Origin of the sequence: Anaerobacillus sp. CMMVII (assembly GCF_025377685.1) — a bacterium.
Taxonomy (GTDB): Bacteria; Bacillota; Bacilli; order Bacillales; family Anaerobacillaceae; genus Anaerobacillus.
On record NZ_JACEHK010000001.1, the window covers coordinates 115,343 to 230,685 of the forward strand.

The 115,343-nt window shown below is 39.7% G+C and carries 109 protein-coding genes, 22 tRNA genes, 9 rRNA genes, 4 pseudogenes and 2 other annotated features (2 of these 146 running past the window's edge); of the genes and pseudogenes, 131 read left to right on the forward strand and 13 right to left on the reverse strand.

Annotation, left to right across the window (positions count from 1 at the left end; translation table 11 throughout):
* The 50 genes and pseudogenes from H1D32_RS00540 to tuf form a co-directional block, all read left to right on the forward strand.
* Positions 1-428: ribosomal RNA gene (locus H1D32_RS00540) — 16S ribosomal RNA — on the forward strand (it extends 1,124 nt beyond the left edge of the window).
* Between the two features lie 100 nt (positions 429-528).
* Positions 529-605 (forward strand) — tRNA-Ile (locus tag H1D32_RS00545).
* A 20-nt stretch (positions 606-625) separates the two neighbouring features.
* Positions 626-701, forward strand: a tRNA-Ala gene (locus H1D32_RS00550).
* A gap of 420 nt (positions 702-1,121) precedes the next feature.
* Positions 1,122-4,062: ribosomal RNA gene (locus H1D32_RS00555) — 23S ribosomal RNA — on the forward strand.
* A 150-nt stretch (positions 4,063-4,212) separates the two neighbouring features.
* A 5S ribosomal RNA gene (gene rrf, locus H1D32_RS00560) occupies positions 4,213-4,328 on the forward strand.
* 7 nt (positions 4,329-4,335) lie between these two features.
* Positions 4,336-4,411, forward strand: a tRNA-Val gene (locus tag H1D32_RS00565).
* Positions 4,412-4,456: 45 nt separating this feature from the next.
* Positions 4,457-4,529, forward strand: a tRNA-Thr gene (locus H1D32_RS00570).
* A 21-nt stretch (positions 4,530-4,550) separates the two neighbouring features.
* Positions 4,551-4,626: transfer RNA gene (locus H1D32_RS00575), tRNA-Lys, on the forward strand.
* Between the two features lie 31 nt (positions 4,627-4,657).
* Positions 4,658-4,741: transfer RNA gene (locus H1D32_RS00580), tRNA-Leu, on the forward strand.
* Positions 4,742-4,748: 7 nt separating this feature from the next.
* Positions 4,749-4,823 (forward strand) — tRNA-Gly (locus tag H1D32_RS00585).
* Between the two features lie 17 nt (positions 4,824-4,840).
* Positions 4,841-4,929 (forward strand) — tRNA-Leu (locus tag H1D32_RS00590).
* A gap of 97 nt (positions 4,930-5,026) precedes the next feature.
* Positions 5,027-5,103, forward strand: a tRNA-Arg gene (locus H1D32_RS00595).
* Between the two features lie 95 nt (positions 5,104-5,198).
* Positions 5,199-5,275 (forward strand) — tRNA-Pro (locus H1D32_RS00600).
* 7 nt (positions 5,276-5,282) lie between these two features.
* Positions 5,283-5,358: transfer RNA gene (locus H1D32_RS00605), tRNA-Ala, on the forward strand.
* 245 nt (positions 5,359-5,603) lie between these two features.
* A 16S ribosomal RNA gene (locus tag H1D32_RS00610) occupies positions 5,604-7,157 on the forward strand.
* A gap of 462 nt (positions 7,158-7,619) precedes the next feature.
* A 23S ribosomal RNA gene (locus H1D32_RS00615) occupies positions 7,620-10,560 on the forward strand.
* 150 nt (positions 10,561-10,710) lie between these two features.
* Positions 10,711-10,826, forward strand: a 5S ribosomal RNA gene (gene rrf / locus H1D32_RS00620).
* The 16S, 23S and 5S rRNA genes sit together here with 11 tRNA genes alongside, the layout of an rRNA operon.
* A 969-nt stretch (positions 10,827-11,795) precedes the next feature.
* Positions 11,796-12,509 carry an MgtC/SapB family protein gene (locus H1D32_RS00625; protein WP_261176282.1) on the forward strand — a complete coding sequence of 238 codons (714 nt, stop codon included), beginning with the start codon at positions 11,796-11,798 and terminating at the stop codon, positions 12,507-12,509.
* A gap of 123 nt (positions 12,510-12,632) precedes the next feature.
* On the forward strand, positions 12,633-13,100 hold the full coding sequence (locus tag H1D32_RS00630) for a CtsR family transcriptional regulator (RefSeq protein WP_261176283.1): 468 nt from the start codon (positions 12,633-12,635) through the stop codon (positions 13,098-13,100).
* Between the two features lie 24 nt (positions 13,101-13,124).
* A complete protein-coding gene (mcsA, locus tag H1D32_RS00635) occupies positions 13,125-13,661 on the forward strand; it encodes a protein-arginine kinase activator protein McsA (protein WP_261176284.1) in 537 nt (178 codons plus the stop codon).
* Positions 13,661-14,737 carry a protein-arginine kinase McsB gene (mcsB, locus tag H1D32_RS00640; protein ID WP_261176285.1) on the forward strand — a complete coding sequence of 359 codons (1,077 nt, stop codon included), beginning with the start codon at positions 13,661-13,663 and terminating at the stop codon, positions 14,735-14,737. Before mcsA ends, mcsB begins: the two co-directional genes overlap by 1 nt.
* Before the next feature lie 20 nt (positions 14,738-14,757).
* A pseudogene (clpC, locus tag H1D32_RS00645) lies at positions 14,758-17,201 on the forward strand (ATP-dependent protease ATP-binding subunit ClpC).
* 582 nt (positions 17,202-17,783) lie between these two features.
* Entirely contained in the window at positions 17,784-17,948 is a 165-nt protein-coding gene (locus tag H1D32_RS00650) for a hypothetical protein (protein ID WP_261176286.1), read from the forward strand.
* Positions 17,945-19,195, forward strand: a complete 1,251-nt coding sequence (locus tag H1D32_RS00655; protein ID WP_261176287.1) for a DNA repair protein RadA — start codon at positions 17,945-17,947, stop codon at positions 19,193-19,195. The genes H1D32_RS00650 and H1D32_RS00655 overlap by 4 nt, the downstream gene beginning before the upstream one ends.
* A 366-nt stretch (positions 19,196-19,561) precedes the next feature.
* Entirely contained in the window at positions 19,562-20,635 is a 1,074-nt protein-coding gene (gene disA / locus H1D32_RS00660; protein ID WP_261176288.1) for a DNA integrity scanning diadenylate cyclase DisA, read from the forward strand.
* Between the two features lie 199 nt (positions 20,636-20,834).
* The gene (locus H1D32_RS00665) at positions 20,835-21,911 is read left to right on the forward strand and encodes a PIN/TRAM domain-containing protein (protein ID WP_261176289.1); all 1,077 of its coding nucleotides are present in this window, start codon (positions 20,835-20,837) and stop codon (positions 21,909-21,911) included.
* 120 nt (positions 21,912-22,031) lie between these two features.
* Positions 22,032-22,721 carry a 2-C-methyl-D-erythritol 4-phosphate cytidylyltransferase gene (gene ispD / locus H1D32_RS00670; protein ID WP_261176290.1) on the forward strand — a complete coding sequence of 230 codons (690 nt, stop codon included), beginning with the start codon at positions 22,032-22,034 and terminating at the stop codon, positions 22,719-22,721.
* Positions 22,721-23,197, forward strand: coding sequence for a 2-C-methyl-D-erythritol 2,4-cyclodiphosphate synthase (gene ispF, locus H1D32_RS00675; protein WP_261176291.1), 477 nt, complete (start codon positions 22,721-22,723; stop codon positions 23,195-23,197). Before ispD ends, ispF begins: the two co-directional genes overlap by 1 nt.
* Positions 23,198-23,349: 152 nt before the next feature.
* Positions 23,350-24,804, forward strand: coding sequence for a glutamate--tRNA ligase (gene gltX, locus H1D32_RS00680; RefSeq protein WP_261176292.1), 1,455 nt, complete (start codon positions 23,350-23,352; stop codon positions 24,802-24,804).
* 30 nt (positions 24,805-24,834) lie between these two features.
* Positions 24,835-25,064, forward strand: a binding site (T-box leader).
* A 91-nt stretch (positions 25,065-25,155) separates the two neighbouring features.
* Entirely contained in the window at positions 25,156-25,794 is a 639-nt protein-coding gene (gene cysE, locus H1D32_RS00685) for a serine O-acetyltransferase (RefSeq protein ID WP_261176293.1), read from the forward strand.
* 97 nt (positions 25,795-25,891) lie between these two features.
* A complete protein-coding gene (cysS, locus tag H1D32_RS00690) occupies positions 25,892-27,292 on the forward strand; it encodes a cysteine--tRNA ligase (RefSeq protein WP_261176294.1) in 1,401 nt (466 codons plus the stop codon).
* A gap of 10 nt (positions 27,293-27,302) precedes the next feature.
* The gene (locus tag H1D32_RS00695; protein WP_314733337.1) at positions 27,303-27,731 is read left to right on the forward strand and encodes a Mini-ribonuclease 3; all 429 of its coding nucleotides are present in this window, start codon (positions 27,303-27,305) and stop codon (positions 27,729-27,731) included.
* On the forward strand, positions 27,724-28,473 hold the full coding sequence (rlmB, locus tag H1D32_RS00700) for a 23S rRNA (guanosine(2251)-2'-O)-methyltransferase RlmB (RefSeq protein WP_261176296.1): 750 nt from the start codon (positions 27,724-27,726) through the stop codon (positions 28,471-28,473). Before H1D32_RS00695 ends, rlmB begins: the two co-directional genes overlap by 8 nt.
* Before the next feature lies 1 nt (position 28,474).
* The gene (locus H1D32_RS00705) at positions 28,475-28,987 is read left to right on the forward strand and encodes an NYN domain-containing protein (protein WP_261176297.1); all 513 of its coding nucleotides are present in this window, start codon (positions 28,475-28,477) and stop codon (positions 28,985-28,987) included.
* 248 nt (positions 28,988-29,235) lie between these two features.
* Positions 29,236-29,886 (forward strand): RNA polymerase sporulation sigma factor SigH, encoded by a 651-nt coding sequence (gene sigH / locus H1D32_RS00710; RefSeq protein WP_261176894.1) that lies wholly within the window; start codon positions 29,236-29,238, stop codon positions 29,884-29,886.
* A 232-nt stretch (positions 29,887-30,118) separates the two neighbouring features.
* Positions 30,119-30,265, forward strand: a complete 147-nt coding sequence (rpmG, locus tag H1D32_RS00715; RefSeq protein WP_261176298.1) for a 50S ribosomal protein L33 — start codon at positions 30,119-30,121, stop codon at positions 30,263-30,265.
* Positions 30,266-30,339: 74 nt separating this feature from the next.
* Positions 30,340-30,534 carry a preprotein translocase subunit SecE gene (gene secE, locus H1D32_RS00720; protein ID WP_261176300.1) on the forward strand — a complete coding sequence of 65 codons (195 nt, stop codon included), beginning with the start codon at positions 30,340-30,342 and terminating at the stop codon, positions 30,532-30,534.
* Between the two features lie 78 nt (positions 30,535-30,612).
* The gene (gene nusG, locus H1D32_RS00725; RefSeq protein ID WP_261176301.1) at positions 30,613-31,146 is read left to right on the forward strand and encodes a transcription termination/antitermination protein NusG; all 534 of its coding nucleotides are present in this window, start codon (positions 30,613-30,615) and stop codon (positions 31,144-31,146) included.
* 155 nt (positions 31,147-31,301) lie between these two features.
* The gene (rplK, locus tag H1D32_RS00730; protein WP_261176302.1) at positions 31,302-31,727 is read left to right on the forward strand and encodes a 50S ribosomal protein L11; all 426 of its coding nucleotides are present in this window, start codon (positions 31,302-31,304) and stop codon (positions 31,725-31,727) included.
* Between the two features lie 71 nt (positions 31,728-31,798).
* Positions 31,799-32,539, forward strand: a complete 741-nt coding sequence (gene rplA, locus H1D32_RS00735; RefSeq protein WP_314733338.1) for a 50S ribosomal protein L1 — start codon at positions 31,799-31,801, stop codon at positions 32,537-32,539.
* A 43-nt stretch (positions 32,540-32,582) separates the two neighbouring features.
* Positions 32,583-32,718 (forward strand) — a sequence feature (ribosomal protein L10 leader region).
* Positions 32,719-32,820: 102 nt separating this feature from the next.
* The gene (gene rplJ, locus H1D32_RS00740; protein WP_261176304.1) at positions 32,821-33,336 is read left to right on the forward strand and encodes a 50S ribosomal protein L10; all 516 of its coding nucleotides are present in this window, start codon (positions 32,821-32,823) and stop codon (positions 33,334-33,336) included.
* Positions 33,337-33,383: 47 nt separating this feature from the next.
* Entirely contained in the window at positions 33,384-33,746 is a 363-nt protein-coding gene (rplL, locus tag H1D32_RS00745; protein ID WP_261176305.1) for a 50S ribosomal protein L7/L12, read from the forward strand.
* Between the two features lie 228 nt (positions 33,747-33,974).
* Positions 33,975-34,577, forward strand: a complete 603-nt coding sequence (locus tag H1D32_RS00750) for a class I SAM-dependent methyltransferase (RefSeq protein ID WP_261176306.1) — start codon at positions 33,975-33,977, stop codon at positions 34,575-34,577.
* A 514-nt stretch (positions 34,578-35,091) separates the two neighbouring features.
* Positions 35,092-38,634, forward strand: coding sequence for a DNA-directed RNA polymerase subunit beta (gene rpoB, locus H1D32_RS00755; protein WP_261176307.1), 3,543 nt, complete (start codon positions 35,092-35,094; stop codon positions 38,632-38,634).
* Positions 38,635-38,670: 36 nt separating this feature from the next.
* The gene (gene rpoC / locus H1D32_RS00760) at positions 38,671-42,297 is read left to right on the forward strand and encodes a DNA-directed RNA polymerase subunit beta' (RefSeq protein WP_261176308.1); all 3,627 of its coding nucleotides are present in this window, start codon (positions 38,671-38,673) and stop codon (positions 42,295-42,297) included.
* A gap of 79 nt (positions 42,298-42,376) precedes the next feature.
* On the forward strand, positions 42,377-42,625 hold the full coding sequence (locus H1D32_RS00765) for a 50S ribosomal protein L7ae-like protein (protein WP_261176309.1): 249 nt from the start codon (positions 42,377-42,379) through the stop codon (positions 42,623-42,625).
* Between the two features lie 111 nt (positions 42,626-42,736).
* A complete protein-coding gene (rpsL, locus tag H1D32_RS00770) occupies positions 42,737-43,159 on the forward strand; it encodes a 30S ribosomal protein S12 (protein ID WP_261176310.1) in 423 nt (140 codons plus the stop codon).
* Between the two features lie 44 nt (positions 43,160-43,203).
* The gene (gene rpsG, locus H1D32_RS00775) at positions 43,204-43,674 is read left to right on the forward strand and encodes a 30S ribosomal protein S7 (protein ID WP_261176311.1); all 471 of its coding nucleotides are present in this window, start codon (positions 43,204-43,206) and stop codon (positions 43,672-43,674) included.
* Positions 43,675-43,812: 138 nt separating this feature from the next.
* Positions 43,813-45,891 (forward strand): elongation factor G, encoded by a 2,079-nt coding sequence (gene fusA / locus H1D32_RS00780; protein WP_261176312.1) that lies wholly within the window; start codon positions 43,813-43,815, stop codon positions 45,889-45,891.
* Positions 45,892-46,008: 117 nt separating this feature from the next.
* Entirely contained in the window at positions 46,009-47,199 is a 1,191-nt protein-coding gene (gene tuf / locus H1D32_RS00785) for an elongation factor Tu (RefSeq protein ID WP_261176313.1), read from the forward strand.
* Positions 47,200-48,352: 1,153 nt separating this feature from the next.
* On the opposite strand, the gene H1D32_RS00790 is transcribed toward tuf, so the two are convergent.
* The gene (locus H1D32_RS00790; RefSeq protein WP_261176314.1) at positions 48,353-49,267 is read right to left on the reverse strand and encodes a nuclease-related domain-containing protein; all 915 of its coding nucleotides are present in this window, start codon (positions 49,265-49,267) and stop codon (positions 48,353-48,355) included.
* 420 nt (positions 49,268-49,687) lie between these two features.
* Between H1D32_RS00790 and rpsJ the strand changes: the two genes are divergently transcribed.
* The 37 genes and pseudogenes from rpsJ to rpsI (H1D32_RS00975) all read left to right on the forward strand — a co-directional run bounded on the left by rpsJ (position 49,688) and on the right by rpsI (H1D32_RS00975) (position 69,304).
* A complete protein-coding gene (gene rpsJ / locus H1D32_RS00795) occupies positions 49,688-49,996 on the forward strand; it encodes a 30S ribosomal protein S10 (RefSeq protein WP_071307865.1) in 309 nt (102 codons plus the stop codon).
* A 66-nt stretch (positions 49,997-50,062) separates the two neighbouring features.
* Positions 50,063-50,692 (forward strand): 50S ribosomal protein L3, encoded by a 630-nt coding sequence (gene rplC, locus H1D32_RS00800; RefSeq protein ID WP_261176315.1) that lies wholly within the window; start codon positions 50,063-50,065, stop codon positions 50,690-50,692.
* A gap of 26 nt (positions 50,693-50,718) precedes the next feature.
* Positions 50,719-51,342, forward strand: a complete 624-nt coding sequence (gene rplD / locus H1D32_RS00805) for a 50S ribosomal protein L4 (RefSeq protein ID WP_261176316.1) — start codon at positions 50,719-50,721, stop codon at positions 51,340-51,342.
* Entirely contained in the window at positions 51,342-51,632 is a 291-nt protein-coding gene (rplW, locus tag H1D32_RS00810; protein ID WP_071315273.1) for a 50S ribosomal protein L23, read from the forward strand. The genes rplD and rplW overlap by 1 nt, the downstream gene beginning before the upstream one ends.
* 26 nt (positions 51,633-51,658) lie before the next feature.
* Entirely contained in the window at positions 51,659-52,489 is an 831-nt protein-coding gene (rplB, locus tag H1D32_RS00815) for a 50S ribosomal protein L2 (RefSeq protein ID WP_261176317.1), read from the forward strand.
* Positions 52,490-52,546: 57 nt separating this feature from the next.
* Positions 52,547-52,825, forward strand: coding sequence for a 30S ribosomal protein S19 (rpsS, locus tag H1D32_RS00820; protein WP_261176318.1), 279 nt, complete (start codon positions 52,547-52,549; stop codon positions 52,823-52,825).
* Between the two features lie 20 nt (positions 52,826-52,845).
* Positions 52,846-53,187, forward strand: coding sequence for a 50S ribosomal protein L22 (gene rplV / locus H1D32_RS00825; protein WP_261176319.1), 342 nt, complete (start codon positions 52,846-52,848; stop codon positions 53,185-53,187).
* A gap of 3 nt (positions 53,188-53,190) precedes the next feature.
* Positions 53,191-53,850: a 30S ribosomal protein S3 gene (gene rpsC, locus H1D32_RS00830; RefSeq protein WP_261176320.1), complete on the forward strand. Its 660-nt coding sequence runs from the start codon at positions 53,191-53,193 to the stop codon at positions 53,848-53,850.
* Between the two features lie 2 nt (positions 53,851-53,852).
* Complete coding sequence (rplP, locus tag H1D32_RS00835; protein ID WP_261176321.1) at positions 53,853-54,287, forward strand: 50S ribosomal protein L16; 435 nt, start codon at positions 53,853-53,855, stop codon at positions 54,285-54,287.
* Positions 54,277-54,480, forward strand: a complete 204-nt coding sequence (gene rpmC, locus H1D32_RS00840) for a 50S ribosomal protein L29 (protein WP_071307874.1) — start codon at positions 54,277-54,279, stop codon at positions 54,478-54,480. Before rplP ends, rpmC begins: the two co-directional genes overlap by 11 nt.
* A 20-nt stretch (positions 54,481-54,500) precedes the next feature.
* The gene (gene rpsQ / locus H1D32_RS00845) at positions 54,501-54,764 is read left to right on the forward strand and encodes a 30S ribosomal protein S17 (RefSeq protein ID WP_261176322.1); all 264 of its coding nucleotides are present in this window, start codon (positions 54,501-54,503) and stop codon (positions 54,762-54,764) included.
* Positions 54,765-54,807: 43 nt separating this feature from the next.
* A complete protein-coding gene (rplN, locus tag H1D32_RS00850) occupies positions 54,808-55,176 on the forward strand; it encodes a 50S ribosomal protein L14 (RefSeq protein ID WP_071315280.1) in 369 nt (122 codons plus the stop codon).
* Positions 55,177-55,236: 60 nt separating this feature from the next.
* Positions 55,237-55,548, forward strand: a complete 312-nt coding sequence (gene rplX, locus H1D32_RS00855; RefSeq protein ID WP_261176895.1) for a 50S ribosomal protein L24 — start codon at positions 55,237-55,239, stop codon at positions 55,546-55,548.
* Between the two features lie 26 nt (positions 55,549-55,574).
* Positions 55,575-56,114, forward strand: a complete 540-nt coding sequence (gene rplE / locus H1D32_RS00860; RefSeq protein WP_261176323.1) for a 50S ribosomal protein L5 — start codon at positions 55,575-55,577, stop codon at positions 56,112-56,114.
* Positions 56,115-56,145: 31 nt separating this feature from the next.
* Positions 56,146-56,331: a type Z 30S ribosomal protein S14 gene (locus H1D32_RS00865; protein ID WP_071315282.1), complete on the forward strand. Its 186-nt coding sequence runs from the start codon at positions 56,146-56,148 to the stop codon at positions 56,329-56,331.
* Positions 56,332-56,359: 28 nt separating this feature from the next.
* Positions 56,360-56,758: a 30S ribosomal protein S8 gene (gene rpsH, locus H1D32_RS00870; RefSeq protein WP_261176324.1), complete on the forward strand. Its 399-nt coding sequence runs from the start codon at positions 56,360-56,362 to the stop codon at positions 56,756-56,758.
* A 30-nt stretch (positions 56,759-56,788) separates the two neighbouring features.
* On the forward strand, positions 56,789-57,328 hold the full coding sequence (gene rplF / locus H1D32_RS00875) for a 50S ribosomal protein L6 (RefSeq protein WP_261176325.1): 540 nt from the start codon (positions 56,789-56,791) through the stop codon (positions 57,326-57,328).
* Positions 57,329-57,359: 31 nt separating this feature from the next.
* On the forward strand, positions 57,360-57,722 hold the full coding sequence (gene rplR / locus H1D32_RS00880) for a 50S ribosomal protein L18 (RefSeq protein WP_261176326.1): 363 nt from the start codon (positions 57,360-57,362) through the stop codon (positions 57,720-57,722).
* 17 nt (positions 57,723-57,739) lie between these two features.
* Positions 57,740-58,240: a 30S ribosomal protein S5 gene (gene rpsE / locus H1D32_RS00885; protein WP_261176896.1), complete on the forward strand. Its 501-nt coding sequence runs from the start codon at positions 57,740-57,742 to the stop codon at positions 58,238-58,240.
* 13 nt (positions 58,241-58,253) lie between these two features.
* Complete coding sequence (gene rpmD / locus H1D32_RS00890; RefSeq protein ID WP_012957154.1) at positions 58,254-58,442, forward strand: 50S ribosomal protein L30; 189 nt, start codon at positions 58,254-58,256, stop codon at positions 58,440-58,442.
* A 24-nt stretch (positions 58,443-58,466) separates the two neighbouring features.
* Positions 58,467-58,907: a 50S ribosomal protein L15 gene (rplO, locus tag H1D32_RS00895; protein ID WP_261176328.1), complete on the forward strand. Its 441-nt coding sequence runs from the start codon at positions 58,467-58,469 to the stop codon at positions 58,905-58,907.
* Positions 58,907-60,199: a preprotein translocase subunit SecY gene (secY, locus tag H1D32_RS00900; RefSeq protein WP_261176329.1), complete on the forward strand. Its 1,293-nt coding sequence runs from the start codon at positions 58,907-58,909 to the stop codon at positions 60,197-60,199. Before rplO ends, secY begins: the two co-directional genes overlap by 1 nt.
* A gap of 63 nt (positions 60,200-60,262) precedes the next feature.
* Positions 60,263-60,916, forward strand: a complete 654-nt coding sequence (locus H1D32_RS00905; RefSeq protein WP_261176330.1) for an adenylate kinase — start codon at positions 60,263-60,265, stop codon at positions 60,914-60,916.
* On the forward strand, positions 60,913-61,659 hold the full coding sequence (map, locus tag H1D32_RS00910; RefSeq protein ID WP_261176331.1) for a type I methionyl aminopeptidase: 747 nt from the start codon (positions 60,913-60,915) through the stop codon (positions 61,657-61,659). The genes H1D32_RS00905 and map overlap by 4 nt, the downstream gene beginning before the upstream one ends.
* A gap of 16 nt (positions 61,660-61,675) precedes the next feature.
* Complete coding sequence (locus H1D32_RS00915) at positions 61,676-61,981, forward strand: KOW domain-containing RNA-binding protein (RefSeq protein ID WP_261176332.1); 306 nt, start codon at positions 61,676-61,678, stop codon at positions 61,979-61,981.
* Between the two features lie 4 nt (positions 61,982-61,985).
* Entirely contained in the window at positions 61,986-62,204 is a 219-nt protein-coding gene (gene infA, locus H1D32_RS00920) for a translation initiation factor IF-1 (RefSeq protein ID WP_071307888.1), read from the forward strand.
* A 38-nt stretch (positions 62,205-62,242) separates the two neighbouring features.
* Positions 62,243-62,356: a 50S ribosomal protein L36 gene (gene rpmJ, locus H1D32_RS00925; RefSeq protein ID WP_003322638.1), complete on the forward strand. Its 114-nt coding sequence runs from the start codon at positions 62,243-62,245 to the stop codon at positions 62,354-62,356.
* Positions 62,357-62,378: 22 nt separating this feature from the next.
* Entirely contained in the window at positions 62,379-62,744 is a 366-nt protein-coding gene (gene rpsM, locus H1D32_RS00930; protein ID WP_261176333.1) for a 30S ribosomal protein S13, read from the forward strand.
* A 15-nt stretch (positions 62,745-62,759) separates the two neighbouring features.
* A complete protein-coding gene (gene rpsK / locus H1D32_RS00935) occupies positions 62,760-63,152 on the forward strand; it encodes a 30S ribosomal protein S11 (RefSeq protein WP_261176334.1) in 393 nt (130 codons plus the stop codon).
* A gap of 203 nt (positions 63,153-63,355) precedes the next feature.
* Positions 63,356-64,300, forward strand: coding sequence for a DNA-directed RNA polymerase subunit alpha (locus H1D32_RS00940; protein WP_261176335.1), 945 nt, complete (start codon positions 63,356-63,358; stop codon positions 64,298-64,300).
* 127 nt (positions 64,301-64,427) lie between these two features.
* Positions 64,428-64,790 carry a 50S ribosomal protein L17 gene (gene rplQ, locus H1D32_RS00945; protein WP_071311403.1) on the forward strand — a complete coding sequence of 121 codons (363 nt, stop codon included), beginning with the start codon at positions 64,428-64,430 and terminating at the stop codon, positions 64,788-64,790.
* 208 nt (positions 64,791-64,998) lie between these two features.
* A complete protein-coding gene (locus tag H1D32_RS00950; protein ID WP_396126123.1) occupies positions 64,999-65,847 on the forward strand; it encodes an energy-coupling factor ABC transporter ATP-binding protein in 849 nt (282 codons plus the stop codon).
* Positions 65,823-66,686 (forward strand): energy-coupling factor ABC transporter ATP-binding protein, encoded by an 864-nt coding sequence (locus H1D32_RS00955; RefSeq protein WP_396126124.1) that lies wholly within the window; start codon positions 65,823-65,825, stop codon positions 66,684-66,686. Before H1D32_RS00950 ends, H1D32_RS00955 begins: the two co-directional genes overlap by 25 nt.
* A 2-nt stretch (positions 66,687-66,688) precedes the next feature.
* Positions 66,689-67,486: an energy-coupling factor transporter transmembrane component T family protein gene (locus H1D32_RS00960; RefSeq protein ID WP_261176336.1), complete on the forward strand. Its 798-nt coding sequence runs from the start codon at positions 66,689-66,691 to the stop codon at positions 67,484-67,486.
* Between the two features lie 20 nt (positions 67,487-67,506).
* Positions 67,507-68,247 carry a tRNA pseudouridine(38-40) synthase TruA gene (gene truA, locus H1D32_RS00965; protein ID WP_261176337.1) on the forward strand — a complete coding sequence of 247 codons (741 nt, stop codon included), beginning with the start codon at positions 67,507-67,509 and terminating at the stop codon, positions 68,245-68,247.
* A gap of 208 nt (positions 68,248-68,455) precedes the next feature.
* Entirely contained in the window at positions 68,456-68,893 is a 438-nt protein-coding gene (rplM, locus tag H1D32_RS00970; protein WP_261176338.1) for a 50S ribosomal protein L13, read from the forward strand.
* 19 nt (positions 68,894-68,912) lie between these two features.
* Positions 68,913-69,304, forward strand: a pseudogene (rpsI, locus tag H1D32_RS00975) (30S ribosomal protein S9).
* A gap of 117 nt (positions 69,305-69,421) precedes the next feature.
* Here rpsI (H1D32_RS00975) and H1D32_RS00980 read toward each other — a convergent pair.
* On the reverse strand, positions 69,422-70,573 hold the full coding sequence (locus tag H1D32_RS00980; RefSeq protein WP_261176339.1) for a site-specific integrase: 1,152 nt from the start codon (positions 70,571-70,573) through the stop codon (positions 69,422-69,424).
* A 292-nt stretch (positions 70,574-70,865) separates the two neighbouring features.
* Positions 70,866-71,141, reverse strand: a complete 276-nt coding sequence (locus tag H1D32_RS00985; RefSeq protein WP_261176340.1) for a helix-turn-helix domain-containing protein — start codon at positions 71,139-71,141, stop codon at positions 70,866-70,868.
* A 150-nt stretch (positions 71,142-71,291) separates the two neighbouring features.
* On the opposite strand from H1D32_RS00985, the gene H1D32_RS00990 reads away from it, so the two are divergent.
* The 6 genes from H1D32_RS00990 (at position 71,292) to H1D32_RS01015 (ending at position 73,524) form a co-directional block, all read left to right on the forward strand.
* Positions 71,292-71,543: a helix-turn-helix transcriptional regulator gene (locus tag H1D32_RS00990; RefSeq protein ID WP_261176341.1), complete on the forward strand. Its 252-nt coding sequence runs from the start codon at positions 71,292-71,294 to the stop codon at positions 71,541-71,543.
* An 18-nt stretch (positions 71,544-71,561) separates the two neighbouring features.
* Positions 71,562-71,849 (forward strand): helix-turn-helix domain-containing protein, encoded by a 288-nt coding sequence (locus H1D32_RS00995; protein ID WP_261176342.1) that lies wholly within the window; start codon positions 71,562-71,564, stop codon positions 71,847-71,849.
* 113 nt (positions 71,850-71,962) lie between these two features.
* Positions 71,963-72,715 (forward strand): conserved phage C-terminal domain-containing protein, encoded by a 753-nt coding sequence (locus H1D32_RS01000; protein ID WP_261176343.1) that lies wholly within the window; start codon positions 71,963-71,965, stop codon positions 72,713-72,715.
* Between the two features lie 36 nt (positions 72,716-72,751).
* Entirely contained in the window at positions 72,752-72,898 is a 147-nt protein-coding gene (locus H1D32_RS01005; protein WP_261176344.1) for a hypothetical protein, read from the forward strand.
* A 115-nt stretch (positions 72,899-73,013) separates the two neighbouring features.
* On the forward strand, positions 73,014-73,226 hold the full coding sequence (locus H1D32_RS01010) for a hypothetical protein (protein WP_261176345.1): 213 nt from the start codon (positions 73,014-73,016) through the stop codon (positions 73,224-73,226).
* Between the two features lies 1 nt (position 73,227).
* Positions 73,228-73,524, forward strand: a complete 297-nt coding sequence (locus H1D32_RS01015; RefSeq protein WP_261176346.1) for a hypothetical protein — start codon at positions 73,228-73,230, stop codon at positions 73,522-73,524.
* A gap of 82 nt (positions 73,525-73,606) precedes the next feature.
* On the opposite strand, the gene H1D32_RS01020 is transcribed toward H1D32_RS01015, so the two are convergent.
* Both H1D32_RS01020 and H1D32_RS01030 read right to left on the reverse strand, forming a co-directional pair.
* Entirely contained in the window at positions 73,607-73,840 is a 234-nt protein-coding gene (locus H1D32_RS01020; protein WP_261176347.1) for a hypothetical protein, read from the reverse strand.
* Between the two features lie 106 nt (positions 73,841-73,946).
* A pseudogene (locus H1D32_RS01030) lies at positions 73,947-74,854 on the reverse strand (DNA-methyltransferase).
* Positions 74,855-75,002: 148 nt separating this feature from the next.
* Here H1D32_RS01030 and H1D32_RS01035 point away from each other — a divergent pair.
* Both H1D32_RS01035 and rpsI (H1D32_RS01040) read left to right on the forward strand, forming a co-directional pair.
* Positions 75,003-75,623 carry an ApaLI family restriction endonuclease gene (locus H1D32_RS01035; protein ID WP_261176349.1) on the forward strand — a complete coding sequence of 207 codons (621 nt, stop codon included), beginning with the start codon at positions 75,003-75,005 and terminating at the stop codon, positions 75,621-75,623.
* Between the two features lie 222 nt (positions 75,624-75,845).
* Positions 75,846-75,911: pseudogene (gene rpsI / locus H1D32_RS01040) on the forward strand (30S ribosomal protein S9); the annotation flags it as partial.
* A 145-nt stretch (positions 75,912-76,056) separates the two neighbouring features.
* Here the strand turns inward: rpsI (H1D32_RS01040) and H1D32_RS01045 are convergent.
* Both H1D32_RS01045 and H1D32_RS01050 read right to left on the reverse strand, forming a co-directional pair.
* Positions 76,057-76,557, reverse strand: coding sequence for a YsnF/AvaK domain-containing protein (locus tag H1D32_RS01045; RefSeq protein WP_261176350.1), 501 nt, complete (start codon positions 76,555-76,557; stop codon positions 76,057-76,059).
* Positions 76,558-76,654: 97 nt separating this feature from the next.
* Positions 76,655-77,122 carry a YsnF/AvaK domain-containing protein gene (locus tag H1D32_RS01050; RefSeq protein ID WP_261176351.1) on the reverse strand — a complete coding sequence of 156 codons (468 nt, stop codon included), beginning with the start codon at positions 77,120-77,122 and terminating at the stop codon, positions 76,655-76,657.
* A gap of 159 nt (positions 77,123-77,281) precedes the next feature.
* On the opposite strand from H1D32_RS01050, the gene H1D32_RS01055 reads away from it, so the two are divergent.
* The 4 genes from H1D32_RS01055 (at position 77,282) to H1D32_RS01070 (ending at position 80,553) form a co-directional block, all read left to right on the forward strand.
* Complete coding sequence (locus tag H1D32_RS01055) at positions 77,282-78,073, forward strand: class I SAM-dependent methyltransferase (protein WP_261176352.1); 792 nt, start codon at positions 77,282-77,284, stop codon at positions 78,071-78,073.
* A gap of 95 nt (positions 78,074-78,168) precedes the next feature.
* Positions 78,169-78,603, forward strand: coding sequence for a YbaK family protein (locus H1D32_RS01060; protein WP_261176353.1), 435 nt, complete (start codon positions 78,169-78,171; stop codon positions 78,601-78,603).
* Between the two features lie 62 nt (positions 78,604-78,665).
* On the forward strand, positions 78,666-79,382 hold the full coding sequence (cwlD, locus tag H1D32_RS01065) for an N-acetylmuramoyl-L-alanine amidase CwlD (RefSeq protein WP_261176354.1): 717 nt from the start codon (positions 78,666-78,668) through the stop codon (positions 79,380-79,382).
* Between the two features lie 121 nt (positions 79,383-79,503).
* The gene (locus H1D32_RS01070; protein ID WP_261176355.1) at positions 79,504-80,553 is read left to right on the forward strand and encodes an Mrp/NBP35 family ATP-binding protein; all 1,050 of its coding nucleotides are present in this window, start codon (positions 79,504-79,506) and stop codon (positions 80,551-80,553) included.
* A gap of 49 nt (positions 80,554-80,602) precedes the next feature.
* Here H1D32_RS01070 and gerD read toward each other — a convergent pair whose 3' ends face one another.
* Positions 80,603-81,202: a spore germination lipoprotein GerD gene (gene gerD, locus H1D32_RS01075; RefSeq protein ID WP_261176356.1), complete on the reverse strand. Its 600-nt coding sequence runs from the start codon at positions 81,200-81,202 to the stop codon at positions 80,603-80,605.
* Between the two features lie 194 nt (positions 81,203-81,396).
* Between gerD and H1D32_RS01080 the strand changes: the two genes are divergently transcribed.
* A complete protein-coding gene (locus H1D32_RS01080; RefSeq protein ID WP_261176357.1) occupies positions 81,397-81,993 on the forward strand; it encodes a KinB-signaling pathway activation protein in 597 nt (198 codons plus the stop codon).
* A gap of 51 nt (positions 81,994-82,044) precedes the next feature.
* Here the strand turns inward: H1D32_RS01080 and pdaB are convergent, their stop codons facing one another.
* Positions 82,045-82,806: a polysaccharide deacetylase family sporulation protein PdaB gene (gene pdaB / locus H1D32_RS01085; RefSeq protein WP_261176358.1), complete on the reverse strand. Its 762-nt coding sequence runs from the start codon at positions 82,804-82,806 to the stop codon at positions 82,045-82,047.
* A 149-nt stretch (positions 82,807-82,955) separates the two neighbouring features.
* On the opposite strand from pdaB, the gene H1D32_RS01090 reads away from it, so the two are divergent.
* The 15 genes from H1D32_RS01090 to H1D32_RS01160 all read left to right on the forward strand — a co-directional run bounded on the left by H1D32_RS01090 (position 82,956) and on the right by H1D32_RS01160 (position 89,953).
* Complete coding sequence (locus H1D32_RS01090; protein ID WP_261176359.1) at positions 82,956-83,186, forward strand: hypothetical protein; 231 nt, start codon at positions 82,956-82,958, stop codon at positions 83,184-83,186.
* Between the two features lie 313 nt (positions 83,187-83,499).
* Positions 83,500-85,052: ribosomal RNA gene (locus tag H1D32_RS01095) — 16S ribosomal RNA — on the forward strand.
* Between the two features lie 462 nt (positions 85,053-85,514).
* Positions 85,515-88,456 (forward strand): 23S ribosomal RNA (locus H1D32_RS01100).
* Positions 88,457-88,718: 262 nt separating this feature from the next.
* A 5S ribosomal RNA gene (gene rrf, locus H1D32_RS01105) occupies positions 88,719-88,834 on the forward strand.
* A 45-nt stretch (positions 88,835-88,879) separates the two neighbouring features.
* Positions 88,880-88,954, forward strand: a tRNA-Asn gene (locus tag H1D32_RS01110).
* 1 nt (position 88,955) lies between these two features.
* A tRNA-Thr gene (locus tag H1D32_RS01115) sits at positions 88,956-89,031 on the forward strand.
* 13 nt (positions 89,032-89,044) lie between these two features.
* Positions 89,045-89,119 (forward strand) — tRNA-Glu (locus tag H1D32_RS01120).
* Between the two features lie 26 nt (positions 89,120-89,145).
* Positions 89,146-89,221, forward strand: a tRNA-Val gene (locus H1D32_RS01125).
* Positions 89,222-89,266: 45 nt separating this feature from the next.
* A tRNA-Thr gene (locus H1D32_RS01130) sits at positions 89,267-89,339 on the forward strand.
* 20 nt (positions 89,340-89,359) lie between these two features.
* Positions 89,360-89,444, forward strand: a tRNA-Tyr gene (locus H1D32_RS01135).
* Between the two features lie 9 nt (positions 89,445-89,453).
* A tRNA-Gln gene (locus H1D32_RS01140) sits at positions 89,454-89,528 on the forward strand.
* A gap of 9 nt (positions 89,529-89,537) precedes the next feature.
* Positions 89,538-89,610: transfer RNA gene (locus H1D32_RS01145), tRNA-Lys, on the forward strand.
* A 23-nt stretch (positions 89,611-89,633) separates the two neighbouring features.
* A tRNA-Gly gene (locus tag H1D32_RS01150) sits at positions 89,634-89,708 on the forward strand.
* Positions 89,709-89,800: 92 nt separating this feature from the next.
* Positions 89,801-89,874, forward strand: a tRNA-Gly gene (locus H1D32_RS01155).
* A gap of 3 nt (positions 89,875-89,877) precedes the next feature.
* Positions 89,878-89,953 (forward strand) — tRNA-Ala (locus H1D32_RS01160).
* A 39-nt stretch (positions 89,954-89,992) separates the two neighbouring features.
* Here H1D32_RS01160 and H1D32_RS01165 read toward each other — a convergent pair.
* Positions 89,993-90,163 (reverse strand): aspartyl-phosphate phosphatase Spo0E family protein, encoded by a 171-nt coding sequence (locus H1D32_RS01165; RefSeq protein WP_261176360.1) that lies wholly within the window; start codon positions 90,161-90,163, stop codon positions 89,993-89,995.
* Positions 90,164-90,331: 168 nt separating this feature from the next.
* On the opposite strand from H1D32_RS01165, the gene sigW reads away from it, so the two are divergent.
* The 8 genes from sigW to H1D32_RS01205 all read left to right on the forward strand — a co-directional run bounded on the left by sigW (position 90,332) and on the right by H1D32_RS01205 (position 99,728).
* Positions 90,332-90,895, forward strand: a complete 564-nt coding sequence (gene sigW, locus H1D32_RS01170; RefSeq protein WP_261176361.1) for an RNA polymerase sigma factor SigW — start codon at positions 90,332-90,334, stop codon at positions 90,893-90,895.
* A 14-nt stretch (positions 90,896-90,909) separates the two neighbouring features.
* Entirely contained in the window at positions 90,910-91,542 is a 633-nt protein-coding gene (locus tag H1D32_RS01175) for an anti-sigma factor family protein (protein ID WP_261176362.1), read from the forward strand.
* Positions 91,543-91,710: 168 nt separating this feature from the next.
* Entirely contained in the window at positions 91,711-92,535 is an 825-nt protein-coding gene (cdaA, locus tag H1D32_RS01180) for a diadenylate cyclase CdaA (RefSeq protein WP_261176363.1), read from the forward strand.
* Positions 92,528-93,817, forward strand: coding sequence for a CdaR family protein (locus H1D32_RS01185; protein ID WP_261176364.1), 1,290 nt, complete (start codon positions 92,528-92,530; stop codon positions 93,815-93,817). Before cdaA ends, H1D32_RS01185 begins: the two co-directional genes overlap by 8 nt.
* Positions 93,818-93,860: 43 nt before the next feature.
* Positions 93,861-95,207 (forward strand): phosphoglucosamine mutase, encoded by a 1,347-nt coding sequence (gene glmM, locus H1D32_RS01190; RefSeq protein WP_261176366.1) that lies wholly within the window; start codon positions 93,861-93,863, stop codon positions 95,205-95,207.
* Positions 95,208-95,847: 640 nt separating this feature from the next.
* Positions 95,848-97,650 carry a glutamine--fructose-6-phosphate transaminase (isomerizing) gene (gene glmS / locus H1D32_RS01195; RefSeq protein WP_261176367.1) on the forward strand — a complete coding sequence of 601 codons (1,803 nt, stop codon included), beginning with the start codon at positions 95,848-95,850 and terminating at the stop codon, positions 97,648-97,650.
* 194 nt (positions 97,651-97,844) lie between these two features.
* A complete protein-coding gene (locus H1D32_RS01200; protein ID WP_261176368.1) occupies positions 97,845-99,293 on the forward strand; it encodes a SulP family inorganic anion transporter in 1,449 nt (482 codons plus the stop codon).
* 15 nt (positions 99,294-99,308) lie between these two features.
* Positions 99,309-99,728, forward strand: a complete 420-nt coding sequence (locus tag H1D32_RS01205) for a universal stress protein (protein ID WP_261176369.1) — start codon at positions 99,309-99,311, stop codon at positions 99,726-99,728.
* Between the two features lie 212 nt (positions 99,729-99,940).
* Here the strand turns inward: H1D32_RS01205 and H1D32_RS01210 are convergent, their stop codons facing one another.
* Positions 99,941-100,807 (reverse strand): IS3 family transposase, encoded by an 867-nt coding sequence (locus H1D32_RS01210; RefSeq protein ID WP_314733340.1) that lies wholly within the window; start codon positions 100,805-100,807, stop codon positions 99,941-99,943.
* Positions 100,804-101,097 carry a transposase gene (locus H1D32_RS01215; RefSeq protein WP_261176370.1) on the reverse strand — a complete coding sequence of 98 codons (294 nt, stop codon included), beginning with the start codon at positions 101,095-101,097 and terminating at the stop codon, positions 100,804-100,806. Before H1D32_RS01215 ends, H1D32_RS01210 begins: the two co-directional genes overlap by 4 nt.
* 530 nt (positions 101,098-101,627) lie before the next feature.
* Between H1D32_RS01215 and H1D32_RS01220 the strand changes: the two genes are divergently transcribed.
* The 8 genes from H1D32_RS01220 to H1D32_RS01255 all read left to right on the forward strand — a co-directional run bounded on the left by H1D32_RS01220 (position 101,628) and on the right by H1D32_RS01255 (position 114,175).
* Positions 101,628-104,000: a hypothetical protein gene (locus tag H1D32_RS01220; protein ID WP_261176371.1), complete on the forward strand. Its 2,373-nt coding sequence runs from the start codon at positions 101,628-101,630 to the stop codon at positions 103,998-104,000.
* Positions 103,997-104,929: an ABC transporter ATP-binding protein gene (locus H1D32_RS01225; protein WP_261176372.1), complete on the forward strand. Its 933-nt coding sequence runs from the start codon at positions 103,997-103,999 to the stop codon at positions 104,927-104,929. The genes H1D32_RS01220 and H1D32_RS01225 overlap by 4 nt, the downstream gene beginning before the upstream one ends.
* Positions 104,926-105,789 carry an ABC transporter permease gene (locus H1D32_RS01230; protein ID WP_261176373.1) on the forward strand — a complete coding sequence of 288 codons (864 nt, stop codon included), beginning with the start codon at positions 104,926-104,928 and terminating at the stop codon, positions 105,787-105,789. The genes H1D32_RS01225 and H1D32_RS01230 overlap by 4 nt, the downstream gene beginning before the upstream one ends.
* A 27-nt stretch (positions 105,790-105,816) precedes the next feature.
* Positions 105,817-107,394 (forward strand): hypothetical protein, encoded by a 1,578-nt coding sequence (locus H1D32_RS01235; protein ID WP_261176374.1) that lies wholly within the window; start codon positions 105,817-105,819, stop codon positions 107,392-107,394.
* Entirely contained in the window at positions 107,391-108,389 is a 999-nt protein-coding gene (locus H1D32_RS01240) for an AAA family ATPase (RefSeq protein ID WP_261176375.1), read from the forward strand. The genes H1D32_RS01235 and H1D32_RS01240 overlap by 4 nt, the downstream gene beginning before the upstream one ends.
* A gap of 2 nt (positions 108,390-108,391) precedes the next feature.
* Positions 108,392-109,255, forward strand: coding sequence for a DUF58 domain-containing protein (locus tag H1D32_RS01245; protein ID WP_261176376.1), 864 nt, complete (start codon positions 108,392-108,394; stop codon positions 109,253-109,255).
* A 362-nt stretch (positions 109,256-109,617) separates the two neighbouring features.
* Complete coding sequence (locus H1D32_RS01250) at positions 109,618-111,417, forward strand: vWA domain-containing protein (protein WP_261176377.1); 1,800 nt, start codon at positions 109,618-109,620, stop codon at positions 111,415-111,417.
* A complete protein-coding gene (locus tag H1D32_RS01255; RefSeq protein ID WP_261176378.1) occupies positions 111,401-114,175 on the forward strand; it encodes a VWA domain-containing protein in 2,775 nt (924 codons plus the stop codon). The genes H1D32_RS01250 and H1D32_RS01255 overlap by 17 nt, the downstream gene beginning before the upstream one ends.
* A gap of 350 nt (positions 114,176-114,525) precedes the next feature.
* On the opposite strand, the gene H1D32_RS01260 is transcribed toward H1D32_RS01255, so the two are convergent.
* Positions 114,526-115,343, reverse strand: partial view of an MBL fold metallo-hydrolase gene (locus H1D32_RS01260; protein ID WP_261176900.1) — the 3' portion only. Its footprint extends 34 nt past the window's final position; only the last 818 of its 852 coding nucleotides appear in the window; the start codon falls outside the window, past its right edge; it ends in the stop codon at positions 114,526-114,528.

The following is a 115,343-nucleotide window of genomic DNA, read 5'->3' on the forward strand; positions in this document are numbered from 1 at the left end:
TTGATCTTAGTTGCCAGCATTCAGTTGGGCACTCTAAGGTGACTGCCGGTGACAAACCGGAGGAAGGTGGGGATGACGTCAAATCATCATGCCCCTTATGACCTGGGCTACACACGTGCTACAATGGATGGTACAAAGGGCAGCAAAACCGCGAGGTTGAGCCAATCCCATAAAGCCATTCTCAGTTCGGATTGTAGGCTGCAACTCGCCTACATGAAGCCGGAATTGCTAGTAATCGCGGATCAGCATGCCGCGGTGAATACGTTCCCGGGCCTTGTACACACCGCCCGTCACACCACGAGAGTTTGTAACACCCGAAGTCGGTGGGGTAACCTTTATGGAGCCAGCCGCCTAAGGTGGGACAGATGATTGGGGTGAAGTCGTAACAAGGTAGCCGTATCGGAAGGTGCGGCTGGATCACCTCCTTTCTATGGAGTTAAAACTCTAGTCGATGCTTTTCTTTTAGAAAAGTACGCTGACGCTGTGTTTCAGTTTTGAGAGAATGATCTCTCATTATATTTAAGTTTTGGGCCTATAGCTCAGCTGGTTAGAGCGCACGCCTGATAAGCGTGAGGTCGGTGGTTCGAGTCCACTTAGGCCCACCATAACTTAATTAAATACATTCGGGGCCTTAGCTCAGCTGGGAGAGCGCCTGCCTTGCACGCAGGAGGTCAGCGGTTCGATCCCGCTAGGCTCCACCAATTACAATTATTGGTTATTGACATCATTCTTGAATGGTGTTATATTTATCGAGTCGCCTTTTTGGTGATTTTGAGAGAATGATCTCTCGATTTAATTATGAATTATGAATTGTGAAAGCTTCTCAGTGACGCTTTTAAGTAATTCAGCATTCGTAATTAATAATTATATTTGTTCCTTGAAAACTAGATAACAACTAACACATTTAAGTTTTACCGGAAAGTTTGTAAAAGCTTTTGAGTAAACTTGAGTAGTCAAGAATTCAATTCGACGTAAAATCCTTTTAACAGGTAATTTTTCGAAAGAAGCAAGAAGATCGAGGAGCCGATTGAGTCAATCACCGGAGTGTACATAAACCGTACATGAGGATGATTGAGGAATGAAGGCGACGAAGATATTCGCCGCTTATTGCGAAAAATTTAGGTTAAGTTAGAAAGGGCGCACGGTGGATGCCTTGGCACTAGGAGCCGAAGAAGGACGTGACGAACAACGATATGCCTCGGGGAGCTGTAAGTAAGCTTTGATCCGGGGATTTCCGAATGGGGGAACCCACCATCCGTAATGGGATGGTACCCATAGCTGAATACATAGGCTATGAGGAGGCAGACCTGGGGAACTGAAACATCTAAGTACCCAGAGGAAGAGAAAGAAATTATCGATTTCCTGAGTAGCGGCGAGCGAAACGGAAACAGCCCAAACCAAGGGGCTTGCCCCTTGGGGTTGTAGGACACTCTACACGGAGTTACAAAGAAACGAAGTAGACGAAGCGATCTGGAAAGGTCCGCGAAACAAGGTAACAGCCCTGTAATCGAAACTTCGTTTCCTCCAGAGTGTATCCTGAGTACGGCGGGACACGTGAAACCCCGTCGGAATCCGGGAGGACCATCTCCCAAGGCTAAATACTTCCTAGTGACCGATAGTGAACCAGTACCGTGAGGGAAAGGTGAAAAGCACCCCGGGAGGGGAGTGAAAGAGATCCTGAAACCGTGTGCCTACAAGTAGTTGGAGCCCATTTACGGGTGACAGCGTGCCTTTTGTAGAATGAACCGGCGAGTTACGATTACGTGCAAGGTTAAGCTGAAGAGGCGGAGCCGCAGCGAAAGCGAGTCTGAATAGGGCGAATGAGTACGTGGTCGTAGACCCGAAACCGTGTGATCTACCCATGTCCAGGGTGAAGTTCAGGTAACACTGAATGGAGGCCCGAACCCACGCACGTTGAAAAGTGCGGGGATGAGGTGTGGGTAGGGGTGAAATGCCAATCGAACTCGGAGATAGCTGGTTCTCCCCGAAATAGCTTTAGGGCTAGCCTCGAGGGAAGAGTATTGGAGGTAGAGCACTGATTGGACTAGGGGTCCCCACAGGATTACCGAATTCAGTCAAACTCCGAATGCCAAATACTTATCCTCGGGAGTCAGACTGCGAGTGCTAAGATCCGTAGTCAAGAGGGAAACAGCCCAGACCATCAGCTAAGGTCCCAAAGTATACGTTAAGTGGAGAAGGATGTGGAGTTGCCCAGACAACCAGGATGTTGGCTTAGAAGCAGCCACCATTTAAAGAGTGCGTAATAGCTCACTGGTCGAGTGACTCTGCGCCGAAAATGTACCGGGGCTAAACGTATCACCGAAGCTATGGATTGCGCACCTGGTGCGCAGTGGTAGGGGAGCGTTCTAAGTGCAGCGAAGTCAGACCGGAAGGACTGGTGGAGCGCTTAGAAGTGAGAATGCCGGTATGAGTAGCGAAAAGAGGGGTGAGAATCCCCTCCGTCGAAAGCCCAAGGTTTCCTGAGGAAGGCTCGTCCGCTCAGGGTAAGTCGGGACCTAAGCCGAGGCTGAAAAGCGTAGGCGATGGACAACAGGTTGAAATTCCTGTACCACCTCCTCACCGTTTGAGCAATGGGGGGACGCAGAAAGGTAGGGTAAGCGCACTGATGGATATGTGCGTCCAAGCAGTTAGGCTGAGAAGTAGGCAAATCCGCTTCTCGTGAAGGCTGAGCTGTGATGGCGAGCGAAATTTAAGTAGCGAAGTTCCTGATCCTACACTGCCAAGAAAAGCCTCTAGCGAGGTGAGAGGTGCCCGTACCGCAAACCGACACAGGTAGGCGAGAAGAGAATTCTAAGACGCTCGGGAGAACTCTCGTTAAGGAACTCGGCAAAATGACCCCGTAACTTCGGGAGAAGGGGTGCTCTGATAGGGTGTTAAAGCCCGAGAGAGCCGCAGTGAATAGATCCAAGCGACTGTTTAGCAAAAACACAGGTCTCTGCGAAGCCGCAAGGCGAAGTATAGGGGCTGACACCTGCCCGGTGCTGGAAGGTTAAGAGGAGGGGTTATCCGTAAGGAGAAGCTCTGAATTGAAGCCCCAGTAAACGGCGGCCGTAACTATAACGGTCCTAAGGTAGCGAAATTCCTTGTCGGGTAAGTTCCGACCCGCACGAATGGTGTAACGATTTGGATACTGTCTCAACGAGAGACCCGGTGAAATTATATTACCTGTGAAGATGCAGGTTACCCGCGACAGGACGGAAAGACCCCATGGAGCTTTACTGTAGCTTGATATTGGATTTTGGTACAATTTGTACAGGATAGGTAGGAGCCTGAGAACCCGGAGCGCCAGCTTCGGTGGAGGCGTCGGTGGGATACTACCCTGATTGTATTGAAATTCTAACCTAGGACCGTGATCCGGTTCGGGGACAGTGTCAGGTGGGCAGTTTGACTGGGGCGGTCGCCTCCTAAACAGTAACGGAGGCGCCCAAAGGTTCCCTCAGAATGGTTGGAAATCATTCGTAGAGTGCAAAGGCAAAAGGGAGCTTGACTGCGAGACCTACAAGTCGAGCAGGGACGAAAGTCGGGCTTAGTGATCCGGTGGTTCCGCATGGAAGGGCCATCGCTCAACGGATAAAAGCTACCCTGGGGATAACAGGCTTATCTCCCCCAAGAGTCCACATCGACGGGGAGGTTTGGCACCTCGATGTCGGCTCATCGCATCCTGGGGCTGAAGTAGGTCCCAAGGGTTGGGCTGTTCGCCCATTAAAGCGGTACGCGAGCTGGGTTCAGAACGTCGTGAGACAGTTCGGTCCCTATCCGTCGCGGGCGTAGGAAATTTGAGAGGAGCTGTCCTTAGTACGAGAGGACCGGGATGGACACACCGCTGGTGTACCAGTTGTTCCGCCAGGAGCATAGCTGGGTAGCTACGTGTGGAAGGGATAAGTGCTGAAAGCATCTAAGCATGAAGCCCCCCTCGAGATGAGATTTCCCTTGGAGTTAATCCAGTAAGACCCCTTAAAGATGATGAGGTTGATAGGTCTCGGGTGGAAGCACGGTGACGTGTGGAGCTGAGAGATACTAATCGGTCGAGGACTTATCCTATAAATAAGTTTAGAGTGATGAGTGTAGAGTTTTGAGTTGCGTGAGTAGCTCGAAGCAGTAAATACCAAATTCTAAATAAACGGATTGAATTTTACTCAAGCCTTAAATGTGTGTTATCTAGTTTTGAAGGAATGAACTTTCTTCAAATAATCTAGTAGCGATAGCGAAGAGGTCACACTCGTTCCCATGCCGAACACGACCGTTAAGCTCTTCAGCGCCGATGGTAGTTGGGGGTTTCCCCCTGTGAGAGTAGGACGTTGCTAGATAAAATCCGGAGGATTAGCTCAGCTGGGAGAGCACCTGCCTTACAAGCAGGGGGTCGGCGGTTCGAACCCGTCATCCTCCACCAAATTTTTTGCCTAAAAAAGTGGAACAAAATAACTTATCTTAATATGCCGGCCTAGCTCAATTGGTAGAGCAACTGACTTGTAATCAGTAGGTTGGGGGTTCAAGTCCTCTGGCCGGCACTCTAAGTTTCCTTTAAACAGGAGCCATTAGCTCAGTTGGTAGAGCATCTGACTTTTAATCAGAGGGTCGAAGGTTCGAATCCTTCATGGCTCACCATGTTATTTATAGTGTTAAATAACTCTTATATGCGGGTGTGGCGGAATTGGCAGACGCGCTAGACTTAGGATCTAGTGTCTTTGACGTGGGGGTTCGAGTCCCTTCACCCGCACCACAAATTTGCGGAAGTAGTTCAGTGGTAGAACACCACCTTGCCAAGGTGGGGGTCGCGAGTTCGAACCTCGTCTTCCGCTCCAATTTTATAGTCTGCTTTGCCGGGGTGGTGGAATTGGCAGACACACAGGACTTAAAATCCTGCGGTAGGTGACTATCGTGCCGGTTCAAGTCCGGCCCTCGGTACCAAATTAGCTTCCTGTAACGCTTCTTCGCAATTATGCGACGAGCAGCTTGCAACGCAGAAGCATAATTGAATATATAACTATACTAACTATAGTTATTTGCGCCCTTAGCTCAGCTGGATAGAGTGTTTGACTACGAATCAAAAGGTCGGGAGTTCGAATCTCTCAGGGCGCACCAAACCAACTACCTCGAATGAGCATCACTGCAGGTTTGCGACGAGCAAACGAAGTGGCTCAGGAGCATGTTTGGTTAGTGAAATTAATTTGTAATCTCGGGAAGTGGCTCAGCTTGGTAGAGCACCTGGTTTGGGACCAGGGGGTCGCAGGTTCAAATCCTGTCTTCCCGACCATTTATATGGGGCCTTAGCTCAGCTGGGAGAGCGCCTGCCTTGCACGCAGGAGGTCAGCGGTTCGATCCCGCTAGGCTCCACCAAAAATTATAAATAAATATTGACTTACTTATTTATAAGTGCTAAGATAGTAAAGTTGTTGTTTACACGCAATTTTACAGAAAAAAATAGTTGTTGACGATTTAATAAAAGTCTGATACAATTAAATTCTTGTCGCTAAAACGACATTAGTATTGTTCTTTGAAAACTGAACACACAGCCAAGCGAATTAAAGAGGTAGTAAAATATCTCGTCAATGTAACAAAATTTTTGAGCTATATCAAACACTTTTATGGAGAGTTTGATCCTGGCTCAGGACGAACGCTGGCGGCGTGCCTAATACATGCAAGTCGAGCGGACAATTGAGAGCTTGCTCTCAATTGTTAGCGGCGGACGGGTGAGTAACACGTGGGCAACCTGCCCTGTAGACTGGGATAACTTCGGGAAACCGAAGCTAATACCGGATAATCTTTTGAGTCACATGGCTCGAAAGTAAAAGTTGGGTTTACCTAACACTACAGGATGGGCCCGCGGCGCATTAGCTAGTTGGTAAGGTAATGGCTTACCAAGGCGACGATGCGTAGCCGACCTGAGAGGGTGATCGGCCACACTGGGACTGAGACACGGCCCAGACTCCTACGGGAGGCAGCAGTAGGGAATCTTCCGCAATGGACGAAAGTCTGACGGAGCAACGCCGCGTGAACGATGAAGGCCTTCGGGTCGTAAAGTTCTGTTGTTAGGGAAGAACAAGTACCGTTCAAATAGGGCGGTACCTTGACGGTACCTAACCAGAAAGCCACGGCTAACTACGTGCCAGCAGCCGCGGTAATACGTAGGTGGCAAGCGTTGTCCGGAATTATTGGGCGTAAAGCGCGCGCAGGCGGTCTCTTAAGTCTGATGTGAAAGCCCACGGCTCAACCGTGGAGGGTCATTGGAAACTGGGAGACTTGAGTGCAGAAGAGGAGAGTGGAATTCCATGTGTAGCGGTGAAATGCGTAGATATATGGAGGAACACCAGTGGCGAAGGCGACTCTCTGGTCTGTAACTGACGCTGAGGCGCGAAAGCGTGGGGAGCAAACAGGATTAGATACCCTGGTAGTCCACGCCGTAAACGATGAGTGCTAGGTGTTAGGGGTTTCGATGCCCTTAGTGCCGAAGTTAACACATTAAGCACTCCGCCTGGGGAGTACGACCGCAAGGTTGAAACTCAAAGGAATTGACGGGGGCCCGCACAAGCAGTGGAGCATGTGGTTTAATTCGAAGCAACGCGAAGAACCTTACCAGGTCTTGACATCCTTTGACAACCCTAGAGATAGGGCTTTCCCCTTCGGGGGACAAAGTGACAGGTGGTGCATGGTTGTCGTCAGCTCGTGTCGTGAGATGTTGGGTTAAGTCCCGCAACGAGCGCAACCCTTGATCTTAGTTGCCAGCATTCAGTTGGGCACTCTAAGGTGACTGCCGGTGACAAACCGGAGGAAGGTGGGGATGACGTCAAATCATCATGCCCCTTATGACCTGGGCTACACACGTGCTACAATGGATGGTACAAAGGGCAGCAAAACCGCGAGGTTGAGCCAATCCCATAAAGCCATTCTCAGTTCGGATTGTAGGCTGCAACTCGCCTACATGAAGCCGGAATTGCTAGTAATCGCGGATCAGCATGCCGCGGTGAATACGTTCCCGGGCCTTGTACACACCGCCCGTCACACCACGAGAGTTTGTAACACCCGAAGTCGGTGGGGTAACGCAATATGCGAGCCAGCCGCCTAAGGTGGGACAGATGATTGGGGTGAAGTCGTAACAAGGTAGCCGTATCGGAAGGTGCGGCTGGATCACCTCCTTTCTATGGAGTTAAAACTCTAGTCGATGCTTTTCTTAGGAAAAGTACGCTGACGCTGTGTTTCAGTTTTGAGAGAATGATCTCTCAATTAAATAGTTAACTGCTCAATATTCATTATTGTGCTCCTGCGGTACTCCTTGCGTCGTATCCTCGTCGCAAAGCTGCATGAAGCTAATCAATAAAGCATCACACGATGTGATTGAGGTCAGTTGCTTTGTTCCTTGAAAACTAGATAACAACTAACACATTTAAGTTTTACCGGAAAGTTTGTAAAAGCTTTTGAGTAAACTTGAGTAGTCAAGAATTCAATTCGACGTAAAATCCTTTTAACAGGTAATTTTTCGAAAGAAGCAAGAAGATCGAGGAGCCGATTGAGTCAATCACCGGAGTGTACATAAACCGTACATGAGGATGATTGAGGAATGAAGGCGACGAAGATATTCGCCGCTTATTGCGAAAAATTTAGGTTAAGTTAGAAAGGGCGCACGGTGGATGCCTTGGCACTAGGAGCCGAAGAAGGACGTGACGAACAACGATATGCCTCGGGGAGCTGTAAGTAAGCTTTGATCCGGGGATTTCCGAATGGGGGAACCCACCATCCGTAATGGGATGGTACCCATAGCTGAATACATAGGCTATGAGGAGGCAGACCTGGGGAACTGAAACATCTAAGTACCCAGAGGAAGAGAAAGAAATTATCGATTTCCTGAGTAGCGGCGAGCGAAACGGAAACAGCCCAAACCAAGGGGCTTGCCCCTTGGGGTTGTAGGACACTCTACACGGAGTTACAAAGAAACGAAGTAGACGAAGCGATCTGGAAAGGTCCGCGAAACAAGGTAACAGCCCTGTAATCGAAACTTCGTTTCCTCCAGAGTGTATCCTGAGTACGGCGGGACACGTGAAACCCCGTCGGAATCCGGGAGGACCATCTCCCAAGGCTAAATACTTCCTAGTGACCGATAGTGAACCAGTACCGTGAGGGAAAGGTGAAAAGCACCCCGGGAGGGGAGTGAAAGAGATCCTGAAACCGTGTGCCTACAAGTAGTTGGAGCCCATTTACGGGTGACAGCGTGCCTTTTGTAGAATGAACCGGCGAGTTACGATTACGTGCAAGGTTAAGCTGAAGAGGCGGAGCCGCAGCGAAAGCGAGTCTGAATAGGGCGAATGAGTACGTGGTCGTAGACCCGAAACCGTGTGATCTACCCATGTCCAGGGTGAAGTTCAGGTAACACTGAATGGAGGCCCGAACCCACGCACGTTGAAAAGTGCGGGGATGAGGTGTGGGTAGGGGTGAAATGCCAATCGAACTCGGAGATAGCTGGTTCTCCCCGAAATAGCTTTAGGGCTAGCCTCGAGGGAAGAGTATTGGAGGTAGAGCACTGATTGGACTAGGGGTCCCCACAGGATTACCGAATTCAGTCAAACTCCGAATGCCAAATACTTATCCTCGGGAGTCAGACTGCGAGTGCTAAGATCCGTAGTCAAGAGGGAAACAGCCCAGACCATCAGCTAAGGTCCCAAAGTATACGTTAAGTGGAGAAGGATGTGGAGTTGCCCAGACAACCAGGATGTTGGCTTAGAAGCAGCCACCATTTAAAGAGTGCGTAATAGCTCACTGGTCGAGTGACTCTGCGCCGAAAATGTACCGGGGCTAAACGTATCACCGAAGCTATGGATTGCGCACCTGGTGCGCAGTGGTAGGGGAGCGTTCTAAGTGCAGCGAAGTCAGACCGGAAGGACTGGTGGAGCGCTTAGAAGTGAGAATGCCGGTATGAGTAGCGAAAAGAGGGGTGAGAATCCCCTCCGTCGAAAGCCCAAGGTTTCCTGAGGAAGGCTCGTCCGCTCAGGGTAAGTCGGGACCTAAGCCGAGGCTGAAAAGCGTAGGCGATGGACAACAGGTTGAAATTCCTGTACCACCTCCTCACCGTTTGAGCAATGGGGGGACGCAGAAAGGTAGGGTAAGCGCACTGATGGATATGTGCGTCCAAGCAGTTAGGCTGAGAAGTAGGCAAATCCGCTTCTCGTGAAGGCTGAGCTGTGATGGCGAGCGAAATTTAAGTAGCGAAGTTCCTGATCCTACACTGCCAAGAAAAGCCTCTAGCGAGGTGAGAGGTGCCCGTACCGCAAACCGACACAGGTAGGCGAGAAGAGAATTCTAAGACGCTCGGGAGAACTCTCGTTAAGGAACTCGGCAAAATGACCCCGTAACTTCGGGAGAAGGGGTGCTCTGATAGGGTGTTAAAGCCCGAGAGAGCCGCAGTGAATAGATCCAAGCGACTGTTTAGCAAAAACACAGGTCTCTGCGAAGCCGCAAGGCGAAGTATAGGGGCTGACACCTGCCCGGTGCTGGAAGGTTAAGAGGAGGGGTTATCCGTAAGGAGAAGCTCTGAATTGAAGCCCCAGTAAACGGCGGCCGTAACTATAACGGTCCTAAGGTAGCGAAATTCCTTGTCGGGTAAGTTCCGACCCGCACGAATGGTGTAACGATTTGGATACTGTCTCAACGAGAGACCCGGTGAAATTATATTACCTGTGAAGATGCAGGTTACCCGCGACAGGACGGAAAGACCCCATGGAGCTTTACTGTAGCTTGATATTGGATTTTGGTACAATTTGTACAGGATAGGTAGGAGCCTGAGAACCCGGAGCGCCAGCTTCGGTGGAGGCGTCGGTGGGATACTACCCTGATTGTATTGAAATTCTAACCTAGGACCGTGATCCGGTTCGGGGACAGTGTCAGGTGGGCAGTTTGACTGGGGCGGTCGCCTCCTAAACAGTAACGGAGGCGCCCAAAGGTTCCCTCAGAATGGTTGGAAATCATTCGTAGAGTGCAAAGGCAAAAGGGAGCTTGACTGCGAGACCTACAAGTCGAGCAGGGACGAAAGTCGGGCTTAGTGATCCGGTGGTTCCGCATGGAAGGGCCATCGCTCAACGGATAAAAGCTACCCTGGGGATAACAGGCTTATCTCCCCCAAGAGTCCACATCGACGGGGAGGTTTGGCACCTCGATGTCGGCTCATCGCATCCTGGGGCTGAAGTAGGTCCCAAGGGTTGGGCTGTTCGCCCATTAAAGCGGTACGCGAGCTGGGTTCAGAACGTCGTGAGACAGTTCGGTCCCTATCCGTCGCGGGCGTAGGAAATTTGAGAGGAGCTGTCCTTAGTACGAGAGGACCGGGATGGACACACCGCTGGTGTACCAGTTGTTCCGCCAGGAGCATAGCTGGGTAGCTACGTGTGGAAGGGATAAGTGCTGAAAGCATCTAAGCATGAAGCCCCCCTCGAGATGAGATTTCCCTTGGAGTTAATCCAGTAAGACCCCTTAAAGATGATGAGGTTGATAGGTCTCGGGTGGAAGCACGGTGACGTGTGGAGCTGAGAGATACTAATCGGTCGAGGACTTATCCTATAAATAAGTTTAGAGTGATGAGTGTTGAGTTTTGAGTTGCGTGAGTAACTCGAAGCAGTAAATACCAAATTCTAAATAAACGGATTGAATTTTACTCAAGTCTTAAATGTGTGTTATCTAGTTTTGAAGGAATGAACTTTCTTCATATAATCTAGTAGCGATAGCGAAGAGGTCACACTCGTTCCCATGCCGAACACGACCGTTAAGCTCTTCAGCGCCGATGGTAGTTGGGGGTTTCCCCCTGTGAGAGTAGGACGTTGCTAGGTAAAAAAACACATCCAATTATGGATGTGTTTTTTTGTATACAAATGAAATGAGATTAGTTAGGTTAATTTTTATGTGTGCTTCTGCGGTACTCCTAGTGTCGTATCCTCGTCGCAAAGCTATATGTAGTTTAATCAAAGAAGTAACTCATGATGTGAATGAGGTAAGTTGATTCGTTGCTAGCCAAGAAAAACACATCGAATTTCGGTTGTGTTTTTTGTGTAAATACATATAAGAGATCTGTGGTTTCTGACTAGAGAAATTAAGAGGACATATGATCCTCTATTTGGTAGAACTATGAGGTTTTACTATTTTTGAGGACATACGGTACGGTACCTTATTTCCTCAGAATTCGTTAAAATACATGTCCGAATGCAATAATAAGTGATCGTATGTCCTCGAAATTTCAAAAAGGACTATATTGGCTAAGATAGGGGAACGTATGTCCACTAAATTTTAAATTTAACTTTACACAAGCCAGGGATAGCAGTTGTATTAAAACAACTGCCTAGTGTATAAGACCCCAGAATATATCCTAACTGCAAAATTACACTGCTACACGTGGTTCCGTATGATTTATACCCCACGATGGGAACGAGGTCAGTTGCTTCGTTGCTAGGTAAAAGTACTTCAAAAGGAAGACTAACAAAAATGATTTTTCCACCCTTCGGACCACCAATTCAACATACTTAAAGTTCAAATGTCCATGTAACTCTTGAAGGAATATGTTCGGTAGCTAATATAGAGTCGATTATTCGCATATGAATGAATATAAACAGTATCAATGAGCTTATTAGCATAAGTTGAACATTGTTAATTGAGTAGTGAAAATGTTTAACCTGGGCTCCAAAAAAATAAAGGTATCTTGGGCATCATCGTCGAAACTGATATATTTCCAATTATTAAAAGATTGATATCTTCTCACCTTGATACATATAGTAGAATTTACAGTTTGAGTGAGGGGTGGTAACGTGGAATATTTTAATGCATTTATAAATAATGACACAGTGACAATTATACTTCGGTTAATTTTTGCAGCCACCCTAGGTGGAGTAGTTGGGGTAGAAAGAGAGTATAATAGGCATCCAGCTGGATTTAGGACTCATTTACTCGTGTGTGTTGGTGCCTGTCTTATTATGTTGTTAGCCATGTTTGGTTTTCAGGATTTTATGGAACAAAACAAAGAGTTTGTTAATTTCGATCCATCACGTCTAGCTGCATATGTTGTAAGTGGTATAGGATTTTTAGGAGCTGGAACCATTATCGTTCAAGGAGTATCCGTACGGGGATTAACCACAGCGGCATCTATTTGGGTCGTAGCTGGCATTGGATTATCAATTGGAGTCGGAATGTATCTTGCTGGTATTTTTACCACAGGCATTGTTATTCTAAGTTTAATATTTTTAAACAAGGTAGAAGATACTTTTTTTAAGAAAAACAAACGTATTGAAGCCGTTGTCATACATGCTGAACCTCAAGATACAACACTACTATCTATTATAAATATTTTAGAAGAAAATCGAGTGACAGTAAAAAAGGTTATGGTCGAAAGGGACCACTCATCTGGGGTAGATAATTTATTGAGGTATCAATTAAAAGTCCTTTATCCAAATAAAAGTGTTAAGTTGACAACGATAGATAAGCTTTATCAATTACAACAAGTCCATAAAGTATATTCATTATAGGGATTAAATACTAACAGATGGTAATAATGAATGCTGATAGTTGATATTTTCGAAAAAATGGATATAATAAAATTAAAGTCAAAGATAGTCAAAGTCAAACAACTGCAAGAGAGGAGGGGTTTGGTGAAAAATGTTTCTGACATCATTGAACATTATTTAAAAACCATTTTAATGAAAAGTGATAGTGATTTGGTTGAAGTGAAACGCAGTGAGTTAGCAGAGCGATTTCAATGTGTTCCATCACAAATTAACTATGTTATCAGCACAAGGTTTACAGTTGAAAAAGGGTATTTAGTTGAAAGTAAACGCGGTGGTGGGGGTTTTATTAGAATTATCAAGATAAAGGCCCATAATAGTGCCGAACTTTACGAGCAAATGTTATCTCTAATAGGAGATAAAATCAGTCAAAGTAGTGCTGAGGATATTATCTATCATCTTTTTGAAGAGGATGCGATCACAAAAAGAGAAGCAAACCTCCTTCAAAGTGCAACGAATCGAACCGTGCTAAATGTACAGTTACCATATCGTGATCAGTTACGATCAAATATATTAAAAGCAATGATTTCTACTCTAAAATACAAGTATCAATAATATAGTAAAGAGGGGAGAGTTATCATGTTATGCCATGAATGTAATAAAAAAGAGGCGACATTACATTTCACAAAAATTGTTAATGGTAATAAAACTGAAATTCATTTATGTGATCAGTGTGCTAGAGAAAAAGGAGAATATATTCCAGGGTCAAACGGCTTTTCTATTCATCAGCTATTATCAGGATTATTAAACTTTGAACAAGCATTACCTAATTCTCCAAATCGCCCTCCTCAGCAAAAAGAACAAAAATGTGATAAATGTGGAATGACGCTTTATCAATTCGCACGGGCAGGTAGATTTGGGTGTGCTCAGTGTTACCAAACATTTAGTAACAAACTCGATCCAATGTTAAGAAGGGTGCATAGTGGAAACACTGCACATGTTGGCAAGGTTCCAAAACGGATTGGTAAGGACATTCAATTAAACCGACAAATCGACCAATTAAAACAGCAGTTACAACAACACATACTTAGGGAAGAGTTTGAAGAGGCAGCAAAATTAAGAGATGAAATACGCTCCTTAGAAAAACCAAGTGAACAGAGCAGGGGGAATAATTGATGTCACTAGAAAAATTTATTAGTGAGGCCATTAGTCCTTGGATGAACCATGAAGGTCCTGAGTCTGAAATTGTCCTTAGTACTCGAATTCGTCTGGCACGTAATTTAAAAGATTATTCATTCCCAATAATATCAAGTATTGATGAGGCTAATTTAGTGGTCAAACAAATTAGGGATCACTTCGTTGGTCAAAATTACGATCAAATTGGGCCTTTCGAGCTTTTAGAAATGGATGAGCTGAAGCCTAATGAAAAAAGAATTTTAGTAGAAAAGCATTTAATTAGTCCTCAATTAGCAGATGAATCAAAAAAAGGTGCAGTTTTACTAAGTGAGGACGAATCTATTAGTATTATGGTAAATGAAGAAGATCATTTACGTATTCAATGTTTATTTCCAGGTTTTCAAATTAGTGAGGGACTTGTCCTTTCAAATGGAATTGACGATTGGATTGAAGAAAATTTAACGTATGCATTTGACGAAAAAAAAGGTTATTTAACAAGTTGCCCAACGAATGTTGGAACAGGCTTACGGGCTTCTGTGATGATGCACTTACCAGCCTTAGTGCTAACAAAGCAGTTAAATAAAATTTTGCCAGCAATTAATCAATTAGGGTTAGTTGTTAGAGGAATTTATGGTGAAGGTAGCGAAGCTTTAGGTAACCTCTTTCAAATCTCAAATCAAATTACACTTGGGAAGTCAGAGGAGGATATCGTTGAAGATTTACGAGGAGTAGTTCTTCAGTTGATTCACCAGGAGAAAGCCGCAAGAGAAATGTTATTACAATCCTCTAAGCTTCAACTAGAGGATCGTGTGTATCGCTCATATGGTATTCTCACCTATGCAAGGACCATTGAGTCAAAAGAAGCCTCACAAAGGTTATCTGATGTAAGGTTAGGTATTGATTTAAATATTTTACATGATGTTTCTGCAAGCATTCTTAATGAGTTAGTCATTTTGACTCAACCTGGATTTTTACAACAATTTGCTGGTGAGATCTTATCAGCAGATCAACGTGATGAACGTAGAGCAGCATTAATTAGAGAACGATTAAAATTAGAAAAAGAGAAGTTTAACTAATATTCGGAGGTGGAGTAATAATGATGTTTGGTCGATTTACTGAAAGAGCTCAAAAGGTATTAGCGTTAGCTCAAGAAGAAGCAATTCGTCTAGGACATAACAATATTGGGACAGAGCATGTCTTATTAGGTTTAATCCGTGAAGGTGAAGGAATTGCTGCTAAAGCGCTTTTAGGTTTAGGCTTAGGATCTGACAAAATTCAGAATGAAGTTGAAACACTTATTGGAAAAGGTCAAGATGGTGCGAAAACGATTCACTACACTCCTCGAGCCAAAAAAGTTATTGAATTATCAATGGATGAAGCTAGAAAGCTAGGTCATTCGTATGTAGGAACTGAGCATATTTTATTAGGATTAATCCGCGAAGGTGAAGGTGTTGCAGCGCGTGTTTTAAACAACCTAGGTGTGAGCTTAAACAAAGCTCGTCAACAAGTGCTACAACTTTTAGGAAGTAACGAAACTTCAGGTGGCGGTCAACAAGGGAACGCTGCTTCAAATGTAAATACACCAACATTGGATAGTTTAGCTCGAGATTTAACAGCTATGGCAAAAGAAGAAGGGTTAGATCCAGTAATTGGACGTAGTAAAGAAATTGAACGAGTCATTCAGGTCCTAAGTCGCCGGACAAAAAATAATCCAGTATTAATTGGAGAACCTGGTGTTGGTAAAACAGCAATCGCAGAAGGGCTAGCGCAACAAATCATCGCTAATGAAGTTCCAGAAACATTACGTGGTAAACGCGTTATGACACTTGATATGGGTACTGTAGTAGCAGGTACCAAGTATCGTGGTGAATTTGAAGACCGTCTCAAAAAAGTGATGGATGAAATTCGCCAAGCTGGAAATGTTATTCTATTTATTGATGAGCTTCACACATTAATTGGTGCAGGTGGGGCTGAGGGAGCAATTGATGCATCAAATATCCTTAAGCCGTCATTAGCACGTGGAGAGCTTCAATGTATTGGTGCAACGACGTTAGATGAATACCGTAAATATATTGAGAAGGATGCCGCTTTAGAAAGACGCTTCCAACCAATTAGAGTTGAGGAGCCTTCTATTGAAGAGTCTATCTTAATCTTAAAGGGCTTAAGAGATCGTTACGAAGCTCACCATCGTGTTACAATTACCGACGAAGCAGTTGAAGAGTCTGTAAAGTTATCAGACCGTTACATTTCAGACCGCTTTTTACCGGATAAAGCAATTGATCTTGTAGACGAAGCTGCTTCAAAAGTACGCTTAAGATCTTATACGATCCCACCTAACTTAAAGGAACTTGAACAAAGACTTGAAGAAACTAGAAAGAAAAAGACGCTGCAGTTCAAAGTCAAGAGTTTGAAAAAGCAGCTTCCTTACGCGATAGTGAACAAAGGCTCCGAGAAGAGCTTGATGGCTTAAAGAAAGAATGGAAAGAAAAACAAGGGCAAGAAAATACAGAAGTGACAACAGAAGATATTGCTCAAGTTGTTGCTAGCTGGACGGGAATTCCGGTTTCAAAGCTTGCTGAAGAAGAAACAGAAAGATTATTAAACATGGAGTCAATTCTTCACAAACGTGTAATTGGTCAAGAAGAAGCTGTTAAGGCCATTTCAAAAGCGATTCGACGTGCAAGAGCTGGGTTAAAAGATCCTAAGCGTCCAATCGGATCATTTATCTTCTTAGGACCAACTGGTGTAGGTAAAACCGAATTAGCCCGAGCTGTAGCTGAAACGTTATTTGGGGATGAAGATGCAGTTATTCGTATTGACATGTCTGAGTACATGGAAAAGCATGCAACATCTCGCCTAGTTGGTTCTCCTCCAGGTTATGTTGGACACGATGATGGTGGACAATTAACAGAAAAGGTTAGAAGAAAACCGTACTCAGTTATTCTATTTGATGAAATTGAGAAAGCACATCCAGAAGTGTTCAACATTCTCCTTCAGGTTTTAGAAGATGGTCGCTTAACAGATTCAAAAGGGCGAACAGTTGACTTTAGAAATACAGCGGTTATTATGACCTCTAACGTAGGGGCGAGTGAGCTTAAGAGAAATAAATATCTAGGCTTCACAACTGAAACTGAAGGTCAAGAATATAAGGATATGAAAGAAAAAGTTATGGGTGAGCTTAAAAAGAGCTTCCGTCCTGAATTCTTAAACCGTATTGATGAGATTATTGTATTCCATTCTTTAGAGAAGAAGCATATTCAAGAAATTGTTTCTCTAATGGCAGATACGTTAACAAAACGCTTAAAAGAGCATGAAATTGAATTTGAATTAACAGATGCTGCAAAAGTAAAAATTGCTGATGAAGGATATGACCCTGAATACGGTGCACGTCCTCTACGCCGAGCATTACAAAAGCATGTTGAGGATCGCTTATCAGAGGAATTATTAAGAGGAACTATTCAAAAAGGACAAAAGGTAACTCTTGATGTAAAAGATAACGAATTTATAGTAATAGGGAATTCAACAACAACTACCGTTTAAGTTGTATAGCTAGGAGAATACTGCATTTTCACTGTAGTCTCCTAGCTTTTTCTTTCTTTCCTAAAGGCTTTTCATAGTTTATATAAAAGTCATATAGATGTTATAAGACATTACTGTTAGGTTTATGACTATTGATTTTTAAAGGCTACTTTCGTAAACTTTGTTGCTTATAGGTCGTCTTTTGAGAATAAATAAGCTTTTTGGGACAAGTTTATTTGTCCCAATCGCTTATTTATTCTCAAAAGCTTCACGCAAAGCGTGAAGAACCAAGCGTTCGCTTGATTACGACCTAGAAGTTAATAGCAACAATCTTTTAGAAAAGAGCCTTTTAAAAAACTCAAAAAATGTGAATAATTTTTGAGCTAGATTAAACAAAAAATAAAAGATATATATATAATAATGTATAAGGGGCAATTTCAGATACTTATATAGTACCGGCATTTATCTACATTTGACTTGAACGACAACTCAACTTTATGTAGAAAACATAGAATGGCTATTATAGTGTTTTCAGTCAGTAACTCTCTGAATGAAATCTAACAGTGTACTGTAAAATTCAATGGATTTGATAGGGGTTTAGAAATGAAAAAGAAAACAGTCTTTAGATGTTCTGATTGTGGTCATCCACATCCAAAGTGGCAAGGGAAATGTGATTCGTGCAACTCATGGAATTCGTTAGATGAAGTTATTGTCGATGCAAAAAGTCGACAGGCAAAACTAGCTCATACACTGAACAAGCTTTTGTGAAACCCAAAAAGCTCAACGAGGTACAAACGAGTAAGAGCGATAGAATTATCACTGGTATTAGTGAATTTAATCGAGTCATGGGCGGAGGAATTGTAAGAGACTCGATTACAATTCTTACTGCAAAGCCAGGAGCGGGAAAATCAACTTTGTTGCTACAAGTGGCTGAGGATGCATCTCTAAAGGGATATAAAGTTTTATATGCTTCGGGAGAAGAAAGTGAAAGCCAAATAAAAAATAGGGCGGATAGGATCCTTAATCGATCAATGGATAATATTTGGGTTGTGTCGGATACGAGTATGGATAATGTCGTATCGGCAATAAATGAGGTTGATCCAGATTTAATTATTGTTGATAGTATCCAGACATTTACTTTAGAAGAATATATGCCTTCTAGAGCCGGCTCTCCTACACAAACAATGGAGTGTGCCAATGAATTAACAAGGATTGCTAAAAGTAGCGCAAGACCTAGAGCAGTATTATTAGTTGGACAGATGAATAAAAATGAAGAGATAGCAGGTTTAAGAGCATTAGAACATCTTGTTGATACCGTATTAATCATTGATGGTGAGAGTGGCGAAGAACTCCGAGGAGTCACAGCTAGTAAAAATCGATTTGGAAGTACCGGAGAAACTTCATTTTTTTCAATGACAGAAGATGGAATGACACCAATAGAAAATCCATCTGAATATTTTATGACCCAAAGAGAAAGCAATATGGACGTTTCAGGTTGCGCGTTAACAGTAGTTCGAGAAGGTACTCGACCAATTATTGTGGAAATCGAAAGTTTAGTTGCAACAACGTTTACTCCATACCCATCAAGAATTAGTGAAAACTTAAAGAGAGAACAATTAAATACGTTAATATCAATTCTAGAACAAAGAGGCGGTATAGAGCTATTTAACAAGAATGTCGTTGTTAAATCGACGGGTGGATTACAATTAAGAGAACAATCTGTAAATCTTGCAGTGATTATGAGTATAGTATCCTCCGCAAAAGATAAAGGAATATCGAATGATACTTTGTTCATTGCCGACATTGGTTTAACAGGCGAATTAAAAAGAGTTCCATCATTAGAAACTAGGTTAAAAGAAGCAGATAGAATGGGTTTTAAAAAGGCGTACGTTGCGAAAAAGTCAATTACTAAAAAGCTTGATCTCAAAAACCTTGAGGTAATTGAGAGAAATACGTTGAATGATGTAATTACTCATGTTTTTGAACCAAGAGCAAAAAGGGGAATGCCGTTTTAGATGATTTTCAGGCTTTATGTGAGTCAATTTCATAATTACCTTAACCGAGAGCTATATCAATGTAAATGTAGTTGCCAATGTTTCTTACGCAACTAATTAGTGGCGATCATAATGAATATGACATTGATAAATGTAAATAAATTATTGAAATATAGGTATTTTCGTAATAAAAGTGAATCGTCTTACATATTTTTATCGGTACGAAGATAGTCAACTCTAAAGCAATAAAGAATGGAATTTATTTTATACACTTAATAGAAGTGGTATCATATGAATGAAAAAATTGGTAATTATATGAGGGGATTTCCTATTCTACGCACTACACATAGAACCTGATGAAGAGATCTCGGATAGGAGGGTAACAAATTGGATCATAGTAGTAAAACAGCATTTATAAATGATGTTTTAAAATTAGTGTCTCCAGGAACGCCATTAAGGGAAGGCATTGATAATGTATTAAGGGCCAAGACTGGTGGTCTGATTGTATTAGGATATAACAATGAAATGATGAATATCGTCGACGGTGGATTTTTTATAAATTGTGAATTTTCACCCGCGTACTTATATGAGTTAGCAAAAATGGATGGTGCTATCATTTTAAGTGAAGATAGCTCGCGAATATTATATGCGAATACCCAGTTGGTACCTAACTCAACTATTTCATCTACTGAAACTGGGATTAGGCACCGCACAGCAGAGCGAGTTGCCCGCCAAACAGGAAATTTAGTGATCTCTATTTCACAAAGAAGAAATGTCATTACACTTTATCAAGGTGAATATCGGTATTCATTAAAGGACATCGGGGTAATTTTAACAAAGGCAAATCAGGCAATTCAAACATTGGAAAAATATAAGTCTGTACTAGATCAAGGGATTACAAATTTAGGTGCACTTGAGTTCGAGGAATTAGTGACTTTTCAAGAGGTATCCCAAGTAATCCATCGTGTTGAAATGGTTCTGCGAATAAAAAGTGAGATCTTAAACTATGTAAATGAGTTAGGTGATGAAGGTAGACTAATCTCAATGCAGCTAGAGGAGCTTGTATCAAATGTTGAAAAAGAAGCAGGATTGCTAATTAAGGATTATGTGAAAGACCCTAATCAAGATGAGCACCTTATCTTAAGACAAATGAAGAAGTTATCTAATGATGAACTGTTAGATGATCAAGTAATTGTCAAGCTATTAGGGTACGCCAAGAATATTAATTTATCTGAGCATACCATTACGCCACGTGGGTTTAGAATTCTACATAAAATACCGCGGCTCCCGTCAATTGTAGTTGAAAATCTGGTTCAAAAGTTTGAAGATATTAGACAAATTATGCGTGCTTCAATCGAAGAGCTTGACGAAGTTGATGGGATCGGTGAGGCGCGAGCCAGAAAGATTAAAGAAGGTTTAACTAGAATTCAGGAACAACTATTTATTGACCGCCATATCTGAGAAAAATCTTGACTCTATTTTGCTATGACGTTATAATAAAATACTTTTGTAGAAATTGACATTCATGGCCTACTTTGTTATTTTAAAACTATGTATAATTTGAAAATTCCTTCATAGAAATTATAAAATTGCATTAATTTAAAGTTTGACCTTTGAAATTAATGTCTATACTAATAAAGGAGGTGAAATAGATGATAAGATGGATTGTAAAGCTTTCTTTGTTATTTTGGGTGGAACATTAGGATATTTATTTGTTCCAGACTTAATACAGATCTTAAATTTTGGTGGCTTACCAAATTGGGTAACTAACTCATTTGTAGGTGCTGGAATTGGTGCAATTATATTTTATTTATCATCATTTTGGATTACTGATTATATTGTGGGGCTAATCCGCCTAGTGGAGGAAAAATTAGTTAAAGCACCTGTAACAGATGTTCTATTTGGAACCATGGGGATTATCTTTGGACTTATTGTAGCATTTTTAATTGTCTTACCACTTAATACAATTCCTGTTTTAAGTACAATTTTACCAATATTTTTAACTTTATTATTAGGCTATTTAGGTTATCAAGTTGGCTTCAAAAAGCGTGACGAGTTAATAAACTTGTTCACTAAGAAAAATGATAGAAAAAAAGATACTGATGAAGTAGAGAAAGAAAGACACGGTGTTGAACTAAAAATATTAGATACAAGTGTTATTATTGATGGACGAATTGCTGATATTTGTCAAACTGGTTTCTTGGAGGGAACATTGGTCATTCCTCAATTTGTCCTTGAAGAACTCCAGCATATCGCTGATTCTTCTGATGTACTAAAAAGAAATCGTGGACGTCGTGGTCTAGATATATTAAATAAAATTCAAAAAGAGCTATCCATAAATGTTGAAATTTACGAAGGAGACTTCGACGATATTCAAGAGGTTGATAGCAAATTAGTCAAGTTGGCAAAATTGGTCTCTGGGCTTGTTGTAACAAATGATTTTAACTTAAACAAGGTTTGTGACCTTCAAGGTGTACCGGTACTAAATATTAACGATTTAGCTAATGCGGTGAAACCAATTGTTCTTCCTGGTGAAGAATTACATGTTCAAGTCATTAAAGATGGAAAAGAACATAACCAGGGAATTGCTTACTTGGATGACGGGACAATGATCGTTGTAGAGGGCGGCCGTGATTACATTAGTAAACACATTGATGTTATTGTTACTAGTGTACTCCAGACCTCCGCTGGAAGAATGATCTTCGCAAAACCAAAGTTATTAGAAAAAGCACTTTAAGCGTACAATAGTTTTTAATAAACGTTAGGTCAGATGTTTCTGGCCTGACGTTTCCTTTTATACGGAGTTCGTTATAATCAAAACGATGACAGTTTTTATGGGATGGGAGTAACGTAGAAAATGAAGTATTCGGTAGTAATCCCTGCAGCAGGCCAAGGAAAAAGAATGAACCTAAAAAGAAACAAACAGTTTTTGCTATTAGAAAATAAACCAGTTATCATTCATACCTTAGAAATATTTCAAAATGATGATTGGTGTGAAGAAATAATCGTTGTTGCAAATCCTAATGAAATAGACGAAATAGCACAGTTAATACATACATATGGAATTACTAAGGTGAAAAGAATCGCAAACGGTGGTGCAGAGCGACAACATAGTGTTTATAACGGTTTAAAAGTCGTAAGTAAATCAGAGATTGCTCTCATCCATGATGGGGCACGTCCTTTCGTTTCTGAAGACCTAATTCACAAGCTTGTTGAAGAAACGGAAAAAAGTGAAGCGGCTATATTAGCAGTACCAATTAAAGATACTGTGAAAGAAAGTGATGGATATAACATTTCGCGCACAGTTGATCGAGCAAATTTATGGTCTGCCCAAACACCACAAGCGTTTGCTTTAAAAACTATTTTAGCCGCACATAAATGGGCTGAAAAAAATGGCTTTTTAGGGACTGATGATGCTAGTTTGCTGGAAGCAATTCAAAAAGATGTTTCGATTGTGCATGGGGAATATTTTAATATTAAACTTACAACGCCAGAAGATATTGTGTTTGCACATTCAATTTTACAAGTTAAGCGAGGAGAGAAGTAATGATGAGAATTGGACAAGGTTATGATGTTCACCAATTGGTAGAAGGAAGACCATTAATAATTGGTGGAATTGAAATTCCTCATGAAAAAGGTTTGTTAGGACATTCAGACGCAGACGTTTTATTACATACTGTTGCTGATGCAGTCTTAGGAGCTATTGCCCAAGGAGATATAGGTAAGCATTTTCCTGACACAGATCCAGCATATAAAGGTGCAGATTCAGCCAAGCTCTTATCTCACGTTTGGGAGCTAGTCAAGAAACAAGGCTATAAGCTAGGCAATATTGATTGCACAATCATTGCCCAAAGACCAAAAATGGCGCCCCACATTCCCGCGATGAAAGAAAGAATTAGTGAACTACTTGAGGCTGAGTTAGACCAAGTAAACGTAAAAGCAACAACGACAGAAAAACTAGGTTTTTGTGGTAGAGAAGAAGGAATTGCAGCTATGGCAACGGTGTTATTAGTTAAAAGTTAAGCAGTTTTGAGTTAGGAGTGATGAGTTTTGAGTTGGTGAAAGAGGAAGCTACGAAGCAGAACTTTCAATAACTCAAAACTCAAAACTCAACCCTCAAAACTTTTATGTTAGAATAAGAAAAGTTATTAGAAAGAAATGGATGGTGTGGTTACATGTCAAAACAAGTAAGAGTTCGCTTTGCTCCAAGTCCAACGGGGCATCTGCATATTGGTGGAGCAAGATCTGCTCTTTTTAATTATTTATTTGCTAGAAATCAAGGTGGTAAATTTATCGTTCGTATTGAAGATACAGACCAAGCAAGAAATGTTGAAACTGCTCAAGAAAAACTGCTTGAAAGCATGAAGTGGTTAGGAATTGAGTGGGATGAAAGCGTAGATGTTGGTGGAGAGTACGGTCCTTATCGCTGCATGGACAGAATAGATATTTACAAAGACTATATTGAGAAGTTAATTGAAAGTGGCAAAGCATACTATTGTTACATGACGGAAGAAGAAAGTGAAAAAGAACGTGAAGAGCAATTATCAAGAGGTGAAACTCCTAAATATAGTGGACGAGATCGTCATTTAACAGCTGAACAAAGGGCTGCGTATGAAAATGAAGGTCGTAAGCCAGTAGTACGCTTTTTAGTTCCAGAAGGACAAGAAGTAGTTGTTGATGATGCGATTCGAGGTCGAGTAAGTTTTGAAACAGACGGTATTGGTGATTTTATCATCGCTCGACGTGATGGAATTCCAATGTACAACTTTGCGGTAGTTGTTGATGACCACCTAATGGAAATTTCCCATGTTATTCGTGGTGAAGAACATTTATCAAATGCACCTCGTCAAGTATTACTATACGAAGCATTCGGTTGGGAAACACCAAAGTTTGCACACGCATCACTAATCTTAAATCAAGATCGTCAAAAAATGAGTAAGCGTGATGAGTCAATCATTCAATTTGTTGAACAATATCGTGATTTAGGTTATTTACCTGACGCACTTGTCAACTTTTTATCGCTTCTTGGTTGGTCTCCTGTTGGAGAAGAGGAGATTTTTACTAAGGAAGAATTGATTGAGCAATTTAGCCTCGAAAGAGTTTCTAAAGCACCAGCTGTTTTTGATACACAAAAACTCGAGTGGATGAATAATCAATATATGAAGAAGGCGAATGGAGATCAAGTTGTGGAACTAGCATTGCCACACTTAATTAGTAGTGGTAAACTTCCTGTAGAGATGTCAGAGGAACAAATAGCCTGGGCTCGAGACTTGATTTTACTTCACCAAGAAAAAATGAGTTATGGAGCAGAAATTGTTGAGTTAACAGAGTTGTTCTTTAAGACAGAAATTGATTATAATGAAGAAGCAAAAGTAGTTTTAGCTGAGGAGCAAGTACCTGCTGTAATAGCGGAATTTAAATCTCAGTTAGAAATGTTAACTTCATTTACTGCTGATGATATTAAAGCAGCTACGAAAGCTACGCAAAAAGCAACTGGACAAAAAGGTAAGCAATTATTTATGCCAATCCGTGTAGCTACAACTGGGCAAACGCATGGTCCAGATCTACCGCAAGCGATTAGCTTATTAGGAAAAGAAATTGTTCTAAACAGATTACAGAGTTTATTATAGATTTTTTTGAGCTATAATAAATTATCTCTATATAAAACGTTGATGAGGATAAGTAAAAGAAATTATTTCTTTCTAGAGAGAACTGCCTTGGCTGAAAGCAGTTTAAGAAGTAACCTTTGAAATGCCCCTCTGAGTCCTTTACTAAAAAGCAAAATTAGGTTCTTAGCTTAGTAAGTAAAGGCGGTGCTCACCGTTACGGAGTTAAGAGGAGTATTTTGTTTACTCAAACAGAGTGGAACCGCGCTAAAAGCGTCTCTGTGCATAAATTGCACAGGGATGCTTTTTTTATAAGATTCTTTAAGGGTACATTGCTTTTCTAAAATACTGAGGTTCTGAAAGGAGAGAGTTAGGTTGTTTAAAACATTAAGAAACGACATTGATGTTGTTTTTGAGCAAGATCCGGCAGCGAGAAGCAAACTTGAAGTAATTTTTACTTATTCAGGACTTCATGCGATATGGGGCCATAGAATTGCCCACTGGTTTTGGAAAAAGCGAATGTTCTTTCTGGCAAGGCTACTTTCGCAGATTTCCCGCTTTTTTACAGGAATTGAAATCCATCCAGGCGCTGTCATTGGTCAAAGGCTGTTTATTGACCATGGAACAGGAGTTGTTATTGGGGAAACGTGCGAGATTGGAGATAACGTTACGATTTATCAAGGAGTTACCTTAGGCGGGACTGGTAAAGAGAAGGGGAAACGTCACCCGACAATTGAAGATAATGTCTTGATTGCTTCAGGAGCAAAAATTTTAGGGTCGATGACAATTGGAAAGAATTCACGAATAGGGGCAGGTTCTGTAGTGCTTAAAGAAGTGCCAGCAAACTCTACTGTAGTTGGCATTCCGGGTAGAGTCGTGATGCAAGATGGCGTTAAAATACGCCGTGACCTAGATCATATCAATTTGCCAGACCCTGTTGCAGATAAATTTAAAGAGTTAGAAGAAGAACTAAAACGACTTAGAAGCGAGATTGAATTGTTGAAACAAAAATAGTTATGAGTTATGAGTTATGAGTTATTGAAAGCTTCTCTGCGATGCCTACAAACAACTCAACACTCAACACTCTACACTGAAAAAAGGAGTGTAAAACATGTCAATTAAAGTATATAACACGTTATCGCGGCAAAAGGAGATTTTCCAACCTATTGAAGAAGGTAAAGTAAAAATGTATGTATGTGGACCAACGGTTTATAACTATATCCACATTGGGAACGCAAGACCTGCCATCATTTTTGATATGGTTCGCAGATACTTTGAATTTCGTGGTTATGATGTTAAGTATGTATCCAATTTTACAGATGTCGATGATAAATTAATCAAAGCAGCTAAAGAGCTTGGAGAAGATGTTCCAACAATCGCAGAGCGTTTTATTAATGCGTACTTTGAAGATGTCGGGGCGTTAGGTGTTAAGTGTGCCGATGCTCATCCAAGAGTAACAGAAACGATGACTGAAATCATTGATTTTGTTGAAGGGCTGATTACGAAAGGTTTCGCATATGAAGTAAATGGGGATGTGTATTTTAGTACTAGAAAATTTAAAGACTATGGGAAGCTTTCTCAACAATCAATTGATGACCTCCAATCAGGTGCACGGATTGAAGTAGAACAACAAAAGGCAGATCCACTAGATTTTGCTCTTTGGAAAAAGGCAAAGCCAGGTGAGATTTCATGGAATAGTCCATGGGGCGAAGGAAGACCGGGTTGGCACATCGAATGCTCGGCAATGGTCAAGAAATATTTAGGTGATACGATTGACATTCATGCTGGTGGTCAGGACCTATCATTCCCGCACCATGAAAATGAAATCGCTCAGTCAGAAGCGATGACAGGTAAAAAGATGGCGAACTACTGGCTGCATAATGGGTACATTAATATTGATAATGAAAAAATGTCGAAGTCTTTAGGGAATTTCATTTTAGTACATGACATCATTAAAAAATATGACCCAGAAATTATTCGTTTCTTTATGTTAATGGCTCATTATCGTAGTCCAATCAATTTTAATGATGAACTTCTAAACAGTGCAAAAAATGGGTTAGACCGTTTGAAAACAGCAGTTCAAAATCTAGAATACCGTTTAGAGGAAACAGCTAATTTAGGTAAGGGTGAAGCAGATTGGATTAGCCAAATTGACGCTGAGAAATCGAAGTTTATCGATGCTATGGACGATGACTTTAATAGTGCAAACGCAATCGCAACATTGTTTGATTTAGCTAAGCTAGCGAATGTCTATTTACGTGAAGCTCATACTTCAAAAGATGTATTGGAACACTTTTTGGTTGTCTTTAAGGAATTGGCGGATGTACTTGGTTTGGTATTAACGTCTGTAAAAGAGTTATTAGATGAGGATATTGATAAGTTAATTGAAGTGCGTAATCAAGCAAGAAAAAATAGAGATTTTGCGTTAGCAGATAAAATTAGAGACGACTTGAAGGCAATGGACATTCTATTAGAGGATACACCACAAGGAGTACGTTGGAAGAGGGTTTAAGCGTATTATGATGAAATTAACAAAATCTAAGATAGATTTACAGCAAATAAATGCGTTAGCTCTTGCGTATATGGGTGATTCCATTTTGGATACGTATGTTCGTTATCGTTTGATTGCCTCAGGTAAGGTGAGACCACATCAGCTTCATAAAAAAGCGACAGAGTATGTTTCGGCCAAGGCGCAGGCAGAGGTTTTGAACTGCCTGCTGGCCAACGGCTTTTTAACAGAAGAAGAGATGGCTGTTGCGATGAGAGGTAGGAATTCCAAACCTGGGAATGTCCGCAAAAATACTGACTTGCAAACCTACCGAATGAGTACCGCTTTTGAAGCGCTAATTGGTTATCTATACTTACTTGATAAGTACGAAAGACTAGATGAAATTATTGAACAAACGTTTGTACTAATTGAAAAGGAAGAAGGGAGTGAAACAAATGGGTAGTGAATTTATTGTAGGTAAAAATCCAGTCTTAGAGGCATTGCGTTCTGGTCATACAATTAATAAAATTTGGATTGGTGAAGGTACCCAAAAAGGTCAAGTCAACCAAATCCTTGATCTTGCAAAGGAAAATGGCATTCAGTTTCAATTTGTTCCAAAGAAGAAGCTAGAGTCATTAGTCGATGCAACAAATCACCAAGGAGTTGTTGCATCAGTTGCAGCATATGAATATGCTGAGATCGATGATTTATTTGCAAAAGCACAAGAAAAAGGGGAAGAACCTTTCTTTTTGTTATTGGATGAAATTGAGGACCCACATAATTTAGGTTCTATTCTTCGTACTGCTGATGCAGCCGGTGCACACGGTGTGATTATCCCCAAACGTCGTGCGGTGGGGCTTACTGCCACTGTTGCAAAAGCTTCGACAGGGGCAATTGAGTACGTACCCGTTGTGAGAGTGACTAACTTAGCGAGAACGATGGATGATTTAAAAAAGCGTGGTTTGTGGTTTGCTGGTACAGATGCCGCAGGAGATACAGATTTTAGACAGGCTAGTTTTGACTTACCGATTGGACTTGTTATTGGAAGCGAAGGAAAAGGAATGAGTCGTTTAATCAAGGAAAAATGTGACTTTTTACTACGCGTACCGATGCTTGGTAAGGTTACTTCGTTAAATGCATCTGTTGCTGCTAGTCTGTTGATGTATGAGGTTCTTAGGAAGCGTAACCCCATAGGAACGAAGTAAAATGAGAGAGATACTTCTCGTTGATGGCTATAACATAATTGGGGATTGGCCAGAATTAAAGCTGTTAAAAAAGAATGACTTAGAAGGTGCCAGAGACCTACTAGTTGAAAAAATGGCTGAATACCAAGCATACAGTGGTATGGAGGTTATCATTATTTTTGATGCTCATATGGTTTCTGGCATTGGCAAGAAATATAAGAATTTTAGATTAGAAATTATCTACACTAGGGAAAATGAGACAGCTGATGAACGAATTGAAAAATTAGTAAAAAAGCTCAAGCGTATTGATACTCAAGTCTACGTCGCAACATCGGATTTCGTTGAACAATCCGTTACATTTGGCTACGGAGCTTTAAGGAAATCAGCTAGAGAACTAAGAACGGAAATGAGCGTTGTGGAACAAGGTATAAAGAAAGAAGTAAAAAAGTCGAAAAAACGCGAAAAACAAACAAAAATCCCGATCTCTGCCGAAATGGCAGAAATTTTTGAAAAATGGCGTCGAGGCGACATGTGAGTGGTTGACGCTAGTCGAAAACATGCTATATAATATTTCTATATTTAGGTAATTCATACTGTTTAAAAAGGTCACTTAGCTTATACTATTAATAAGTTATGAACTTCATCGATGGTAGTATAAGGGAAACTATGGCGACGATTAATATGAGATAATGGAGCCCGTTTTTTTAATATTCATTTAGCGTTTTTCTGTAAATGAATCCCTTTTTAAGCATTCACAATTCATCAAAGGCCGGAGGGATTATGGTGAGCATAGACCTCAAAGAAATCACAAATGCTGACTTTGAACAAATGGAAGATGAATATTTAGTTGATTACGTCCGCGAAGGCGATAGTGGAGCTCTGGAGTATCTTATAATCAAGTATAAGAACTTTGTAAGAGCTAAGGCTAGATCGTATTTCTTAATTGGTGCCGACCACGAGGATATAGTGCAAGAAGGAATGATCGGCCTCTATAAGGCAATTCGAGATTTTAAAGGGGACAAGCTTTCATCATTTAAAGCCTTTGCAGAACTATGTATTACTAGGCAAATTATTACAGCAATCAAAACTGCAACAAGGCAAAAGCATATCCCATTAAACTCTTATGTTTCACTAGATCGACCAATTTACGATGAAGAAAGTGATCGTACACTTCTTGATGTTATTAGCGGAACACGTGTCACCGATCCTGAGGAGCTTCTCATTAATCAAGAGGAGTTTGATGATATTGAATTAAAAATGGGAGAAATTTTAAGTGACCTTGAACGGAAAGTATTGATGTTATATCTTGACGGTAGGTCATATCAGGAAATTTCTGTTGATTTAAAACGGCATGTTAAATCAATCGACAATGCGCTACAAAGAGTGAAACGCAAACTAGAACGCTATGTTGAATTAAAGGGTATTAGTATATAAAAACCAGGGCAGAGGCCCTGGTTTTTTAGTTTAGTCGTTTGAGTTAAGAGTTATGAATTTATAGAAAGCATCACAGAGCAGCTAAAGAACTCAAAACTCTTAACTCAACACTGGTTTTAGAAAGGGTAATATTGGATACACTGATATAAGACAATATTGACACTGTTTATACCCTGTGATATGGTTGATTAATATGTGAATATTATCATTTGCAAGATGGGGGGAGTATGTAATGCGAAAACAAATCGTTTTAGCGTGCAATACTTGCAAGTCTCGAAACTATACGACAGAAAAGAATGCATCAAATGCAGAACGAGTGGAAATGAAGAAGTTCTGTAAAGTATGTAACGAGCACACCCAGCATCTTGAAACAAAATAATCTCGTATTAATTTTTTGTACAAGCTTATGAATATACGATAAAAACTTGTGTCTAAATGGTGGAGGTGGCGTTAATGGCTGGAGCAGTTAAGAAATCAGGTCAATTTTTACGTGATGTAACAAAGGAACTAAAGAGAGTATCATGGCCTACTCGTAAGGAGTTAATCCGCTATACAGCTGTAGTTGTTGCGACGGTTGTATTTATGGCATTTTTCTTTGGTATCATTGACTTAGGTATCTCAAGTTTAGTTCGTTTTATTTTAGGATAATTGGTAATAGGTCTATCCTTATTTTATTAAGTAGGATTGATCCATAGAGGAGGGAAGGACGAAAAGGTCCTGTTCATTATGGAGAAAAATTGGTATGTTGTTCATACTTACTCGGGTTATGAAAATAAAGTAAAAGCAAATTTAGAAAAACGTGTAGAATCTATGGATATGGCTGATAAGATTTACCGTGTACTTGTGCCTGTTGAAGAAGAAACAGAAACAAAGAATGGTAAAACAAAGTCTGTTACACGTAAAGTTTTTCCAGGTTATGTATTAGTTGAGATGATCATGACTGATGATTCATGGTATGTTGTCCGAAATACTCCTGGAGTTACTGGTTTTGTTGGTTCAGCTGGAGCAGGTTCAAAGCCTACAGCACTACTTCCAGAAGAGGTTGAAGCAATTCTTCGTCAAATGGGTGTTGAAGAGCCACGTGAGGAAATTGACTTCGAATTGAAGGAGTCAGTGAAGGTTAAAGAAGGTCCATTTGCAAATTTTGTTGGATCAATCGAAGAGATTTTAGTAGAGAAAAGAAAGTTAAAAGTGCATGTCAATATGTTTGGTAGAGAGACGCCAGTTGAGTTAGAATTTTCTCAAGTTGAAAAAATCTAAAATTAAGACTTGCTTATCTTTATTAAAAATGATAAAATCTTTTATGTTCTTAACGCAAAAATTTGAACATAGCTTTCGAATAGAAAGTAAATCGAGTGGGAGGATCAAATAATAAGATCCGGTTACCACATCACGGACTTAAGGAGGTGTGTCGCGTGGCTAAAAAGGTTATTAAAATGGTAAAGTTACAAATTCCTGCTGGTAAAGCAAACCCAGCACCGCCAGTTGGACCTGCACTAGGTCAAGCGGGAGTTAATATTATGGGATTCTGTAAAGAATTTAACGCTCGTACTGCTGATCAAGCTGGTTTAATTATTCCGGTAGAAATTACGGTATTTGAAGACCGTTCATTTACATTTGTTACGAAAACTCCACCTGCAGCTGTTTTACTTAAAGTAGCAGCTGGGATCCAAAGCGGATCTGGAGAACCAAATCGTAAAAAGGTAGCAACTGTTAAGCGTGATAAAGTTCGCGAAATCGCAGAGCAAAAGATGCCAGACCTAAACGCAGCTAACGTAGAGTCAGCAATGCGTATGGTGGAAGGTACTGCACGCAGTATGGGAATTGTTATTGAAGACTAATCCCTTGTTACTAATCTAAGGGAGTTAGGGGTTGCGAAGGGGCCGGTGTATTGGCAGCGCAACCTTTATTAGTGGGAGGTACTACCGCTAAAACCACAATCAAGGAGGAAATAAAATTGGCTAAAAAAGGTAAAAAGTATCAAGAAGCTGCTAAGCTTGTTGATCGCACAAAAGCTTATCCTATTGAAGAAGCAATTGAATTAGTAAAAAAGACTTCAGTAGCATCTTTTGATGAGACTGTAGAAGTTGCATTTAGATTGGGTGTAGACCCTAAGAAAGCTGACCAACAAATTCGTGGTGCAGTTGTACTTCCACACGGAACTGGTAAAGTTCAACGTGTTTTAGTTTTCGCTAAAGGTGAAAAAGCTAAGGAAGCGGAAGCAGCTGGAGCAGACTATGTTGGTGACGAAGATTACATTAACAAGATTGCTCAAGGTTGGTTCGACTTTGATGTAGTAGTAGCAACACCTGACATGATGGGTCAAGTTGGTAAACTTGGACGTGTATTAGGACCTAAAGGTTTAATGCCGAACCCGAAAACAGGAACAGTTACTTTCGAAGTAGAAAGAGCAGTTAATGAAATTAAAGCTGGTAAGATTGAATATCGTGTTGATAAAGCTGGGAACATTCACGCACCAATCGGGAAAGTTTCTTTCGATACAAACAAGTTAGTTGAAAACTTAAACACTGTTGTTGAAACTTTAGTAAAAGTTAAACCAGCAGCTGCTAAGGGAACTTACATGAAGAATATCGCAGTTGCATCAACAATGGGACCTGGTGTAAAAGTTAACGTAGCTTCTGCTACTAAATAATACCAGTTGACTATTGTCGGTTAAATCGATATACTAGCCATTGTGAATTGAATAGTTCATACCGTAGACAGTAGGTGCGTATCAATCGCTTAATTTCCTACCGAGGTTTGTTAAATGTTGATCTAATCACTATAACAAAAGCCTCCGTGTGTCTGCATGGAGGCTTTTCCTATAGAAGGATCACCTCATACAACGGTATGGTTTTAATACTATCAATTTGATAGTATAAGAAAACCTTAGGTTTAGTCTTAAGATTTTCGAATAATCATAGGAGGTGTAATATGAGCGTACGTGAACAAAAACAACAGTTCGGACAAAAGCAAGTATTAGTATCTGAAATCGCTACAAAGCTTCGTGATAGCAAATCAACAGTAGTTGTTGACTATCGTGGATTAAATGTTGCCCAAGTAACAGAATTACGTAAGCAACTTCGTGAAGCAAACGTAGAATTCAAAGTATACAAAAATACAATGACTCGTCGTGCGACTGCTGAAGCAGGATTAACAGAACTTGATGCATCGTTAGTAGGTCCTACTGCAATTGCATTCAGTAATGAAGACGTAATCGCTCCTGCTAAAATTTTAAACGATTTCGCGAAAAAGAACGATGCGTTAGAAATTAAAGCAGGTGTTATCGAAGGTCGATTTGCTTCATTAGAAGAAGTTAAGGCGTTAGCTGAGCTTCCTTCAAGAGAAGGTTTACTTTCTATGTTGCTTAGCGTTCTTCAAGCTCCAATGCGTAACTTTGCATTGGTTACAAAAGCTGTTGCTGAACAAAAAGAAGAACAAGGTGCTTAATAGCCCGCAAAATTTAAAATTAACTTACAATTAGGAGGAAATATAAAATGAGTAAAGATCAAATCTTAGAAGCAATTAAAGAAATGACAGTTTTAGAATTAAACGATCTTGTAAAAGCAATCGAAGAAGAGTTTGGCGTAACTGCAGCTGCTCCTGTAGCTATGGTTGGTGGCGGTGCTGCTGCTGCTGAAGCTGAGCAAACTGAGTTTGATGTAATCCTTACATCTGCTGGTTCAGCTAAGATCAACGTAATCAAAGCGGTTCGTGAAATCACTGGTTTAGGATTAAAAGAAGCTAAAGCATTAGTTGATGGTGCTCCAGCTCCACTTAAAGAAGGTGTTTCTAAAGAAGACGCTGATGCTATCAAAGCTAAACTTGAAGAAGCTGGTGCTTCTGTAGAAGTTAAGTAATTTATGAAAAAACTCGCATTTATGCGAGTTTTTTTAGTTATGAGTGAAGAGTTATGAGTGAAGAGTTATGAGAGAATGCTGATCTGAAGCCTTTCTTTCAATCAACTCAACACTCAACACTCAAACCTCAAAACTCACACAAACCTCAAAACTTTTAAATTACTTGTATATTTCTAATAACTATTAATCATAATGAATATTGGTGTTAATAGAAAAGGTGTGAAAAAAATGTCGAATCACTATTACTCTGAAAAACCAACTGTTGAGAGTTCGCGTAGAAAATGGGAATCTCAATTACGAGGGATGAAGATGCAGTTCACTTCTGATGCTGGTGTATTTTCTAAAAAGGAAGTAGATTTCGGAACACAATTACTACTCGAAACTTATCGCTTTCCTGAAAGTGGTGGAAATATATTAGATGTAGGTTGTGGTTATGGTCCGATTGGATTAACGTTAGCAAAAGAGAGTCCTGAAAGTAGCTTTGTTTTAGTGGATGTAAATGAGAGAGCTCTTGAGTTAGCTGAACTTAACGCCAAGCTAAATTCGATTGATAATGTAACCGTTAAGAAAAGTAATCTATTAAGTGCTCTTGTAGGTGAAACTTTCTCCTCTATTTTATCTAATCCGCCAATCAGGGCGGGGAAGAAAGTTGTTCATCAATTATTTGAGGATGCTTATACTCATTTATCCGATCAAGGGGAGTTGTGGATTGTTATTCAAAAGAAGCAAGGTGCTCCTTCAGCTATCGAAAAACTTGAGAGTTTATTTGCAAAAGTAGTAGTTGAAAAAAAATCAAAAGGCTATTTTATTATCTCTGCGAAAAAAAGTTGACTTAGGAATCCGTTTGTGTTAGTGTTATTTAATGCGTATGAATATCGTTTTAATGCCTAAAATTCCTCAAATGTCAACTTTATTTTTTGTTTAAATATCCATTATTTGGTTATACTGAGTGGTAAAACTACCTTTTATTTGTGATTCTTAGAACAAAATCTTTTTGTTAGGTACATAAGTTGCATGAACAGCTGAGAGAATGAATGTGTTTTAAAACAACTGACCATTGTTAAAGTGGTCTTTATCGATGTGGTTTTTTTAATGAAAACCATTTTTCTTTTTCTCAAGGGGAAAAGATTCCTATTTCATGTGTAAAAACGTTTACATTTTTGTCAGCAAAACTTAGGTATGCGAAACCGTGACGTTTGTAGTCGCCGTGTTACATATAACGAAGCAGCTATAATCGGGGTCACTGCCAAGTTTTTCTAATATGCTTAGTTTGAAAGCTAAGCCTCCTAATTAGTCACTGACTAAGAGAGGAAAACTAAAACGCTAGATTTAAGGGGTGAATCAGTTGACAGGTCAACTAGTTCAGTATGGACGACACCGCCAACGAAGAAGTTATGCTCGAATTAAAGAGGTATTAGAATTACCTAACCTTATTGAAATTCAGACAGCTTCTTATCAATGGTTTCTTGATGAGGGGCTAAGAGAAATGTTTCAAGACATCTCTCCGATTCAAGATTTTACAGGAAACTTAATTTTGGAGTTTATTGATTACAGTTTAGGTGAGCCTAAATACTCTGTGGAAGAGTCGAAAGAACGAGATGTTACTTATGCAGCTCCACTACGAGTAAAAGTACGTCTCATTAATAAAGAAACTGGAGAAGTAAAAGAACAAGAAGTCTTTATGGGAGATTTCCCACTAATGACTGAAACTGGTACGTTTGTCATCAACGGTGCTGAACGTGTAATTGTTTCTCAGCTTGTACGGTCTCCTAGTGTTTATTATAGTAAAAAAATCGATAAAAACGGAAAAAAAGGTTTTACAGCAACCGTAATTCCAAACCGTGGAGCATGGTTAGAGCTTGAAACAGACGCGAAGGACGTTGTATACGTTCGTATTGATCGCACTAGAAAGATCCCTGTTACAGTTCTCCTACGTTCATTAGGATTTGGCTCTGATCAAGAGATCATTGATCTACTAGGTGAAGATGAGTATTTACGAAACTCATTGGATAAAGATAACACCGATAGTACGGAAAAGGCCTTACTAGAAATTTATGAGCGCTTACGTCCTGGTGAACCTCCTACAGTAGAAAATGCAAAAAGTTTATTAGAATCACGCTTTTTTGACCCGAAACGCTATGACTTAGCAAATGTAGGTCGTTACAAGATTAATAAAAAGTTACACATAAAAAATCGTCTCTTTAACCAACGTTTAGCTGAGACATTAATTGACCCTGAAACTGGTGAGGTACTAGCAGAAGAGGGCGCGATTATTGATCGTCGACTTCTTGATCGCTTAATTCCTTACTTAGAAAATAATGTAGGGTTTAGAAATGTTTCTTTACATGGCGGTGTAATGGACGATGTTGAAGTGCCTTTACAGTCAATTAAAGTATATGCACCGAACAGACAAGAAGAAGATATGCCGATTAATGTAATTGGTAACCGTAGTGTTGATAAAAGCGTGAAAAATATTACGCCTGCTGACATTATTGCTGCGATTAACTACTTCTTTAATTTACTGCATGGTATAGGTGATACAGATGACATCGACCATTTAGGAAATCGTCGTCTACGTTCTGTTGGTGAACTGTTACAAAATCAGTTTAGAATTGGACTTTCTAGAATGGAACGTGTAGTTCGTGAGCGTATGTCAATTCAAGACGCAAATATGATCACGCCACAGGCGTTAATTAATATTCGTCCTGTTATTGCATCAATTAAAGAGTTCTTTGGAAGTTCGCAGTTGTCTCAGTTCATGGATCAAACAAATCCATTAGCCGAGTTAACGCATAAGCGTCGTCTATCAGCATTAGGACCTGGTGGTCTTACTCGTGAACGCGCAGGATTTGAAGTACGTGACGTTCACTACTCTCACTATGGTCGTATGTGTCCGATTGAAACGCCAGAGGGTCCAAACATTGGATTAATTAACTCATTATCTTCCTATGCAAAAGTTAATCAATTCGGATTTATGGAAACACCTTACCGTCGTGTTGATCCTGAAACAGGAAAAGTAACCGAGAAGATTGATTACTTAACTGCTGATGAAGAAGATAACTATGTAGTTGCCCAAGCAAATGCGAAGTTAGCTGATGACGGATCTTTTATTGAAGAAAATATTATTGCGCGTTTCCGTGGGGAAAACACGATCGTAAAACGCGAACGTGTTGACTATATGGATGTATCACCTAAACAGGTAGTATCTGCAGCGACAGCATGTATCCCGTTCTTAGAAAACGATGACTCAAACCGTGCGTTAATGGGAGCGAACATGCAACGTCAGGCAGTACCACTATTACAACCACAATCACCATTAGTAGGTACAGGAATGGAGCACATGTCAGCAAGAGACTCAGGTGCTGCAGTAGTAGCTAAGTACAAAGGGATTGTTGAGCGTGTTACAGCCAAAGAAATTCAAGTCCGTCGTCTGATGGATGTTGACGGAAATGAAGTAAAGGGCGATATTGATCGCTACAATTTACTAAAGTTTATTCGTTCTAACCAAGGAACTTGTTATAACCAACGTCCGATCGTCAAAGAGGGCGATGTTGTTACTAAAGGAGAAATCCTTGCAGATGGTCCATCTATGGAACTAGGGGAACTTGCTCTAGGCCGTAACGTAATGGTAGGGTTCATGACGTGGGAAGGGTATAACTACGAGGATGCGATTATCCTTAGTGAGCGTCTTGTAAAAGATGATGTTTATACTTCCATCCATATTGAAGAATATGAATCAGAAGCTCGTGATACTAAGTTAGGACCTGAGGAAATTACTAGAGATATCCCGAACGTTGGTGAAGATGCGCTCCGTAATCTAGATGAGCGTGGAATTATCCGTGTTGGTGCTGAAGTAAAAGATGGCGATATTCTTGTTGGTAAGGTAACTCCAAAAGGGGTAACTGAACTTACTGCTGAAGAACGCCTCTTACATGCAATTTTCGGAGAAAAAGCGCGTGAAGTTCGAGATACATCGCTAAGAGCTCCTCATGGTGGAGACGGTATCATTTTAGATGTAAAAGTTTTCAATCGCGAAGATGGAGATGAGCTTCCACCAGGAGTAAATCAACTTGTACGCGTGTATATTGTTCAAAAACGTAAAATTCATGAAGGCGATAAAATGGCTGGACGCCATGGTAATAAGGGTGTTATCTCGAGAATTATGCCAGAAGAAGATATGCCATATTTACCAGATGGCACGCCAATTGACATCATGCTTAACCCATTAGGGGTACCTTCGCGAATGAACATCGGACAAGTGCTTGAGTTACACCTAGGAATGGCCGCAAGAAAGCTTGGTATTCATGTTGCATCTGCAGTATTTGATGGTGCTCGTGAGGAAGATGTTTGGGGTACGCTTGCAGAAGCAGGTATGGCAAGAGACGGAAAAACCGTTCTTTATGATGGAAGAACTGGTGAGCCGTTCGATAATCGTATTTCAGTTGGAATTATGTATATGATTAAACTTGCTCACATGGTTGACGATAAGCTTCATGCTCGTTCAACTGGACCTTACTCTCTAGTAACCCAGCAGCCGCTTGGTGGTAAGGCGCAATTCGGTGGACAGCGCTTCGGAGAGATGGAAGTTTGGGCACTTGAGGCATATGGTGCGGCTTATACTCTACAAGAAATTCTTACTGTAAAGTCAGATGATGTAGTTGGTCGTGTAAAAACATATGAAGCCATTGTTAAAGGTGAAAACGTTCCAGAGCCTGGTGTTCCTGAATCGTTTAAAGTATTAATTAAGGAACTTCAAAGTTTAGGTATGGATGTTAAGATGTTATCTAGCACTGAAGAAGAAATCGAGATGCGTGATCTTGACGATGATGAAGAACAAGCGAATGATAAGCTTAATTTAAATCTTGAAACTACTGAATCAAACGGATAATCGTAGAACCTGAAAGCCGAAAGGGAGGTTGACCCCTTGATAGATGTAAACAATTTTGAATACATGAAAATTGGTCTTGCTTCACCAAATAAGATCCGATCGTGGTCTCGTGGTGAGGTAAAGAAACCAGAAACGATTAACTATCGTACATTAAAACCAGAAAAAGATGGTCTTTTTTGTGAAAGAATTTTCGGTCCTACAAAAGACTGGGAATGTCATTGTGGTAAGTATAAGCGTGTTCGTTATAAAGGTGTTGTTTGTGACCGATGTGGTGTAGAAGTCACAAGAGCAAAGGTTCGTCGTGAGCGTATGGGGCATATTGAGTTAGCTGCCCCTGTCTCCCACATTTGGTACTTTAAAGGTATCCCTAGCCGAATGGGTCTAGTATTGGATATGTCTCCACGTTCGTTAGAAGAAGTTATTTATTTCGCTTCTTATGTTGTTACAGACGCAGGTGACACTCCACTTGATACAAAACAGCTTCTATCTGAAAAAGAATATCGTACGTATCGTGAAAAATACGGTAAAGGTTTTACAGCGCAAATGGGTGCAGAGGCAATCCGAAAACTTTTATCAGATATTGATTTAGAAAAAGAAGTTGATTTGTTAAAAGAAGAACTAGTAACTGCGCAAGGGCAACGCCGTACAAGAGCAATTAAACGTTTAGAGGTTTTAGAAGCGTTTAGAAACTCTGGGAATGAACCTTCATGGATGATTCTTGACGTACTTCCAGTTATTCCACCTGAACTACGTCCAATGGTTCAGTTAGATGGTGGGCGTTTTGCGACATCTGATCTAAACGATTTATATCGTCGTGTAATTAACCGTAACAATCGTCTTAAGCGTCTGTTAGACCTTGGGGCTCCAAATATTATTGTTCAAAACGAAAAGCGGATGCTTCAAGAAGCTGTTGATGCTTTAATTGATAACGGTCGCCGTGGTCGTCCTGTTACTGGTCCTGGTAACAGACCATTAAAATCGTTATCGCATATGCTTAAAGGGAAGCAAGGACGTTTCCGTCAGAACTTACTAGGAAAACGTGTTGACTACTCAGGTCGTTCGGTAATCGTAGTAGGACCACATTTACAAATGTACCAATGTGGATTACCAAAAGAAATGGCGCTAGAATTATTCAAGCCGTTTGTTATGAAAGAACTAGTAGCTCAAGGAATTGCTCATAACATTAAGAGTGCAAAGCGAAAAGTTGAAAGAGTTCAACCAGAAGTTTGGGATGTACTAGAAGAAGTAATTAGAGAGCATCCGGTTTTACTAAACCGTGCCCCTACGCTTCACCGTCTAGGAATTCAGGCGTTCGAACCAACACTTGTTGAAGGTCGAGCAATTAAGCTTCACCCACTCGTATGTACAGCATATAACGCTGACTTCGATGGTGACCAAATGGCTGTTCACGTTCCGCTTTCTGCAGAAGCACAAGCAGAAGCAAGAATTCTTATGCTTGCAGCTCAAAACATTCTAAACCCGAAAGATGGTAAGCCAGTTGTTACACCGTCTCAGGATATGGTATTAGGTAACTATTACTTAACGTTAGAGCGTAAAGATGCTGTTGGTGAAGGTTTTGTCTTTAAAGATACAAATGAAGCTATTATTGCCTACCAAAATGGTTATGTACATTTACACACTCGTGTAGCCATTCCTGTAGCATCTTTAAAGAAAACGACGTTTACTGAAGAGCAACAATCGCAACTTTTATTGACTTCAGTAGGTAAATTAATTTTTAACGAGATTTTACCTGAAACATTCCCATACATTAACGAGCCATCAATGACAAACTTACAGGTAGCAACTCCTGAGAGATACATTGTACCGATGAATTCAGATGTAAAAGAAATTTTCAGAGAACGTGATGTTGTAACTCCGTTTAAAAAAGGTTTCTTAGGAAATGTCATTGCTGAAGTATTTAAAATCTTTAAGATCTCTGAAACATCAAAAATGCTAGATCGAATGAAAGCATTAGGATTTAAATATTCTACAAAAGCTGGTATTACAGTAGGGGTAGCTGACATTGTTGTATTACCTGAAAAGAAAGAGATTTTAGCAGACGCAGAGTTAAAAGTAGATAGAGTTGTAAAACAATTCCGTCGAGGTTTAATTACTGAAGAAGAGAGATATGATCGTGTTATCTCAATTTGGAGTGCTGCGAAAGATATCATTCAAGAAAAGCTGATGGGTACTCTTGATAAGCTAAATCCGATCTTTATGATGAGTGACTCTGGTGCCCGTGGTAACGCATCGAACTTTACCCAGCTTGCTGGTATGCGTGGACTTATGGCAAACCCATCTGGTCGTATTATTGAGTTACCAATCAAATCAAGTTTCCGTGAAGGGTTAACTGTACTTGAGTACTTTATCTCTACGCATGGTGCTCGTAAAGGTCTTGCCGATACAGCCTTAAAAACGGCTGACTCAGGTTACTTAACTCGTCGTCTAGTAGATGTTGCCCAGGATGTTATCGTTCGTGATGATGATTGTGGTACAGATAGAGGTCTAGAGGTTGCAGCGATTAAAGATGGAACAGAAACAATTGAAGGTTTATATGATCGCTTAGTTGGTCGTTATATCTTTAAGACGCTATACCATCCGGAAACGAAAGAGATTATTATTAGGAAAAATGAGTTGATCTCTGAGGATACTGCTAAGGAAATTGAAGATGCAGGTATTACTCATGTAACCATTCGTTCGGCATTTACGTGTGATACTAGACACGGAGTATGTAAAAAATGTTATGGTCGCAACTTGGCTACAGGTTCAGGTGTTGAGGTTGGGGAAGCAGTTGGTATTATCGCTGCCCAGTCAATCGGAGAGCCTGGAACACAGCTTACGATGCGTACATTCCATACGGGTGGGGTAGCCGGAGACGATATCACTCAAGGTTTACCGCGTATCCAGGAGTTATTTGAAGCGCGTAATCCGAAAGGTCAAGCGGTTATCTCAGAGATCGATGGAAAAGTGATCGATGTTTCTGATGTCACTGATAAGCGTGAAGTAACTGTCCAAGGTGAAATTGAAACTAGAAACTATCCAATTCCTTATGGAGCTAGAATTAAAGTTGCTGTTGGTCAAGAAGTACTCGCTGGTGAAGAGTTAACTGAAGGTTCGATTGATCCTAAAGAATTACTTAAAGTTTCTGGTATTAATGGAGTCCAGGAATACCTGCTACGTGAAGTTCAAAAAGTTTACCGTATGCAAGGGGTAGAAATTGGCGATAAGCACGTTGAGGTAATGGTTCGACAAATGCTTAGAAAAGTAAGAGTCATTGATGCGGGTGATACAGAAGTATTACCAGGATCACTAATTGAAATCCAACACTTCAACGATGCAAATAAGAAAGTGTTAGTTACTGGTGGTCAACCTGCAACAGGTCGTCCAGTTCTACTAGGTATCACAAAAGCATCTCTTGAAACTGATTCATTCTTATCTGCAGCATCATTCCAAGAAACAACTCGTGTTCTTACAGATGCAGCAATTAAAGGTAAGCGTGATGAACTTCTAGGTCTGAAGGAAAATGTAATTATCGGTAAGCTTGTTCCAGCTGGTACTGGTATGCAAAGATACCGTAACATTGACCTTGCATTTGCAGGTCAAGAAGAAGCAGGAGATAGTGAAGTACAGGAAGTTGAAAAAGAAATTGTACTTCATGACTAAAAAATGTTGACACTAATGCATGTGGATGGTATTATATCTAAGTGCGTTAAAAGATACCTGATACTTTGGAGGATAAAACATGTCTTATGAAAAAGTAGCACAGGCTGAAGAAAAAGTTATTGGCACGAAACAAACATTGAAGGCTTTAGAGGATGGGATCGTTAAAGAGTTATATGTTGCTAGTGATGCTGATTATAAAGTAATTTATAAAGTAGTCGCATTAGCAGAAAAAAAAGACGTCCCTACCATAAAAGTTCAATCCATGAAAAAGCTTGGAAAAGCTTGTGGAATTGATGTTTCAGCAGCCACTGTAGCGATATTGAAGTAAACTACGTTTTTGCTAAAGTGTAAAAGCTTTGGCAAAAACGTTACTTTCGGAAATTGATGAACCACCTGGCTCAGTGGTCTTTAAAAATGTTTTAGGGAAGGAGGAAATCAAATGCCTACAATTAACCAATTGGTACGTAAAGGTCGTACAGATAAAGTTAAAAAGTCTGACTCTCCTGCGTTAAACAAAGGTTATAACAGCTTCAAGAAGTCACAAACTAACCAATCTTCACCGCAAAAGCGTGGTGTATGTACTCGTGTTGGTACAATGACTCCGAAAAAACCGAACTCAGCATTACGTAAGTATGCTCGTGTACGTTTAACTAACGGAATTGAGGTTACTGCATACATCCCAGGGATTGGTCACAACTTACAAGAGCACAGCGTAGTTCTTATTCGCGGTGGACGTGTAAAAGACTTACCAGGGGTACGTTACCACATCGTACGTGGAGCTCTAGATACAGCTGGAGTTCAAAACCGTATGCAAGGTCGTTCTAAGTATGGAACTAAGAGACCTAAAGCAGCTAAAAAATAATGTAAGAAAAATAAAATGTTTAATGATTGAAAGGAGGGGAAATAATGCCTCGTAAAGGACCTGTAGCTCGTAGAGATGTATTACCTGATCCGCTTTATAATTCAAAGTTAGTAACTCGTCTAATCAACCGTATCATGGTTGATGGTAAAAGAGGAGTAGCACAAACGATTTTATATAGAGCATTTGATCTAGTTCAAGAACGTACTGGAAATAACCCAATGGAAGTTTTTGAACAAGCTATTAAAAACATCATGCCTGTTCTTGAAGTTAAAGCTCGCCGTGTTGGTGGTGCTAACTATCAAGTGCCGATCGAAGTTAAACCTGAGCGTCGTACGACGTTAGGACTTCGTTGGTTAGTTAACTACTCTCGTCTTCGTGGAGAAAAAACGATGGAAGAGCGTTTAGCTAACGAAATCATGGATGCTGCAAACAACACTGGTGCAGCAGTTAAGAAGCGTGAAGACACGCACAAGATGGCTGAAGCGAACAAAGCATTCGCTCACTATCGTTGGTAGGATCAATCGAACTTATCATATTATTATAGCTAGAGAAGTCGGACGGACGTTTAGTTTTTTACTAAACGTCTATCGTCAGGCTTGTTAAGCTATATACAACTAAAATAATTCTCAACATTAGGAAGGAGAAAGAAACCTATGGCAAGAGAGTTCTCCTTAGAAAAGACACGTAATATCGGTATCATGGCTCACATCGATGCTGGTAAAACAACTTGTACTGAGCGTATTCTTTTCTATACAGGCCGTATCCACAAGATTGGTGAAACTCATGAAGGAGCTTCACAAATGGACTGGATGGAGCAAGAGCAAGAGCGTGGTATTACAATCACATCTGCTGCAACAACTGCTCAATGGAAAGGTCACCGCATCAATATCATCGATACACCTGGACACGTAGACTTCACTGTAGAGGTAGAACGTTCTTTACGTGTACTTGATGGAGCTGTAGCAGTTCTAGATGCACAATCCGGTGTAGAACCGCAAACAGAAACTGTTTGGCGTCAAGCGACTACATATGGTGTTCCACGTGTTGTATTCGTAAACAAAATGGACAAAATGGGTGCAGACTTCTTATATTCAGTAGGAACGTTACATGATCGTTTAGCTGCTAACGCTCATCCGATTCAGTTACCAATTGGTGCTGAGGATGATTTTAATGGTATTATCGACCTTGTAGAAAACGTTGCATACTTCTATGAAGATGATCTTGGTACACGTACTGATGCTAAAGAAATTCCTGAAGAGTATAAGGAATTAGCTGCAGAATGGCGTACAAAGTTAATCGAAGGCGCAGCTGAATTAGATGAAGAATTGATGATGAAATATTTAGAAGGAGAAGAAATCACGAAAGAAGAGCTTAAAGCGGCTATCCGTAAAGCTACAATCAATGTTGATTTCTATCCTGTAGTTTGTGGATCTGCATTTAAGAACAAAGGTGTTCAATTATTATTGGATGCAGTTCTTGAATATTTACCAGCTCCTACAGATGTACCATCAATCAAAGGTACTTTACCTGACAGTGAAGAAGAAGTAACTCGTGAATCAAGTGATGAAGCACCATTCTCAGCACTTGCATTTAAGGTTATGACTGACCCTTACGTTGGTAAACTTACATTCTTCCGTGTATACTCTGGTACAGTAAACTCTGGTTCTTACGTGCTTAACTCAACAAAAGGTAAGCGTGAAAGAATTGGACGTATCCTTCAAATGCATGCGAACTCTCGTGAGGAAATCTCAATGGTTTACTCTGGTGATATCGCAGCTGCAGTTGGTCTTAAGGATACAACAACTGGAGATACATTATGTGAAGAGAAAAACGCTGTAATCTTAGAATCAATGCAATTCCCAGAGCCAGTTATCTCATTATCTGTTGAGCCTAAGTCAAAGGCTGACCAAGATAAAATGGGTATGGCACTTTCGAAGCTTGCTGAAGAAGATCCAACGTTCAAAACTCACACTGATGAAGAAACAGGACAAACGATTATCGCTGGTATGGGTGAGCTTCACTTAGATATCATCGTAGATCGTATGCGTCGTGAATTCAAAGTTGAAGCTAATGTTGGTGCTCCACAGGTTGCTTACCGTGAAACAATCCGTAAATCGGCTAAAGTTGAAGGTAAGTTCGTTCGTCAGTCTGGTGGACGTGGACAATATGGTCACGTTTGGATTGAATTCTCACCACTAGAAGAAGGCGAAGGATTTGTTTTTGAAAACAAAATCGTTGGTGGGGTAGTACCACGTGAATACGTACCTGCTGTTGAAGCTGGTATTAAAGAATCAATGCAAAATGGTATGCTTGCAGGTTATCCTTTATTAGACCTTAAAGCTACTATCTTTGATGGTTCGTACCATGACGTTGACTCTAACGAAATGGCGTTCAAGATCGCTGGATCTATGGCACTTAAGAATGCGAGAGCACATTGTTCTCCAGCTATCCTTGAGCCAATGATGAGAGTTGAAGTTGTTATTCCTGAAGAGTACATGGGAGACATCATGGGAGATGTAACAAGTCGTCGTGGACGTGTAGAAGGTATGGAAGCACGCGGAAATGCGCAAGTAGTTCGTGCAATGGTTCCACTTTCTGAAATGTTCGGTTACGCAACATCTTTACGCTCTCGTACACAAGGACGCGGAACGTACTCTATGCACTTCGATCATTATGAAGAAGTTCCTAAGAGTATCTCTGAAGAAATTATTAAGAAGCAAACAGGACAATAATTTTTTAACATTATTGTATCTAAGAGGAAAATGTTGTAATCTAAGAAAGGTGGTATAAGTACTACCTTTCCTATAATTATAAATATATATTTGAATATTTAAGGGAGGCTTTTCAAAATGGGTAAAGAAAAATTTGACCGTTCGAAAACGCATGCTAACATTGGTACAATCGGACACGTTGACCATGGTAAAACTACATTAACTGCTGCAATCTCTACAGTTCTTCATAAGAAGTCTGGTAAAGGTACAGCTATGGCTTATGATCAAATCGATGGTGCTCCTGAAGAGCGTGAGCGTGGTATCACAATCTCAACTGCACACGTTGAGTACGAAACTGATGCTCGTCACTATGCACACGTTGACTGCCCAGGACATGCTGACTATGTTAAAAACATGATCACTGGTGCTGCTCAAATGGACGGCGGTATCTTAGTAGTATCTGCTGCTGATGGCCCAATGCCACAAACTCGTGAGCACATTCTTTTATCTCGTCAAGTAGGTGTACCTTACCTTGTTGTATTCATGAACAAGTGTGACATGGTAGACGACGAAGAATTACTTGAATTAGTAGAAATGGAAGTTCGTGACCTTCTTTCTGAATACGACTTCCCAGGAGATGACATTCCTGTAATCAAAGGTTCTGCTCTTAAAGCTCTTGAAGGAGATGCTGAGTGGGAAGCTAAAATCTTCGAACTTATGGATGCTGTTGACTCTTACATCCCAACACCACCTCGTGAAACTGACAAGCCTTTCATGATGCCTGTTGAGGACGTATTCTCAATCACTGGACGTGGAACAGTTGCTACTGGACGCGTTGAGCGTGGAGTAGTTAAAGTTGGGGATGTAGTTGAAATCCTTGGTTTAACTGAAGAGCCAAAATCAACAACTGTAACTGGTGTTGAAATGTTCCGTAAGCTTCTTGACTATGCTGAAGCTGGAGACAACATTGGTGCATTACTTCGTGGTGTATCTCGTGATGACATCCAACGTGGACAAATCCTTGCTAAGCCAGGAACTGTTAAAGCACACACTAAGTTCAAATCAGAAGTTTATGTTCTTTCAAAAGAAGAAGGTGGACGTCATACTCCATTCTTCTCTAACTACCGTCCACAGTTCTACTTCCGTACAACTGACGTAACTGGAATCATCCAACTTCCAGAAGGCGTTGAGATGGTAATGCCTGGAGACAACATCGAAATGACTGTTGAACTAATCGCTCCAATCGGTATCGAAGAAGGAACTAAGTTCTCTATTCGTGAAGGTGGCCGTACTGTAGGCGCTGGAGTAGTTGCAACAATCGTTGAGTAATTCATAGTAAAAAGGTAGCTCTTTCGGGAGCTACCTTTTTGTTTTGGTGTTGTACTATTTATGAAGAAACAAGTAAGGTTTAGGTAGTAAAAATATATTGACCTAGGTCTGGTAGGAAATGTGTGTAACCATGTTCGAATCGCTGTGGATCGAACACGAAATAGCCTGGAGTAATGAAAAAGAGGTTCGAATCGGTGTGAATCGAGCAAGGTTTGGTAGGAAATGTGTGTAATCATGTTCGAATCGCCGTGGATCGAACACGAAATAGCCTGCAGCAATGAAAAAGGAGTTCGAATCGATGTGAATCGAGCAAGGTCTGGTAGGAAATGTGTGTAATCATGTTCGAATCGCTGTGGATCGAACACGAAATAGCCTGGAGTAATGAAAAAGGAGTTCGAATCGATGTGAATCGAGCAAGGTTTGGTCGGGAATGTGTGTAATCATGTTCGAATCGCCGTGGATCGAACACACGAAATAGCCTGAAGTAATGAAAAAGAGGTTCGAATGGGTGTGAATCGAACAAGGTCTGGTAGGAAATGTGTGTAATCATGTTCGAATTGCTGTGGATCGAACACGAAATAGCCTGGAGCAATGAAAAAGAGGTTCGAATCGGTGTGAATCGAGCAAGGTTTGGTAGGGAATGTGTGTAATCATGTTCGAATCGCCGTGGATCGAACACGAAATAGCCTGGAGCAATGAAAAAGGAGTTCGAATCGATGTGAATCGAGCAAGGTTTGGTAGGGAATGTGTGTAATCATGTTCGAATCGCCGTGGATCGAACACGAAATAGCCTGGAGCAATGAAAAAGGAGTTCGAATCGATGTGAATCGAGCAAGGTCTGGTAGGGAATGTGTGTAATCATGTTCGAATCGCTGTGGATCGAACACGAAATAGCCTGGAGTAATGAAAAAGGAGTTCGAATCGATGTGAATCGAGCAAGGTTTGGTAGGAAATGTGTGTAATCATGTTCGAATCGCTGTGGATTGAACACGAAATAGCCTGAAAAAGGAGTTCGAATCGCCTCGGATTGAGCAAGGATAATACTGTTGTTGTATATTAAAATTCATGTCCGAGCTAATACGAACTTTCATAACACATTCCTAATGTTGTCTTGAACCAATACTGTATCTAATTATAGCGATTGAGTAGCCTATTATCTTTTGATGTAGTGAATAGCTTTACCGCGTCCCACGATATCAAAGTTTTTCAAAAGTATTTTTTGTATTATTCTTTTAGATTTGATTATCGCACACCATTCCCAAACATTGTTTTTGGTAATTTTTCTATTAGGAAATAATAATAATAGCTCATCTATACTTCGTAATACCCCAGTTTCTACTTTCTCATGGTAATTGCATCTTTTACAATTAAACAAGTTGAGTTTAGCTATGTCAGTATAGAATGCGCCACAACATGGACAGTTTATTCCCTTTTTTAATTGTTCATAACAATAACTTGGTACTTGGCTATAGGGGTTTTTCTCAATGTGAAGATTAATTAACTTTTCCGCTAACCTAAAATGTCTGGCATCTAATTGCAACGTATTTCCAATTACCTCATTTAAATAACGGTTAAGTTGTGTAGGATATATAATTGGTAGATTAGGTGGAGCACAATATAGATGAAACTCTGGATGAATAAAAACTAGGCGCCCTTCAATAGCGGATTTGAAACCAATCTGACGGAGTAAACGGCGTAACGATGATTCACAACGTTGTAGTTGAGTTAGAGGGTTTTTAATTTCAGATTTAGTTAAAGTAAACCAGTTATTTGCTTCAAAGAGATAATCTCCTTCAAAATTTTTCACTTCAAACAAATAAGTTATCTCAGGGGCTATTATTACCTTATCAATTTGAAATAAAGTTTCATTAATTTTGAGCAGTAGATCATTAAGTATGATCCAGTTATTTCTAAGATGATCAATCCTAGCATCAAAAGCTAACTCTCCTTTGTAGCCCTTTTCTAGATTGAAATAATAAAGCTTGTCCTTTTCTAACAGTTCCTTACGCAAATTTAACTTGCGAAAAATAAGTAACTCTTCGCTTTCCTCTCGAGCTTTAGTAATCATAAACCACTTCCTCTCCGATTAATACCTTAATCTTACAACTAGCCATAGCAATATACAACTCTTATTATATAGAAGAAACACGATTACCCCACAGACCTTTCCCACCAAAAACCACAATAAACTCAGCAATCTCCACTAAAATCACCACTGGAAATATTTATATACCGTATAAATGCATAAATTTTTTATAGAAAGCTTGCATTCGGTGAAGCTTGTCTATATAATAGGAAAAGTGCGACCGACTAGAAACAGAAAACACTTGCTTTCTTCTAGTATAATCATTATAATAGATAATGTTGGTCGTTGACAGCGATGATGTGGAAGGTTGCTGACACACCCGAGCCCGTTGCCATGGTGAAGGTGAGGAAATTTTCACGGAGTATGTCTGTTTATAAAATGGACGATAAAGGAGGTTATCAAATGGCAAAGCAAAAAATTCGCATTCGTTTAAAGGCTTATGATCACAGAATTCTAGATCAATCTGCTGAGAAAATCGTAGAAACAGCTAAACGTTCAGGTGCTCAGGTTTCTGGACCGATCCCTCTTCCTACAGAGAAGTCAATCTACACGATTTTAAGAGCGGTTCATAAGTATAAAGATTCTCGTGAGCAGTTTGAAATGCGCACGCATAAGCGTCTAATTGATATTGTGAACCCAACTCCACAAACTGTGGATGCTTTAATGCGTTTAGACTTACCGTCAGGCGTAGATATCGAAATCAAGCTTTAATAGTTAGACCAAACAAAAATCAAATGGCAAACAACTATAAATTACTTATATCAGGAGGTGTGACTCATGACCAAAGGAATCTTAGGGAAAAAATTAGGAATGACTCAAGTATTCACTGAAAAAGGCGACGTGGTACCAGTAACTGTTATCGAAGCTAGTCCAAACGTTGTTCTTCAAAAGAAATCAGTTGAATCAGACGGATATGTTGCGATCCAATTAGGATATGACGATGTGAAAGCATCTCGCGTAACTAAGCCAGCAAAAGGTCATGCTGAAAAGGCCAATGCTAATCCTAAGCGCTACATGAAGGAAATTCGTGGCACAGATTTTGCTGCTTACGAAGTTGGTCAAGAGATCAAAGTAGATACATTTAGTGAAGGTGACATCGTAGACGTTACCGGTATTTCTAAAGGAAAAGGTTTCCAAGGATCTATCAAACGTCATAACCAATCTCGTGGACCAATGGCTCACGGATCGCGTTATCACCGTCGTCCTGGTTCGATGGGACCAGTTGCCCCTAACCGCGTATTCAAAGGTAAATTATTACCTGGACGTATGGGTGGAGAACAAATCACTGTTCAAAATTTAGAGATCGTTAAGGTAGATACAGAGCGTAACTTACTTTTAGTAAAAGGTAATGTACCAGGAGCTAGAAAAGGCTACGTAACTATCAAGAGCGCTGTTAAAGCGAACTAATCGACAGAAAGAAAGGAGGATACCTCATGCCTAAAGTTGCATTATTTAACCAAAACGGAACGCAAGTTGGTGATATCGAATTATCAGATGCTGTGTTCGGTATTGAGCCAAATGAAAGTGTATTACATGATGCTGTTGTAATGCAGCAAGCTTCATTACGTCAAGGTACACATGATGTAAAAGGACGTTCAGAAGTTCGTGGTGGTGGACGTAAACCATGGCGTCAAAAAGGAACTGGTCGTGCAAGACAAGGTTCTATCAGATCACCTCAATGGGTTGGTGGTGGAGTAGTATTCGGACCAACGCCACGTAGCTATAGCTACAAATTACCTAAAAAAGTACGTCGTTTAGCGATCAAATCAGCTTTAGCTTCAAAAGTAATTGCTGAAGAAATCGTAGTGCTTGAAGGTTTACAATTAGATGCTCCAAAAACAAAAGAAATGGTGGCAATTTTAAGTAGCTTATCAGCTGACCGTAAAGCGTTAGTAGTTACTGCTGATTACAACGATAACGTTGCATTATCAGCTCGTAACATCCCTGGAGTAACTTTTGTTACTGCTGAAGGAATTAACGTTCTTGACGTGTTAAAGCATGACAAACTAGTTATCACTAAAGACGCCGTTCAAAAGGTAGAGGAGGTGCTAGCGTAATGGAAAACGCACGTGATATCATTAAGCGCCCCGTGATTACAGAACGTTCAACTGATTTAATGTCAGAAAAGAAATATACTTTCGAAGTAGACGTTCGAGCAAATAAAACTCAAGTTAAAGACGCGATTGAAGAGATCTTTGGAGTGAAAGTAGCTAACGTTAACACGATGAATTACAAGGGTAAGTTCAAGAGATTTGGACGTCACTCAGGATATACGCCTCGTCGTAAAAAAGCAATCGTTACGTTAACTGCTGAAAGCAAAGAATTAGAATTCTTTGAAGGTGTTTAAGTTTTAAGTGAAGGAGGGAAATAACAATGCCGATTAAAAAGTATAAACCGACCAGTGCCGGACGTCGTGGAATGTCTGTACTTGACTTCCAAGAGATCACTACTGACAAGCCGGAAAAATCGTTACTAGCGCCGATTCATAGAAAAGGCGGACGTAATAACCAAGGTAAATTGACAGTACGTCATCAAGGTGGCGGACACAAGCGTCAATACCGTGTAATTGACTTCAAACGTAATAAAGATGGTATTCCAGGACGCGTTGCTACGATCGAATACGATCCAAACCGTACTGCTAATATCGCTTTAATCAACTATGTAGATGGAGAAAAGCGTTACATTCTAGCACCAAAAGGTCTTAAAGTTGGTATGGAAGTAATGAGTGGTCCAACTGCTGATATTAAAGTAGGTAACTCTTTACCATTAATCAACATCCCAGTAGGTACTGTTATTCATAACATTGAGTTAAAGCCAGGTAAAGGTGGACAATTAGTTCGTTCTGCTGGTACAGAAGCTCAACTGTTAGGTAAAGAAGGGGCATATGTACTAGTTCGCTTAAATTCAGGTGAAACTCGTATGATCCTATCTAATTGCCGTGCTACTGTTGGTCAAGTTGGTAACCTTGAGCATGAACTTGTGAACATTGGTAAAGCGGGTCGTTCTCGTTGGTTAGGTATTAGACCTACAGTTCGTGGTTCTGTAATGAACCCTAATGACCATCCACACGGTGGTGGTGAAGGTCGTTCACCAATCGGACGTAAATCACCAATGTCTCCATGGGGCAAACCAACTCTTGGATACAAAACTCGTAAGAAAAATAAACATTCCGACAAGTACATTGTACGTCGTCGTAAAAAATAACGGGATTGCACTACGGTTCAAAAGAGCCGTAGCACAATCGCGAAGGGAGGCACACTCATGGGTCGTAGCTTAAAAAAGGGACCTTTTGTCGATGATCACTTGATGAAAAAAGTTGTTGAATTAAACGAAAAAGACGAGAAGAAAGTAATTAAATCTTGGTCACGTCGTTCAACAATCTTCCCAGATTTTATTGGTCATACAATTGCAGTTTATGATGGACGCAAACATGTACCAGTTTATGTATCTGAAGATATGGTGGGTCATAAGTTAGGTGAATTTGCACCTACAAGAACTTATAAAGGCCATGCTGCAGATGATAAGAAAACAAGACGTTAATATGAGAGGAGGTACTCTATATGCAAGCGAAAGCAGTTGCTAAACAAGTGCGTATTGCTCCTCGTAAGGTTCGTCTAGTAGTAGACTTAATTCGGGGCAAGCAAGTTGGTGAAGCTGTAGCGATCCTACGCCACACACCTAAAGCAGCTTCTCCAGTAGTAGAAAAGCTGTTAAACTCTGCTATTGCAAATGCTGAACACAACTATGAAATGGACGTAAACAAACTAGTTGTTAGTGAAGTATTTGTTGATGAGGGAGTTACTTTAAAAAGATTCCGTCCTCGCGCTATGGGACGTGCAAGTAGAATTAACAAACGCGCTAGTCATATTACTATCGTTGTTTCAGAAAAGAAGGAGGGGTAAAGCGTGGGTCAAAAAGTAAATCCGATAGGACTTCGTGTAGGAATTATTCGTGACTGGGAGTCAAAATGGTACGCTGAAAAGGACTATGCTGATCTATTACACGAAGACTTAAAAATTCGTGAATATATCGAAAAGCGTCTTAAGGATGCATCTGTATCTAAAATTGAAATCGAACGCGCTGCAAACCGTGTGAATGTAACAATCCATACAGCTAAGCCTGGGATGGTAATCGGTAAAGGTGGATCTGAAGTTGAAGCACTTCGCAAAGCTTTAAACCAACTTACTAACAAGCGAGTTCACATCAACATTTTTGAAATTAAGCAAGCTGATTTAGATGCTAAATTAGTTGCAGAAAATATTGCTCGTCAATTAGAAAACCGTATTTCTTTCCGTCGTGCAATGAAGCAAGCAATCCAACGCACAATGCGTGCTGGAGCAAAAGGTATTAAAACTCAAGTATCTGGTCGTCTAGGCGGAGCAGATATCGCTCGTTCTGAACACTATAGCGAAGGAACTGTTCCACTTCACACTTTACGTGCTGATATTGATTACGGAACAGCAGAAGCTGACACTACTTATGGTAAGCTAGGAATTAAAGTCTGGATTTACCGTGGTGAAGTCCTTCCAACGAAAGGAACGAAAAAAGAGGAAGGAGGAAAATAATCATGTTATTACCTAAACGTGTAAAATATCGTCGCGAACATAGAGGAAAAATGCGCGGAAAAGCAAAAGGTGGTACCGAAGTACATTTTGGTGAGTTTGGTCTACAAGCTACAGAAGCTTCTTGGGTTACTAACCGTCAGATTGAATCTGCTCGTCGTGCAATGACTCGTTATATGAAGCGTGGCGGTAAAGTTTGGATTAAAATTTTCCCATCAAAGCCATATACAGCTAAGCCTCTTGAGGTGCGAATGGGTTCCGGTAAAGGTGCTCCTGAAGGATGGGTAGCAGTAGTTAAACCAGGTAAAGTTATGTTTGAAATCGCAGGTGTATCTGAAGAAGTAGCACGTGAAGCATTACGTTTAGCTGCTCACAAATTACCTGTAAAATGTAAATTCGTAAAACGCGAAGAAGTGGGTGGTGACGCAAATGAAAGCTAATGAGATCCGTAACTTAACCACTGCCGAGATCGAACAGAAAGCAAAGTCACTGAAAGAAGAGTTATTCAACCTACGCTTTCAATTAGCGACTGGACAGTTAGACAATCCAGCCCGCATTCGTGAAGTTCGTAAAGCAATAGCTCGTGCAAAAACAGTATTGCGTGAGAGAGAGCTAGGAATAACTAACGAATAATTTGAAAGGAGGTTTGCGCAATGACTGAGCGTAATCAACGTAAGGAATATACTGGTAGAGTTGTTTCTGACAAAATGGACAAAACAATCACGGTATTAGTAGAAACTTACAAAACTGATAAGTTGTACGGCAAACGTGTTAAGTATTCAAAGAAATTAAAAGCACATGATGAAAATAACACTGCAAAGATCGGTGATATCGTTAAAATTATGGAAACTCGTCCTTTATCAAAAGATAAGCGTTTCCGTTTAGTAGAAATCGTTCAAGAAGCGGTAATTATTTAATAGTGAAAGATCTTGTATTGTTTCCGAAGGGAGGTAAGATCGTATGATTCAACAAGAAACTCGTTTAAAAGTTGCTGATAACTCAGGTGCACGTGAAGTACTTTGTATTAAGGTATTAGGTGGTTCAGGCCGCAAAACAGCTAACATTGGTGATGTAATTGTTTGCTCGGTGAAACAAGCAACACCAGGCGGCGTTGTCAAGAAAGGTGACGTTGTTAAAGCTGTAATCGTTCGTACAAAGACTGGTGCTCGTCGTAATGACGGTTCTTATATCAAATTTGATGAAAATGCAGCAGTTATTATTAAAGAAGATAAGAGTCCTCGTGGAACTCGTATTTTTGGACCTGTTGCCCGCGAGCTTCGTGAAAAGCAATTCATGAAAATCGTTTCCCTTGCTCCAGAAGTTCTATAATCATGAACGGACTAATTAGAAATTGCCTTTTAAGGAGGTGCGATTATGTCAACACCTAAAATGCATGTTAAAAAAGGTGACACTGTAAAAGTGATCTCTGGTAAAGATAAAGGAAAACAAGGCGTTATTTTAGAAGCGTACCCAACTAAAGGTCGTGTTCTTGTAGAAGGAATTAACATGGTTAAGAAACATGCGAAACCATCTCAAGCGAACCCACAAGGCGGTATCATCAATATGGAAGCGCCGATTGCTTCATCTAACGTTATGCCACTTGATCCAAAAACAGGTGAACCTACACGTGTAGGATATAAAGTAGAGAACGGTAAAAAAGTACGTATTGCAAAAAAATCTGGCGAAGTTTTAGATAAGTAGTCAGGTCCTGAAAGGAGGTCAATCACATGAATCGTTTAAAAGAGAAGTACCAAAACGAGATCGTTCCTTCTCTAGTTGAGAAATTTAACTACAGTTCAGTAATGGCTGTACCGAAGGTAGAAAAGATCGTTGTAAACATGGGTGTTGGAGACGCTGTTTCTAACGCAAAGGCTCTAGATAAAGCTGTTGAAGAATTAACTCAAATTACAGGTCAAAAGCCACTTATCACAAAAGCTAAAAAATCTATCGCAGGATTTAAGCTTCGTGAAGGTATGCCAATCGGTGCGAAGGTTACTCTTCGTGGCGAGCGCATGTATGAGTTCTTAGACAAATTAATTTCAGTTTCACTTCCACGTGTACGTGACTTCCGTGGAATTTCTAAAAAGGCATTTGACGGCCGTGGAAACTATACATTAGGTGTTAAAGAGCAATTAATCTTCCCAGAAGTTGATTATGATAAAGTAGATAAAGTTCGTGGTATGGATATCGTAGTAGTAACTACTGCTAATACTGACGAAGAAGCTCGTGAATTATTAACATTAATGGGTATGCCATTTCAAAAATAGTCGGTAAATATTTGAAGAAGGAGTGAAAACTTTGGCGAAAAAGTCTATGATTGCAAAGCAGAAGCGCCCTCAAAAGTTCAAAGTGCAAGAGTATACTCGTTGCGAACGTTGTGGTCGTCCTCACTCAGTCATTCGTAAATTTAAATTATGTCGGATTTGCTTCCGTGAGTTAGCACATAAAGGACAAATCCCTGGCGTTAAAAAAGCAAGCTGGTAATTTCCAAGTACGGAAGGAGGTAAAACAGATGGTCATGACAGATCCTATTGCAGATATGCTTACTAGAATTCGTAATGCGAACACTGTTCGCCACGAAAAACTTGAGCTACCTGCATCAAAGTTAAAAAAAGAAGTCGCAGAAATCCTTAAGCGTGAAGGTTTCGTTCGCGATGTTGAATATATTGAAGATAGCAAACAAGGTATCATCCGCATTTTCTTAAAATACGGCGGGAACAATGAGCGTGTCATTTCAGGACTTAAGCGTATTAGTAAGCCAGGCTTACGTGTATATGCTAAAGCTACTGAAGTACCTCGTGTTCTTGGTGGTTTAGGAATTGCGATCGTATCTACTTCTAACGGAATTCTTACTGATAAAGAAGCACGTCAACAACAAATCGGCGGAGAAATCTTAGCTTACGTTTGGTAAGAATATTGAAATGAAACGGAGGTGTATCGGATGTCTCGTATTGGTAATAAACCAGTTCAAATTCCATCTGGTGTAACAGTAACATTAGACAATACAAACATTACTGTAAAAGGACCTAAAGGTGAACTTACTCGTGAGTTACACCCTGACATGATTGTAAAAGTAGAAGAAAATACTCTTACAGTAGAGCGTCCTTCTGATAATAAATTACACCGTTCGTTACACGGTACTACTCGTAGTATCATCAGCAACATGGTTGAAGGTGTAACGAATGGCTATGAAAAGAAATTAGAATTAATCGGTGTTGGTTACCGTGCTTCTAAACAAGGAACGAAGCTTGTTCTTAACGTTGGGTATTCTCACCCAGTTGAAATCGAGCCTGAAGCTGGTGTTGAAGTAGAAGTGCCTGCTAATACAAAGATCACTGTAAAAGGTATTGATAAAGAGCGTGTTGGTGCTTTAGCATCTAATATCCGTGCTGTACGTGCTCCTGAGCCTTACAAAGGTAAAGGAATTCGTTATGAAGGTGAATTCGTTCGTCGTAAAGAAGGAAAAACTGGTAAGAAGTAAGCAATAAGATAACGGAAAGGACTGACGTTCAATGATTACGAAGCCAAGTAAAAATCTGGCACGTAAGAAGAGACATGCTCACGTTCGTCGTACGATCACTGGAACTGCAGCTCGTCCTCGTTTAAATGTATTCCGTTCTTCTAAGCACATCTATGCACAACTTATTGATGATGTTGCAGGTGTAACTGTTGCAAGTGCTAACAGCTTAGACAAAGAACTTAATCTTGAAAACGGCGGGACGATTGAAGCAGCTCAAAAGGTTGGAGAGCTTGTAGCTAAACGTGCTATAGAAAAAGGTTATGAAACAATTGTATTTGACCGTGGTGGATACTTATACCATGGACGTGTTAAAGAATTAGCAGACGCAGCCAGAGCAGCTGGATTGCAATTCTAAATAACAAAGGAGGGAAAATAATGCGCATTGACCCAAATACTTTGGAACTAGAAGAAAAAGTAGTAGCGGTCAACCGTGTAGCAAAAGTTGTTAAAGGTGGACGTCGTTTCCGCTTTGCTGCATTGGTTGTTGTTGGAGATAAAAATGGTCACGTTGGTATGGGTATGGGTAAAGCTCAAGAAGTACCAGAAGCAATTCGTAAGGCAATTGAAGACGCAAAGAAAAACCTAGTAACGGTGCCGATCGTTGGAACTACAATTCCACATCAAATTATCGGTCACTTCGGAGCTGGTAATGTATTATTAAAGCCTGCAAGTGAAGGTACAGGAGTTATCGCTGGTGGACCAGTTCGTGCGGTACTAGAACTTGCTGGTGTTGGTGACATCTTATCTAAGTCTTTAGGTTCAAACAACCCTATCAATATGGTTCGTGCGACAATTACTGGACTTAAAAACTTAAAAAGAGCTGAAGATGTTGCAAAATTACGCGGGAAATCCGTAGAAGAACTATTAGGATAAGGAGGGAACGTAAATGGCTAAGAAATTAGAAATTACCCTCACTAGAAGCTTAATTGGTCGCCCTGAGGATCAACGTGTGACTGTTAACACTTTAGGTTTACGTAAAATGCATCAAACAGTAGTACAAGAAGATAACGCTGCTATCCGTGGTATGGTTAACAAAGTATCTCACTTACTAACTGTTAAAGAAATAGAAGCTTAATTTTTAGATTGAGGAGGTGTCAACATGAAACTTCACGAACTTAAACCTGCTGAAGGTTCTCGTAAAGAACGTAATCGTGTAGGACGTGGTATCGGTTCTGGTAACGGAAAAACTGCTGGACGTGGACATAAAGGTCAAAATTCACGTTCTGGTGGTGGAGTAAGACCAGGTTTTGAGGGTGGTCAAAACCCATTATACCGTCGTCTTCCGAAACGCGGATTTACAAACCCAACTCGAAAAGAATTTGCGATCCTTAACCTTGATCAGTTAAATCGCTTCGAAGAAGGTACAGAAGTAACTCCTGAGTTACTACTAGAAACAGGCGTTGTAAGTAATGCAAAGGACGGAATTAAAATCCTCGGTAACGGTAAGCTAGAAGTAAAGCTTACAGTTAAGGCTAACAAATTCTCTGCTTCTGCAGTAGAAGCAATTGAAGCTGCTGGCGGAAAAACTGAGGTGATTTAATGTTTCAGACGATCTCCAATATTATGCGTGTGGGTGATTTGCGACGTAAAGTCTTTTTCACCCTGCTAATGCTCATTGTTTTTAGGATCGGTGCATTTATTCCTGTTCCTGGAGCTAATGCCGATGTGCTTAAGTTTCAAGATTCAATGAATGCTTTTGGTTTCTTAAATACCTTTGGTGGAGGTGCCCTTGAGAACTTTTCGATTTTCGCAATGGGAATTATGCCTTACATCACTGCATCAATCATCGTGCAATTATTGCAAATGGATGTAGTGCCAAAGTTTGCAGAATGGGCAAAACAAGGAGAAGCGGGAAGACGTAAATTAGCTCAGTTTACCCGCTATGGAACAATCGTACTAGGTTTTATACAAGCGATTGGAATGTCGATTGGTTTTAATCGACTAGTTCCAGGGTTAATTCCTAATCCTAGTGTAGGAAAATACATTTTTATCGCATTAGTATTAACTGCAGGTACAGCCTTTTTAATGTGGTTGGGTGAGCAAATTACTGCAAAAGGTGTTGGAAATGGTATTTCCATCTTAATCTTTGGTGGTATTGCAGCTGGAATCCCTAACGCGGCAAACCAAGTGTATGCTACAAGACTTGAGAATGCTGGCGACCAATTATTTATAAATTTAATAGTAGTTATTTTATTGTTACTAATTCTTTTAGCAATCGTTGTTGGTGTTATCTTCGTGCAACAAGCACTAAGAAAAATTCCAGTTCAATATGCAAAAAGATTAGTGGCTGGAAAACCTCAAGGTGGCGGTTCAACCCATTTACCGTTAAAAGTTAACGCTGCGGGGGTAATTCCTGTTATCTTTGCAATGTCACTGTTCATATTTCCACCAACAATTGCTGGATTTATAGGTGACAATAATGCGGTAGCTGGCTGGATCACACGTTACTTTGACTTTTCTAACCCAATTGGGATGCTTGTCTATGCAGCTTTAATCATTGGGTTTACGTATTTCTATACGTTTATTCAAGTTAATCCAGAACAAATGGCAGAAAACCTTAAAAAACAAGGTGGATATGTTCCTGGCATTCGTCCCGGTAAAACAACACAAGTTTACTTAACTAGAATTTTATATCGTTTAACTTTTGTTGGTGCGATTTTCTTAGCTGTTATTTCGATTATTCCAGCCCTATTTACAACAGGACTTAACTTACCATCAGCTGTGCAAATTGGCGGAACTGGGTTGTTAATCGTTGTTGGTGTAGCATTGGATACGATGAAGCAAATTGAAAGTCACCTTATTAAGCGACACTATAAAGGATTTATTAAGTAAGTAGGGAAGTGGGGAGTAATTCCCCATGCCCAAGTTGTAAAATGGACGATGGAGGGATAAACAATGAACCTTATTTTAATGGGTCTACCAGGTGCTGGTAAGGGCACACAAGCTGATAAAATCGTAGAAAAATATGGGATCCCGCATATTTCTACTGGTGATATGTTTCGAGCGGCAATTAAAGGTGGTACTGAGCTAGGTAAACAAGCAAAAGCATTTATGGATGCTGGTAACCTTGTTCCTGATGAAGTAACGATTGGTATTGTCCGTGAGAGATTAAGTAATGAAGATTGTAATAAAGGCTTTTTACTTGATGGATTTCCGAGAACTGTTGCTCAAGCAGAAGCATTGGAAACAATGTTAGCTTCTTTAGAACGTAAGATTGACTCTGTCATCTATGTAGAAGTTCCAAAAGAAGAACTATTTGAACGTTTAACTGGGCGTTGGGTTTCGCCTACTTCTGGTGCAAGTTATCATGTTAAGTTTAACCCTCCTAAAGTTGAGGGGATTTGTGATAAGGACGGTAGTCAACTTATCCAACGTGACGATGACAAACCAGAAACAGTTGCTAATCGTTTAGAAGTAAATCTGCAACAAGCACAACCATTAATTGACTTTTACTCTGAAAAGGGATTATTAGCAGAGGTTAATGGTAATCAAGAAATTTCAAAAGTCTTTGAAGATATAGATCAACTTTTGAAAGGGATTAATGAATGATTATCTGTAAGACGCCTCGTGAACTAGACATTATGCGTGTTGCTGGTAAGATTGTTGCATTGACCCATCAAGAGTTACAAAAATATATTAAACCCGGCATTACTACAAAGGAATTAGATTCGATTGCTGAGAAGTTTATCAGGCAACATGATGCGATTCCATCTTTTAAAGGCTATAATGGATTTACCGGAAGTATTTGTGCTTCAGTCAATGAAGAGTTGGTTCACGGAATTCCAGGAGATCGACTATTAAAGAACGGTGATATCATTAGTATTGACATTGGTGCCAAGTATAATGGATATCATGGAGATTCTGCATGGACATATGCAGTGGGTGAAATTTCTGACGAAACACAGAAGCTTTTAGATGTGACTGAACAGTCCTTATATAAAGGACTTGAAGAAGCAAAGCCAGGTGAACGGTTATCAAATATCTCCCATGCAATACAAACATATGTAGAATCATATGGCTTCTCTGTAGTTCGTGAGTATGTTGGCCATGGTATTGGTCAAAACTTACATGAAGATCCACAAATTCCACACTTTGGACCTCCTAATAAAGGACCAAGGTTGAAGCCTGGAATGGTACTTGCAGTCGAACCGATGGTAAACGCAGGAAAACGCTATGTTCGGACACTTCCTGATAATTGGACGGTTGTAACTACTGATGGAAAGATGTGTGCTCATTTCGAACATACTATTGCAATTGTGGAGACAGGGTATGAAATTCTAACGAAAGCCTAGGTGATGGTGATTAATTATGATGGATCCTGATTCGGTACCGCGTATAGGTCAAATTGTACGAATTTTAAAAGGCAGAGATGCTGGTGGTGTAGCATGTATTATTCATATTGTAGATTCTCGTTTCGTCCTTATTGCTGATGGTGATAAACGAAAAGTTGATCGATCAAAGAAAAAGAATGTCAATCACTTAGAATTATTTGACTTTATTTCTCCAGAAGTAAAAAATAGTATTGAACAAACGGGTCGTGTAACCAATGCGAAGTTGCGACATGCAATTTCCACTTTTATGAACGATAACAATTTCCTGATGGAAGGAGAGTAAATTCATGGCCAAAGAAGATGTAATCGAGGTAGAAGGTACGGTCATTGAGCCGCTACCAAATGCCATGTTCCGAGTAGAGCTTGAAAATGGACATAAAATATTAGCTCATGTTTCAGGTAAAATTCGTATGCACTTTATTCGCATTTTACCAGGAGACAAAGTAACTGTTGAATTGTCACCGTATGACTTAACACGTGGGCGTATCACGTATCGTTTTAAATAATCGTGAAGGCACTCCGTAGTACTAGGGAGGTAAAAAACATGAAGGTAAGACCATCAGTCAAACCGATTTGTGAAAAATGCAAAGTAATCCGTCGAAAAGGTACGGTTATGGTTATTTGCGAAAACCCTAAGCATAAACAAAAACAAGGTTAACAATAAGGAGGTGCAGGTTTAAATGGCACGTATTGCTGGTGTAGACATTCCTCGTGATAAGCGAGTGGTTGTGTCTTTAACATACGTATTCGGTATCGGTAGAACTAGAGCTTCTCAAATCCTTGCTGAAGCTGGAGTTTCAGAAGATACTCGTGTACGCGATCTAACAGAAGAAGAACTTGGTAAGATCCGTGATGTAATTGATGGATACAAAGTAGAAGGTGACCTTCGTCGTGAAATCTCATTAAACATCAAACGTTTAATCGAAATTGGTTGCTATCGTGGTGTTCGTCACCGTCGTGGTTTACCAGTTCGTGGACAAAATTCGAAAAACAATGCTCGTACACGTAAAGGACCTCGTCGTACTGTAGCAAACAAGAAGAAGTAAAGGAGGTAGCATAGCATGGCAAAAGGTAAAACAACTCGTCCTAAACGTCGCGCTCGTAAAAATATTGAAGCTGGTGTTGCTCACATCCGCTCAACGTTTAACAATACAATCGTGACAATCACTGACACACAAGGAAACGCAATTTCTTGGGCTAGTGCTGGTGGATTAGGATTTAAAGGATCTCGTAAGTCAACTCCGTTCGCAGCTCAAATGGCAGCAGAATCTGCTGGTAAAGCAGCAATGGAACATGGCATGAAGACACTTGAAGTTTCTGTTAAAGGACCAGGCGCTGGTCGTGAAGCAGCTATTCGTTCATTACAAGCAGTAGGACTTGAAGTAAGCATGATCCGTGACGTTACTCCAGTTCCACATAATGGCTGCCGTCCACCAAAACGTCGTCGCGTGTAAAAAAAGAAATCGAATTATTGTATAGATTTCCTTGAATTGTCAATAATGTGTAAGAAGTTATTTTTAGTTAATTAAAGTATAATTCTTACAAAAAATTGACTCAATTAGGTATGAACGGCTCAGAACTACCTAATGGGGAATTCCGGTTGGACTAATATGCTTAGTCGGCCGGAGTTTCGACGTTTTGAAGGAGGGTTTGTCTAATGATAGAAATTGAAAAACCAAAGATTGAAACGGTTGAAATCAGCGCCGATGCTAACTATGGGAAATTTGTTGTTGAGCCACTTGAACGTGGATACGGAACGACTCTAGGTAACTCTTTACGTCGTATTTTGCTATCATCATTACCAGGTGCAGCTGTAACAGCAGTCCAAATTGATGGAGTCTTACATGAATTCTCCACAATTGAAGGTGTCGTAGAGGATGTTACTTCAATCATTCTAAATTTAAAACAACTTTCTCTTAAAATCTATTCTGATGAAGATAAAACATTAGAAATTGATATTCAAGGAGAAGGCGTAGTTACAGCGGCAGATATTACACATGATAGCGATGTAGACATCTTAAATCCTGATTTGCATATTGCAACTCTATCAAAAGGTGCACATCTTCACATGCGTTTAACTGCACGTCGTGGACGCGGCTATGTTCCAGCTGATGGAAACAAGAAAGAAGACTTGCCTATTGGAGTAATTCCAATTGATTCTATTTACACTCCTGTATCTAGAGTTAACTATCAAGTGGAAAATACTCGTGTTGGGCAAGTAACAAACTATGACAAACTAACCCTTGATGTCTGGACAGATGGAAGCATTCGACCAGAAGAAGCTGTTTCTATTGGTGCAAAAATCTTAACAGAGCATTTAAATATTTTTGTCGGTCTTACTGACCAAGCGCAAAATGCTGAAATTATGGTAGAAAAAGAAGAAGATCAGAAGGAAAAAGTTTTAGAAATGACTATTGAAGAACTTGATCTTTCAGTTCGTTCTTATAACTGCCTAAAGCGTGCTGGTATTAATACTGTACAAGAATTAACTCACAAGACTGAAGAAGATATGATGAAAGTTCGTAACCTTGGACGTAAATCATTAGAAGAAGTTCAAGAAAAGCTTGGTGAGCTAGGACTAGGTCTTCGTAAAGAAGATTAATCATAGTTTCTTAATAGATAGATAAATCAGGTAAAACCTGTATTTTATAGATATTTCAACATGAATAGAAGAGTAACCAAAGAACGATATCTCTTCTTACTTCAAAACAAAAAGGAGGGAATCTCTAATGGCATACGCAAAATTAGGCCGTGATAGCTCTGCTAGAAAGGCATTATTCCGTGATTTAGCAACGGATTTAATCATAAACGAAAGAATTGAAACTACTGAAGCTAAGGCTAAGGAACTTCGTTCTATCGTTGAAAAAATGATTACACTTGGAAAGCGTGGCGACCTTCATGCAAGACGTCAAGTTGCTTCTTTCGTTCGTCGTGAAGTAGCTGATCAAGAATCAGGTCAAGACGCAATTCAAAAGCTTTTCGCTGACATTGCTCCACGTTATGAAGAAAGACAAGGTGGATATACTCGCATTTTAAAACTTGGACCACGTCGTGGAGACGGCGCACCAATGGTTATTATCGAGTTAGTTTAATACAACTATGAAGGGCAAGACAAAGATTAATTTCTTAGTCTAGTCCTTTTTTATTAGGTTTGAGTTTTGAGTTATGAGTGTAGAGTTATTTTGAGTAAAGCTTCGATGCAACGCTTTCACTAACTCAAAACTCAACACTCAAAACTGAAAACTAAATCATGTATACTACTCTTAGATGGAAATAAGTCCTTGGTAGGTGTGGATAAATTTGAGTAATGAACTGATATCTATTAAAAATCTATCATTTAAATATGATGAAGATGAACAAGAAAATATCTTAAAGAATATTTCTTTATCTATTAATAAAGGCGAATGGGTGTCGATCGTTGGTCATAATGGATCTGGGAAATCGACGTTAGCAAAATTCCTTAACGGACTATTAGTCCCGTCTAACCCTAATACTGTTATGGTTGAGGGGATGGACACAGTAGCCGAGGAGCAAGTTTGGGAAGTGCGAAAAAAAGTAGGGATGGTGTTTCAAAATCCTGATAACCAAATGGTAGCAACAATCGTTCGTGATGATGTTGCTTTTGGTTTAGAAAATATAGGTATTGAGCGCGCTGAGATGCTTGAAAGAATTGATTGGGCCATACATAAGGTGAAAATGGAGAACTATTTAAATCACGAACCACATCGCCTCTCAGGAGGTCAAAAACAGCGAGTAGCGATTGCTGGTATCATTGCCATGCGTCCAACTGTTTTAATCCTAGATGAGGCTACGTCGATGTTAGACCCTATGGGGCGACAAGAGGTACTTGAAACGATTTGGCAATTAAACAAAAATGACGGGATAACGATCATTAACATTACCCATGATTTAGAAGAAACAATTCATTCCGATAAAATCTTTGTTATGAACAAAGGGGAAATATCTACACAAGGTACACCTCTTGAGGTTTTTCAGGAGAATAATAAATTAGTTGAAGCTGGTCTTGAGTTACCTTTTTCTTTGCAAATACAAACGAGACTAGCTGCTCAAGGAATTACTTTAGCATCGGTATGTTTAACAAAGGAAGGTTTGGTGAATGAACTTTGGAAATTAAAATCACAAACCTAGAGCATATCTATATGCCGAAAACACCATTTGAACATCGTGCGTTAACAAACGTTAATATTCATATTAAATCTGGACAATTTGTAGCGATAATAGGCCATACAGGCTCAGGGAAGTCGACAATCGTACAGCATTTAAATGGGTTATTAAAACCAACTTCAGGGAGTGTTCAAATAGGCCAGCTCTTAATTGAAGCGAATAAGAAGAATAAAGAGTTAAAACAACTCCGCAAAAATGTAGGGATGGTATTTCAATATCCTGAACATCAACTCTTCGATGAAACAGTAGAAAAGGATATTGCGTTCGGTCCTATTAACTTCGGTGTTTCGAAAGAAGAGGCTTTCCGGCTTGTAAAGGAAGTTCTACCTTTAGTAAATCTAGACGAAAGTGTCTTGCAAAAATCCCCCTTTGATTTAAGTGGAGGGCAAAAACGTCGAGTGGCAATTGCTGGAGTTTTGGCAAGTAAGCCACGTGTCCTTGTTTTGGACGAACCTACCGCTGGCTTAGATCCAATTGGTAGAAAGCAAATGATGGAGTTATTTCTAAGTCTTCATAAGCAGGAGAAAGTAACCACGGTGCTAGTCACACATAATATGGAGTTTGCAGCGATGTATGCTGATTTAGTTATCGTTATGGACAAAGGACAAGTATTCATGCAAGGGACTCCTGCGGAAGTGTTTAAATCACGGCAACAACTAAATGAAATTGGATTAGATGTTCCTGAGACTGTTCAACTTGTGCAAATGTTAGAAGAGCAGTTTAATACAAAACTTTCTGCTAATATCTTTACCAAAGAACAGCTTGTAGTGGCTATAACCCAGTTGCTTAATGGGGAGGTCTAATAATGTTTCAAAATATTATCATAGGTCAGTATATAGCAGGTAATTCAGTTATACATAGACTTGATGCCAGATCTAAGTTGACGGCTACCTTCCTTTTTGTAATTATTGTTTTTTTAGCTAATAATTGGATTACTTATGGAGTTCTTTTTGTCGCTGTAGTAGCTACGATTATTATTTCTAAAGTTTCCCCAAGGTACATTTATCGAGGAATGAAACCTATTTTTTTGTTGGTTATTCTCATGTTTATTCTTCATGGACTAATGACTAAAGAAGGGGAGCTACTTTTTTCAATTGGCTGGTTTGATATCTATCTAGGTGGGATTATTCAGGGGTTATTTATTGCTTTACGATTATTATTGTTGATTATGATGACAACACTATTAACGTTAACAACAGCCCCGATTGAACTGACAGATGGTTTAGAAAATATCTTTGGTCCACTGCGGAGGATACATGTTCCCGTTCATGAGCTAGCATTAATGATTTCGATTTCGCTACGATTTATCCCGACACTACTTCAAGAAACAGAAAAAATCATGAAGGCCCAAATGGCAAGAGGAGTGGACTTCTCAGGCGGTACAATTACCAATCGAGTAAAAGCAGTAATTCCCCTCTTGGTTCCATTATTTATGCAATCATTCCGCCGGGCTGAGGATTTAGCAACGGCAATGGAAGCGCGTGGATATCGGGGTGGTGAGGGTAGAACGAAATTAAGGGAGCTTCAATGGATGTTTAAAGATACCTTGGCTATTATCCTGATTTTAGCCTTAGGTTTTATGCTGTATATATTAAGGTCATAATGTTAGAGGTTGTGTATTCAATGAAAAGAATTAAATGTAAGATCGCTTATGATGGTACTTTCTTCAATGGCTTTCAAATTCAGCCTAAGGGAAGGACAATTCAAGGAGAAATTGAAAAGGGAATACAAAAACTTCATAAGGGTACTTATGTGAAAATATTTGCCTCTGGAAGAACAGACACGTTTGTTCATGCAAAAGGGCAGATCTTTCATTTTGACACGCCGATGGAAATCCCAATTGAACGTTGGTATAATGCGATCCAAACGGTATTACCAAGTGATATATCGGTAATAGAAGTTACTGAGGTCGATGACCATTTTCATGCTCGTTTTGATGTTGTCAGTAAAGAATATCGTTATTTTGTTCAACGTGGGCGGCGGATGGATGTCTTTAGACGAAACTATCGCTATTTTTACCCTTACCAATTATCGGTAGATAAAATGGAAGAAGCTGCAAAACTCATTTTAGGAACGCATGATTTTACGTCATTTTGTTCTGCAAAGACAGATAAAGAAGACAAAGTAAGAACGATCTATTCTATTGAGATCGTTGAGACAGAGGACGAACTTGAGTTTCGCTTTGTAGGAGACGGTTTTCTGCGAAATATGGTCAGAATTCTGGTCGGTACAATTCTTGAAGTAGGCCGGGGAAGGCGTCAACCTGAAGATATGACTCTAGTACTAAAAAGTAAAGATCGAGAGCGCGCAGGTCATACCGCGCCTGGTCACGGACTGTTTTTATGGGAAGTTAATTATCAATAAACAGTGTAAATTCCCTATCTTAAAAAATAGAAGTCAAAACAACGTATCCTAGTGTAACATTTTGTTGACATTGTGTTCTAAATATTATAAGATGATCTATGGTATTTCTAAAACCCACTAGCCCCGGGTTGCGGAATGTTACTTTAGACACGTTGTTTTAAAAAATATTTTAATTTTGAATGTGAAAGCTTTAGGAGGGAAAAAAAGCATGCGTACAACATATATGGCAAAGCCAAACGAAACTGATCGTAAATGGTACGTTATCGACGCTGAAGGTCAAACTTTAGGTCGTTTAGCTAGTGAAGTAGCCTCTATCCTTCGTGGTAAAAATAAACCAACATTTACTCCACACGTGGATACAGGAGATAACGTAATTATCATCAATGCTGAAAAAATTCATTTAACTGGTAAGAAGTTAACGGACAAGATTTACTACCGTCATTCTAACCACCCTGGTGGATTAAAGCAAAGAACTGCACTTGAAATGCGTACAAACCGTCCAACTCAAATGATCGAGTTAGCGGTAAAAGGAATGCTTCCTAAAAACACTTTAGGTCGTAAGCAAGGCATGAAATTACATGTATATGCTGGTAGTGAACATCCACACCAAGCTCAACAACCAGAAGTTTACGAACTTCGCGGTTAATATATAAGGAGGGTTTTCTTTGGCACAAGTACAATATTATGGTACTGGTCGTCGTAAGCACTCTGTTGCACGTGTACGTTTAGTTCCTGGTGACGGACGTATCGTAATCAACGGTCGCGACTTAGACGAGTATTTCGGATTAGAAACTTTAAAGCTTATTGTTAAGCAACCACTTGTAGAAACAGAAACTGAAGGCAAATATGATGTATTAGTAAACGTTAGTGGCGGTGGTTACACTGGTCAAGCGGGCGCTATCCGTCATGGTGTGTCTCGTGCTCTTTTAGGAGCAGATCCAGAATTCCGTGCTGGATTAAAGCGCGCTGGATTCTTAACTCGTGATGCACGTATGAAAGAACGTAAAAATACGGTCTTAAAGCAGCACGTCGTGCACCTCAGTTCTCAAAACGTTAATATTTATACGTTTCAAGGCTCTCAGGCATTTATGCTTGGGGGTCTTTTTTGTTGGGGAAAAGTGCTTTTGACCACATTTTGACCACGAAAATATTTTTTGACCACTTATGACCACAATCATAACTCAATATACCTTTGAAACTTTTCAGCAGTTTGTTCTTTTACTGTGTCAGTAACATGTGTATAAATGTTCATGGTCATTTGAATATCAGAGTGTCCTAAACGCTCCTGAACTTCTTTTATACCTGCTCCTGCTTCAAACAAAAGGGAAGCGTGTGTGTGACGCAATCCATGGATAGTAATACGGTGGAGAGTGTACTTCTTAATTAATATATCAAGCTTCTCATTTGGATAGGCTAATCGCATAGGAGTACCATCATCACGAGTAAAAACCATGTTATTATCATCAAAAGCACACTTAGTAGCTAAAATCGTTTCTAACTGGCTTGTACGCAACTTTTTGAGTAGAGTTAGTGATTTATCATCTATGCTAATTAAACGCTTGGAAACCTTTGTTTTTGATGTTTGAGTGATAAAGTTACCGTCAATATGGGTAAGCGTTTTAGAAAAACGAATAGTAGCATTTTTAAAATCAATATCATTCCATGTAAGAGCTAATAATTCTCCTTTTCGAGCTCCAGTATAAATCAATAAGTGAAAAAGTGCGTAGTCACGTAACAAGAGCTCTAGTTTACAAATTTTTAAAAACTGTTTTATTTCATCTTTTCTCCAATAGGTACGAGCAGTATCTTCATTATCATCACTAAGCATTTCTTTAGCGCTTCTTGGTATGCTAACATATGCTAATGGATTTTTAGTTATGAGCTCCATTTTAAGAGCATATTTAAAAACCTGATTTGCTTGAATTTTAATATCGTTAACTGATTTAATTTGTTGTGCTATTTCATTAATCATTTTTTGACAATATAAATTTGTAATTTCCTTTATTTTTAGTTTGCCAAAACGTGGTAGTATATGCTTTTTAAATTTGGACTGTAAAGCTTTTTTTGTACTTGGTTTTATTGTTTGACAATGATTTGTAAACCACTGCTTAAAAACTTCCTCAAAGGTAAGATTATTATTGTTTATTAACATTCCACTTTCTAATTCTTGTTTAAGCTTCGTTGCTACTGCTTGTGCTTCCTTTTTTGTTTTAAATCCACGACGTGTTGTTGTTTGTCTTTTTCCAGTTGTAGCGTCTATACCAGTATCCATTTTAAATAGCCATAATTGACCTTGTTTGGTTGTATATTTTTGATAAGATGCCATTATTTCACCTCGTTTCTTCGGAAATTTCTATTTGAATAAATATCAACTAATTCATTAAGATATTTATCCAATAGTTGTTTTTCTTTTAGATACTGCTTCATAAATTCATAAGGGTCTTCAATAATAAAAAAATCCTCTTCAGTTTTACTCCATTCTAAACCCTTCTTAAGTCGATAGATGAAGTTAACTACTTCATAGATATTTGATAATTCCTTGAGGTCTTCACAACCTGAGCTTAAATCCTTATTTACTATTAAATAAAATTGGTCGAAAATGTCTACTACTACTTTTCTTACTTCAGGTGATTTTTGACAGAGTAGTTCCTGAAGGGTTTCAAAGTCGTTATTAAAAACGTATTCATCAACGTTTTTACGTCTCTTCTACCAACTAGATAATCAATACTTACATCGAAATAGTTTGCAATCGCTTCAAAGGTTTCAAAGTTTGGTTGTCTGTCCTCTCGCTCGTAATTACCTAAAGCAGTAAATGAAATACCTAATTCTTTAGAAAGTTGCTTTAAAGTCAACTTCTTTTCTTTTCTTAAGTTTCTAATACGTGTTCCGTACATGTGTTTCCCCCTTACTGAGTATTTACTACTCAATATTACACAGTTTGTGAAACTAAGTCAACTTGTTTTCCAATTTATGTAATGATAAGATAGTAATTACACGAATTAGATAATAAATTACACGTTTTGGTGTTTTGTAGGAGTGATTAAATGGAATGTAGTAAAAAAATTAAACTTGAGCAAAGTTACAAGATTGACGGGAAAAAAATAAAGTTAGCTAGGGTAGAGATGGATTGGTCAATTTCAAAATTAGCTGACGAGTCTGGGGTGACAAGAAAAACCATAGGTGAAATTGAAAGAGGAAGTAAGGTCAAAGTTCGCTTTTCGACTATTGAACAAATTGCTGCAACTCTGGGTAAGGACGTTAATGACTTTAGAAAAACATTAATTAAGCAGAAGTAAGGGTGAGAGGGTGAGAAAATGAATTTTAGCTTTGAGTTACCAAAAGACACTATAGTAACAAATAGAACTGAACTAAAAGAGACTATTAAAGAATTGGTAATGGAAATGCAGGGGGAAATATCACAAGAAGAAATAATGACTGTGCGTGAGGTTGCTGGGTATTTAAAAGTAAGTGTACCTACAATTCGTTCAATGGTTGCTAAAAAAGAAATACCATTTTATCAAAGGGGGCAAGTTATACGATTTAATAAATCAGACATAAGGGAATGGTTGCGAAGAAATTCAGAATTAGAAAGTAGAGGATAGAATGATAATTATAAAAAAAGTGGTCGCTCACTTCATATTGCGACCACAAAGACTTAACTTTCCTACAATTAATATAGCACAATATTTAAAAATTAAAATCAAGGTAATAGAAAATGAAAGGGTGGATTAAACTTCATAGAAAATTACACGCTCATTGGCTTTATAAAGAAAGTAGAAAATTTTCCAAATTTGAAGCTTGGCTAGATTTACTTATTATGGCAAATCATAAAGAACATACATTTGTATTAGGTAATGAACTAATACAAGTAAAGAGGGGCGAGGTAATAACATCTGAAGTGAAATTAATGGATAAATGGAAATGGTCAAAATCAAAGGTTCGTTCATTTTTAAAGTTACTAGAAAAAGATGGTATGGTTATAAAAAAATCAGACACCAAAAAGACCAGTATAACTATTTGTAACTATTGTTATTATCAGGACATAGAAACCATTAAAAATACCACAGTTAAACCAGAATTAGACTTTAATGAAACTGAAAAAAGTCTAAGTTCCGACACAATCAAGAATGATAATAATGAAATGAATGAAGATAATGAAAAAAATGATGAAGAAATACCGTATATAGAAATAATTGATTACTTAAACCAAGCTGCTGATAAGAATTATAAACATAATATATTGGAAACCAGAGAACTTATAAAGCAAAGGTGGATTGAAGGAAATACATTAGCTGATTTTAAAAAAGTAATCGACTCAATGGTTATAGATTGGAAACATGATATAAAAATGAAGTCTTATCTAAGACCTAAAACGCTGTTTAGTGAGAAATTTGAAGAGTATTTAAATCGATATAGTAATGAAGATTTAAAGAGCAAATTACAATATCGTAAGAAATTTAATTGGTAAAGCAAGTCTTTTAGTTGTGAAGAGAGGTGTAAAACCTTGAAATATATAGAAATTAAGTTAACCAAATGTGTAGTCTTTTTAACAGTAGAGGAGATAAATCAGCTACTACAACGAGACCCAGATTTATTTGTAAAAGGATTAAGAAGAGGCAAGGACATATTAAGATACCGTAAGCAAAAATAAGAGAAAGTAAAAAGGAGTTTAAAATGACAAAACATGAGTGAAAAGTAAACAAATTGTATTAAAAATGAGGCGTAAGCCCTTGAAGTAACAATGTTATTAAGGGGTGAAGAAAGTTTTGAGTATGCCTAAAGGTAATATACGTTTAAAACGACCACAAGATGTAAGGCGCTTATTAGCAAGAGTAATAAATGAGTTAATACAAAGTGAACCACCAAGCATTGAACGTGCTAGAGTGATTGCAACCCTATCCAATAGCATAATTAAAGCTATGGAAGTTGGGGAATTGGATGAAAGATTAACTCAAATCGAACAGCAGTTAGGGTTATAAAATGAAACTTATCTTGAATAGAATTAAGAAAGTAGAACAACTCTTGTTATTAAATAATGAATATCAGGTTGTAGATATAGAGGAGAATTTAACTACTGAGTGGTTAGTGAAAAATAATGAGGAATTTAGAGAGTGTCTTCGTAGCATTTACCGACTCCAAAATAATGCAGGGTCTCCTATCGAACAATTTAAAAATTGGAAAGCTCCATTTAAGGAGAAAGCCTTTCAATTGATAAATCGAATGAATGAATTGATGGAAATAGGTTGCATTGAGAGGAATAGGTCGAATTTGTTGTAGTTAAACGCTTTTAGTTATATAAGAGATAAATAATTATTTTCTTCAAAAAAATAAGCCCTATTTTGGGGCTTATTTTTGATAATTATATAAAAACTAAGTCTTTACTATTTATATAGTCGTTAATTAATAAATGATAACTATCAATTATTAGGATATTATCATCGTTTTGATTAGGTTCGAGTTGAAGTGGAAGTGTATCGTTAGTTGTTGTTCTAATTAATACCAACAAACTACAGCCTTTCTTTTTACTTGCTTGTAATAGTTTTATTTTTGCTTCTTCAAGTGTTTCGTTTTGTTGTTGAATTTTAACAGCCACTGGTTTATCTAAGTAACTTTTCTTCAGGAAGCCATCGATACCACTGTTTCGCTGTACAGGATATGCATCAATACTTTTTAAAATTGCAAGTTCTTCATCGGTTTTATTAATATATTGTTTTTTCGCCTTTTTCTAAAAGGTTAGAGGTTGTTTTTATTGGAGAATTAATTCTTTCCTGAGTAAGTTCAATCGCATCTTCAGAAATATCTATACCGATGAATTTTCTATTTAATAATTTAGCAGCTACTAAAGTAGTCCCACTGCCACAGAAAGGGTCTAAAACAGTATCACCAACATCTGTTGTTATTTTTATTATTTGTTCAAGTAAAAGGATAGGCTTTTGTGTTGGATAACCCGTTCTTTCTTTGCTTTAGGATTTAAATAAGGTATGTTCCAAACATCGGATAAAGGTACACCTTTCTTTTCTTTACCTAAAATAACATTGCCATCTTCATCTTTTTTGTATATAGATTTACCATTTTCATCTTTTATACGGTCTTGTAAGATTTGGTCAATGTTAGTAGACGGTGCATAATCAGTATAAATTGTATTGAACTTGAATTTATCTGTTTTGCTATAAAAGTAAATTGTCTGGTGGGAATTAAGCAGCCCTTTTTTTGAGTTAGACCATCTTTTGTAAGACCAAATTATCTCGCTTTGAAAGTTATCCATTCCAAATACTTCGTCTAATACAGTCCTTAAATAGTGTGATGCAGATTTATCACAATGTAAAAAAATACTCCCTGTTTCCTTAAGTACCCGTTGACATGCTACTAAACGCTCTTTTATAAAAGCTTTATAGTGCTCAATAGAGTCCCAGCTATCATGAAAACTGTACTCCTTAGAATTATCTCTTGTCTTTAATTTTTGGGTTTTTTGAGTAAAGAATGGTGGGTCTAAATAAATTAAATCGACAGAGTTTGACTCAACTTCAATTAACTTTTCAAGACAATCCCCCAACAATAAAGTCATAAATAGTCTCCTTTCTATTGAGAGAAAATAATTTATGACCATTATATCATAATGCTTGTCTTTTTGAGGCTTGTCCTAATTTTCTACAAAATAAAAAAAATGGATAAATATAGCACATTTTAAAGGGTATTGTAAAAAAATGTTGAATGTTAGTTAGGTATTCTATTTATAAGGAGGAGTTAATTTTTTTATGATGACTAAAGAAGAAAAACTAATTGAAATTTCAAAAATTGTGACAGAACACAGAAGTAAATTACAAGGTGCAATTGAAAATCGTATGGTTGAAATGGTTGCTGATAGCAATGAGCATTATCTAGTATATGGTGCTTTAGGTATGCCTGAGAATGAGCATGCACTAATTGACAAATATCAAAATGTAGGAAGGTTCGTTTATAAGTATGCAGGTTCATTGTTAGAGAGAATGGCACAGATTGCGTTAGGTGGGGAAGCAATATACATAACGAACACTATTAGTAGTCAGCCTAAGCAGTTTGAAATTGATTGTTACACAGAGTGGGACAATAAGGCTCATGAAATAAAGTGGCGAGATGCAACAACTGATGGTGACCATAAAAACAAAGAAAACAATAAAGTAAAGTGTATTGTTAGCGAGGGGCTAATCCCTGTAAGGGTAATGTTTTTTATGCCGGAAAGAACTCAAGCAAGAAAGATACAGGAAAGAATTATTTCTATCTTTAAGGAACAGGGAGAGGCTTATATCGGAGAAGAGGCTTTTGAATATATAAAAGATTACTCTGGGATTGACATAAAAGAAATTCTAAACGAAGAAATGAAAAGCTTGCGATTATAAAGAAGGTAGTGAACACTATCTTGAATGTAATTGCAACTTAAATTAAAAAAGGTAAGATTACATAAGATTATGTAGGTAGGTATAGGAAAGGTTTGACCACATTTTGACCACCAAACATATATAACGATATTTTACCTAGTTTTCATAAAATGAGGAAAAGCCCGTTAAATCGGGCTTTTTAATAATCATTTTTTTTCTAGTTTCTTCATATTTAAATGTTAAATAAAAGAACGTAAAAAATACGGTCTTAAAGCAGCACGTCGTGCACCTCAGTTCTCAAAACGTTAATCTATACGTTTCAAGGCTCTCAAGGCTATATGCTTTGGGGGTCTTTTTTGTTGGGGAAAAGGGAGTAAACAAATTAGAATTGACCTTCTACAGGTAATAAAAATAGTTCCAAAACAAAGTCGTTTTAGAACTATTTATAGGTTCGTTATCTTTCTTCTTCCGTGATTTCTTGTACATCGGCATTTCCTTCTACTTCATAGTGGGCAGTCTCTTTTTTTAATCTAGCTTTCACCTGTTCAATTTCCTCTATTTGGCGCTTTGTAATCGAGACATCATTCACTTGAACTGGGTGCTTATTTATCTCAATTTCTTCTTCTTTAAGAGGAATGCGAATTTCCTCATCCATACCAGCCTCAATCACCATTTCTTCACGTCGAATTGGGACAGTAAACGTTCTTTGTTCTTCGACAACTTCTTTATGAATTTTTACTTCACCAGTTTGGACTCGTTTCTTCCTTATATCTAACTGCTCTTCGCGTAGTTGTATGGTTTCTTTGTTGGTAATATGGTCCATTCTTTTTGCATTCAAAGAATAAATAATTCCACCGACGAATGCTCCGAGGATAAGGCCTAGTAATATTGTAAAATTAAATACCCAACTTAAAAAAACTCCGATAACTGCACCAATCAATAGTAATTTTCCCATACGCCCTCCCGATTTACGTTTTATATTACTTTTCCCAATCTTGCTTAAGTGTATGAAAAACCCTACTTAACTAAAGTTAAGTAGGGAAAAAGTGCTGTTAGTCCTCGCTAATTACATCCGCGGTACCTTGAGTTTCAACGTCGGCAACCTCTTTATGCAGGACATCACGTACCTGTTGAGTTTCCTCGACAGAACGCTTGTGAGCGGAAATTTCACCTGTGACAACAGTGTGCTTACCAACTTCAACTGTTTCCGCAGTAACAGGAATGTGAACCGTTTCTTCATCTGTAATCGGTTCCGTTGTTGGTTGACGGTCAACGGCTCTTCTTTCAATAACCACTTGGTCGTGAGAAACAGGAACATTAACTACCTGTTCTTCTTCAATGATATCTTTATGAAGTACGACATCACCAGTTTCGACACGGTTTTTATGGATATCTAGCTCTTCTTCACGAAGGTCAAGATGTGCCTCATCAGTTGCAAATTCTGTATCAGCAACTCGATCTACTTCACGTACCTTTTTTCGATTTTCTTCATTTTCGTCAAATAAGTCAAAAAAGCCCATATGAAAACCTCCTAAGGAAATGTAGTTGATCGTCGTACAAAAATTATTATTACCTGTGTTCCTAAATCTATTCTTGGTACATGATTACAGCTAAATTTGGTTGTGCTAATGAATTGTAGTAAAATAAAACATTATTGATATGATGGAGGATTATTTTATATGGAAGCTGATCAAAATAACAAAGCTTGGAATAATGGAGTTTATCAAGCATGGATAAATCGGTTTGGAACTGCAGAAGAAGCTGCGAAAAAAATAATGGAAGATCCACGAAAAAGAGTGGGTTCAGTTCTTACATACATGGGTGAGAAAGTTCAAGGTAAGAAGATTATTAATTTATTAGGCTCGAATGGAAATAAGGCAGTTGCGTTATCCTTACTTGGAGCAAATGTAACAGTCGTCGATTTTTCAAATGAAAATGAAGTGTACGCTAAAGAGCTAGCCCAACATTCGGGTGTGCAACTTCGCTATATTGTTTCAGATGTTCTCAAGATGCCGGAAGAAGAACTAACAGGAGATTATGATATCGTTTTTATGGAATTTGGCATCCTTCATTACTTTATTGATTTACATCCTTTGTTTCAGTTAGTGTCGAAATTACTTAAAGAAAATGGGCGACTCGTTCTTCAAGATTTTCATCCTGTGTCGACAAAACTTATTTCTTCTCGTGGGACTACCGCGAAAATTAGAAAACATAAAGTAACTGGAAATTACTTTGATACATCGCTAGAAGAAAAAGAAGTATCACATTCAAAATATTTAGATCCGAATGATAAAAATCCAATAATGCACAAAGTGTTCTTACGAAATTGGACATTAGGTGAAATAGTAACATCGATTGCTGATGAGGGATTATTTATAAAAACGTTAGAAGAACTACCTAACCAATCCTCAGAAGTTTTTGATCAAGGGATTCCAAAAACCTATACCGTCGTTGCCGAGAAAAGACATTAATGTATAATGTCTTTTTTTCCCTATAGAGTAGTAATTTCCATAGCATTAACAACTCTCCATTGAATGAAACTAACGTAAAAAAGGAGGGGACTACATTGAATGTCATTACTACCTTTGAAGATCGTAGGCGAAAAAAACAATGGAATTTTGAACGACAAGTATTACGAAAACTTTCCTTATCTACAATAAGAGGCTACATTCATAATCATTTCCCTTCAGTTTTTGAACATCAAAAAACTGGTGGTAGCTTTGTCGAGGATATTTGTGTAGATTTTGCTATAGATTCCTATTTATTAGGTGCTGAATTTAGTCGCTTTGGCTATTTTGGTGAATCTGAGGTTTCTGTACGTAGGCGTTGCCAGGAGGAATATGTCGAGCATGTCAACCTTCTATATCACAAGCTGTCAGGTTTGCTTTTTCAAAACGACCAAGATGATAATTTTTATATGTTATGTGAAGCTTTTGTTCTTCATTGGTGGGATCAGGGCTTTCATGAAGGGGAAAAAAGATATCGAATGAAATTACACTAATTTAAGTTCATATTTTCCTTCTTGTCCCAATATACTGTATTGAGATGTAAGGAGGGGAATAGATGAGCAAGTGGTTGAAGGGTGGAGCTTTTGCAGCTGGATTTTTACTTTTATTATTCTATATTCAATTTCAATTTGTGAGTACAGACTCTGGATCATTATGGTCACTCCCGTTGTCAGGGAAAATAATTGTGATCGACGCAGGTCATGGTGGAATGGATGGAGGAGCCAGTTCTAAGCAGGGCCTTCTTGAAAAAGAGGTTTCTTTAGAAATTAGTTTAATACTTCGAGATTATTTACAAGAAGCAGGAGCTCTCGTTGTGATGTCTCGTGTGGAAGATACCGACTTAGCTGACCCTTCTACGAAAGGTGTTAGAAATCGCAAGGTTCAGGATCTAAAACGCAGAGTGCAACTTGTAAATGAAACCGGTGCGGATTTATTTTTATCTTTACACCTTAATGCAATTCCATCGCCACGTTGGTCAGGGGCACAAACTTTTTATAATCGGGCGATCGAAGAAAATGAAAAAGTTGCTAAATTCATTCAGGAAGAAATTAGAACGAATTTAGAGAATACGGATAGATTGGCTAAACCTATTAACAATGTCTATTTATTAAAGCATGCTCAAATTCCTGGTGCCCTTGTTGAAGTAGGATTTTTATCAAATCCAACTGAAGCTGAAATGCTTGATACTAAGGCTTATCAGCAAAAGGTAGCAGTTTCAATTTATCAAGGGATTATGAGGTATTTTACTAATGAGCCAGTTCCTACTTCGTAAGAGAGGACTGGCGTTTTTTAATCGTCACAATAAATTCACTATTTAAGCGTAAAATTCAATCATCTTATGATTTTGTGTTATACTAAAAATGAAATCGAATACATAAAGGCGGTGTTTTGCTTTGCTTACACAAGAACAAATATTAGATGCTTTAAAAACTGTAAAAGAACCATTTATAAATAAAAGCATTGTTGAAATTGATGCAGTAAAAGAAATTAAAATTAAAGAAGGTTTAGTAAGCGTAAAAATTGGAATTTCAAAAGTCGGTTCACCTGAACAAATGAAACTTCAGGGTGAAATCGTAAATGTAATTAAGCAAGCAGGTGCTGATTCAGTTGGATTGCGTTTTGAGCAATTGACGGATGAAGAACTTAGTAAATTGGGGATCGAGGCACCACAAGAAGTTAAATCATTATTAGATGAAGGTGTAAAAACGACTTTTATTGCTGTAACTAGTGGTAAGGGTGGCGTTGGTAAATCAACAGTTTCTGTGAACTTAGCAACTTCTTTAGCCCGTTTAGGCAAAAAAGTAGGAATTATTGATGCGGATATTTATGGCTTTAGTGTTCCTGATATGATGGGTATTGAAGATAAGCCAAAGGTCAAAGGAGAAAGAATTTTTCCAGTAAACCGTTTTGGTGTACAAGTTATTTCAATGGGCTTCTTTGTACATGATAACTCACCAATTATTTGGCGTGGTCCAATGTTAGGGAAGATGTTAAATAACTTCTTTACGCAAGTGGAGTGGGATGATCTAGATTATTTAATCTTAGATTTACCTCCTGGCACAGGTGACGTAGCATTAGATGTCCATCAAATGCTTCCAAGTAGTAAAGAGATCATTGTCACAACACCGCATCCTACGGCAGCATTTGTTGCTGCAAGAGCAGGAGTTATGGCCTTGAAGACGGATCATGAGATCTTAGGTGTTGTTGAAAACATGGCTTACTTTAAAAGTCAGTTAACGGGTGAAAAAGAATTTGTATTTGGTCAAGGTGGCGGAGAGCGTTTAGCAAAAGAATTACAAACGGAAATTCTAGCGCAAATTCCTCTTGGGCAGCCTGAAATTGATGAAAAAGACTTTGCGCCTTCAATTTACGATCCAGAACATCCAATTGGCCAGATCTATATGAAGATGGCTCAAAAGGTTATTAATAAAATTGAACAATAAAAGATCAAAAGACTCAACGCTTAAGAGCGTCGAGTCTTTTTTCTCAGTATTAATTTTGTCCTTCTTCGCCCTGTTTTTCACCTTCAGTTTCTTTTGCCTCTTTCTTCATTTGCTCACTAGCGACTTTCCCTAAAATGTCATTTACCTGTGCTTTAAAGTAAGGACTTTCAAATGCTTCAGCCATAATATTTGTTACTTGCTGACGATATTCTTTGCTTTTCATTAAGTCGAGGGAGGCTTTTTCCATTTCAGGGTCTTGTAAAATGTCCATCATCATACCTTGATATTCAGGGTCTTTCATTAAATTTTTAAGAACTTTTTCAACTTCTGTTTGTAGACTCTCAGCAAATGCTTTGGCAAATTCAGGTTCTTGCATAAGCTCTTGCCAAAACTCTTTCCCCTTTTCTGAAGTCAAGACCTGTTGAATGGTTTCCTTCACCAGCGCTTGTTCTAATACGATTTCTTGTTTAACCTCATCATCACTTAAGACTTCCTGGATAGATTTCTTTCCTTCGTCTGTCTTAAGCATGTCAACCATCATTTTTTTTGTACTTTCATAATCAGGTTGACTTCCTTGATCCTCTACAGCTGCACAGCCAGCTATTAGAATTACCGTAAATAGTAAGAGGAGCTTCTTAAGGTTTTTCAAGATCTTCGCCCCTTTCTGTATTATGTCATTTTTTAATATGAAGCAATGTTGTGGAATTTATCCAAAGAAGAGTAGAAATGAAAAAATATTCATTTCAGCATAGTGTTAGCTAATTTGTAAACTGTAATACTAGCTTTTTAATCAATATATTTGATACAATCAATTGGATAATTACTATAAATGGAGGAACAAACGTGAACTCAAGAAAGGTAGTTTATTTATTTTTTACAACATTACTAATAGGAGCTACTAGTGGTGCATTAGTAGGTTTTGTTTTAGATTGGAGAACATATTTTGACGGTCTAATGGCTGGAGAGGTCATCGATTTTATTCTTGTTATCGTTTGGTTATTTGGAATAGGGGCAATGTGGAGTTTAATTAGTCAGATGGGTTTCTTCGCTTATTTAACTGTTCATCGTTTTGCATTAGGGATTGTGAATGCAAAACTATGGAATATGATTCAAATCGTTATTATTGCTTTTGTCCTTCAAGGACTAGCCTACTTTCGATTCACATCATTTGCAGATGAGGGTGAAACAATATTTGGATTTATCCTAATCCCGTTACTATTATTAATCTACGGGCTTGTTGTTGCTTATATTAAAAGTAAACAAACTAATTTAGGTGCGTTTATTCCGGCTTTATTTTTTATGGTGGTTGTAACAACACTTGAGTGGCTTCCTGCTTTAAGAGTAAATGACCCTAAGTGGTTATGGGTGTACTTTACTCCTTTACTAGTAGCGAATACTTGGCAGTTATTAATATTACATCGACTTATCAATCGTAAATAAAGATAAGAGGCTGCTACATCGCAATAAGCGAATGTAGCAGCCTCTTTTATGTTATTTAACCTCAGAACTGTCAGTTTCTGTACTTGCTAGTAATTCTGAAACAGAAACAAAATCATACCCTTTACCCTTCAAGCGTTCAATAATTGTAGGTAAGGCTTTTTCTGTATGTTTGACTCGATCAGAAGCGTGGAATAGAACAATATCTCCGCCTGTTACATGATCTAATACATTTGAAATGACTTGTTCGACACCAGGATTTCCGTAATCTTTAGAATCAATACTCCAGTGAACGAGTTGATATTTTTGAGCTTCTGCTATTTTTAGAACCCTTTTGTCAAAGTTGCCATTAGGTGGTCGAAGGAGTTTTGGTGCCTTATCCGTTAGTTCAAACAGAACCTGGTGGGCTCTTTGAATGTCTTTTCTAATTTTGTCATCTTCCCATTGTGGATAGTCTTCATAACGGTAGCCATGACTTCCAATTTCATGACCATCTTTGACAATTCTTTCAACGATGTCAGGATGCCTTTCAGCCCAGGAAGCAGATAAAAAGAAAGTAGCATTATTAATCCCATTCTCTTTTAGAACGTCTAAAATAGGAATTGCTTTTTCTTCTCCCCAGCTAATATTAAAGGTTAGGGCGATTTTCTTTTCCTTTGTTTCTGCCTTATAAATTGCATTTGCTTCTGCTGTAGGTAAGAATACAGAAATCTGACTTCTCTCTACATACAAGATCCCCGCGGTAAAGAAAGCTGCTATTACAACGATCATATATTGCTTTATTTTTTTCCCGTTCCAAATCCAAATGAAGTTCATACGACCCCTCCTTGTCCATATCTCTGCATTATATGTATGCTTTTTTAAGACAAGATATGAATAAAAAGAGTGAAAGTAGAAAATAATTTCTCAGGAGCAGCTTTTCTTTTTACTAACTTTAGTACTTCTTCAAAGAAAGGAAGATTTTTATGTTAGGGCTTATGTTAAACAGCAAAGAAACACAAGAAATTGAATACATGTTAAAAAGAGAGTTAGAAGAGCTTTTATTAGATTTAACAGATACAAGAATTGATGGAATTGTAAAAAGAGCAATGGAAGAAAGGTATAAAATTATTTTTGGACTATATAAACGTTTTGCCTCACCTAAAGAGTGTTATAAATATATTAGAAGTAAGCGTCAGCGTTCTGAAAATGTGTAATAACCTTATTGACATCTCTTATTCTAAGATGTTACATTATTAACCGTCGCTGTTAAACTGATAACAAGCATCAAAAGGTTATTGACGATAGCCTGATAAAATGTTATATTAATCAAGTCGCTAAATTGAGTGACGGAAAAACGACTAAAAAAATGTTGACGAACCAAAGTAGTTCTGATACAATAAAATTCTTGTTGTTGAAAAACGACAACATAAATATCGTTCTTTGAAAACTGAACACACAGCCAAGCGAATTAAGAGATAGTAAATATCTCGTCAATGTAACAAATTTTTTTGAGCTATATCAAACACTTTTATGGAGAGTTTGATCCTGGCTCAGGACGAACGCTGGCGGCGTGCCTAATACATGCAAGTCGAGCGGACAATTGAGAGCTTGCTCTCAATTGTTAGCGGCGGACGGGTGAGTAACACGTGGGCAACCTGCCCTGTAGACTGGGATAACTTCGGGAAACCGAAGCTAATACCGGATAATCTTTTGAGTTACATGGCTCGAAAGTAAAAGTTGGGTTTACCTAACACTACAGGATGGGCCCGCGGCGCATTAGCTAGTTGGTAAGGTAATGGCTTACCAAGGCGACGATGCGTAGCCGACCTGAGAGGGTGATCGGCCACACTGGGACTGAGACACGGCCCAGACTCCTACGGGAGGCAGCAGTAGGGAATCTTCCGCAATGGACGAAAGTCTGACGGAGCAACGCCGCGTGAACGATGAAGGCCTTCGGGTCGTAAAGTTCTGTTGTTAGGGAAGAACAAGTACCGTTCAAATAGGGCGGTACCTTGACGGTACCTAACCAGAAAGCCACGGCTAACTACGTGCCAGCAGCCGCGGTAATACGTAGGTGGCAAGCGTTGTCCGGAATTATTGGGCGTAAAGCGCGCGCAGGCGGTCTCTTAAGTCTGATGTGAAAGCCCACGGCTCAACCGTGGAGGGTCATTGGAAACTGGGAAACTTGAGTGCAGAAGAGGAGAGTGGAATTCCATGTGTAGCGGTGAAATGCGTAGATATATGGAGGAACACCAGTGGCGAAGGCGACTCTCTGGTCTGTAACTGACGCTGAGGCGCGAAAGCGTGGGGAGCAAACAGGATTAGATACCCTGGTAGTCCACGCCGTAAACGATGAGTGCTAGGTGTTAGGGGTTTCGATGCCCTTAGTGCCGAAGTTAACACATTAAGCACTCCGCCTGGGGAGTACGACCGCAAGGTTGAAACTCAAAGGAATTGACGGGGCCCGCACAAGCAGTGGAGCATGTGGTTTAATTCGAAGCAACGCGAAGAACCTTACCAGGTCTTGACATCCTTTGACAACCCTAGAGATAGGGCTTTCCCCTTCGGGGGACAAAGTGACAGGTGGTGCATGGTTGTCGTCAGCTCGTGTCGTGAGATGTTGGGTTAAGTCCCGCAACGAGCGCAACCCTTGATCTTAGTTGCCAGCATTCAGTTGGGCACTCTAAGGTGACTGCCGGTGACAAACCGGAGGAAGGTGGGGATGACGTCAAATCATCATGCCCCTTATGACCTGGGCTACACACGTGCTACAATGGATGGTACAAAGGGCAGCAAAACCGCGAGGTTGAGCCAATCCCATAAAGCCATTCTCAGTTCGGATTGTAGGCTGCAACTCGCCTACATGAAGCCGGAATTGCTAGTAATCGCGGATCAGCATGCCGCGGTGAATACGTTCCCGGGCCTTGTACACACCGCCCGTCACACCACGAGAGTTTGTAACACCCGAAGTCGGTGGGGTAACGCAATATGCGAGCCAGCCGCCTAAGGTGGGACAGATGATTGGGGTGAAGTCGTAACAAGGTAGCCGTATCGGAAGGTGCGGCTGGATCACCTCCTTTCTATGGAGTTAAAACTCTAGTCGATGCTTTTCTTAGGAAAAGTACGCTGACGCTGTGTTTCAGTTTTGAGAGAATGATCTCTCAATTAAATAGTTAACTGCTCAATATTCATTATTGTGCTCCTGCGGTACTCCTTGCGTCGTATCCTCGTCGCAAAGCTGCATGAAGCTAATCAATAAAGCATCACACGATGTGATTGAGGTCAGTTGCTTTGTTCCTTGAAAACTAGATAACAACTAACACATTTAAGTTTTACCGGAAAGTTTGTAAAAGCTTTTGAGTAAACTTGAGTAGTCAAGAATTCAATTCGACGTAAAATCCTTTTAACAGGTAATTTTTCGAAAGAAGCAAGAAGATCGAGGAGCCGATTGAGTCAATCACCGGAGTGTACATAAACCGTACATGAGGATGATTGAGGAATGAAGGCGACGAAGATATTCGCCGCTTATTGCGAAAAATTTAGGTTAAGTTAGAAAGGGCGCACGGTGGATGCCTTGGCACTAGGAGCCGAAGAAGGACGTGACGAACAACGATATGCCTCGGGGAGCTGTAAGTAAGCTTTGATCCGGGGATTTCCGAATGGGGGAACCCACCATCCGTAATGGGATGGTACCCATAGCTGAATACATAGGCTATGAGGAGGCAGACCTGGGGAACTGAAACATCTAAGTACCCAGAGGAAGAGAAAGAAATTATCGATTTCCTGAGTAGCGGCGAGCGAAACGGAAACAGCCCAAACCAAGGGGCTTGCCCCTTGGGGTTGTAGGACACTCTACACGGAGTTACAAAGAAACGAAGTAGACGAAGCGATCTGGAAAGGTCCGCGAAACAAGGGTAACAGCCCTGTAATCGAAACTTCGTTTCCTCCAGAGTGTATCCTGAGTACGGCGGGACACGTGAAACCCCGTCGGAATCCGGGAGGACCATCTCCCAAGGCTAAATACTTCCTAGTGACCGATAGTGAACCAGTACCGTGAGGGAAAGGTGAAAAGCACCCCGGGAGGGGAGTGAAAGAGATCCTGAAACCGTGTGCCTACAAGTAGTTGGAGCCCATTTACGGGTGACAGCGTGCCTTTTGTAGAATGAACCGGCGAGTTACGATTACGTGCAAGGTTAAGCTGAAGAGGCGGAGCCGCAGCGAAAGCGAGTCTGAATAGGGCGAATGAGTACGTGGTCGTAGACCCGAAACCGTGTGATCTACCCATGTCCAGGGTGAAGTTCAGGTAACACTGAATGGAGGCCCGAACCCACGCACGTTGAAAAGTGCGGGGATGAGGTGTGGGTAGGGGTGAAATGCCAATCGAACTCGGAGATAGCTGGTTCTCCCCGAAATAGCTTTAGGGCTAGCCTCGAGGGAAGAGTATTGGAGGTAGAGCACTGATTGGACTAGGGGTCCCCACAGGATTACCGAATTCAGTCAAACTCCGAATGCCAAATACTTATCCTCGGGAGTCAGACTGCGAGTGCTAAGATCCGTAGTCAAGAGGGAAACAGCCCAGACCATCAGCTAAGGTCCCAAAGTATACGTTAAGTGGAGAAGGATGTGGAGTTGCCCAGACAACCAGGATGTTGGCTTAGAAGCAGCCACCATTTAAAGAGTGCGTAATAGCTCACTGGTCGAGTGACTCTGCGCCGAAAATGTACCGGGGCTAAACGTATCACCGAAGCTATGGATTGCGCACCTGGTGCGCAGTGGTAGGGGAGCGTTCTAAGTGCAGCGAAGTCAGACCGGAAGGACTGGTGGAGCGCTTAGAAGTGAGAATGCCGGTATGAGTAGCGAAAAGAGGGGTGAGAATCCCCTCCGTCGAAAGCCCAAGGTTTCCTGAGGAAGGCTCGTCCGCTCAGGGTAAGTCGGGACCTAAGCCGAGGCTGAAAAGCGTAGGCGATGGACAACAGGTTGAAATTCCTGTACCACCTCCTCACCGTTTGAGCAATGGGGGGACGCAGAAAGGTAGGGTAAGCGCACTGATGGATATGTGCGTCCAAGCAGTTAGGCTGAGAAGTAGGCAAATCCGCTTCTCGCGAAGGCTGAGCTGTGATGGCGAGCGAAATTTAAGTAGCGAAGTTCCTGATCCTACACTGCCAAGAAAAGCCTCTAGCGAGGTGAGAGGTGCCCGTACCGCAAACCGACACAGGTAGGCGAGAAGAGAATTCTAAGACGCTCGGGAGAACTCTCGTTAAGGAACTCGGCAAAATGACCCCGTAACTTCGGGAGAAGGGGTGCTCTGATAGGGTGTTAAAGCCCGAGAGAGCCGCAGTGAATAGATCCAAGCGACTGTTTAGCAAAAACACAGGTCTCTGCGAAGCCGCAAGGCGAAGTATAGGGGCTGACACCTGCCCGGTGCTGGAAGGTTAAGAGGAGGGGTTATCCGTAAGGAGAAGCTCTGAATTGAAGCCCCAGTAAACGGCGGCCGTAACTATAACGGTCCTAAGGTAGCGAAATTCCTTGTCGGGTAAGTTCCGACCCGCACGAATGGTGTAACGATTTGGATACTGTCTCAACGAGAGACCCGGTGAAATTATATTACCTGTGAAGATGCAGGTTACCCGCGACAGGACGGAAAGACCCCATGGAGCTTTACTGTAGCTTGATATTGGATTTTGGTACAATTTGTACAGGATAGGTAGGAGCCTGAGAACCCGGAGCGCCAGCTTCGGTGGAGGCGTCGGTGGGATACTACCCTGATTGTATTGAAATTCTAACCTAGGACCGTGATCCGGTTCGGGGACAGTGTCAGGTGGGCAGTTTGACTGGGGCGGTCGCCTCCTAAACAGTAACGGAGGCGCCCAAAGGTTCCCTCAGAATGGTTGGAAATCATTCGTAGAGTGCAAAGGCAAAAGGGAGCTTGACTGCGAGACCTACAAGTCGAGCAGGGACGAAAGTCGGGCTTAGTGATCCGGTGGTTCCGCATGGAAGGGCCATCGCTCAACGGATAAAAGCTACCCTGGGGATAACAGGCTTATCTCCCCCAAGAGTCCACATCGACGGGGAGGTTTGGCACCTCGATGTCGGCTCATCGCATCCTGGGGCTGAAGTAGGTCCCAAGGGTTGGGCTGTTCGCCCATTAAAGCGGTACGCGAGCTGGGTTCAGAACGTCGTGAGACAGTTCGGTCCCTATCCGTCGCGGGCGTAGGAAATTTGAGAGGAGCTGTCCTTAGTACGAGAGGACCGGGATGGACACACCGCTGGTGTACCAGTTGTTCCGCCAGGAGCATAGCTGGGTAGCTACGTGTGGAAGGGATAAGTGCTGAAAGCATCTAAGCATGAAGCCCCCCTCGAGATGAGATTTCCCTTGGAGTTAATCCAGTAAGACCCCTTAAAGATGATGAGGTTGATAGGTCTCGGGTGGAAGCACGGCGACGTGTGGAGCTGAGAGATACTAATCGGTCGAGGACTTATCCTATAAATAAGTTTAGAGTGATGAGTGTTGAGTTTTGAGTTGCGTGAGTAGCTCGAAGCAGTAAATACCAAATTCTAAATAAACGGATTGAATTTTACTCAAGTCTTAAATGTGTGTTATCTAGTTTTCAGGGAATGATTTTTTCTATAAAATAAGCTGGTTGACCTGTTAAGGTCAGTTGCTTTTTTTGACGGAAAGAACTAAAAGGTATTGACATAGATGAAAATATGTTTTATCATATCAATTGTCTATGTTGTTATACAAGTTTGGTGGCGATAGCGAAGAGGTCACACTCGTTCCCATGCCGAACACGATCGTTAAGCTCTTCAGCGCCGATGGTAGTTGGGGGTTTCCCCCTGTGAGAGTAGGACGTCGCCAAGCAAATTCCTTGTATCTACTTATATTGATAATGGACTATTAAATCATTCCACAGTAGCTCAGTGGTAGAGCAATCGGCTGTTAACCGATCGGTCGTAGGTTCGAGTCCTACCTGTGGAGCCATGCTTCCATAGCTCAGTAGGTAGAGCACTTCCATGGTAAGGAAGGGGTCGTCGGTTCAAATCCGGTTGGAAGCTCCATTTTCATATTCATGGCCCGTTGGTCAAGCGGTTAAGACACCGCCCTTTCACGGCGGTAACACGGGTTCGAATCCCGTACGGGTCACCATTTACTATTGATATATTTAATACTTCGGAGGATTAGCTCAGCTGGGAGAGCACCTGCCTTACAAGCAGGGGGTCGGCGGTTCGAACCCGTCATCCTCCACCAAATTTTCTTCGCAGCATAGTGGAGCAAAATAACTTACTTTAATATGCCGGCCTAGCTCAATTGGTAGAGCAACTGACTTGTAATCAGTAGGTTGGGGGTTCAAGTCCTCTGGCCGGCACTCGTGAACAACAGCAATGTGGAGGGGTAGCGAAGTGGCTAAACGCGGCGGACTGTAAATCCGCTCCCTCCGGGTTCGGCGGTTCGAATCCGTCCCCCTCCACCATTCTTTCATTGGGCTATAGCCAAGCGGTAAGGCAACGGACTTTGACTCCGTCATTCTCTGGTTCGAATCCAGATAGCCCAGCCATTATTATTCGAGCCATTAGCTCAGTTGGTAGAGCATCTGACTTTTAATCAGAGGGTCGAAGGTTCGAATCCTTCATGGCTCATCAGTTTTAAAACTTTCCATAATGCGGAAGTAGTTCAGTGGTAGAACACCACCTTGCCAAGGTGGGGGTCGCGAGTTCGAACCTCGTCTTCCGCTCCAAAGCAACTACGTCGAATAAACATCTTTGCAGCTTTGCGACGAGCAAACGAAGTGGCGCAGGAGCATTGCATTTCATTATATTTTAAATTACTGCGGGTGTAGTTTAGTGGTAAAACCTCAGCCTTCCAAGCTGATGTTGTGAGTTCGATTCTCATCACCCGCTCCAAATGGGGCCTTAGCTCAGCTGGGAGAGCGCCTGCCTTGCACGCAGGAGGTCAGCGGTTCGATCCCGCTAGGCTCCACCATACATATTACAATGAAAAACCCTAGGATAACCTAGGGTTTTATTTTTCTTGCGCTATTTTATTGAACACGTTTAAGAGCTTGTCCAATCTAGTGCTAGCATCAACTACTTCATCAGAACTTAGGGGATAGTCATATGCTAGCTTGATCATATGCTTTCGTGCAATTTCGATTTCTTCCAGCATAATATCGTTATTGTAGTTTTTCTTCATGATTCAATCCCTCCTAGTATTTTTTATACCCTGGATAAAAAAAGCAAAACGTATTTCTTCAAAATTGTGGAATTTTATTTTTATCATGTTAAAATTAAGTTTGTTTGAAACTTATTTAAGTGTTGTTCGTAAATAGAGTAACCGCATAGAAGCGGAGGTAAAAAAAGTATGGACACATTAGTAAAGCGCATAATACAAAATGTAAAAAAAGGTGACCAACAAGCATTTGCTGAGCTAGTCGAGCTCTATAAGGATAAAGTTTATCAAATTTCCTATCGAATGGTTGGTAATGTTCATGAAGCACAAGACATTGCTCAAGAAGCGTTTCTTAGGGCTTATATGAATATTGAAACATATGATACAAATCGGAAGTTTTCAACTTGGTTATTCCGTATTGTGACAAACCTATCGATCGACCGACTCAGAAAGAAAAAACCAGACTTTTATCTTGATCAAGAAATTAGTGGAACAGAGGGATTAACACTTGCGTCCCAAATTGCTGCAGCTGATGAACTACCGGAAGATTTAGTGATTACACATGAACTACAAGATTGGATACAAGGAGAAATATTAAAGTTACCAACTAAATATCGTTCGGCTATTATTTTGAAGTATATTGAGGACCTTTCATTGAAGGAAATAAGTGAGATTTTAGATCTTCCTATCGCAACGGTTAAAACAAGAATTCACCGTGGGCGAGAAGCACTTAGGAAACGATTAAGCAATGTATAAAGGAGAGAGGATCAATGAATTGTGAAAAAGAAATATTCTCCTTAATTCACAAGTATTTGGATGAAGAGGTTAATGATATTGAACGTAAACAGTTGAATAGTCATTTACGAGAATGTGAAAAGTGCCGAACACACATGAGCGAATTAAAAAAATCAATTGCCTTCATTCAAAGCTCTTCGCATATTGTAGCGCCAACAGATTTCACCAATCTTGTCATGAAGCAATTACCACAACAAAAGCCTTCTGTTAATTGGAAGCGTTGGATGAAAAGACATCCGATCTTTGTTGCTGCATCTATATTTGTCATCCTTATGGCTACCAGTATGTTTTCCATGTGGACTGATGGTGGCGAGAAGCTTTCCGTAACTGGGCAAGCAAACTTAATTATTGATAAGGAGAGAAATATTGTTGTTGTTCCTGAAGGAGAGGTAGTTGAAGGGGATCTACTAATTAGAAATGGTAGCATTCAAGTAGATGGACAAGTGAATGGGAATCTTACTGTTGTTAACGGTCATAAATATATGGCTTCAGCAGGGCAGGTAGCAGGAAATATAGAAGAGATTAATGAGGGGTTAGAATGGCTTTGGTATAATATAAAATCATTCTTCTCTGAGGTTGTAAATATCTTTGAAAATAAAAAAGAATAATGTTATTTAAGTGTCACTGTCCATAAACTATGGAGGAGACACTTTTTTCATCTTCCTTGAAAGTAGAAATACTATTCATGGGGGTGTAGCTGATATAGTAATGATGATATGGTATAATATAAAAGTTATAAACCTCATAATAAAGAATCTTTGTTTGGAGGAAAAAAGATGCAGTTTTTTGAAGATATTCAACTTCTTACTATAATAAGAGTTGCTGTAGATATACTACTTGTTACATTTGTAATATATAAACTTATCATGATCATTCGTGGAACGAGAGCGGTACAGCTCCTTAAAGGGATTACGGTTATACTAGCTGTCTGGTTTTTGAGTGGACAATTAGGATTACATACACTTAGGTGGATTATGTCCCAAGCTGTCATTTATGGTTTGTTAGCAATTATCATTATTTTTCAGCCTGAACTTCGGCGAGCTTTAGAGCAATTAGGTAGAGGGAAATTTTTAGCCCGGTCAAGTTCAATTGACGACCTAGAAGTCGAAAAGGCTGTTGATGAAATTGTCAAAGCTTCTATTTATATGGGGAAACGTCGTATTGGTGCGTTAATCTCGATTGAGCGAGAAACAGGAATGAATGATTATATTGAAACAGGGATTGCTGTGCAGGGGAAATTAACGTCTGAATTGCTAATAAATATTTTTATTCCCAATACACCATTACATGATGGAGCAGTAATTATAAAAAATCAGCAAATAATGGCAGCTGGTTGTTATTTACCTTTGTCAGAAGATCCTTTTATTTCGAAAGAGTTAGGGACGAGGCATAGAGCTGCATTAGGAATAAGTGAGGTAACTGATAGTATTACCTTGGCTGTTTCTGAAGAAACTGGTCATATTTCTGTAACGAAAAATGGTGAGTTGCACCGAAATCTTGATGAAGAAGCATTAAAAGAGTTACTAAAGCAAGAGCTTGTAACAAATGTAAAAGCCAACTCTACTTCACTTTGGCAGTGGGGAGGGAAGAAAAATGGATAGATTGTATAATGACCCCTGGTTTGTGAAAGCTATCTCCTTTTTTATAGCAGTGATGCTTTTCGCTATTGTAAATTTTGATAATGCAAATAATCAACCAGGTGCGCTACCAAATATCACAAATGGATCGTATACGATAGAGGAAGTTCCTCTAAATGTTTATTATAACGAAGAAGAATACGCCATTACTGAAATTGTTGATCATGTTCAGGTGAATTTAAGGGGACCTCAAAATGTCCTAACTTTTTTCCAAATTGCACGACCTTCCTATGATGTGTTTATTGATCTACGTAATTTAGGAACAGGGACCCATGAAGTCAATGTACAACATCGTAATTTTCCAAATGAGTTAACGGTAAACATTGTCCCTGAAAAAGTAACGGTCTCAATTGAAGAAAAAAGAACGATTTCAATCCCAGTCGATATAGAATTACTCAATAAATCAGCATTACCAGGTGGATATACATTAGGGACACCAATTGTAAATCCAGTGAATGTAGAGATTACAGCAGCTGAAAGCATTATTAGTCAAGTTGGATTTGCAAAAGGGTTTGTCGATGTTAATGGCTCTAATGAAACAATAGAGAAGAGTGTTCCAGTAAAAGTCTATGATCAGCATGGCAATGAGCTTCACATTGATGTTAATCCAACGGTAGTCGACGTGAAAGTGCCAATCATAAGTCCAAATAAGGATGTCCCACTTAAGATTAATCGTCTTGGTGAGTTGCCAGAGGGGTTTAGTATAAAAACAATTAATACGGATCCTAAAGACGTTACAATTTTTGGACCAATAGATGTGATTAATCAAATAAGTGTAATTGAAGGGATAGAAGTGGATTTATCGACAATTACTGAAAATAAAATTCTTGAGGTTGAGATTCCAATTCCACCAGGAGTGGAAAAAGTGACTCCAGCCGTAGTAAAAGTAGTGATAGAAGTAGACATAGAAGAGGAAATAGTGATCACTGACATTCCTATAGGTGTCATAGGGAAAAGGGATCAAGTAGAAGTTGCGTTTGTCTTACCAGAGCAAGAGTTAATTACAATTATCGTTAAAGGATCGCCAACGACAATTCAACGTTTACGAAAAGAAGATTTAAATGTGCACATTGATGTTAATCAATTACCTATTGGAGAACATGATGTACCTCTACAGGTTACTGGTCATCAAAATGTAAAATTCACTTTGCCCTTTAACAATGTAAGGGTAAATATATCAGAAGTTTTGAGTGCTGAGGAAGAAGAGACCGAAAGCATTACTGAAGCCAACGATGAAACAACGTAAAAATTAGCTATTATTTGCATGTAAATCTAAGGAGAGATATGAAATGGGAAAATATTTTGGAACAGATGGAGTCAGAGGAGTTGCTAACACTGAACTGACACCAGAACTAGCATTTAAGCTTGGGAGATTTGGTGGATATGTCTTAACGAAAAATACAGATAAGCCTAAAGTATTAATTGGACGGGACACTCGCATCTCTGGGCATATGCTTGAAGGAGCTTTGGTAGCTGGTCTTCTTTCCATAGGTGCAGAAGTAATGCGATTAGGAGTCATCTCAACACCAGGAGTTGCCTATTTAACGAAAGCTATTAGTGCACATGCAGGAGTGATGATTTCTGCTTCGCACAATCCAGTTGCAGACAATGGTATTAAGTTTTTTGGTCCAGATGGTTATAAGCTATTAGACCACCAAGAGGAAGAAATTGAAAAGCTTTTGGATAAAGAAGTAGATGAGTTGCCACGTCCAGTCGGAGCTAATGTTGGTCAACTAAATGATTACTTCGAAGGTGGACAAAAGTATTTACAATTTCTAAAGCAAACTGTTGAAGAGGATTTTACAGGGATCCATATAGCTTTGGATTGCGCGAACGGGGCAGCATCGTCACTGGCTCCTCATCTATTTGCAGATTTAGAAGCGGACATCTCAACAATTGGAACCAGTCCAAATGGAACAAATATTAATGATGGGGTTGGCTCAACACATCCTGAGAAATTAGCTCAGTTTGTGCTCGATAGAAAAGCTGATATTGGATTAGCTTTCGATGGTGATGCGGATCGGTTAATTGCGATTGATGAAAATGGCCATATTGTTGATGGTGATCAGATTATGTATATTTGTGCAAGGTACTTTAAAGAGCAGGGCAGATTGAAACATCAAACAGTAGTTTCAACGGTTATGAGTAATTTAGGGTTTTATAAGGCGATTGAAGAGGCAAAGATTGATGCGCGACAAACCGCTGTTGGTGATCGTTATGTGATGGAGGAAATGAGAAAGGGCGGCTACAATTTAGGTGGTGAGCAATCCGGACACATTATTTTCCTTGATTACAACACAACTGGAGATGGTTTATTATCCGCACTGCAGTTAGTTAATATTATGAAGGTAACTCAAAAGCCTCTGTCCGAGCTCGCATCAGGAATGAAGAAATTCCCACAAACTCTTGTTAACATTCGAGTTGAGGACAAGCAAGCGATGTTAACGAATGAAGTTATTAATGATAAAATCCGTCGAGTAGAAGAAGCGATGGGTGGAGAAGGTCGTATTCTCGTTCGTCCTTCTGGAACAGAACCTCTTGTTCGCGTTATGGCAGAAGCTCCTACACAAGAGCTTTGTGATCAATATGTACAAGAAATTGTTGATGTAGTGAAAAAGGAAATGGGAACTGAGTAAAGGGTAAATAAAGCAAAGGGCCAATGCTCTTTGCTTTTCTTATTGTAAGGAAATTATATGGCTTTGGATAAGTTTAATTATAGTGATAGTCTAGCTCCACCTCCCAGCCGAGGTCAGTATCCTTTGTCGGGGCTAAGCGTGGAAAAAGCACAGTATCAGTATCCTTTTTCCTAGACGTCTTGCGCTTTTCTTATTTCACGGTGCACAAAACAAGTGCTACGTGCATATTTTTGTAATAAGCCTTTGCACTAAAAATTAGTTTGTATTTTTTATGGGTTAAAACACCAATTGACGTTATTTGTAAGTTTGTAGTATGATTAGTCTGATTTGTAAATTGAAAGGAGGATCGGAGACACTATATTTTATAAAAGCGCCTGAACTATTCGGACGGGAAAATGGATAGTTGACGAGGAAGAGGTTTATCGAAGTAATCGGCGGATGCCTCTCGGTTGCCACACCACAACCGCAAGCTTTAGCAAAAAAACAAGAAGGTGACTTCTTGAACAAAGACTAAAGTACTGGTGCTCTGCGAAGAATATTACGTAAAGAGTGGGGCAAGTATGCCCCTATATAGTTACACAAAGATTTTGTGTATGTATATTAGCGCTGCTTGCCCCCCAATTAGGGAGGATTATTAATTATGTGCGGAATCGTTGGATATGTAGGAAATCAAGATGCAAAAGAAATCTTGTTAAAAGGTTTAGAGAAGTTAGAGTATAGAGGTTATGATTCAGCAGGTATTGCGATTGTTAACGAAGAAGGAGTACATCTTTTTAAAGAAAAGGGACGCATTGCTCAATTACGTGAAGTAGTTGATCAAAACGAAACGGGAACAGTCGGAATTGGTCACACTCGTTGGGCGACTCATGGTGCTCCAAGTCGTGTTAATGCTCATCCACATCAAAGTACTTCAAGTCGTTTTACGATTGTTCATAACGGTGTTATTGAAAACTATGAGGAAATCCAAAAGGAATATCTAAAAGGTGTCTCATTTGTAAGTGAAACGGATACAGAAGTAATTGTTCAATTGGTAGAACGTTCGATGGGAGAAGGGAACTCTGTTGAAAGAGCTTTTAGACAGACATTATCCTTATTAAAGGGTTCTTACGCAATTGCCTTATTAGATGAAACAGATCCAGACAAAATTTATGTAGGAAAAAATAAAAGTCCTCTTTTAGTTGGTCTTGGTGAAGACGTAAATGTTGTGGCTAGTGATGCTATGGCAATGTTGAACGTTACCAATAAGTTTGTAGAACTTATGGATAAAGAGATTGTCATTGTTAGTCGTGATGAAGTAACAATCAAGAACCTAGCTGGAGTTACAATTACTAGAGAACCTTTTATTGCTGAATTAGATGCAAGTGATATCGAAAAGGGAACGTATCCGCATTATATGCTAAAGGAAATTGATGAACAGCCTTTAGTGATTCGTAATATTATCTCCAAGTATCAAGATGAAAATGGAGAAGTTACGTTAGATGAGAATATCCGTAATGCTGTAAAAGCTGCAGATCGTATTTATATTATTGCTGCAGGTACTAGCTACCATGCTGGTCTTGTTGGAAAGCAGCTTATTGAAACGATTGCGAAGAAACCAGTAGAAACGCATATTGCTAGTGAGTTCCTTTACAATATGCCTTTAGTATCTGAAAAACCACTCTTTATTTTTATCTCACAAAGCGGTGAAACAGCAGATAGCCGTGGTGTTTTAGTAAATGTGAAAAAATTAGGCTATCCAGCCTTAACGATTACAAATGTTCCAGGATCAACATTATCTCGTGAAGCTGATTTTACACTTCATACTGTTGCTGGTCCTGAGATTGCAGTAGCATCTACAAAGGCTTATACGGCGCAAATGGCAGTGTTATCTTTACTAGCTGTTGATGCAGCTAAAGCTCAGGGGTTAAAGCTAGAGTTTGATCCAATTAAAGAGCTAAGCATCGTTGCTACGGTAATGGAAACACTGTGTGATCAAAAAGAAGCGTTAGAAAAAATTGCACGTGATTATTTAAGCGTAACTCGCAACTGTTTCTTTATTGGCCGTGCTTCTGATTTTTATGTTGGATTAGAAGGTGCCTTGAAATTAAAAGAAATCTCTTATATCCAAGCAGAAGGTTTTGCTGGTGGGGAATTAAAGCACGGAACGATTGCATTAATTGAAGAAGGAACACCGGTAATTGCCTTAGCAACACAAGCACATGTAAACTTAAGCATTCGTGGGAATGTTAAGGAAGTTGCAGCTCGTGGTGCGAATCCATGCATCATTAGTTTAGAAGGACTAAATGCAGAGAACGATCAATTGGTATTACCAAAAGTTCACGAATATCTAACACCACTTGTTGCTGTAGTTCCATTACAATTACTTGCTTATTATGCTTCACTTCACAGAGGCTGTGACGTTGATAAGCCAAGGAACTTAGCGAAGAGTGTAACTGTAGAATAATTTTAAAAAACTCTTAGTACAGCATCTTGATGTACTAGGAGTTTTTTTGCGTTAAAGAAAAAAATTATGCAACTAGATTTTTGGTGAAATTGAACAAGTATAACCAAGTCTTACAGGCAATTACCTTCACATATATTAACACTCTAAGAAAAATACTAAATGTATGAACTACTATGGCATGATGGAGGGGAAATATGAGCGCATTTAACTATAAAAATTCCTGGTTCAAAAACATTCGAGGGGATATCTTAGCGGGGATTGTTGTCGCACTTGCTTTAATTCCTGAGGCAATTGCTTTTTCAATCATTGCAGGGTTGGATCCAATGGTTGGGTTATATGCATCATTCGTAATGGCTATTGTTATTTCCTTTGTGGGAGGAAGACCGGGAATGATTTCTGCTGCAACAGGGGCGATGGCGCTAGTAATTGTTACACTGGTTGCGGACCATGGGTTACAGTATCTATTAGCTGCTACATTACTGACAGGAGTTCTTCAAATCCTGTTTGGTCTGTTTAAGTTAGCTAGGTATATGAAGTTTATTCCTCGGTCCGTAATGGTTGGCTTTGTGAATGCACTTGCTATCCTTATTTTTATGTCGCAACTTGAGTATTTTATTGGTGAAAGACCTATGATATATGCGTTAGTTGCGCTAACATTGCTCATTATCTATTTATTCCCTTACATAACTAGGGCAGTGCCATCTACTCTAGTAGCGATTGTTATTGTCACAGCTTTAGCAGTACTGATGAATATCCATGCCTGGACAGTCGGCGATATGGGGACAATTCCAAGAACATTACCTGATTTTTTCATTCCAGCTGTTCCTTTTAACTTAGAAACACTAAGAATTATCTTCCCGTATTCAATTGCTTTAGCTGTTGTTGGTCTGATTGAATCATTATTAACTGCTTCGATTGTTGATGATATGACAAACTCTGATAGTGAAAAAAATATTGAAAGTGGCGGACAAGGAATTGCAAACATTGCTGTAGGATTATTTGGTGGGATGGCTGGTTGTGCAATGATAGGCCAGTCAGTCATAAATGTAAAGTCAGGTGGTAGGGGTAGGTTGTCTACTTTTGTAGCTGGTGTTTTTCTGATGTTTTTGATTGCCGTGTTAGGTGATATTGTTGTATTAATCCCTATGGCTGTATTGGCCGGAGTGATGATCATGGTTTCCATTAGTACATTTGACTGGAACTCGATAAGGACACTTCACTTAGTCCCTAAAACGGATGCAACGGTTATGGTTGTTACAGTAGTAACGGTTGTTGTAACACATAATCTTGCTATTGGCGTCTTTGCTGGTATTTTATTGAGTGCAATGTTCTTTGCATCGAAAATATCGAATGTCGAAGTTGAAAGTAAGCTTGAAGGAAGAGTGAAGGTGTATAAAATTAGAGGACAACTATTCTTTGCCTCTGTCACTGATCTATTAAAGAAATTCGATTACAAAGACGATGTGAAAAAGGTAGAAATAAATTTATCAAGATCCCATATTTGGGATGATTCTGCGGTAGTTGCTATTGATAAAATTGTTCATAAATTTAAAGAAAACGGAATTGAGGCAAATGTTACAGGATTGAATGAAGAAAGTTCAGAGTTAGTGGATAAACTGGCAAATAGGTTAGGTGGTCATTAAACGGAGGTGAGAGATTTGTACAAGAAAATATTATTAGCATATGATGGGTCAGAACATTCAAAGCGTGCCGCGGAAAACGCAATCCAGATTGCAAAATGCAGCTCTGATTCGACAGTAGAAATTGTTTATGTGGTCGATGCAAATAAGGCAAAGAATGATGTACTGAGCAATTGGAACACAATGAATTTAGAGGAAAAACGAAAAGAACTTTTAACTGGTGTAACAAAGAAAGCCACTGATGAAGGTGTAAAATACTCTATCAAGATCTTACAAGGCGAAGCAGGCCCATCGATCATTAAATACGCCAATGATAATGATTTCAATATTGTAATTATAGGAAGTAGAGGTTTAGATGGAATACAGGAGTTCGTCTTAGGAAGTGTTAGTCATAAAGTAGCAAAACGAGTAAACTGTCCAGTGTTAATAGTAAAATAACAAAAGGTGTAATTCCTTAGGAAACTGAGGAATTATACCTTTTTTATTAGGTGATTTGAAGTTCCGTCAATAAAGTAGACAAAAAAAATTGAGATTTTTTTGGTGAAACCACTACCGCACTTCGTTTGGTGGGGTAGTAGAAGTGATCAATCAAAAACATGACTGATCACTTCTACTACCAAATGTCTAAATTATGAGATATTTTGTTGAGCCTACCGATAGTTTCTCTCGAATTGATTGGGTGAACACTTTCCTATCGTCGTATGTTTTCTTTTCTCATTATAAAAACTACTTATATAATAATTAACAGCTTTTATAGCCTCAGAACGTGTCTTAAAGCGGCGTCTATATATTAAGTCTTTCTTTAACGTCGCATGAAATGATTCAATACAAGCATTGTCATATGGATCACCTTTTCTACTCATGCTAATTTGAATTCCATGTTCGTTTAAAAGGTTTGTATACTCATTACAACAGTACTGTGAACCTCTATCTGAATGATGAATTAATCCCTCTTCAGGCTGCCTTGCTATAATAGCCCTATTTAATGCTTGTAACGTAAGTTCCTTTTTCATACGAGTATCAAGTGACCATCCAACAATTTTTCTAGAGAATAAGTCCATAACTGTTGCTAAATAAACCCAGCCTTCTAGTGTCCACAAATACGTAATATCAGTGACCCAGATACGATTCGGAGTATCTACGTTGAATTGTCGTTTAACTAGGTTTGGATATATTTTTAAGGTATGATTTGAATCCGTTGTCACTTTATACTTTTCCTTTGGAATCGCTCTTAGCCCCAACTCGCGCATCACTCTAGCTACGGTTTTCTGAGAAATAACGTATCCCCAGTCTAATAGATCATCATGTACTCTAGGACTACCATATGTGCCACCACTCTCATGAAACGACTTCTTAATTTTTTGTTCAATTTCTTTTCTATAACGTTCTCTTTCTGAATGAGTTTTCGCCTTGTTGTTTACCCATTTATAGTAACCGCTCGTCGAAACTTCAAGTACTTTGCACATCTTGGATACAGTAAATTCATCCCGATGAGCCTGAATGAAACTGTAGATTATACTTGGTTTTTGGTGAAGATGTGCATCGCCTTTTTTAAGATTTCATTTTCCTCTTTTAGCTGTTGTAATTCTATTTCATGTTGTATTTTAATCTTTTCAAATTCTTTAGGCGTAATGTATTGTTCAGTAAACATATCACCTCTAGCTTTTTCTTTATAAGCTAAGACCCATCTGGAAACAGTTTTGTAAGCTAGTTCAAACTCATAAGCTACCTCAGTAGCCTTTCTTCCTTCTTCTACAATTAATTTGGCTATATACTCCCTATACTCTTGTGTATGATGCTTACCCATATGAACACGTCCTTTAGAATGATAATTATATTATTAACTAAAATCTCATTTTGACGTGTCCACTTATTAGACTAACTTTAGATTTTCATAAAACTTTGTTGTTTTTAGGTCGTCTATTGAGAATAAATAAGCTTTTGGGACAAATTTATTTATACCAAAAAGCTTATTTATTCTCAATAGCTTCACGCAGAGCGTGAAGAACCAAGCATTCGCTTGGTTACGCCCTAAAACTAATAGCAACAATATTCTAGAAAAGAGCGTGAGCCATAGAATTATTTCGCAATGTCTATTTTTTAGTAAATTTTTGAAACAATTTTAGGAGTTCATTCGTCTAATACTAATGAGTAGTTTTTTCTGAATAATAGAAATAACACTAATCTTATCTTGTAAATTATGGTAAGTTATAGAAAGGTTGTTTAAAAATTGGTGATAACTGTAAAGGCTAGAAAACCAATACCTAGCACCAACGTAAGGTTAGTACATAAGCTATCATTTTTAAATTTTATTAAATTAAAGAAAGCAGGTAGAGTATGGTACATAAGACAACGAAACTAGTAATCTTGTTAGCTATTTGTTTTGCTTTTATTTTTCCTTTCCAAACAGTACTTGCGGTAGAGGATCGCCTCACCGTTTCAACAGAAATTGGCTTTGATAACAAAATAAAGCGTCAGCAGGGGTTCCCGATTGCTGTCACAATAACAAATGAGGGGCCTGATATTTCCGGAGAATTGGTGATCTCTGTCTCCCCAGGCTGGAATGCAAACGTAGGGAATATTATTACCTCAGTTGATATTCCAGCAAACAGCGAAAAAACAGTATGGCTTAGTTTACCTGGTCATAGTGATGCGCAATATTACGGAAATCAACAAAATGTCCAGCACATTCGTTTTTATGAGGGTGGTTGGCAGGAAGGAAAAGAAGTTAAGGTAGGTGGGAAAACCAAAATAGCGCCTCGGATGTACAATGAGGAGGATGTGTTGGTTGGATTATTTACTGATCAACCTGATGCTTTTAATTTCTTAAAAACTGTAAAAAGGCAACAGTATGGCAATTCTTTTACGACAATTCCGATCGATCCTGCAAGAGTACCGACAGAACCTATTGGATTAGGAATGTTTGAGTTTATCCTTATTGATCAATATTCATTAACTGAATTATCTAATGAGCAACAAGAGGCAATAAAATCATGGATATCAAGTGGTGGCAAGCTTATCGTTGGTGGGGACCTTGGTGTTCAGCAGAAGCTTGGGCAATTGTCCTCACTGTTACCAATGGAACAAGATATCAAATCGGTAACGGCTTCCACGGAATTCTTTAATAAAAAAGATGGACGTGAATATCCGACAGAAACGATTGAGTTGATTACAGGAACGTTGGCAGATAGTGCACAGATAAGTAAAAAAACAGAAAATGGTGATCCGGTGGTGACATCTCGCCCTTATGGTAGAGGAGAAGTACTCCAACTATCGTTCTCTCCTAGCGCACAAACTTTTGCGAGCTGGGATGGAGCGGGGGCCTACTGGTCAGATGCAGTACAACCAACTTTGCAAAACTCTACGATGTACTATGATTCTATTTATGATCGATTAGCATGGGGGATTGCTAATACAACTAGTTTATTTCCGTCATCCTTTCTGCCTTTTTCAGTACTTGTGATTGTGTTCCTTGTTTATGTCATTTTAATTTTTCCAACGATCTATTTTATTTTACGTAAGGTTGATAAGCGGGAGCATTCTTGGTGGATCCTACCAACAATCTCTATCCTTATTTGTTTGGGAATTTTCGGTTTCGGTGGGAAAGACCGAATTGCTCAGCCGCAAATGAATGAAGTGACGATTTTGCAGTTAGATGAGCAAGGACTTGGTCAAGGGTATGGAAGTATTGCATTGTTAAGTAACCGAAGTGGAAATTATACGATCAATGTCTCAACAGGCAGCTTTTCTCCATTTCCGATTTCTAATAATCATTCTATGAACCGTTACGAAGGAAATGCGGGGATTCGCAATCAAGGTGATCAAGTCGATATTTTACTTAAAGATGTTGAGTACTGGTCGATTCGTAACGTCGCTGGACCAATTTCAGCGCTAGAAGTGGGTGGCTTCGAAGTTGATCTTAAGGTCATCGATAAGAAGGTAACGGGAACCTTAAAAAATCAAACACAACTTAGCTTTAGTGAAATGTTGTTATGGTCAGGTCGTCAAGAGGTTTCCCTCGGCTCAGTCGGACCAGGCGAAACCATTGATATTAGCTTTGAACTCAATGGTTCCAGACTTACTACACCGACCTGGAGAAATAATTATTCGCAATCTAGTAACATACTAGAACGCCGACGTGAGGATCTACTTCGTTCATTACAAGAATTTAATATGTTTGAGCGAGGCAAACCAGCGATCGTTGGTTTAAGCGGGGATGAATTGTTGCAAGCTTCACTGGAAAATAAAGCGGCACTTGTCGACCGTTTAAATATTATTGTCCAATCTATTGATGTAAAAGATGCATTTGGTGGTACCTTTGCTCTTAACACAGATGATTTGACACCATATGCGTATATGGTAGAAGGTCAGGGGTACTTGGATACAATGGAACTTGAAAGAGGTGGGCGAAGTGTATATGCCTCTGCAGGAACTTTTGAATTTGGTTTTACAGTACCAGAAGAACTAGTCGGAGAAAAAACAACGTACTCTGAGCTAGGTATCAAGGTTCGAATTCCGGAAAGTTTCAACTATGAAATTTATAACCATGAGGATGAGACTTATGAAGCACTAAATGCTAGCAATACATTTGAGCAACCAAAAAAATATGTAAGTGAGTTTGGTCATATCATGATCCGTGTTCAAAAGTCAGAAATGCCTGATCAACTTCCTGTACCAGAAGTGACACTGAAAGGGGAAACGAAACGATGATTGAAACGATAAATCTAACAAAAAAGTATGGTTCTTTTACAGCGCTTAATGATTTAAACTTATCAATTGCTGAAGGAACAGTTTATGGGTTTGTTGGGCAAAATGGTGCCGGCAAATCAACGACGTTTCAAATATTAGCGACACTCATGTCCCCTACGTATGGCACAGCTTACATTAATGGTTTGGATGTAATCAAGGAATCAGCAAAGGTTCGCCGACTTATTGGTTATATGCCAGATTTCTTTGGTGTCTATGATCAGTTTAAAGCAGAGGAGTATTTACATTTTTATGGTGCGAGTTACGGCCTAACTTTACAGGAACGATCAGAAATCATTCCACAACTACTAGAGTTGGTAAACCTTAGTCATAAGCGCGATTCTTATGTCGATCTACTCTCAAGAGGGATGAAGCAGCGTTTGTGTCTTGCGCGCTCCTTAATCCATGACCCAAAAGTTTTAATTCTTGACGAACCTGCATCGGGACTCGATCCGCGAGCTCGTGTAGAGATGAGAGAAATCCTAAAAGAACTAAAAACGATGGGAAAAACAATTATTATTTCGTCCCATATTTTACCAGAACTAGCAGAAATGTGTGATGAGATTGGCGTAATAGACAATGGAAAGCTTGTAGCATCTGGTACTGTTTCAGAAATTCAGATGAAGCTACAACAGCAAAAGGTGATCACAGTGACAGTTAACACTGATGTCGATAAAACTGTAAGATTTTTTGAAGATGATCCGGATGTAATGAACATTCATGTTCTTGAAAATGGAACGATACAATTTGGCTATCGAGGCTCAGATGACAATCAGCAGGCACTCATTAAAAAGGCAGTCTTAGCAGACGTTCCGTTATTAAGCTTCAAACCTCTTGAAAAAAATCTAGAGGACGTCTTTATGGAAATAACGAAAGGGGTTGAGGAATCGTGAAATCAGCACTTTTAAATCCTGTGTTAAATAAAGAAATTAGACTTCGTTTTCGTTCTAAGAAAAGCTTTATTGGAATTGCTGCCTATTTATTAATTATCGGGATAATCTCTCTTGGGTTTATTGGGTTAACATTAAACTTTGATTCCATGGGAACATTTCGACCTGAAGAAAGTAGGGGGATGTTTCTATTAATTAGTATGTTTCAGCTTGCCCTCGTTATTTTTATTACTCCGGGCTTAACAGGAGGCGTAATAAGTAGTGAAAGAGAGAGGCAGACATTGCCCATTTTATTAACTACGGCACAATCATCTAGCTCGATCATTTTTAGTAAGCTTATATCTTCACTAGCATTCCTACTTTTGATTGTATTTGCTTCAGCTCCTTTATATATGATCATCTTCTTGTATGGAGGTATTTCACCATCAAGTGTACTTGCTAGTTTCGGACTTTATACGTTCACGATGCTTGTGATTGGAAGTATTGGTGTTTTACTATCTACTCTCATTCAAAAAACGATTATTGCGATGGTTACCACCTACAGCGTTGCCTTTTTTATGACAGGTGGCTTAGCCGTTATTACGGTGATGCTAACAAACTTCAGTTATTCATTCCAAAATCAAGGACAGGACTATATATGGCCATTTCTATTTGCATCAATTAATATTCCGATCATGTTCTTTTCATTGTTTGAGGAATCCATCCTTAGTCAATTTCAGGATATGTCAGGATATTCATTTTCGCCATGGATCATTTTCTTTAGTGTGTACAGTGCTGTAATTGTATTGTCGCTAATATTAGCAATCAAGAAATTGCGTCCAAAAATGCGAACGAAACCCTATCCAAAACGAATTAGCTGCTAGATATCAGTAAAAAAGGAGTGAGGCGAAGTGGACGATAAAGGTCAATTTCTAAAGCTATTGCTAGAAGTGAAAAATAACCTCTTAAAGTATCACTTTTTTCGTTTTTTTCAATACGCGCTTTTCTTTATTGTTTTGGCCATTTTTATCATAGCGATGCTTGCTCGTTGGGTTGTCATCACCAATATTTTCGTCTGGCTACTAATCGTTTCCGTCATGGCATTTGCTGGGGTTTTCTTTTATTGGTATCAGAAAAGACCAACAACGAAGACTGCTACCCTTTTATACGATGGTGAAGTGAAAGAAAGCAGAGTCATTACTGCCTTTTCATTTTTAAGTGATACTCGTGAATTAGCGAGGTTGCAGCGACTCGAGGCTATTAGGCTAATGAAGCAAGCTAAGCACGAGATCGTCTCTAAGCAAAAGTACACCTTTCATTGGAAAGAATTGAGTATCGTCATTGTCCTAATTAGTGGGACGGTTCTCTCATTCCTATATCCGAGTGAGCCGATGGTAGCAGCTGAAGCTATTCAAACAAATAAAGAGTTAATTAATGATTTGCAGGAAGAAATGAAAGAACTAGATGAACAAGAAAACGAAGAGCTAAAAGAAAAGCTTGAACAACTGAAAGAAAAGTTAAAAGAAGTAGAAACTGCAGAAGAGGCCCTACAGGAGCTTCTCCTTACCGAACAGCTATTAGAAGAAATGAAGCTAGAACTAGAATTGAAAGAACAACAGCTTAACCAGTTTTCAGAACAGTTTGATCATGCGGACTTGAGTGAACTAGCGAAGGCATTGAAGGAACTAAATGAAGCGGCTCTCCAAGAAGCCTTAGAAGCATTAAAAGGGGTTGAGCTAACAGAAGAACAGAAACAAGCGCTTCTTGAAGCAATGGAGAAGTTGTCTGGTCATGATGTTGGTTCCATGGAAGAGTTAACCGCTGAAGAGCTTGCGGAAATGTTGGAGAACTTAGAGGAATTTCTTTCAGAATTAATGGAGGCTAGTCTCGATTTAGAGGCACTTGCACAGTTGCAGCAGCAATTACAGCAGTCTGCAATGTCAATGAACTCTAATATGTCGAGTGCAGGACTTCAAGCTAACCCTTCTCTCTCTTTTTCAAAACCACAAACGCAACCATCGTCATCTAATGGTAATTCCTCAGGGCAGGAAGGTTCCGAGTCAGGCAATGAAGGTGGAGAAGGTCAAGGCGGAGAAGGTTCAGGCTCGGGCGAAGGTAGTGGTTCTGGCCAGGGGCAGGGCCAAGGCCAAGGTTCTGGGAGTGGCTCGGGTTCTGGTGGTCAAGGTTCAGGAGGTGGAGGCCAAGGTGCAGGAGTTGGTCAAGGTTCAAGAGAATTAGTTACTGTTCCTGATCGTTTGCAAGCAGGAACAAACATAGAAACGGATCAAGGAGAACTTGGTTCTGGAAGTGGCGAAAAGCAGCAGTCAGAAACAGCCGCAGTCTTAAAAGGGTCTACGCGACCTTTTCAAGAAGTCCGTGGATATTATGAAGCAAGCTATAGAGAAAGTATGAAACGCATGCAGCTCCCGCGGCATTTAGAAGGGGTTGTCCGTGATTACTTTAGTGAACTTAATATGGAACAGGAGTGACCAACGTGGAAGAAGCACAATTTCAGCAAGCGCGCGAGCAGCTACAAATAACAAAACGAGCGATTCAGTCCTTTATTGTAGGACAGGAGGATGCACTTAATCAAATTATATGGTCGATGTTTGCTGGGGGGCACGCCTTATTAGAGGGACTTCCAGGTGTAGGGAAAACAATGATGATTCGTACGATTTCAGAGGCAATGGAACTGAGCTTTTCAAGAATTCAGTTTACTCCTGATCTCATGCCAGCGGATATTACAGGGACAATGATGATTGAACCAAATGAACAGGGGAAGCAAGAGTTTACTTTTCACCAAGGACCTGTTTTTTCAAATATTGTTCTAGCAGATGAAATTAACCGGGCGACGCCAAAAACTCAAAGTGCACTACTTGAGGCAATGGGGGAGCAGACTGTAACAGTTATCGGAGAAACACATTCCTTACCAAGGCCGTTCTTCGTGCTTGCAACACAAAACCCCGTTGATTTAGAGGGGACATATCCTTTACCCGAGGCTCAAATGGATCGCTTTCTTTGCAAAATTAATATCGCTTATCCTAGAAAGAACGAGTTAAAAACGATTATTGAGCGAACAGTGACAAATGAAAAAAAGGACATTCAAGCGCTGATGAATAGCTTGGATGTTATCGCAATTCAAAAACTGGCAACTAAAATCCTTGTTGCGGATGATATTCTCGATTTCGCTATTAACCTAGTGATGGCTACTCATGCAGATCATGAGCTCGCACCAGAGTCTGTTCGCGCTTACGTTCGTTTTGGCTCAGGTCCACGTGGCCTCCAAAGCTTAATTAAAATCGCAAAAGTGCGTGCTTTAATGGAAGGGCGCTACCATGTTTCAGTTGGTGACATAAAACAAGCAGCTTTACCTGTGTTACGCCATCGCCTATTTTTAAACTTTGAAGGAGAAGCAACGGGTATTTCAACGGACAGATTGATTGAAGATGTCATTGAAAAAGTTTCTGTTGCCGAAACTGTATGACGATGCTACTACCATCAGATTTACGGCTAAGATTAGGACGTTTAGCGTGGCAAACAACCCAGATGAAACGCGGCCTGCAAAAAGGTAGTCGTCGCTCGAAAATGTTTGGTAGTTCACTAGACTTTTCTGATTTCAGACCGTACCAACCGGGTGATGATGTTCGTCAGGTCGATTGGAATGTTTATGCTAGAACCAATCGGCATTATATTAAAAGGTTTTTAGATGAACAAGAATTGTCGTTAACCATCTACTTAGACTGTTCATCATCCATGGGATTAGAGGAAGAGAAGTGGCAAGCGGCTAAAGCATTAACTGCTGCGATTGCACATATTGGATTAGCTAATGATGACCGGGTCTCAATTATACCGGTATCCAAAAGTAATGTTCCTTTTTTAAACAAAAAAGGAATTGTCTTTTCTAATCAAATGGTTCAGCAAATTCAAACATATCAGACGTCTGTGACGGAACATTTCTTTGAGCAATTACCACAGTTTCGCCAGCGAAAGTCCATGTTAAGTTTTTTGATTAGCGATTGTCTTGACCCAGTAAATGTAATGATGAACCAGTTAAAGGTTGTTCAGGCACACCAACAGCTCCGTGTCGTACATCTTCTTAGTGAAAGGGAATTAAACCCTACCATCTCTGGGGATTTAAAATTAATTAATGTTGAAGATGAAACGGACGTAGTGCAAGTAAGCATGAATCGCCAAGTCCTTCAACAATATGAAGAGAGATTGCAAGAACATTGTCTTTCTCTTGAAAGACAATGCAATGACCGTGGAATTGGCTACGTACAGGTTAGCTCAGGTCAATCTCTAGAGGATATTATCTTATATGAAATGAGAAAAAAGGGTTGGTTAGCGTAGCGTGATTAGCCAATGGTCGAAAACAGAGCAAAAGGAAGTTAATTTGGACTTAGAAAACTGTCGAGCTACAGGTGCCATCTGATCCTGCAGTACTCGTCGCAAGTGCGAAGAAGCTAAATCGGGGTAGATCTTGGCTCGGGGTCAAAAACAATTGTTCACTTAAACGCTGCCTCTGTGGTCCAATAGGACCTTGAGGCAAAGCTGCATGTAGCTAAATCTAGAAGTAACACCTGTTGTGAACGAGGTCAGTAGCTTTTGTCGGGGCTTAAATGGAAAAAGCAGACCACTTTTTCCTAGGGAAAAAGCCACTACACTTTTTCCTAGGTGCCTTGCGCTTTTCTTAATGAAAGTAGGTGACAGCGATGGGAATACTAGTTCCCGCATTTTTAGGGCTTTCTATTTTTATAGGTGGAGTCGTCCTTTTTTATATGTTTAGAAAGCAATATACGGAACAAGTCATTTCATCTAATTTACTTTGGGAGCAAGTGATGAATGAATGGCAGGCAACAACGTGGTGGAAAAAGCTGCAAAGGCAGCTTTTGTTGTTGCTACAAATATTAATCCTCCTCTTCTTAATGCTGGCGCTAGCTCGTCCTTTTTTTACTGCAGATGGATTAGAAGGTGATCATGTAATTATCCTTTTGGATAGTTCTGCTTCCATGACGACAACCATTGATCAAGATGGAACAACTAGATTTGAGCAGGCCAAAAAAGAAATCTCGGGACTGATAGATAAACGCTCACGTAGTCAAGCTGTAAGTATCATTTCCATAGCTTCGACTCCAACCCTAGTAGTAAATAGAGAAATAGATCAGCGAGTCATGAAAGATGCCCTTGAGGAGATCACTATATCCTATGAATATAGTGAAATTCAGCGAGCTTTGTCCTTGGCTAAGGCATTAAGTGAACAGCAGGCATCAAGTATCTATGTTTTCAGTGATCAAATGACTGAAGAGCACTTTATTGAAAGCCAGATCAACTCACCTTTTCATGTAGTGAATATCGCAGGGGAAAATGATCGTAATATTTCAATCATGACCTTTGGAGTCAATACGAGTCGTGCCGGAGCCTTAGGAGTAGTTACATTGAGAAATGAAAGTAGCGAGGAGCAGTTGGTAACTATTCAGGTAATGGCAGATGGTGAACTCGTCCACACTGAAACCGTACAAATGGAAGCAACAACTCAGGCCTATCTTACTATAGGGGCGTTACCGCCAGCTACGTATTATACGGCAAAAATTATCGAAGACGATATTTACCCATTAGACAATGTTGCCTATTCGTTTTCTTCGATAGAGGTAAAGCCAGTTCTTTATTTGCTGGGAGACATTAATCCATTTTTACATAAGGTTTTCCTTCAACTAGGTAACGATATAATTCAAGCGGAGAAAATTGAGGATGTTCATGAGTTTGCAAAGAATAGCATTGTTATAGCTTCTGAGACAGAGCAGGTCTTCGAGGTTGGTAGACCACTCTTTTTGTTACCGTCCGCAGAGGGAGAGGGTATCCCTTTGGAAAAAAAGGTTGAGATAAAGAGCAATGACGAACTCTTTAGTTATGCTGATGTAGAAGAGATTTACATTAGCCAAGCTCAGTCACAGGTTAGTCAGTCAGTTAGTTTGGTAGATACGGTTATGTTCAGTGGCGACATTCCGCTAATTCAAAAGGGTTATAAAAACGGATTGCCATTTGTTCAACTTTTATTTGATATTCAAGATTCAGACTGGCCCCTTCATTTCAGTTTTCCGATTTTTATCTATCATTCTTTAGAATATTTAAAGGGGGAATCTACTCATTTTGGTTATTTTCAGCCGAATGAGGAACGAGCTTTACAGTTAGAGACAGCAGGAATGTACAGTGTCATCGATGAAACAGAGGAAGTAATTGCTACATTTGATCGTGACAATGATTTTTTTAGAGCTCCGAACAAGCCAGGTTTGTATTCGTTAGTAGATAGTGAAGGAAACATCAAGCGTTTTGCAGTGATTTTAGATGAGCGTGAAAAAGAAACTCAAGCATATCAATCGTTTTCAAAACAAGGGAAAGAAACAACAATGGAAACCGGTACCGTGCAGTATGAGTGGTGGCCTTGGCTTCTGTTGATCGCCTTCATTATTTTGTTGGTTGAATGGGAGGTGTACAGACGTGGGATTCGAGCTTGAACGACCTCTTTATTTGTTATTCGTTATACCAGCTTTTTTACTAGTGGTATTGTTTTTACGTACTAAAGTCCAATTAACAAAAAGAGAAAAAAAGATAATCGTTCCATTACGAATGATGATCGTCCTTCTCTTGGTATTTGCGCTTTCCATACCAAATCTTGTGTTTACTACAAAAAATGTCCATACAGTATTTATTGTCGACCGTTCAGATTCTATTAATGGTGTGAATTCTGAAATGACAGCTTTTATTAGAAATGCAGTTGCTGCTAAAGGTGCGGATGATCAGTTTGCTATTGTGTCAGTTGGGAGAGACGCTACCGTTGAAAGAATGCTCGGTACGCAATCGAGCTTTAGTAGTGATTGGAGTCAAGTGCATGCCGATTACACGAACATAGAAGCGGGGATACAAATTGCTTCAAGTCTACTAGCTAGAGAAGGATCTGGGCGTGTGGTTATTTTAAGTGATGGAAATGAAACGTTGGGAGACGCGCTGCAGCAAGCTAATTTTGTAAGAGTGCAAGGAGTGACTGTTGATGTTGTTCCATTTTATCAGGAAAAACTAAAGGATGTTTCTTTGCAAGAGTTTATTGTACCTCGTCAAATGTTTAAAGGCGAACAAGCGTCGTTGTCACTAACTGTTTATAGTACGGAAGAAACCGAAACAACGCTTCGCATCTTATTAAATAATGAAGCGATTGTTCAGGATGTTGTCGAACTAAAGCAAGGTTCAAATTCGTTTCGATTTAATTCTCCAATAAACGAAAGTGGCATGCATCGGTTACGTGCTGAGGTGCTTACGACTGGGGATAGCATTCTTGAAAATAATCAACTGACAGCGATGACTGTTATTACCGGAACTCCAAATGTATTATTAGTAGAAGGAAATCGGCTAACTTCAAACCCATTGTACGATGCGCTGAATGCTACTGGTTTAAATGTAAATCAGATTACTCCAGAGTTTTTACCAACAGAGTTAAATGGGTACCTCCAGTATGAAACGATTATTTTCAGCAATGTATCAAGTATGCGGATGACAGAAACACAGATGGATTTAATTGAAAAAGCAGTAAGAGACTTCGGAGTCGGTTTTATCATGACTGGTGGTCATGAAAGTTTTGCTCTTGGTGGCTATAAAGATACTCCCATCGAAAAGGTGCTTCCAGTGGAAATGGAAATCAAGAGTGAAGAAGAGCTTCCATCGTTAGGTCTCGTCTTTGTCATCGACCGTTCTGGTAGTATGCAAGGAATGCGTTTGGAATTGGCCAAAGAAGCTGCCGCAAGATCAGTTGAATTGTTACGTAAAGGTGATACGGTCGGTGTCATTGCCTTTGATGACCGAACATGGCAAATCGTTGATACCGAAAAAATGACAGATATTAAAGAGGTGTCGGAAAAAATACTAGGAATCACTGCAGGCGGTGGTACTGATATTTATCCAGGATTAGCGGAAGCATACGCACAGTTAGCACCACTAGAATTACAGCGGAAACATATTATCTTACTAACAGATGGGCAATCCCCGGAAAGTGGGAATTACCAAACACTAATAGAAGGTGGAAGAGAAGCGAATAATATTACGCTCTCGACTGTTGCAGTAGGTGATGGTGCAGACCATTATTTATTAGATGTACTAGCTGAATATGGTACAGGAAGATTTTACTCGGTGTATGATGAAACCACAATCCCTAGTATATTATCTCGAGAAACAATGCTTACAACTCGGACGTATATAGAAGATGAACCATTCTATCCTAGAGTGAACAACACGACAGAATGGAGCACTCATTTTACAAGTGGTGTTCCACAGTTGAATGCGTATATAGCAACAACTCCTAAAGGGCGTGCGACCAATGTTCTGATTAGTATTAAGGATGATCCAGTGTTATCACGCTGGCAATATGGTCTTGGGAAAACCGTTGCTTGGACCTCAGATGTCGAGGGTGTTTGGTCTGGCCAATGGGCTGCATGGGATCATTGGTCAAGTTTATGGAATGATATCGTCACTTGGACCTTTCCTGCAGATGTACAGGACCCCTTTGAAGTAGCACAAAAAAGAGAAGGTACAACGAGTATTCTAACTTTCACAACGGAAGAAAATCAATCTCGCCCACTAGAGGCGACGGTTGTAAATGAAAGAGGCCAATTAATAGAAGCCAATATTCGTATGACCGCACCTGGGGAGTACGAAGTATCCTTTGATGGACATGAAGGAATGCATTATGTGCAGTTGACAGATTTACAGCAAGCACCTGTTTTTCAAACGGGTATTACTGTTGCTTATCCAGAGGAGTATCGAATGCTGCCTACCAATGAAGCTTTTTTAGAGGCTCTTGCAGATGTAGGTGGAGGGATGGTTTTAGAAGAGGGGAAAGAAGCATTTCGTCCGTTAAATGAACGGCCTGTTACAAGGCAGCCAATTGCTCATTCACTCATTCTGCTTGCCTTTCTCTTATTCTTTGTAGAAGTCGCTGTTCGTAGGTTTGGAGTACCAAGAGTAAGTGGTTGGTATAACAAAAGCAAAATTAACAGTGATTCAATCAGGCCGTCAGAGACTATCCCGAAGATCCAGCGTAAAGCAGAAAAGCGCAATGTTGTTAGCGAGATAGCAAGAGACACATCTCATGACAAAGCTGTGTCGCAAGAACGAAACTCAGAGCCTAAAGGGAAGGATAACCAAAAGAACTCTAACGAAAAAAGGGTAGACACACAGGATACAATGAAACGGTTATTAGAGGCCAAAAAGCGTGGGCGGAGATAGATAGGGAAAATCCGAGAGGGTCATAGACCTCTCGGATTTTTATTTGTTGGTTGTTAAGGGAAATATATGTTTTTTCATCTGTGCATAAGTTTAATTATAGTGACAATCTAGCTTCAGCGAGGCTACTGCTTGAAATAGCTTCTTAGCTGCCTTGCGACGAGTAAACGTAGTGGCGCAGGAGCAGCTTTTAAGCCCCTCAAGGTCAAATAACCTTCGAGAATAAAAGTGAAAGAGCACACTTTTTTTCTCGAAGAACATTTGCTTGTCGCTGCTCCTGCGGTTACTCGTCGCAAAGCAGAGAAGTAACCCGAAGAAGTTCCTTGGCTACCCAGGGCGCTTGCGCTTTTTTCCTAATGAACTTCTTTATCGACATATCTTCCGAAGTCAGGTTTAGCGACTTCATCAAAGTGATCGGTTAACGTTATTAAGCTAGTTTGTAGTAATTCGCCAGCCATCGGAAGACCATGACCTGTTACAGCAGTGGCAGGTCTTAATTCGGCCAATTTTCTCACTGATTCTCTGGCAGCAGTCCAATCAGTTGTAAAATACCTTGGGGGTCCGCTCATTTCTAATTTTTGTGTGACGACTTTATAGAGAGAATCTTGTCTAACGGTTACAAATGCATCTCCGACAATAAGAAGGCGGTCCTCCTCTCGAAATAGAGAAATGTGACCGGGGGTATGTCCTGGTGTGTGGTGCCATTTCCAGCTAGGCATTCCAGGTACTGATCCATCCGAAGGAAGTTTTTCAACATATTTTCCAATGTTGATCGCTTCATTTGGAAACATTGCTGAAATTTTTGCTACCATTCCTCCTTCTACAGAAGGATCAGGCTCGGGATAATCTGTCTTACCAGTTAAATAAGGAATTTCTAACTCGTGAGCATACACAGGTACATTCCAATGCTCAATTAATTCTAAAATAGCACCAACATGATCAAAATGACCGTGAGTTAGAATAATTGCTTTTGGACGACTTTCTACTCCATAGTGCTCCTCAGTCAATTCAATAATTTCCTCGGCAGAATGAGGCATTCCAGCATCGATTAGCACCCATTCTTCCTTCGTCCCAACTAAACAAACATTTACAATTTGGATCGTATGGCAAAGAACATCAGGGGCGACAACGTGAGTCACGCCACTGCCTATTGAGGTTGCTGGTATAAACT

Excerpts from the sequence above, each read along its gene's own strand:
- mcsA (WP_261176284.1), top strand. The coding sequence starts at position 13,125 with ATGTTATGCCATGAATGTAATAAAAAAGAGGCGACATTACATTTCACA.
- mcsB (WP_261176285.1), top strand. The coding sequence starts at position 13,661 with ATGTCACTAGAAAAATTTATTAGTGAGGCCATTAGTCCTTGGATGAAC.
- H1D32_RS00650 (WP_261176286.1), top strand. The coding sequence starts at position 17,784 with ATGAAAAAGAAAACAGTCTTTAGATGTTCTGATTGTGGTCATCCACAT.
- H1D32_RS00665 (WP_261176289.1), top strand. The coding sequence starts at position 20,835 with ATGGATTGTAAAGCTTTCTTTGTTATTTTGGGTGGAACATTAGGATAT.
- ispD (WP_261176290.1), top strand. The coding sequence starts at position 22,032 with ATGAAGTATTCGGTAGTAATCCCTGCAGCAGGCCAAGGAAAAAGAATG.
- ispF (WP_261176291.1), top strand. The coding sequence starts at position 22,721 with ATGATGAGAATTGGACAAGGTTATGATGTTCACCAATTGGTAGAAGGA.
- gltX (WP_261176292.1), top strand. The coding sequence starts at position 23,350 with ATGTCAAAACAAGTAAGAGTTCGCTTTGCTCCAAGTCCAACGGGGCAT.
- cysS (WP_261176294.1), top strand. The coding sequence starts at position 25,892 with ATGTCAATTAAAGTATATAACACGTTATCGCGGCAAAAGGAGATTTTC.
- H1D32_RS00695 (WP_314733337.1), top strand. The coding sequence starts at position 27,303 with ATGAAATTAACAAAATCTAAGATAGATTTACAGCAAATAAATGCGTTA.
- rlmB (WP_261176296.1), top strand. The coding sequence starts at position 27,724 with ATGGGTAGTGAATTTATTGTAGGTAAAAATCCAGTCTTAGAGGCATTG.
- H1D32_RS00705 (WP_261176297.1), top strand. The coding sequence starts at position 28,475 with ATGAGAGAGATACTTCTCGTTGATGGCTATAACATAATTGGGGATTGG.
- rpmG (WP_261176298.1), top strand. The coding sequence starts at position 30,119 with ATGCGAAAACAAATCGTTTTAGCGTGCAATACTTGCAAGTCTCGAAAC.
- secE (WP_261176300.1), top strand. The coding sequence starts at position 30,340 with ATGGCTGGAGCAGTTAAGAAATCAGGTCAATTTTTACGTGATGTAACA.
- nusG (WP_261176301.1), top strand. The coding sequence starts at position 30,613 with ATGGAGAAAAATTGGTATGTTGTTCATACTTACTCGGGTTATGAAAAT.
- rplJ (WP_261176304.1), top strand. The coding sequence starts at position 32,821 with ATGAGCGTACGTGAACAAAAACAACAGTTCGGACAAAAGCAAGTATTA.
- rplL (WP_261176305.1), top strand. The coding sequence starts at position 33,384 with ATGAGTAAAGATCAAATCTTAGAAGCAATTAAAGAAATGACAGTTTTA.
- H1D32_RS00750 (WP_261176306.1), top strand. The coding sequence starts at position 33,975 with ATGTCGAATCACTATTACTCTGAAAAACCAACTGTTGAGAGTTCGCGT.
- H1D32_RS00765 (WP_261176309.1), top strand. The coding sequence starts at position 42,377 with ATGTCTTATGAAAAAGTAGCACAGGCTGAAGAAAAAGTTATTGGCACG.
- rpsL (WP_261176310.1), top strand. The coding sequence starts at position 42,737 with ATGCCTACAATTAACCAATTGGTACGTAAAGGTCGTACAGATAAAGTT.
- rpsG (WP_261176311.1), top strand. The coding sequence starts at position 43,204 with ATGCCTCGTAAAGGACCTGTAGCTCGTAGAGATGTATTACCTGATCCG.
- fusA (WP_261176312.1), top strand. The coding sequence starts at position 43,813 with ATGGCAAGAGAGTTCTCCTTAGAAAAGACACGTAATATCGGTATCATG.
- tuf (WP_261176313.1), top strand. The coding sequence starts at position 46,009 with ATGGGTAAAGAAAAATTTGACCGTTCGAAAACGCATGCTAACATTGGT.
- H1D32_RS00790 (WP_261176314.1), bottom strand. The coding sequence starts at position 49,267 with ATGATTACTAAAGCTCGAGAGGAAAGCGAAGAGTTACTTATTTTTCGC.
- rpsJ (WP_071307865.1), top strand. The coding sequence starts at position 49,688 with ATGGCAAAGCAAAAAATTCGCATTCGTTTAAAGGCTTATGATCACAGA.
- rplC (WP_261176315.1), top strand. The coding sequence starts at position 50,063 with ATGACCAAAGGAATCTTAGGGAAAAAATTAGGAATGACTCAAGTATTC.
- rplD (WP_261176316.1), top strand. The coding sequence starts at position 50,719 with ATGCCTAAAGTTGCATTATTTAACCAAAACGGAACGCAAGTTGGTGAT.
- rplW (WP_071315273.1), top strand. The coding sequence starts at position 51,342 with ATGGAAAACGCACGTGATATCATTAAGCGCCCCGTGATTACAGAACGT.
- rplB (WP_261176317.1), top strand. The coding sequence starts at position 51,659 with ATGCCGATTAAAAAGTATAAACCGACCAGTGCCGGACGTCGTGGAATG.
- rpsS (WP_261176318.1), top strand. The coding sequence starts at position 52,547 with ATGGGTCGTAGCTTAAAAAAGGGACCTTTTGTCGATGATCACTTGATG.
- rplV (WP_261176319.1), top strand. The coding sequence starts at position 52,846 with ATGCAAGCGAAAGCAGTTGCTAAACAAGTGCGTATTGCTCCTCGTAAG.
- rplP (WP_261176321.1), top strand. The coding sequence starts at position 53,853 with ATGTTATTACCTAAACGTGTAAAATATCGTCGCGAACATAGAGGAAAA.
- rpmC (WP_071307874.1), top strand. The coding sequence starts at position 54,277 with ATGAAAGCTAATGAGATCCGTAACTTAACCACTGCCGAGATCGAACAG.
- rpsQ (WP_261176322.1), top strand. The coding sequence starts at position 54,501 with ATGACTGAGCGTAATCAACGTAAGGAATATACTGGTAGAGTTGTTTCT.
- rplN (WP_071315280.1), top strand. The coding sequence starts at position 54,808 with ATGATTCAACAAGAAACTCGTTTAAAAGTTGCTGATAACTCAGGTGCA.
- rplX (WP_261176895.1), top strand. The coding sequence starts at position 55,237 with ATGCATGTTAAAAAAGGTGACACTGTAAAAGTGATCTCTGGTAAAGAT.
- rplE (WP_261176323.1), top strand. The coding sequence starts at position 55,575 with ATGAATCGTTTAAAAGAGAAGTACCAAAACGAGATCGTTCCTTCTCTA.
- rpsH (WP_261176324.1), top strand. The coding sequence starts at position 56,360 with ATGGTCATGACAGATCCTATTGCAGATATGCTTACTAGAATTCGTAAT.
- rplF (WP_261176325.1), top strand. The coding sequence starts at position 56,789 with ATGTCTCGTATTGGTAATAAACCAGTTCAAATTCCATCTGGTGTAACA.
- rplR (WP_261176326.1), top strand. The coding sequence starts at position 57,360 with ATGATTACGAAGCCAAGTAAAAATCTGGCACGTAAGAAGAGACATGCT.
- rpmD (WP_012957154.1), top strand. The coding sequence starts at position 58,254 with ATGGCTAAGAAATTAGAAATTACCCTCACTAGAAGCTTAATTGGTCGC.
- rplO (WP_261176328.1), top strand. The coding sequence starts at position 58,467 with ATGAAACTTCACGAACTTAAACCTGCTGAAGGTTCTCGTAAAGAACGT.
- secY (WP_261176329.1), top strand. The coding sequence starts at position 58,907 with ATGTTTCAGACGATCTCCAATATTATGCGTGTGGGTGATTTGCGACGT.
- H1D32_RS00905 (WP_261176330.1), top strand. The coding sequence starts at position 60,263 with ATGAACCTTATTTTAATGGGTCTACCAGGTGCTGGTAAGGGCACACAA.
- map (WP_261176331.1), top strand. The coding sequence starts at position 60,913 with ATGATTATCTGTAAGACGCCTCGTGAACTAGACATTATGCGTGTTGCT.
- H1D32_RS00915 (WP_261176332.1), top strand. The coding sequence starts at position 61,676 with ATGATGGATCCTGATTCGGTACCGCGTATAGGTCAAATTGTACGAATT.
- infA (WP_071307888.1), top strand. The coding sequence starts at position 61,986 with ATGGCCAAAGAAGATGTAATCGAGGTAGAAGGTACGGTCATTGAGCCG.
- rpmJ (WP_003322638.1), top strand. The coding sequence starts at position 62,243 with ATGAAGGTAAGACCATCAGTCAAACCGATTTGTGAAAAATGCAAAGTA.
- rpsM (WP_261176333.1), top strand. The coding sequence starts at position 62,379 with ATGGCACGTATTGCTGGTGTAGACATTCCTCGTGATAAGCGAGTGGTT.
- rpsK (WP_261176334.1), top strand. The coding sequence starts at position 62,760 with ATGGCAAAAGGTAAAACAACTCGTCCTAAACGTCGCGCTCGTAAAAAT.
- H1D32_RS00940 (WP_261176335.1), top strand. The coding sequence starts at position 63,356 with ATGATAGAAATTGAAAAACCAAAGATTGAAACGGTTGAAATCAGCGCC.
- rplQ (WP_071311403.1), top strand. The coding sequence starts at position 64,428 with ATGGCATACGCAAAATTAGGCCGTGATAGCTCTGCTAGAAAGGCATTA.
- H1D32_RS00960 (WP_261176336.1), top strand. The coding sequence starts at position 66,689 with ATGTTTCAAAATATTATCATAGGTCAGTATATAGCAGGTAATTCAGTT.
- truA (WP_261176337.1), top strand. The coding sequence starts at position 67,507 with ATGAAAAGAATTAAATGTAAGATCGCTTATGATGGTACTTTCTTCAAT.
- rplM (WP_261176338.1), top strand. The coding sequence starts at position 68,456 with ATGCGTACAACATATATGGCAAAGCCAAACGAAACTGATCGTAAATGG.
- H1D32_RS00980 (WP_261176339.1), bottom strand. The coding sequence starts at position 70,573 with ATGGCATCTTATCAAAAATATACAACCAAACAAGGTCAATTATGGCTA.
- H1D32_RS00985 (WP_261176340.1), bottom strand. The coding sequence starts at position 71,141 with ATGTACGGAACACGTATTAGAAACTTAAGAAAAGAAAAGAAGTTGACT.
- H1D32_RS00990 (WP_261176341.1), top strand. The coding sequence starts at position 71,292 with ATGGAATGTAGTAAAAAAATTAAACTTGAGCAAAGTTACAAGATTGAC.
- H1D32_RS00995 (WP_261176342.1), top strand. The coding sequence starts at position 71,562 with ATGAATTTTAGCTTTGAGTTACCAAAAGACACTATAGTAACAAATAGA.
- H1D32_RS01000 (WP_261176343.1), top strand. The coding sequence starts at position 71,963 with ATGAAAGGGTGGATTAAACTTCATAGAAAATTACACGCTCATTGGCTT.
- H1D32_RS01015 (WP_261176346.1), top strand. The coding sequence starts at position 73,228 with ATGAAACTTATCTTGAATAGAATTAAGAAAGTAGAACAACTCTTGTTA.
- H1D32_RS01035 (WP_261176349.1), top strand. The coding sequence starts at position 75,003 with ATGATGACTAAAGAAGAAAAACTAATTGAAATTTCAAAAATTGTGACA.
- H1D32_RS01045 (WP_261176350.1), bottom strand. The coding sequence starts at position 76,557 with ATGGGAAAATTACTATTGATTGGTGCAGTTATCGGAGTTTTTTTAAGT.
- H1D32_RS01050 (WP_261176351.1), bottom strand. The coding sequence starts at position 77,122 with ATGGGCTTTTTTGACTTATTTGACGAAAATGAAGAAAATCGAAAAAAG.
- H1D32_RS01055 (WP_261176352.1), top strand. The coding sequence starts at position 77,282 with ATGGAAGCTGATCAAAATAACAAAGCTTGGAATAATGGAGTTTATCAA.
- cwlD (WP_261176354.1), top strand. The coding sequence starts at position 78,666 with ATGAGCAAGTGGTTGAAGGGTGGAGCTTTTGCAGCTGGATTTTTACTT.
- pdaB (WP_261176358.1), bottom strand. The coding sequence starts at position 82,806 with ATGAACTTCATTTGGATTTGGAACGGGAAAAAAATAAAGCAATATATG.
- H1D32_RS01090 (WP_261176359.1), top strand. The coding sequence starts at position 82,956 with ATGTTAGGGCTTATGTTAAACAGCAAAGAAACACAAGAAATTGAATAC.
- H1D32_RS01165 (WP_261176360.1), bottom strand. The coding sequence starts at position 90,163 with ATGAAGAAAAACTACAATAACGATATTATGCTGGAAGAAATCGAAATT.
- sigW (WP_261176361.1), top strand. The coding sequence starts at position 90,332 with ATGGACACATTAGTAAAGCGCATAATACAAAATGTAAAAAAAGGTGAC.
- H1D32_RS01175 (WP_261176362.1), top strand. The coding sequence starts at position 90,910 with ATGAATTGTGAAAAAGAAATATTCTCCTTAATTCACAAGTATTTGGAT.
- cdaA (WP_261176363.1), top strand. The coding sequence starts at position 91,711 with ATGCAGTTTTTTGAAGATATTCAACTTCTTACTATAATAAGAGTTGCT.
- H1D32_RS01185 (WP_261176364.1), top strand. The coding sequence starts at position 92,528 with ATGGATAGATTGTATAATGACCCCTGGTTTGTGAAAGCTATCTCCTTT.
- glmM (WP_261176366.1), top strand. The coding sequence starts at position 93,861 with ATGGGAAAATATTTTGGAACAGATGGAGTCAGAGGAGTTGCTAACACT.
- glmS (WP_261176367.1), top strand. The coding sequence starts at position 95,848 with ATGTGCGGAATCGTTGGATATGTAGGAAATCAAGATGCAAAAGAAATC.
- H1D32_RS01200 (WP_261176368.1), top strand. The coding sequence starts at position 97,845 with ATGAGCGCATTTAACTATAAAAATTCCTGGTTCAAAAACATTCGAGGG.
- H1D32_RS01215 (WP_261176370.1), bottom strand. The coding sequence starts at position 101,097 with ATGGGTAAGCATCATACACAAGAGTATAGGGAGTATATAGCCAAATTA.
- H1D32_RS01220 (WP_261176371.1), top strand. The coding sequence starts at position 101,628 with ATGGTACATAAGACAACGAAACTAGTAATCTTGTTAGCTATTTGTTTT.
- H1D32_RS01225 (WP_261176372.1), top strand. The coding sequence starts at position 103,997 with ATGATTGAAACGATAAATCTAACAAAAAAGTATGGTTCTTTTACAGCG.
- H1D32_RS01245 (WP_261176376.1), top strand. The coding sequence starts at position 108,392 with ATGCTACTACCATCAGATTTACGGCTAAGATTAGGACGTTTAGCGTGG.
- H1D32_RS01250 (WP_261176377.1), top strand. The coding sequence starts at position 109,618 with ATGGGAATACTAGTTCCCGCATTTTTAGGGCTTTCTATTTTTATAGGT.